The 93,968-nt window shown below is 70.5% G+C and carries 90 protein-coding genes (1 of these 90 cut by a window edge); 43 read left to right on the top strand and 47 right to left on the bottom strand.

Features of this window, described 5'->3' with window-relative positions; translation table 11 throughout:
* Positions 1-1,511, bottom strand: a 1,511-nt coding sequence (locus ACFWW9_RS05915) for a M28 family metallopeptidase (protein WP_390372006.1), incomplete at its 3' end; no start/stop codon positions are given.
* Between the two features lie 79 nt (positions 1,512-1,590).
* Positions 1,591-2,223 (bottom strand): GNAT family N-acetyltransferase, encoded by a 633-nt coding sequence (locus ACFWW9_RS05910; protein WP_390372003.1) that lies wholly within the window; start codon positions 2,221-2,223, stop codon positions 1,591-1,593.
* 57 nt (positions 2,224-2,280) lie between these two features.
* Here ACFWW9_RS05910 and ACFWW9_RS05905 point away from each other — a divergent pair, with 57 nt between their 5' ends.
* Positions 2,281-3,252, top strand: coding sequence for an NAD(P)H-quinone oxidoreductase (locus ACFWW9_RS05905; protein ID WP_390372000.1), 972 nt, complete (start codon positions 2,281-2,283; stop codon positions 3,250-3,252).
* A gap of 54 nt (positions 3,253-3,306) precedes the next feature.
* Here the strand turns inward: ACFWW9_RS05905 and ACFWW9_RS05900 are convergent, their stop codons facing one another.
* The 4 genes from ACFWW9_RS05900 to ACFWW9_RS05885 form a co-directional block, all read right to left on the bottom strand.
* Entirely contained in the window at positions 3,307-4,878 is a 1,572-nt protein-coding gene (locus tag ACFWW9_RS05900) for a hypothetical protein (RefSeq protein WP_390371997.1), read from the bottom strand.
* A 57-nt stretch (positions 4,879-4,935) separates the two neighbouring features.
* Complete coding sequence (locus ACFWW9_RS05895) at positions 4,936-5,778, bottom strand: hypothetical protein (RefSeq protein ID WP_390371994.1); 843 nt, start codon at positions 5,776-5,778, stop codon at positions 4,936-4,938.
* A 241-nt stretch (positions 5,779-6,019) separates the two neighbouring features.
* On the bottom strand, positions 6,020-6,661 hold the full coding sequence (locus ACFWW9_RS05890) for a class I SAM-dependent methyltransferase (RefSeq protein ID WP_390371992.1): 642 nt from the start codon (positions 6,659-6,661) through the stop codon (positions 6,020-6,022).
* 18 nt (positions 6,662-6,679) lie between these two features.
* Positions 6,680-7,879: a cysteine desulfurase-like protein gene (locus ACFWW9_RS05885; RefSeq protein WP_390371988.1), complete on the bottom strand. Its 1,200-nt coding sequence runs from the start codon at positions 7,877-7,879 to the stop codon at positions 6,680-6,682.
* 91 nt (positions 7,880-7,970) lie between these two features.
* Here ACFWW9_RS05885 and ACFWW9_RS05880 point away from each other — a divergent pair, with 91 nt between their 5' ends.
* The 11 genes from ACFWW9_RS05880 (at position 7,971) to ACFWW9_RS05830 (ending at position 18,068) form a co-directional block, all read left to right on the top strand.
* Positions 7,971-8,510 (top strand): bacterial proteasome activator family protein, encoded by a 540-nt coding sequence (locus ACFWW9_RS05880; RefSeq protein WP_390371985.1) that lies wholly within the window; start codon positions 7,971-7,973, stop codon positions 8,508-8,510.
* A 100-nt stretch (positions 8,511-8,610) separates the two neighbouring features.
* A complete protein-coding gene (locus ACFWW9_RS05875; RefSeq protein ID WP_390371982.1) occupies positions 8,611-9,474 on the top strand; it encodes a class I SAM-dependent methyltransferase in 864 nt (287 codons plus the stop codon).
* Positions 9,475-9,533: 59 nt separating this feature from the next.
* Positions 9,534-10,445 carry an ABC transporter permease gene (locus ACFWW9_RS05870; RefSeq protein ID WP_390371980.1) on the top strand — a complete coding sequence of 304 codons (912 nt, stop codon included), beginning with the start codon at positions 9,534-9,536 and terminating at the stop codon, positions 10,443-10,445.
* Positions 10,446-10,462: 17 nt separating this feature from the next.
* On the top strand, positions 10,463-11,278 hold the full coding sequence (locus ACFWW9_RS05865; RefSeq protein WP_390371977.1) for an ABC transporter ATP-binding protein: 816 nt from the start codon (positions 10,463-10,465) through the stop codon (positions 11,276-11,278).
* Positions 11,279-11,284: 6 nt separating this feature from the next.
* Complete coding sequence (locus tag ACFWW9_RS05860; RefSeq protein ID WP_390372024.1) at positions 11,285-12,181, top strand: glycosyltransferase; 897 nt, start codon at positions 11,285-11,287, stop codon at positions 12,179-12,181.
* A 594-nt stretch (positions 12,182-12,775) separates the two neighbouring features.
* Positions 12,776-14,017 (top strand): ABC transporter substrate-binding protein, encoded by a 1,242-nt coding sequence (locus tag ACFWW9_RS05855; protein ID WP_390371974.1) that lies wholly within the window; start codon positions 12,776-12,778, stop codon positions 14,015-14,017.
* On the top strand, positions 14,014-14,898 hold the full coding sequence (locus ACFWW9_RS05850; protein WP_390371971.1) for a carbohydrate ABC transporter permease: 885 nt from the start codon (positions 14,014-14,016) through the stop codon (positions 14,896-14,898). Before ACFWW9_RS05855 ends, ACFWW9_RS05850 begins: the two co-directional genes overlap by 4 nt.
* The gene (locus ACFWW9_RS05845) at positions 14,895-15,707 is read left to right on the top strand and encodes a carbohydrate ABC transporter permease (RefSeq protein ID WP_390371968.1); all 813 of its coding nucleotides are present in this window, start codon (positions 14,895-14,897) and stop codon (positions 15,705-15,707) included. Before ACFWW9_RS05850 ends, ACFWW9_RS05845 begins: the two co-directional genes overlap by 4 nt.
* A gap of 66 nt (positions 15,708-15,773) precedes the next feature.
* Complete coding sequence (locus ACFWW9_RS05840; protein WP_390371966.1) at positions 15,774-16,253, top strand: hypothetical protein; 480 nt, start codon at positions 15,774-15,776, stop codon at positions 16,251-16,253.
* 61 nt (positions 16,254-16,314) lie between these two features.
* Positions 16,315-17,607: an O-acetylhomoserine aminocarboxypropyltransferase/cysteine synthase family protein gene (locus ACFWW9_RS05835; protein ID WP_390371964.1), complete on the top strand. Its 1,293-nt coding sequence runs from the start codon at positions 16,315-16,317 to the stop codon at positions 17,605-17,607.
* A complete protein-coding gene (locus tag ACFWW9_RS05830; RefSeq protein ID WP_390371961.1) occupies positions 17,604-18,068 on the top strand; it encodes a CoA-binding protein in 465 nt (154 codons plus the stop codon). Before ACFWW9_RS05835 ends, ACFWW9_RS05830 begins: the two co-directional genes overlap by 4 nt.
* Positions 18,069-18,126: 58 nt before the next feature.
* Here ACFWW9_RS05830 and ACFWW9_RS05825 read toward each other — a convergent pair whose 3' ends face one another.
* The 5 genes from ACFWW9_RS05825 to ACFWW9_RS05805 form a co-directional block, all read right to left on the bottom strand.
* A complete protein-coding gene (locus ACFWW9_RS05825; RefSeq protein WP_390371959.1) occupies positions 18,127-20,103 on the bottom strand; it encodes a glycosyltransferase in 1,977 nt (658 codons plus the stop codon).
* A gap of 253 nt (positions 20,104-20,356) precedes the next feature.
* Positions 20,357-21,568, bottom strand: coding sequence for a UDP-galactopyranose mutase (gene glf, locus ACFWW9_RS05820; RefSeq protein ID WP_390371956.1), 1,212 nt, complete (start codon positions 21,566-21,568; stop codon positions 20,357-20,359).
* Between the two features lie 39 nt (positions 21,569-21,607).
* Entirely contained in the window at positions 21,608-23,671 is a 2,064-nt protein-coding gene (locus tag ACFWW9_RS05815; RefSeq protein ID WP_390371954.1) for a hypothetical protein, read from the bottom strand.
* Positions 23,668-24,063 (bottom strand): GtrA family protein, encoded by a 396-nt coding sequence (locus ACFWW9_RS05810; protein ID WP_390371952.1) that lies wholly within the window; start codon positions 24,061-24,063, stop codon positions 23,668-23,670. Before ACFWW9_RS05810 ends, ACFWW9_RS05815 begins: the two co-directional genes overlap by 4 nt.
* On the bottom strand, positions 24,060-25,070 hold the full coding sequence (locus tag ACFWW9_RS05805; protein WP_390371950.1) for a glycosyltransferase family 2 protein: 1,011 nt from the start codon (positions 25,068-25,070) through the stop codon (positions 24,060-24,062). Before ACFWW9_RS05805 ends, ACFWW9_RS05810 begins: the two co-directional genes overlap by 4 nt.
* A gap of 180 nt (positions 25,071-25,250) precedes the next feature.
* Between ACFWW9_RS05805 and ACFWW9_RS05800 the strand changes: the two genes are divergently transcribed.
* Together ACFWW9_RS05800 and ACFWW9_RS05795 are read left to right on the top strand one after the other, a co-directional pair.
* Positions 25,251-27,170 (top strand): DUF6541 family protein, encoded by a 1,920-nt coding sequence (locus tag ACFWW9_RS05800; RefSeq protein WP_390371948.1) that lies wholly within the window; start codon positions 25,251-25,253, stop codon positions 27,168-27,170.
* Positions 27,167-28,933: a PIG-L family deacetylase gene (locus ACFWW9_RS05795; RefSeq protein ID WP_390371945.1), complete on the top strand. Its 1,767-nt coding sequence runs from the start codon at positions 27,167-27,169 to the stop codon at positions 28,931-28,933. Before ACFWW9_RS05800 ends, ACFWW9_RS05795 begins: the two co-directional genes overlap by 4 nt.
* Here the strand turns inward: ACFWW9_RS05795 and ACFWW9_RS05790 are convergent.
* Positions 28,930-29,856: an LLM class flavin-dependent oxidoreductase gene (locus tag ACFWW9_RS05790; RefSeq protein WP_390371942.1), complete on the bottom strand. Its 927-nt coding sequence runs from the start codon at positions 29,854-29,856 to the stop codon at positions 28,930-28,932. The two genes, ACFWW9_RS05795 and ACFWW9_RS05790, sit on opposite strands and share 4 nt — an antisense overlap.
* A gap of 58 nt (positions 29,857-29,914) precedes the next feature.
* Between ACFWW9_RS05790 and ACFWW9_RS05785 the strand changes: the two genes are divergently transcribed.
* Positions 29,915-30,727, top strand: a complete 813-nt coding sequence (locus ACFWW9_RS05785; protein WP_390371939.1) for an HAD family hydrolase — start codon at positions 29,915-29,917, stop codon at positions 30,725-30,727.
* Here ACFWW9_RS05785 and ACFWW9_RS05780 read toward each other — a convergent pair.
* A complete protein-coding gene (locus tag ACFWW9_RS05780) occupies positions 30,724-30,852 on the bottom strand; it encodes a hypothetical protein (RefSeq protein WP_390371937.1) in 129 nt (42 codons plus the stop codon). The genes ACFWW9_RS05785 and ACFWW9_RS05780 overlap by 4 nt on opposite strands.
* A gap of 195 nt (positions 30,853-31,047) precedes the next feature.
* On the opposite strand from ACFWW9_RS05780, the gene ACFWW9_RS05775 reads away from it, so the two are divergent.
* Positions 31,048-32,979, top strand: coding sequence for a hypothetical protein (locus tag ACFWW9_RS05775; protein ID WP_390371934.1), 1,932 nt, complete (start codon positions 31,048-31,050; stop codon positions 32,977-32,979).
* Positions 32,980-33,046: 67 nt separating this feature from the next.
* On the opposite strand, the gene ACFWW9_RS05770 is transcribed toward ACFWW9_RS05775, so the two are convergent.
* The 7 genes from ACFWW9_RS05770 to ACFWW9_RS05740 form a co-directional block, all read right to left on the bottom strand.
* Positions 33,047-34,093: a lysylphosphatidylglycerol synthase transmembrane domain-containing protein gene (locus ACFWW9_RS05770; protein ID WP_390371932.1), complete on the bottom strand. Its 1,047-nt coding sequence runs from the start codon at positions 34,091-34,093 to the stop codon at positions 33,047-33,049.
* Between the two features lie 3 nt (positions 34,094-34,096).
* Positions 34,097-35,329, bottom strand: coding sequence for an acyl-CoA reductase (locus ACFWW9_RS05765; RefSeq protein ID WP_390371930.1), 1,233 nt, complete (start codon positions 35,327-35,329; stop codon positions 34,097-34,099).
* A complete protein-coding gene (locus ACFWW9_RS05760) occupies positions 35,326-36,396 on the bottom strand; it encodes an acyl-protein synthetase (protein WP_390371927.1) in 1,071 nt (356 codons plus the stop codon). The genes ACFWW9_RS05765 and ACFWW9_RS05760 overlap by 4 nt, the downstream gene beginning before the upstream one ends.
* Positions 36,393-37,805, bottom strand: coding sequence for an AMP-binding protein (locus ACFWW9_RS05755; protein ID WP_390371924.1), 1,413 nt, complete (start codon positions 37,803-37,805; stop codon positions 36,393-36,395). Before ACFWW9_RS05755 ends, ACFWW9_RS05760 begins: the two co-directional genes overlap by 4 nt.
* Positions 37,802-38,539 carry an SDR family NAD(P)-dependent oxidoreductase gene (locus ACFWW9_RS05750; RefSeq protein WP_390371921.1) on the bottom strand — a complete coding sequence of 246 codons (738 nt, stop codon included), beginning with the start codon at positions 38,537-38,539 and terminating at the stop codon, positions 37,802-37,804. Before ACFWW9_RS05750 ends, ACFWW9_RS05755 begins: the two co-directional genes overlap by 4 nt.
* Before the next feature lie 134 nt (positions 38,540-38,673).
* Positions 38,674-38,913: an acyl carrier protein gene (locus ACFWW9_RS05745; RefSeq protein ID WP_390371918.1), complete on the bottom strand. Its 240-nt coding sequence runs from the start codon at positions 38,911-38,913 to the stop codon at positions 38,674-38,676.
* Between the two features lie 33 nt (positions 38,914-38,946).
* The gene (locus tag ACFWW9_RS05740; protein WP_390371915.1) at positions 38,947-39,645 is read right to left on the bottom strand and encodes a UDP-N-acetylglucosamine acyltransferase; all 699 of its coding nucleotides are present in this window, start codon (positions 39,643-39,645) and stop codon (positions 38,947-38,949) included.
* Between the two features lie 178 nt (positions 39,646-39,823).
* On the opposite strand from ACFWW9_RS05740, the gene ACFWW9_RS05735 reads away from it, so the two are divergent.
* Together ACFWW9_RS05735 and ACFWW9_RS05730 are read left to right on the top strand one after the other, a co-directional pair.
* A complete protein-coding gene (locus tag ACFWW9_RS05735; RefSeq protein ID WP_390371912.1) occupies positions 39,824-40,921 on the top strand; it encodes a DegT/DnrJ/EryC1/StrS family aminotransferase in 1,098 nt (365 codons plus the stop codon).
* A complete protein-coding gene (locus tag ACFWW9_RS05730; RefSeq protein ID WP_390371909.1) occupies positions 40,918-41,895 on the top strand; it encodes a Gfo/Idh/MocA family protein in 978 nt (325 codons plus the stop codon). Before ACFWW9_RS05735 ends, ACFWW9_RS05730 begins: the two co-directional genes overlap by 4 nt.
* Before the next feature lie 62 nt (positions 41,896-41,957).
* Here the strand turns inward: ACFWW9_RS05730 and ACFWW9_RS05725 are convergent, their stop codons facing one another.
* Positions 41,958-43,970: a hypothetical protein gene (locus ACFWW9_RS05725; protein WP_390371906.1), complete on the bottom strand. Its 2,013-nt coding sequence runs from the start codon at positions 43,968-43,970 to the stop codon at positions 41,958-41,960.
* Positions 43,971-44,412: 442 nt separating this feature from the next.
* On the opposite strand from ACFWW9_RS05725, the gene ACFWW9_RS05720 reads away from it, so the two are divergent.
* The 3 genes from ACFWW9_RS05720 to lhgO all read left to right on the top strand — a co-directional run bounded on the left by ACFWW9_RS05720 (position 44,413) and on the right by lhgO (position 47,636).
* Positions 44,413-45,114, top strand: coding sequence for a glycosyltransferase (locus ACFWW9_RS05720; RefSeq protein ID WP_390371903.1), 702 nt, complete (start codon positions 44,413-44,415; stop codon positions 45,112-45,114).
* A gap of 141 nt (positions 45,115-45,255) precedes the next feature.
* On the top strand, positions 45,256-46,461 hold the full coding sequence (locus tag ACFWW9_RS05715) for a glycosyltransferase family 4 protein (protein ID WP_390371900.1): 1,206 nt from the start codon (positions 45,256-45,258) through the stop codon (positions 46,459-46,461).
* A 2-nt stretch (positions 46,462-46,463) separates the two neighbouring features.
* Positions 46,464-47,636 (top strand): L-2-hydroxyglutarate oxidase, encoded by a 1,173-nt coding sequence (gene lhgO / locus ACFWW9_RS05710; protein ID WP_390372021.1) that lies wholly within the window; start codon positions 46,464-46,466, stop codon positions 47,634-47,636.
* Positions 47,637-47,762: 126 nt separating this feature from the next.
* On the opposite strand, the gene ACFWW9_RS05705 is transcribed toward lhgO, so the two are convergent.
* The 5 genes from ACFWW9_RS05705 to ACFWW9_RS05685 all read right to left on the bottom strand — a co-directional run bounded on the left by ACFWW9_RS05705 (position 47,763) and on the right by ACFWW9_RS05685 (position 52,992).
* Positions 47,763-49,148: a hypothetical protein gene (locus ACFWW9_RS05705; protein ID WP_390371898.1), complete on the bottom strand. Its 1,386-nt coding sequence runs from the start codon at positions 49,146-49,148 to the stop codon at positions 47,763-47,765.
* A 185-nt stretch (positions 49,149-49,333) separates the two neighbouring features.
* The gene (gene serS / locus ACFWW9_RS05700) at positions 49,334-50,593 is read right to left on the bottom strand and encodes a serine--tRNA ligase (RefSeq protein WP_390371896.1); all 1,260 of its coding nucleotides are present in this window, start codon (positions 50,591-50,593) and stop codon (positions 49,334-49,336) included.
* A gap of 49 nt (positions 50,594-50,642) precedes the next feature.
* Positions 50,643-51,095: a DUF350 domain-containing protein gene (locus ACFWW9_RS05695; protein WP_390371894.1), complete on the bottom strand. Its 453-nt coding sequence runs from the start codon at positions 51,093-51,095 to the stop codon at positions 50,643-50,645.
* Positions 51,096-51,120: 25 nt separating this feature from the next.
* Positions 51,121-52,284, bottom strand: a complete 1,164-nt coding sequence (locus ACFWW9_RS05690; protein WP_390371891.1) for a glutathionylspermidine synthase family protein — start codon at positions 52,282-52,284, stop codon at positions 51,121-51,123.
* Entirely contained in the window at positions 52,285-52,992 is a 708-nt protein-coding gene (locus ACFWW9_RS05685; RefSeq protein ID WP_390371889.1) for a cell envelope integrity protein TolA, read from the bottom strand.
* A gap of 120 nt (positions 52,993-53,112) precedes the next feature.
* Here ACFWW9_RS05685 and ACFWW9_RS05680 point away from each other — a divergent pair, with 120 nt between their 5' ends.
* The 3 genes from ACFWW9_RS05680 to ACFWW9_RS05670 all read left to right on the top strand — a co-directional run bounded on the left by ACFWW9_RS05680 (position 53,113) and on the right by ACFWW9_RS05670 (position 55,953).
* On the top strand, positions 53,113-54,216 hold the full coding sequence (locus ACFWW9_RS05680; protein WP_390371886.1) for a septum formation family protein: 1,104 nt from the start codon (positions 53,113-53,115) through the stop codon (positions 54,214-54,216).
* Positions 54,213-54,563, top strand: a complete 351-nt coding sequence (locus ACFWW9_RS05675) for a metallopeptidase family protein (protein ID WP_390371883.1) — start codon at positions 54,213-54,215, stop codon at positions 54,561-54,563. Before ACFWW9_RS05680 ends, ACFWW9_RS05675 begins: the two co-directional genes overlap by 4 nt.
* 181 nt (positions 54,564-54,744) lie before the next feature.
* Positions 54,745-55,953 carry a cytochrome P450 gene (locus ACFWW9_RS05670; protein ID WP_390371880.1) on the top strand — a complete coding sequence of 403 codons (1,209 nt, stop codon included), beginning with the start codon at positions 54,745-54,747 and terminating at the stop codon, positions 55,951-55,953.
* 17 nt (positions 55,954-55,970) lie between these two features.
* Here the strand turns inward: ACFWW9_RS05670 and ACFWW9_RS05665 are convergent, their stop codons facing one another.
* Entirely contained in the window at positions 55,971-56,570 is a 600-nt protein-coding gene (locus ACFWW9_RS05665) for a histidine phosphatase family protein (protein ID WP_390372019.1), read from the bottom strand.
* Positions 56,571-56,575: 5 nt separating this feature from the next.
* On the bottom strand, positions 56,576-57,496 hold the full coding sequence (gene pheA / locus ACFWW9_RS05660; RefSeq protein ID WP_390371878.1) for a prephenate dehydratase: 921 nt from the start codon (positions 57,494-57,496) through the stop codon (positions 56,576-56,578).
* A gap of 113 nt (positions 57,497-57,609) precedes the next feature.
* On the opposite strand from pheA, the gene ACFWW9_RS05655 reads away from it, so the two are divergent.
* Positions 57,610-58,206, top strand: a complete 597-nt coding sequence (locus ACFWW9_RS05655; protein ID WP_390371875.1) for a macro domain-containing protein — start codon at positions 57,610-57,612, stop codon at positions 58,204-58,206.
* A 50-nt stretch (positions 58,207-58,256) separates the two neighbouring features.
* On the opposite strand, the gene ACFWW9_RS05650 is transcribed toward ACFWW9_RS05655, so the two are convergent.
* Positions 58,257-58,739: a GNAT family N-acetyltransferase gene (locus tag ACFWW9_RS05650; protein ID WP_390371872.1), complete on the bottom strand. Its 483-nt coding sequence runs from the start codon at positions 58,737-58,739 to the stop codon at positions 58,257-58,259.
* Between the two features lie 60 nt (positions 58,740-58,799).
* Here ACFWW9_RS05650 and ACFWW9_RS05645 point away from each other — a divergent pair, with 60 nt between their 5' ends.
* A complete protein-coding gene (locus ACFWW9_RS05645) occupies positions 58,800-59,429 on the top strand; it encodes a response regulator (protein WP_390371869.1) in 630 nt (209 codons plus the stop codon).
* On the opposite strand, the gene ACFWW9_RS05640 is transcribed toward ACFWW9_RS05645, so the two are convergent.
* From ACFWW9_RS05640 to ACFWW9_RS05625, 4 genes are read right to left on the bottom strand one after another with little or no spacing between them, the layout of a single operon-like run.
* Entirely contained in the window at positions 59,426-60,547 is a 1,122-nt protein-coding gene (locus ACFWW9_RS05640; protein ID WP_390371866.1) for a sensor histidine kinase, read from the bottom strand. The two genes, ACFWW9_RS05645 and ACFWW9_RS05640, sit on opposite strands and share 4 nt — an antisense overlap.
* Before the next feature lie 5 nt (positions 60,548-60,552).
* On the bottom strand, positions 60,553-63,768 hold the full coding sequence (gene cydD, locus ACFWW9_RS05635) for a thiol reductant ABC exporter subunit CydD (protein ID WP_390371863.1): 3,216 nt from the start codon (positions 63,766-63,768) through the stop codon (positions 60,553-60,555).
* Positions 63,765-64,772, bottom strand: a complete 1,008-nt coding sequence (cydB, locus tag ACFWW9_RS05630) for a cytochrome d ubiquinol oxidase subunit II (protein WP_390371860.1) — start codon at positions 64,770-64,772, stop codon at positions 63,765-63,767. The genes cydD and cydB overlap by 4 nt, the downstream gene beginning before the upstream one ends.
* Before the next feature lie 13 nt (positions 64,773-64,785).
* Entirely contained in the window at positions 64,786-66,255 is a 1,470-nt protein-coding gene (locus tag ACFWW9_RS05625; protein ID WP_390371858.1) for a cytochrome ubiquinol oxidase subunit I, read from the bottom strand.
* 343 nt (positions 66,256-66,598) lie between these two features.
* Here ACFWW9_RS05625 and ACFWW9_RS05620 point away from each other — a divergent pair, with 343 nt between their 5' ends.
* On the top strand, positions 66,599-67,201 hold the full coding sequence (locus tag ACFWW9_RS05620; protein ID WP_390371855.1) for a TMEM165/GDT1 family protein: 603 nt from the start codon (positions 66,599-66,601) through the stop codon (positions 67,199-67,201).
* Here ACFWW9_RS05620 and ACFWW9_RS05615 read toward each other — a convergent pair.
* The 4 genes from ACFWW9_RS05615 to ACFWW9_RS05600 all read right to left on the bottom strand — a co-directional run bounded on the left by ACFWW9_RS05615 (position 67,198) and on the right by ACFWW9_RS05600 (position 70,591).
* Positions 67,198-67,761, bottom strand: a complete 564-nt coding sequence (locus ACFWW9_RS05615; RefSeq protein WP_390372016.1) for a Uma2 family endonuclease — start codon at positions 67,759-67,761, stop codon at positions 67,198-67,200. The two genes, ACFWW9_RS05620 and ACFWW9_RS05615, sit on opposite strands and share 4 nt — an antisense overlap.
* A 95-nt stretch (positions 67,762-67,856) precedes the next feature.
* Positions 67,857-68,498, bottom strand: a complete 642-nt coding sequence (locus ACFWW9_RS05610) for an IclR family transcriptional regulator (RefSeq protein WP_390371852.1) — start codon at positions 68,496-68,498, stop codon at positions 67,857-67,859.
* A gap of 45 nt (positions 68,499-68,543) precedes the next feature.
* Positions 68,544-69,728, bottom strand: coding sequence for a fumarylacetoacetate hydrolase family protein (locus tag ACFWW9_RS05605; RefSeq protein WP_390371849.1), 1,185 nt, complete (start codon positions 69,726-69,728; stop codon positions 68,544-68,546).
* Entirely contained in the window at positions 69,725-70,591 is an 867-nt protein-coding gene (locus ACFWW9_RS05600; RefSeq protein WP_390371846.1) for a hypothetical protein, read from the bottom strand. The genes ACFWW9_RS05605 and ACFWW9_RS05600 overlap by 4 nt, the downstream gene beginning before the upstream one ends.
* 68 nt (positions 70,592-70,659) lie before the next feature.
* On the opposite strand from ACFWW9_RS05600, the gene ACFWW9_RS05595 reads away from it, so the two are divergent.
* From ACFWW9_RS05595 to ACFWW9_RS05560, 8 genes are read left to right on the top strand one after another with little or no spacing between them, the layout of a single operon-like run.
* Positions 70,660-71,838 (top strand): homogentisate 1,2-dioxygenase, encoded by a 1,179-nt coding sequence (locus ACFWW9_RS05595; protein ID WP_390372014.1) that lies wholly within the window; start codon positions 70,660-70,662, stop codon positions 71,836-71,838.
* 37 nt (positions 71,839-71,875) lie between these two features.
* Positions 71,876-73,171: an SWIM zinc finger family protein gene (locus tag ACFWW9_RS05590; protein ID WP_390371843.1), complete on the top strand. Its 1,296-nt coding sequence runs from the start codon at positions 71,876-71,878 to the stop codon at positions 73,169-73,171.
* A complete protein-coding gene (locus ACFWW9_RS05585; protein ID WP_390371840.1) occupies positions 73,168-73,338 on the top strand; it encodes a hypothetical protein in 171 nt (56 codons plus the stop codon). Before ACFWW9_RS05590 ends, ACFWW9_RS05585 begins: the two co-directional genes overlap by 4 nt.
* Positions 73,335-73,505, top strand: coding sequence for a hypothetical protein (locus tag ACFWW9_RS05580; protein WP_390371837.1), 171 nt, complete (start codon positions 73,335-73,337; stop codon positions 73,503-73,505). Before ACFWW9_RS05585 ends, ACFWW9_RS05580 begins: the two co-directional genes overlap by 4 nt.
* Positions 73,502-74,932, top strand: coding sequence for a DUF5691 domain-containing protein (locus tag ACFWW9_RS05575; RefSeq protein WP_390371834.1), 1,431 nt, complete (start codon positions 73,502-73,504; stop codon positions 74,930-74,932). The genes ACFWW9_RS05580 and ACFWW9_RS05575 overlap by 4 nt, the downstream gene beginning before the upstream one ends.
* On the top strand, positions 74,929-76,041 hold the full coding sequence (locus ACFWW9_RS05570) for an AAA family ATPase (RefSeq protein WP_390371831.1): 1,113 nt from the start codon (positions 74,929-74,931) through the stop codon (positions 76,039-76,041). The genes ACFWW9_RS05575 and ACFWW9_RS05570 overlap by 4 nt, the downstream gene beginning before the upstream one ends.
* Positions 76,041-78,251 carry a DUF5682 family protein gene (locus ACFWW9_RS05565; RefSeq protein ID WP_390371828.1) on the top strand — a complete coding sequence of 737 codons (2,211 nt, stop codon included), beginning with the start codon at positions 76,041-76,043 and terminating at the stop codon, positions 78,249-78,251. The genes ACFWW9_RS05570 and ACFWW9_RS05565 overlap by 1 nt, the downstream gene beginning before the upstream one ends.
* Positions 78,248-79,429: a VWA domain-containing protein gene (locus ACFWW9_RS05560; RefSeq protein WP_390371825.1), complete on the top strand. Its 1,182-nt coding sequence runs from the start codon at positions 78,248-78,250 to the stop codon at positions 79,427-79,429. Before ACFWW9_RS05565 ends, ACFWW9_RS05560 begins: the two co-directional genes overlap by 4 nt.
* 18 nt (positions 79,430-79,447) lie before the next feature.
* Here ACFWW9_RS05560 and ACFWW9_RS05555 read toward each other — a convergent pair whose 3' ends face one another.
* Genes ACFWW9_RS05555 through ACFWW9_RS05545 form a run of 3 tightly spaced genes read right to left on the bottom strand, consistent with a single transcriptional unit; the run spans position 79,448 to position 80,726 of the window.
* Positions 79,448-79,813, bottom strand: a complete 366-nt coding sequence (locus tag ACFWW9_RS05555; RefSeq protein ID WP_390371823.1) for a hypothetical protein — start codon at positions 79,811-79,813, stop codon at positions 79,448-79,450.
* 27 nt (positions 79,814-79,840) lie between these two features.
* Positions 79,841-80,323 carry a hypothetical protein gene (locus tag ACFWW9_RS05550; protein ID WP_390371819.1) on the bottom strand — a complete coding sequence of 161 codons (483 nt, stop codon included), beginning with the start codon at positions 80,321-80,323 and terminating at the stop codon, positions 79,841-79,843.
* A gap of 28 nt (positions 80,324-80,351) precedes the next feature.
* Complete coding sequence (locus ACFWW9_RS05545; protein ID WP_390371816.1) at positions 80,352-80,726, bottom strand: hypothetical protein; 375 nt, start codon at positions 80,724-80,726, stop codon at positions 80,352-80,354.
* A 210-nt stretch (positions 80,727-80,936) separates the two neighbouring features.
* Between ACFWW9_RS05545 and ACFWW9_RS05540 the strand changes: the two genes are divergently transcribed.
* The 4 genes from ACFWW9_RS05540 to ACFWW9_RS05525 all read left to right on the top strand — a co-directional run bounded on the left by ACFWW9_RS05540 (position 80,937) and on the right by ACFWW9_RS05525 (position 84,678).
* The gene (locus tag ACFWW9_RS05540) at positions 80,937-81,719 is read left to right on the top strand and encodes a DUF2470 domain-containing protein (protein ID WP_390371813.1); all 783 of its coding nucleotides are present in this window, start codon (positions 80,937-80,939) and stop codon (positions 81,717-81,719) included.
* A gap of 43 nt (positions 81,720-81,762) precedes the next feature.
* On the top strand, positions 81,763-82,557 hold the full coding sequence (locus tag ACFWW9_RS05535; RefSeq protein ID WP_390371811.1) for a CPBP family intramembrane glutamic endopeptidase: 795 nt from the start codon (positions 81,763-81,765) through the stop codon (positions 82,555-82,557).
* Between the two features lie 140 nt (positions 82,558-82,697).
* Positions 82,698-83,945 (top strand): arginine deiminase, encoded by a 1,248-nt coding sequence (locus ACFWW9_RS05530; protein WP_390371808.1) that lies wholly within the window; start codon positions 82,698-82,700, stop codon positions 83,943-83,945.
* A gap of 175 nt (positions 83,946-84,120) precedes the next feature.
* Positions 84,121-84,678, top strand: a complete 558-nt coding sequence (locus tag ACFWW9_RS05525) for a ferritin (protein WP_390371807.1) — start codon at positions 84,121-84,123, stop codon at positions 84,676-84,678.
* A gap of 69 nt (positions 84,679-84,747) precedes the next feature.
* On the opposite strand, the gene ACFWW9_RS05520 is transcribed toward ACFWW9_RS05525, so the two are convergent.
* The 6 genes from ACFWW9_RS05520 to ACFWW9_RS05495 all read right to left on the bottom strand — a co-directional run bounded on the left by ACFWW9_RS05520 (position 84,748) and on the right by ACFWW9_RS05495 (position 88,958).
* On the bottom strand, positions 84,748-85,431 hold the full coding sequence (locus ACFWW9_RS05520) for a hypothetical protein (protein WP_390371804.1): 684 nt from the start codon (positions 85,429-85,431) through the stop codon (positions 84,748-84,750).
* Between the two features lie 61 nt (positions 85,432-85,492).
* On the bottom strand, positions 85,493-86,149 hold the full coding sequence (locus ACFWW9_RS05515) for a hypothetical protein (protein WP_390371801.1): 657 nt from the start codon (positions 86,147-86,149) through the stop codon (positions 85,493-85,495).
* 2 nt (positions 86,150-86,151) lie between these two features.
* The gene (locus tag ACFWW9_RS05510) at positions 86,152-86,664 is read right to left on the bottom strand and encodes a SigE family RNA polymerase sigma factor (RefSeq protein ID WP_390372012.1); all 513 of its coding nucleotides are present in this window, start codon (positions 86,662-86,664) and stop codon (positions 86,152-86,154) included.
* A gap of 97 nt (positions 86,665-86,761) precedes the next feature.
* Positions 86,762-87,100, bottom strand: coding sequence for a DUF952 domain-containing protein (locus ACFWW9_RS05505; RefSeq protein ID WP_390371798.1), 339 nt, complete (start codon positions 87,098-87,100; stop codon positions 86,762-86,764).
* Positions 87,101-87,171: 71 nt separating this feature from the next.
* Positions 87,172-88,122 (bottom strand): DUF5926 family protein, encoded by a 951-nt coding sequence (locus ACFWW9_RS05500; RefSeq protein WP_390371796.1) that lies wholly within the window; start codon positions 88,120-88,122, stop codon positions 87,172-87,174.
* 56 nt (positions 88,123-88,178) lie between these two features.
* Positions 88,179-88,958 (bottom strand): glycerophosphodiester phosphodiesterase, encoded by a 780-nt coding sequence (locus ACFWW9_RS05495; protein ID WP_390371793.1) that lies wholly within the window; start codon positions 88,956-88,958, stop codon positions 88,179-88,181.
* Positions 88,959-89,084: 126 nt separating this feature from the next.
* Here ACFWW9_RS05495 and ACFWW9_RS05490 point away from each other — a divergent pair, with 126 nt between their 5' ends.
* The 4 genes from ACFWW9_RS05490 to ACFWW9_RS05475 all read left to right on the top strand — a co-directional run bounded on the left by ACFWW9_RS05490 (position 89,085) and on the right by ACFWW9_RS05475 (position 93,203).
* A complete protein-coding gene (locus ACFWW9_RS05490) occupies positions 89,085-90,284 on the top strand; it encodes a cytochrome P450 (RefSeq protein WP_390371791.1) in 1,200 nt (399 codons plus the stop codon).
* 164 nt (positions 90,285-90,448) lie between these two features.
* Positions 90,449-91,183, top strand: coding sequence for a hypothetical protein (locus ACFWW9_RS05485; RefSeq protein ID WP_390371788.1), 735 nt, complete (start codon positions 90,449-90,451; stop codon positions 91,181-91,183).
* Positions 91,183-91,932, top strand: a complete 750-nt coding sequence (locus ACFWW9_RS05480) for a hypothetical protein (RefSeq protein WP_390371786.1) — start codon at positions 91,183-91,185, stop codon at positions 91,930-91,932. The genes ACFWW9_RS05485 and ACFWW9_RS05480 overlap by 1 nt, the downstream gene beginning before the upstream one ends.
* On the top strand, positions 91,929-93,203 hold the full coding sequence (locus ACFWW9_RS05475; RefSeq protein WP_390371784.1) for a GNAT family N-acetyltransferase: 1,275 nt from the start codon (positions 91,929-91,931) through the stop codon (positions 93,201-93,203). Before ACFWW9_RS05480 ends, ACFWW9_RS05475 begins: the two co-directional genes overlap by 4 nt.
* A gap of 9 nt (positions 93,204-93,212) precedes the next feature.
* On the opposite strand, the gene ACFWW9_RS05470 is transcribed toward ACFWW9_RS05475, so the two are convergent.
* Positions 93,213-93,968 carry the 3' portion of a glycerophosphodiester phosphodiesterase family protein gene (locus ACFWW9_RS05470; protein ID WP_390371782.1) on the bottom strand. 246 nt of this gene lie beyond the right edge of the window, so the window shows 756 of its 1,002 coding nt (coding positions 247-1,002); the start codon falls outside the window, past its right edge; it ends in the stop codon at positions 93,213-93,215.

Genomic DNA, 93,968 nt, shown 5'->3' with positions numbered 1-93,968 from the left:
CCGTGCGAGTGGACGGCGGCCTTGGCGACCTTGGCCTTCGCCGCACGCGCCTCCGCGCGCTTCGGCCGCGGCGGGACGCCGTTGATGTCCTCGGTGCTGATGCCGTACGAGGTGGTCACCCACGCGATGGCGTCGGCGTTGCGGTCCAGGGCGACCCGGTCGATGTTGCCCAGGTTGTCGCAGGCCTGGTGGTAGCACTTGTCGTACGCCACGCCTGCCGTGCCGCCCCACTTCGCCGCCTGCGCCGGGGTCTTGATGCCCTCGGCGCCGGTGAACAGGCCGCCGGCCGGGATGCCGACGTTGATGAACTCGCCGTAGTCCGAACGGCCGGAGAAGTCGGTGCCCTCGGTCTCGACGTTCTTGCCGACCTTCAGGTAGTCGACGAACGCCTTCTCGATCTGGGCCGAGCCGAACGGACCGGCGCCCGCGCCGACCTTGTCCGAGTCGTCGCCGTCGTAGACGAAGTACGCCGCGTTCGGCGAGCCGACCATGTCGAAGTTCAGGTACAGCGCGATGTCGAGCTGCTGCTCGAACGTCAACGACTTCACGTACTCGGTCGACCCGATGAGCCCCAGCTCCTCGGCGCCCCACCAGCCGAAGCGGATGGCGTTGTTGACCTTCGGCTTGCCGCCGAGCTGGAGCGCCAGCTCCAGCAGCGACGCGGAGCCCGTGCCGTTGTCGTTGATGCCCGGACCGGCCTCGACGCTGTCGAGGTGCGAGCCCGCCATCACGACGTTGTCCTTGCGGCCCGTCTTGGTCTGCGCGATGACGTTGCGCGCCGTCTTGATGTCCTCGTGGAAGCGGAGGTCCAGGGTGACCGACTGGCCCGCGTTGCCGAACAGCGTGGTGCCGTCGGCCTTGCTGACGCCACCGGTCGGGACGACGCCCGGCGCGCCCAGCGTCACGCCGGACAGCTTGCCGTCGACGTTGTTCGCGATGATCACGCCGATGGCGCCCGCGGCGGCCGCGTTGCGGTGCTTGATGTCGAACGTGCAGGCGCCGCGCCGGATGAGCGCGATCGAGCCGGTGAAGTCCTGGCCGGCGAAGTCACTGGCCTCGCAACCGGGCGTGGCGTCCTCGGGGACCACGCGCAGCGGGCCGGTGACACCCCCGACCGGCGTCTGCGGCGAGAACTCCAGCGGGATGGCCTCGTACGTGGCCGCCCCGACCTCGGCGGTGGCCGCGTCGGTGACCTGGACCGGGTAGGTGAACTCCGGCGTGGTCACGTCGAAGCCCGCGCCGCGGAGCTTGCCCGCGACGTACTCGACGCTCGCGTCGTAGCCGGGCGTGCCGACCGCGCGCGTGCCGTTGTTGCGGTCCGCGAGGCGCTGGAACGCGATGAGGTGGCGGTTGACGCCGTCACCGGAGACGGCCTTGACGAGCTTCTTCGCCAGTGCCGGTCCTTCGGGCTCGGCGGTCGGTCCCGCGTAGGCGGTCGGCGCGGCGATGAGCGCCAGTGCGGCGGCGGCCGCGATCGCGCTGAACCCAGCGCGTCGTGTTCTTCCGGACATGATCGAGCTCCCCAATCGTTCGGATGCAGAACCATGCATAGATCGACTGTCCGAAATCAATCCGTCACTCGGAGGGTTCTCAGGTGGTGAGCAGATCGAGACACTCGGTGATCCCCGTCACATCCAACTCCCAGGCGGGTCGGACGAACCGGTCACGGGTGACCAGCAACCGCACGTCCTCGGTCGCCTCGCCCCGCCGGACGAGCAGTTCGGTGCCGTCCTGGACGTACCCGAGCTTCCGGCTGACGCCGTTCGACTTCGGGTTCCCGATGTGCGCCGACGACCGGGCCCGACCTGCGCCGAGGTGGTCGAACGCGAACAGCAGCACGGCCGCGCGCATCTCGGTGCCGTACCCCTTGCCCTGGTGCCGTAGACCGATCCACGACCCGGTGCTCACCTCCCGGCCGATCGCGAAGTCCCGCGCTGTCAACCCCTGCGTGCCGATCACCCGCCCGTCGAGGCGCACGAGGAAGTTCAGCGTCCAGTCGGCCGGGGTGAGGGTGGCGCGAACTCGCCAGTAGAACTGGAGCACGTTGCGCCCGAGGTCCTCCGGCGGCGCGTCCGTCCAGGCGATGCCGAACGGCATCTCCTCCGGCGGGTGGACGCCGCGGCGCGCCTCCTCGGCGAGGTCGAGCAGGCCCGCGTCGTCGTCCGGGCGCAGCTCCAGCCGAGGGGTGCGGAGCACGAGGTGTCTGAACGGCCACGGGTCCATGCCCGGTCATGTTGCCGGGTGCGGCGGGCGGCGGGCGACCGGATTACCGTCGAAGCCATGTACGCGATCACGATTCGTGAACCAGGCGGCCCCGACGTGCTGGAGTGGACCGAGGTGCCGGATCCCGTTCCGGGGCCGGGCGAGGTGCTGCTGGACGTGGCGGCGAGCGCGCTGAACCGCGCGGACCTGTTGCAGCGCCAGGGTTTCTACCCGCCGCCGCCGGGCGCGTCGGAGATCCTCGGCATGGAGTGCTCCGGCACGGTCGCCGCGCTCGGCGAGGGCGTCACGGGCTGGCGGGTGGGCGACGAGGTGTGCGCGCTGCTCGCGGGCGGCGGCTACGCGCAGAAGGTCGCGGTGCCCGCCGCGCAACTGCTGCCGCTGCCCGACGGCGTCGACCTGGTCACCGCCGCCGCGCTACCCGAGGTGGCGTGCACGGTGTGGTCGAACGTCGTGATGCACGCGAAGCTCTCCGCGGGTGAACTGCTGCTGGTGCACGGCGGCGCGGGCGGCATCGGCACGCACGCCATCCAGGTCGGCAAGGCACTGGGCGCGCGGGTGGCCGTGACGGCGGGATCGGCCGAGCGGCTCGCGCGGTGCGCCGAACTGGGCGCGGACATCACCGTGAACTACCGCGAGCAGGACTTCGTGGCGGAGGTGGAGGCCGCGGACGTCGTGCTGGACAACATGGGCGCGAAGTACCTGGACCGCAACGTGGACGTGCTCGCGCTCGGCGGCAGGCTCGTCGTGATCGGCCTGCAGGGCGGCGTCTCCGGCGAGCTGAACCTCGGCAAGCTGATGGCGAAGCTGGGCACCGTCTCGGGCACCAGGCTGCGCAGCAGGCCCGTCGACGGGCCGGGCAGCAAGGGCGAGATCGTCGCGGCCGTCCGCGAGGGCCTGTGGCCGCTCGTCGCCGCCGGGAAGGTCAAGCCGATCGTCCACGACGTCGTGCCGATGAGCGAGGCCGCCGCGGCGCACCGGGCGTTGGAGAGCGGCGGCGACGTGTTCGGCAAGCTCCTGCTCAAGGCATAGGAAAGCGGGGCCGACGCTGTGTCGGCCCCGCTCTCAGATCACCTCGTGGTCAGCTCAGACCCGCACGGCCCAGGCGTCGCCGCCGTTGCCCGCGGGGCCGGAGTGGCCACCGACCGTGGAGCTGTGGTTGGAGGCGTCGCCGGTGTCACCGGTCGGCCCGGTGTTGCCCGAGTCGCCCGACGTCACCGAGGTCCACGACTTGGTGCCCTCGTGGTGCTTCCAGCCGTTGTGCTTGTTCCAGCCTTCGTGCTTCCAGCCGGAGTCGTTCTTCCAGCCGGAGTTGTTCCAGCCGCCGTTGTTCCAGCCGTGGTTGTCGTTCCACTTCCGGCCATCGGTGTAGGTGATGGCGGTGTTGCCACCGGTGTCACCGGAGTCGCCCGACGCACCCGAGTTGCCCGAGGTGGCGTTGTTCGAGCTGGTGGCGTTGCCGCCGTCGCCCGAGTTGCCGCCGTTGCCCGCGATCGCGAACAGGTCGGACTGCTGGTTCCACTTCTTGCCGTGGTTCCAGTCGTTGCCGTGGCCCCACTTGTTCTCGTGGCCCCACTTGTCGTGCGTCTTCGGCGCGAGGGCGATGGCGTCGCCGCCGTCACCCGCGGGGCCGGAGTTGCCGCCCACGGTGGTGCTGTGGTTGGTGGCGTCGCCGGTGTCGCCGGTCGCACCGGTGTTGCCCGAGTCGCCGGACGTCACCGTGGTGGTGGACTCGTCGTGGTTCCAGTGCTTGCCGCCGCCCAGGGTGAACACACCGGCGGTGTTGCCGCCGGTCGTCCCCGAGTCGCCGGAGTTGCCCGAGTCGCCGGTCGTGGCGGAGTTCGAGCTGGTGGCGTTGCCGCCGTCGCCCGAGTTGCCGCCGTCACCGGCTACCGCGAGCAGGTCGGAACCGCGTTGGTTCCCCTTGTCGTGGGAGCCACCGGTGATGGCGTCGCCGCCGTCACCGGCCGAGCCGGAGTTGCCACCGGTGGTGGTGCTGGTGTTGGTGGCGTTGCCGGTGTCACCGGTCGCGCCGGTGTTGCCGGAGTCGCCCGAACTCACGTTCGTGGTGCACTCCGCCAGCACGCACAGCCCGAGGGCCGAGTTGCCACCGGTCGAGCCCGAGTCACCGGAGTTGCCCGAGTTGCCGGACGTGGCGCTGTTCGAGCTGGAGGCGTTGCCGCCGTTGCCCGAGTCACCGCCGTTGCCACCCTGGGCGACGGCGTTGGAGCCGCCGCCGGCCAGCGCGTTCCCACCATCACCCGCGGGACCCGAGTTGCCGCCACCGGTGGTGCTGGTGTTGGAGGCGTTGCCCGTGTCGCCGGTCGCGCCGGTGTTGCCGGAGTCGCCCGAACTCACGTTCGTGGTGCACTCCGCCAGCACGCACAGCCCGTAGGCCGAGTTGCCACCGGTGGAACCGGAGTCGCCCGAGTTGCCGGAGTTGCCCGAGGTCGCGGTGTTGGAGCTGGAGGCGTTGCCACCGTTGCCCGAGTCACCCCCGTTGCCGCCGAGGGTGGACGTCACCGAGTGGACGACGCCACCGAGGCCGAGCGGTCCCGCGTTGGTTCCCGTGTCGGCGCTCGCCATCGTCTGGCCGAGCAGGACGAACCCGCCGGACAGGACCGCGGCGAGCAAACCGCGTTGGACGTACTTGTGCATGTCGAACCTTCCTGACGAACAAGCTTGGTGATCTGTCGGCTTGGTTGTCAGGTCGGGTCAACTGGGATGGTGAAGGCCGTAGTCGTAGAACCACGACCCGCGTGCCGGCCCATCGGCGGGAGCGGTCGCGCCACCCTCGTACGGCGTCGTCCTCGGCGAACCGGGGACGTCCGCCGACGCGGGGGCGTTGAGGCCACCGGCCGACGCCGACGTCGTCGTGCCCTGCACGACGAGCGGCACATCACGCGGCACCGCGGGCGAACCGCCCTGGTACCACGGCGAAGCAGGTGCGGCGTGCGCTGCGGGCGGGGTCACGGCCGGGAGTCCCGTCGAAGCGACTTCCCAGGCGTGGCCCGTCGAAGCGCGACCCTCCGACGGAGCCGGCGCGGTCGACGGTGAGAGGTCCACCGGAACGACCGGGACCACCGGCACGACGGGAGCCACGGGCGCCACGGGGGCGTCCGCCTGGCGGGCCAGGGGTTCGGTGACCGGCCGGACGACCGGTGTCGCCACCGGGAGCGCCTGGTCGGCCGCCTGGACCACCGGGGCCAGCAAGGGCTCCGTCACGGGCCTCAGCGGTTCGAGCACGGGGGCCAGCACGTCCGACACGCCGTTGACGGTGGGCACGAGCTGGTCGACCACGGGTCGCAGCGGCTCGGTCAGAGGTCGGACCGCTGTGGTCACGGGCTCCAGCACCGGTTCCGCCACCGCGGTCACCCCGCTCACCACGGGTGCGAGTCGGTCGGTCACCGGCGACACGGCCCGGCTCACCCCGCTCGTCACGGGCGAGAGCTGGTCGGCCACCGGCGAGACGACCTGGGAAAGGCCGCCGAGCAGACCCGAGGAATGATCTTCATCGGCGTTCGCCGTGCCCACCGCGAGCACACCGAAACCAATCACGAATCCGGCGGAAATGAGCGTCCGTCGGATCAGCGTAGAACTGGTTTTCTTCATGGAATCACCTCCCTCCACGAATCAGCACCTGTACGGGGAGAGGTTCGTTAACCCCTCCGCGCCGGTTCACCTGAAAGTGGAAGAAAGTGAGAAGTCCCAGCTCAAACGGCCGAACTTTTTCCAAACACGATCTCGGAAATTACTCTACGAGGCAGTAGTCGAGAATCGTGGGAACGCAGAGTAGTCCTCAGTCGAGCGCCAGGGCGCTGGCCAACGAGGTGCGCGGGGTGGTCCGGAAGCGGAGCGAGAACTCCTCCGCCCAGCGGACCAGCACGGCCTGCTCGCCCGGCCGGTCGGCGTCGTCCACCAGCACGGCCGCGCCCGGCGCGAGCACCGCCCGGAGCACCGGCAGCGCGGGGTAGCGGGCGTCGCCCAGCGACGGGCCGTCCACCAGCAGCAGGTCGACCAGGCCGTAGCGGTCGACGAACGCCGACACCTCGTCGTGCACCAGCCGGGGCGCGTACCAGGTGGACGTGCCGAGCGCGGCCGGGTGGGCGTCCAGCGGCGCGTAGACCACGCGGGCCACGTGGCCGAGGCCCTCACGCCGGAGCTGACTCGCGACGAAGGCGGCGGTGCGCTCGTCGTGCTCGATGGACAGCAGGTGGCCGAACCCGCGCTTCGCCAGGAACCTGGCCAGGATCACCGAGGACGAGCCGCAGCCGCACTCGACGAGGACCGTGCGGGAGCCGAGGAGGATCTCGTCGACCACCGCGGCGAGGGCCGCGGGGCGCAACTCCTGCGCCGTGGTCGGCAGGTACTGGGACAGGAGCGGCGCCAGCCGCTGCAACGCCGCCAGGTCCGCGAGTTCCCTCGCCAGCGAGTCGTCCAACCCAGGGCCTCCCCGCTCTCATCCCAGCTCGGCGACCGCCCGCACGAGTTGGTCGACCTCCACCGCGTTCGTGTAGTGGGCGAGACCCACCCGGATCGCGCCCCCCACCTCGCCGACGCCCAGCACCGAGAACACGCCGTACTGGCCGGGGTCGGCGAAGGCGCAGACCCCGCGTTCGGACAGGTGCTCGACGCCTTCGGCCGCCTTGACCCCGGCGATCGTGAACGCCAGGGCGGGGACCCGCCGCATGGCGTCGCCGATCACCATGACGTGGCGGAGCGAGCGCAGCTCGTTGATGAGATTAGCCAGCAGACCGGCCTGGTAGGCCTTCACCGAACCCAACGATGTGAGCACGCGTTCGCGCCTCGGCCCGATCGCCGCGTCGTCCAGGCCCGCGAGGTAGTCGACCGACGCCACGAGCCCCGCGAGCAACGGGTAGGCGTGCGGGCCGAGTTCCAGCCGCTCCGGGCCGCGCGCGCCCGGTTCGACCGAGCACGACGGCAGGTGGTCGAGCACCGAGGCGTCGCGGAAGACCAGCGCGCCGACCGGCGGGCCGCCCCACGTGTTCGCCGACACCGCCACGACGTCCGCGCCCATCGACGTGATGTCCAGCGGCACGAACGGGGCCGCGGAGGAGGCGTCCACGACCACCAGCGCGCCGCGGCGCTTGGCCGCCTCGGCGATCTTGCGGAGGTCCGGGCGGGTGCCGACCGAGCCGGAGGCCGCGGTGACGGCGACCAGCTTGCAGCGGTCCGTCACCAGGTCGTCGTACTGCCAGCCGGGCAGCTCGCAGGTCTCGATGTCGACCTCGGCCCAGCGGACGACGCTGCCGGTGCGCTGCGCGGCCCGCTGCCACGGCGCGATGTTCGACGGGTGGTCCAACCGGGACACCACGACCTCGTCGCCGAGGAACCAGCCGTCCGACAGCGCGTCGGCGAGCCGTTGGAGCAGCACGGCCGAGTTCGGCCCGAGCACGACACCGGCCGGGTCGGCGCCCACGAGGTCCGCGATGGACCGGCGGGCGGCGTCGACGATGGCCTCGGCGCGCTGGGAGGCGGGGAAGATTCCACCGGGTCCGGAAACCGGGGCGCGAAGTGCGGTGGAGACGGCGGTGGCCACCTGCTCCGGCACCTGCATGCCCGCCGGGGCGTCCAGGTGGACCCAGCCGTCGCCGAGAGCGGGGAAGAGACCCCGGACCCGAGCGACGTCGAACGCCATGCCGCACACCGTACGGAGGGCGGCTCGTCCGCTCGCAGCAGGGGCAGGACCCGGTGAGCGGCCGACTGGCCGATCGGGCCAGGATGGACGCATGAGCGAGGCAGGCGAGAACGAGCGGCACGTCGTGGTGGTCGGGCCGGACGGAACCCCCGTGGGCACCGCCCGGATCCCCGCCGACGCCGAGGCCAACGGCGGGCAGGACGTGTCGGAGCTCGTGGAGCAACCGGCGAAGGTCATGCGGATCGGCACGATGATCAAGCAGCTCCTGGAGGAGGTGCGGGCCGCTCCGCTGGACGAGGCGAGCCGCGCGCGGCTCAAGGAGATCCACAAGCGGTCCATCGAGGAGCTCGAGGACGGCCTGGCCCCCGAGCTGCGCGACGAGCTGGAGCGGCTGTCGCTGCCGTTCACCGAGGACGGCATCCCGTCCGACGCCGAGCTGCGGATCGCCCAGGCCCAGCTGGTGGGCTGGTTGGAGGGGCTGTTCCACGGCATTCAGACGGCGCTGTTCGCCCAGCAGATGGCAGCGCGCGTGCAGTTGGAGCAGATGCGCGGTCGCGCGCTGCCCGCCGGCAGCGGCGGACTCGACGTTCCCGAAGGCCCGCACATCTCCGGGTCTGGCCAGTACCTCTGAGTTCGGTGCAGACTGCGCCTCTTACGCACGACGGTGACGGGGGCCACCCGCACCGATGGACGAAGCGGCGACTTTTGGTGCGCCGAGAGGAGAACCCGACGTGCTCGACCGAGTCCGGCGCTCACTGCGAGCCGAGCAGATCCGCAGGTCCCTCCGGGACAAGGTGACCCGAGCGATCGACGACGTCGTCGGTCCGTACCACCGGGCGCAGACCGAGCGGATCGACGCGTTGCAGCGCGAACTGGACGGCCTGCGCGAGGACGTGCGGCACCAGTCCGACCGGATCGTGGAGACCAGCAGGCAGTTCGAGATCCGCGCCCGCCGCGACCTCGTGTTCGCCGGTGAACGCGAGGCGGCGCTGCAGAGCGCGCAGTTCGTGCGCGACCACATGCCGAAGGTGCCGCAGTTCGGCCACCCCCACCAGACCCTGGAGTTCGCTCTCGGCATGGTGGAGCAGGACGGCCTGGCGCTGGAGTTCGGCGTCTACACCGGCAGCACCCTGAAGATCATCGCCGCCGCGCGCGGCGAGAAGGACGTGTACGGCTTCGACTCGTTCGAGGGCCTGCCCGAGGACTGGCGCAACGGCTTCCCCGCCGGGATGTTCAACGTCGAGGGCCTGCCGGACGTGCCGGGCGCGGAACTGGTCGTCGGCTGGTTCGACGACGTGCTGCCGGGCTTCCTGGAGGAGCACGAGGGGCCGGTGACGTTCCTCCACGTCGACTGCGACCTGTACTCGTCCACCAAGACCGTGCTGGAGCTCGTGGGCCCGCGCCTGGTGCCGGGCAGCATCGTGGCGTTCGACGAGTACTTCAACTTCCCCGGCTGGGAGCAGCACGAGCACAAGGCCTGGATGGAGTACGTGGAGAAGTCCGGGATCGAATTCAGCTACGAGGGGTACACCTACGACCACGAACAGGTGATCGTGAGGGTGACCAGCGTGTTGGCCGCCCCCGAAGGGCAGTGACCGCTCCGTGACCGACCGGCGGCAAGTGCCCTCACCTGCCGCCGGTAGTCTCAGCAATCGTGCAGCCCACGAGTACGGTCGACCGACCTGAAGCTCCACCCGCGTCCAACTCGCGCACCTTCGCGCGCGCGTTCGCCGATGTGCGAGACGCGTGGCAGCACCGAGAACTCTGGGGACACCTCGGCTGGCAGGACATCAAGCAGCGCTACCGCCGCTCGGTGATCGGTCCACTGTGGATCACCATCTCCATGGGCTCGACGGCGCTGGCGCTCGGCCTGCTGTACTCGACGCTGTTCAACCAGGACATCGCGACGTTCCTGCCGTACGTCACGGTCGGCTTCGTGATCTGGAACTTCATCCTCGGCGTGATCACCGAGGGCACGGACGTGTTCATCGCCAACGAGGGGCTGATCAAGCACCTACCTGCGCCGATGACCGTGCACGTGCTGCGGATGGTGTGGCGCCAGCTGCTGTTCTTCGCGCACAACCTCGCCGTCTACGTGATCGTGCTGATCGTCTTCTTCCCCACGTTGACGAAGCCGTACCACATGGAGGGCGACAGCTTCATGCATCCGGGCATCACCTGGGCGATCCTCCTGGTGATCCCCGCGATGCTGCTCGTCGTGCTCAACGCCGTGTGGGTGGCGCTGCTGTTCGGCATCATCAGCACCCGGTTCCGGGACATCCCGCCGGTGATCAACAGCTTCATCAACCTGATCTTCTTCATGACGCCGATCGTGTGGCACACCGGGGTGCTCAACAAGGTCACCAACGGCGAGGGCAACTGGCGCATCCTGATCGCGGAGCTGAACCCGCTCTACCACTTCGTGGAGATCGTCCGGGCTCCGCTGATCGGGCACGCGCAGTACTGGCACCATTGGGTCGTGGTCGGCGGTTTCACCATCGGCGGCTGGGCATTGGCATTCGTGGCGCTGCGCAACTACCGTGCCCGCGTCTCCTACTGGGTCTGAGTGAGGCCGCACAAACTATGGTCAGCATCGAAGTCTGGAACGCATCCGTCGACTTCCCGATCTTCGACGCCAAGTCGAGGTCGTTGAAGAAGCTCGCGCTCGGCAAGGTGGGCGGCAAGATCGGCTCCGAGGGCCGGGTGCCGATAATCGAGGCGCTGCACGACATCACCCTCTCCATCAAGGAGGGCGACCGCGTCGGTCTCGTCGGCCACAACGGCGCGGGCAAGTCGACGCTGCTGCGGCTGCTCGCGGGCATCTACGAGCCCACCAGGGGCAGTTCGCGCATCACCGGCAAGGTCGCGCCCGTGTTCGACCTCGGCGTCGGCATGGACCCGGAGATCTCCGGGTACGAGAACATCATGATCCGGGGCCTGTTCCTCGGCATGACCCGCAAGCAGATGGAGAAGCGGGTCGACGACATCGCGGAGTTCACCGAACTCGGCGACTACCTCCAGATGCCGCTGCGCACGTACTCCACGGGTATGCGCGTCCGCCTGGCGCTGGGTGTCGTGACGTCGATCGACCCCGAGATCCTGCTGCTGGACGAGGGCATCGGCGCGGTCGACGCGGCGTTCATGTCCAAGGCGCGGGAACGGCTGAAGGACCTGGTCAAGCGCTCCGGCCTGCTGGTGTTCGCCAACCACTCCGACGAGACGCTGATCGACTTCTGCGACTCGGCGATCTGGATGGACGAGGGCATGGTCAAGCAGCAGGGCTCCCTGCGCGAGGTCCTCACCGCGTACAAGGGCCACGACCCGTTCAAGTACCTCAGCCCGGAGACCCTGGCCCGCATCGGTGGCGAACCCGTGCTCAGCACGAATGGTGGCGAGTAGACCGTGATCGAGGCACTGCCCAAGGGCTCCGTCGTCGCCGTGGTCGTGACCCGGCACCGCCGCGAACTCCTCTCGGAGTCGCTGAAGGTGCTGGCGTCGCAGACCAGGGTGCCCGACCACCTGGTGGTCGTGGACAACGGTCCGGACCAGCCCGTCGAGGACCTGGTCGACCAGTGCCCCATCCCGTCGACCTACCTGGCGTCGCACCGGAACCTCGGTGGAGCGGGCGGTTTCGCCCTCGGGATGCTGCACGCCCTGTCGCTCGGGGCGGAGTGGCTGTGGCTCGCCGACGACGACGGCCGCCCCGCGGACGAGACCGTGCTGGCGGTGCTGCTGGAGGAAGCGGAGAAGCGCAAGCTCGCCGCGATCTCCCCGGTGGTGTCGAACATCGAGGCCCCCGACAAGCTGGCGTTCCCGCTGCGGCGCGGGTTGACGTGGAAGCGGAACACCGGGGATCTCGGGACCGACTTCCTGCCGGGGATCGCGTCGCTGTTCAACGGGGCGCTGTTCCGGGCGTCGACCGTGGACGTCATCGGCGTGCCGGACTACCGGCTGTTCTTCCGCGGCGACGAGGTGGAGATCCACCGCAGGCTGGTGCGGACGGGGCTGCGGTTCGGGACGTCGCTGAAGGTCGCTTACCTGCACCCGGACGGGTCGGACGAGTTCAAGCCGATGCTGGGCGGCCGGTTCCACGCGCAGGACCCGGAGAACCCGATCAAGCGGTACTACACGTACCGGAACCGCGGGTACCTGCTGTCGCAGCCGGGGATGCGGAAGTTGGGGGCTTTGGAGGTGTTCCGGTTCGGGCTGTACTTCATCGCCGTCCGGAAGGATCCGAAGGCGTTCGTGGAGTGGCTGAAGCTCGTGCGGTTGGGGCAGAGGGAGCGCTTCTTCCGGAAGTGAGGCTTGAGGGCTGGGGGAACGCCGCCTCCCCTGGGTTGGGTTGCTTGGGCTGTGGGTCTTCGATGGCGCTGGCGGGTCTGTTTTTGCTGGTAGACCGGTTTTGTCGGTGCCGCGTTGTACCTTGTGCGTCGGGGGGTCCTGCTCGATGGGGGACCCCTTTTAGGCGTTGGCGGGGTTGGCTGTCGAGTCGGGTTCCAGCGGGGTCTTCGGGCGGCTGCGGCTTCCAGCGTGCTGTGGCCGATTTGATTTGGGGCCCCTAGATTTGCCCCTTGATCGGGCCAAAAGGCAGTGCCCCAAAGCCCTGCCCGATCTCCAATTTTAAGGGGCAAATCCCCCAAATAAAATCGGCCACGTTCCGTGGCCGTCGCCGCCGGTTCACTGGTCAATCGGCTCCAAAGCCTCAAACCACCCAACAAGCCTGCTACGTCTGGGCTGCCCACTTCCAGGCTGTTCATCTCCAGGCCCTGCCCTCCCTCCTCGTTCTCTGCCTTCTCCTCTTCTCCTCTGGATCCGGTTCTCTGCGTGCTCGGGTCGTGGGAGCGTTTGTGCACGGAGCGCAACCGTAGTAGTACGGAGAGCGTGAACTCTGGGGAGATGAGTCGTCGTGCTGTGCTGTCCGCTGCCGGGGCCGCTGCGTTGGCGGGGTTTCTTGCTGCCTGTGGGTCCAACACCGGGCGTGGGGGTGGGGGTGGGCAGGCTCTTGAGCAGTGGTATCACGCTTATGGGGAGCCGGGGGTGCAGCAGGCTGTTGAGCGGTATGCCGCTGCGTATGACAAGGCCTCGGTGAAGGTGCAGTGGAATCCTGGGGACTACGACTCGAAGTTGGCTGCCGGGCTGCTGGCTGGTGGGGTGCCTGATGTGTTCGAGTCGACGTTGGAGATCAGTGCTGTTCGGTCCGGGCAGATCGTGCCTCTGGACGACGTGATTGGTGCTGCCAAGGACGACTTCACGGCCACGATTCTGGCCGGGCACACGATCGATGGGCAGGTCTACGGGATTCCGCAGGCCGTTGACATGCAGATGTTGTTCTACCGGAAGAGCATGTTCGCCGAGGCCGGGGTTTCTCCTCCGTCCACTGTGGACGAGTTGATCGATGTCGCGAAGAAGCTCACCAAGGGTGATGTGAAGGGGATCTTCGCGGGCAACGATGGTGGTGTCGCCGTGTTGGGCGGGCCCGCGTTGTGGTCTGTCGGGTTGGACTACGTGACCACCGAGCACGAGGTGGGGTTCGACGAGCCCTCCGCCGCTGTGGCGATCGGGAAGTTGCGGGAGTTGTACACCAGCGGGGCGATGTTGCAGGGCGCGGTGAAGGACTGGGCCGAGCCGGACGCGTTCACGCAGGGGCTCGTGGCCATGCAGTGGACCGGGTTGTGGACCGTGCCCGCCGTGCAGAAGGCGTTGGGCGACGACTTCGGGGTGTTGCCGTGGCCGAAGCTCGACGGGAACGGGCGGGATTCCGTGCCTGTCGGGGCTTTTGGGGCGATGGTGAACGCGAAGAGCAAGGACGTGGACGCCGCCAAGGCGTTCGTGAAGTGGCTGTGGATCGACCGGACGGACTACCAGGAGGACTTCAACCTCTCGTACGGGTTCCACATCCCGCCGAGGCAGAGCCTGGCCGCGAAGGCCGACAAGTTGACCAAGGGTGCGGCCGCCGACGCGGTGAAGTACGTGCGGGACCTGGCGAAGTCGTCGAACCCGCCGGACTGGATCCCGTCGATGGGCACCGCGTTCAACGACGCCGTGTCACGCGCGGTGCGCGAGGGAGCCGACGCCGGGACCGAGCTGAAGGCCGCCGCGCAGAAGGCACGGGACGAGCTCAAGCGCCTGTACGGATGAGGCGCGCGAACACGCGCGCGTTCTGGCTGTTCGTCGGGCCGTTCGCGCTCGGGTTGCTGGCGTTCGTCTACGTGCCGATCGGCTGGAGCGTGGTGCTGTCGTTCTTCGACGCGCGCAACACGGTCACGCCGACGGACTTCGTCGGGCTGGGCAACTACGTCGACATGCTCACCGACGGGCCGTTCCTGCGCAGCCTCGGCACGTTCAGCCTGTTCGCGCTGTTCATCGTCCCGCTGACGTTCGTGCTGTCGCTCGCGTTGGCCCTGCTGGTCAACGGGATCACCTTCATGCAGGCGTTCTTCCGGTCGGTGTTCTTCCTGCCCGCCGCGTGCTCGTACGTCGTCGCGTCGCTGGTGTGGAAGCTGTCGATCTTCAACGGCGTCCGCTACGGCCTGGCGAACACCGTGCTGGGCTGGTTCGGCGCGGAGCCGGTCGCGTGGATCGGGTCTACCGACCCGCCGTGGTACTGGCTGGTGCTGGTGACGCTGCGGCTGTGGCTGCAACTGGGCTTCTACCTGATCCTGTTCCTCGCCGGCCTCCAGCGGATCCCGAAGCACCTGTACGAGGCCGCGTGGATCGACGGGGCGAAGCCGGGGTGGCAGACGTTGCGGCACATCACGCTGCCGCAGCTGCGGACGACGTCGGTCGCGGTGCTGCTGCTCAACCTGATCGCGGCGTACCAGGCGTTCGACGAGTTCTACAACGTGCTGGGCAGCTCGCAGGGGTACCCGCCGTTCGCGCGGCCACCGCTGGTGTACCTGTACTACACGTCGCTCGGCAGCGGCGGCCAGGACTTCGGGCACGGCGGCGCGGGCGCGGTGCTGCTGGCACTGCTGATCGCGGCCGTGACCCTCTTGCAGGGCAAGGTGATCCTCAAGTGAAGGCGCTGCGCTACCTGGCGCTGGTGGTCGTGGCGGCGGTGTTCCTGCTGCCGTTCTACCTCGTCGTCCGCAATGGACTCGCGACCGAGGCGGAGATCACCGCGCGCGACTGGCGGCTGTTCCCGGACCGGCCGCACTGGGAGAACTTCGGCGAGCTGTTCACCGACCCGGCGGTGCCGATCCTGCGCAGCATGGTGAACTCGACCGTCGTCGCGGTCCTGCAGACGGTCGGGCAGCTGCTGTTCTGCTCGCTCGCGGGCTACGGGCTCGCGCGCATCCCCTACCGGCACGCGAACAAGGTGTTCGCCGCTGTGCTGGCGACGCTGATGATCCCGGCGGCGGTGACGTTCGTGCCGACGTTCGTGGTGGTGTCGACGCTGGGCTGGGTCAGCGACCTGCGCGGGCTGGTGATCCCCGGCCTGTTCAGCGGGTTCACCGCGTTCCTGTTCCGGCAGTACTTCCGGAACTTCCCGCCGGACCTGGAGGAGGCGGCCCGCATCGACGGCCTCGGCCACTGGGGCACGTACTGGCGGATCGTCGTGCCGAACTCGCGGGGCTTCTTCTCCGCGCTGGGCGTGATCGCGTTCATGACGAGCTGGAACCAGTTCCTCTGGCCGCTGGTGATCGCGCAGGACCAGGACTCGTGGACCGTGCAGGTCGCGCTGTCGGTGTTCCTCACCGCGCAGAGCCTCAACGTCCACGAGCTGTTCCTCGCGGCGGCCGTGTCGATCCTGCCGCTGGTCGTCGTCTTCCTGGCGCTGCAACGGTTCCTGGTCCGAGGGGTGGTGGAGAGCGGCATCAAGGAGTGACTCAACCTGGCGACGGCGTGACTCGTACTGACCGGTGGAAGGTCCCCCACCGCTCGAGGAGAACACGTGCGCGTCACCCGTGCCCTGTCCACGCTCACCCTCGCCCTGGCCGCGCTGGTGCTCGGCGCCACCGCCGCCCAGGCCGAGGCCGCGCCCGTGAAGCTGACCCACGCCGACGCCGTGGCCAGGCTGGCGACGGCGGGCGTGACGTGGTGGTCCAGCGGCGGCTGCACCGACCGCGCCAACCCGTCGTGCACGTCGTTCGAGCAGGTCAACCTGGCGTCGATCCAGGGCGTCATCACCCTCAAGCAGGCCACCGGCTGCGCCATCAACGTCACCGGCGGCACCGAGGTCGGCCACGCCGAGAGCGAGTTCAGCCATTGGAACGGCTACAAGCTCGACTTCTCGCTGTCCACGTGCCTGAACAACCACATCACCACCGCGTTCACGCCCATCGGCGGCGACAAGTGGCAGGCCGCGTCCGGCAACGTCTACTTCCGCGAGGGCGACCACTGGGACGTCGTCTACTACTCCTGCGGCTGCTAGCCCGGTTCCCACCGCCTGGACCGGCTTCCGCTCCGCGGCCGGATGGGTGAGGATCGGCAGGATGAGCCGAGAAGACCGCGCCTGGGGCTTCCGCACCAGGGCGCTGCACGCGGGTGGCGCGCCGGATCCGACGACCGGCGCCCGCGCCGTCCCGATCTACCAGACGACCAGCTTCGTCTTCCAGGACACAGCGGACGCCGCGAACCTGTTCGCGTTGCAGAAGTACGGCAACGTCTACAGCCGCATCGGCAACCCCACCGTGGCCGCGTTCGAGGAGCGGATCGCCAGCCTGGAGGGCGGTATCGGCGCGGTCGCCACGTCCAGCGGCCAGGCGGCGGAGTTCCTCACCTTCGCCGCCCTGACCGAGGCGGGCGACCACGTCGTCTCGGCGGCGGGCCTCTACGGCGGCACCGTCACCCAGTTGACCGGCACCCTCGCCCGCTTCGGCGTCACGACCACGTTCGTGACCGGTGATGACGCCTCGGACTACGCGGCGGCCGTCACCGACCGCACCAAGCTGATCTTCACCGAGGTCATCGGCAACCCGTCCGGCGTCATCGCCGACCTGGAGGGCCTGTCGGCGCTGGCCCACGAGCACGGCATCCCGCTGGTCGTCGACGCAACGCTCGCCACCCCGTACCTGATCAGGCCGTTGGAGCACGGCGCGGACATCGTCCTGCACTCCGCCACCAAGTTCCTCGGCGGCCACGGCACGACCCTGGGCGGCGTGGTCGTCGACTCCGGCAGGTTCGACTGGGGCAACGGCAACTTCCCCCGCATGACCGAGGAGGTGCCCAGCTACGGCGGCCTGCGCTACTGGGAGAACTTCGGCGAGTACGCGTTCTGCACCAGGCTGCGCGCGGAACAGCTCCGCGACATCGGCGCGACCCTGTCCCCGCAGTCGGCGTTCCTGCTGCTCCAGGGCGTGGAAACGCTGCCGCAGCGGATGGACGAGCACGTCCGCAACGCCCAGGCGGTGGCCGAGTGGCTGGAGGCGGACACCCGCGTCTCGTGGGTGTCCTACGCGGGTCTGCCGTCCCACCGCCACCACGCCCGCGCCACCCGCTACCTGCCCGCGGGCCCCGGCGCGGTGTTCTCGTTCGGCGTGGAGGGCGGCCGTGAGGCGGGCCAGCGCATCGTCGAGGCGGTGGAGCTGTGCAGCCACCTGGCCAACGTCGGCGACGTCCGCACGCTGGTCATCCACCCCGGCTCGACGACCCACCAGCAGCTCACGGACGAGCAGCTGGTCGGCGCGGGCGTCACCCCGGACCTCATCCGCATCTCGGTGGGGCTTGAGGACGTGGACGACATCCTGTGGGACTTGGACCAGGCCTTGACCAGGGCGGTGAAATGATCGAGTCGGCGATCGGCAGGCAACAACTCCTGCGGGACACGAAGTCCGTCGCACTGGTGGGCGCTTCGGCGAACACGGCCCGCCCCAGCTTCTTCGTGGCGACCTACCTGCTCTCCTCCACGGACTACCGCGTGTACTTCGTCAACCCCAGGCTGGACACCCTGCTGGGCCACGAGGTGTACCCGTCGCTGAAGGCGCTGCCGGAGGTGCCGGACCTGGTGTCGGTGTTCCGCAAGCACGACGACCTGCCGGGAGTGGCGGAGGAGGTCGTGGCGGCGGGCGCGCGGACGCTGTGGCTGCAACTGGGCCTGGAACACCCCGAAGCGGCGGCCATCGCGGAGGCGGCGGGCCTGGACGTGGTGATGAACCGCTGCGTGAAGATCGAGCACGCGAGGTTCCACGGCGGCCTGCACCTGGCGGGCTTCAACACCGGCGTGATCACCTCCCGCCGAGCCCGCTGAGGGGTACGGCAAAGCGAAAGGGCCCGAACCAGGAGGTTCGGGCCCTTTCGTCACAACGTCAGTTCTCGAAGATCTTCCGCCAGGACTCCACCGAGGTCAGCTCGGGCAGCGCGTCGCGGTACACCTTCTTCAACCGCGGCCACTCCTGCGCCAGCCGCCGGTAGTTCCGCGCCGACCGCGCGGCCAGCTGCCGGAACTCCTTCGGGTCGCGCTTGCGGAACGCCACGCCGGACCCGTCGGCGTTCGACACCGTCGCGCTGTCCAGGTTGCCCAGCAGGAACCACCGGGCGTTCGTGGCGGGCACGTTGATCTGCGGCCGGTCGACGGTCGAGCTCTCCGGGTCGCGCAGGTTGTGCAGCAGGGCCTTCGACGCCTTGGCGGCGATCACCGCGGGATTCACCGGCGGCTTCAGCATCTGCTCGGCGCGCACCATGTCGTACGTCGGCGGCGGGAACTCGCGGGCCGACGTCAGGATCTGCGCGTCCGTGTACTGCTTGCGCAGCTTCTGGATGTCCGGCAGCGCCGTCCGCAGCGAGTCGAACAGCTTGCTCGGCCCGGCCAGGAAGTCCTCGATCGCCTTCTGCTGGACGGCGACCGTCGAGTACTCCATCGACAGCAGGTGCCGCAGGGTCAGCTTCAAGCCCTGCTTCAGCAGCGTCGACCGGATGTCGTACGGGCTGTGCAGCGCGGCCATGACCAGCCGGTTGCGGGTGTGGAAGTACGCCTGCCAGTCGGTGGCGTCGTTCTTGTCCGTCCACGGCATGTGCCACACCGCGGAACCGGGCAGCGACACCGTCGGGAAGCCGCGCTCCAGCGCGCGCAGCGAGTACTCCGCGTCGTCCCACTTGATGAACAGCGGCAGCGGGTACCCGGTGCGCTGGACGACCTCACGCGGGAACAGGCACATCCACCACCCGTTGTACGTGGAGTCGATGCGGGCGTGCAGCTCCTCGGTCTCCCGCAGCGTCTCGGTGCCGAAGTCGTGGTCCGTGACCGCGCCGGGCGCCGCGCGCCAGTTGCAGGTCGCCAGGTCCACGACCTCGCCGAAGCTGTGCAGCCGCGCACGGGCCTGGAGGTTCAGCATGTGGCTGCCGACGATGACCGGCTGCGCGCACGCACGCGCGAACGCGTTGGAGCGGAGCACGGCGTCCGGCTCGAGCCGGATGTCGTCGTCCATGAGCATGATCTGGGCGACGTCGGTGTGCTCGATCGCCTCGTACAGGCCGCGGGTGAACCCACCGGAGCCGCCGAGGTTCTCCTGCTCGATGATCTCCAGCTTGTCACCGAGGAGCTTGCGCGCCTCGGCGTAGCCCTGGGTGTCCTTGACCTTGATCGCGCCCTGGTCGGCGACGAAGACCTTCTGCACGACGTCGAGGACCGCGGGGTCCTCGCCGAGCGCCCGCAGCGCGATGACCGCGTCGATCGGGCGCATGGTCGTCATGCCGATGGCGACCTTCTGCTCCGGCAGCGGCGTGTCGGTGGTCCACGCGGCTTCCTTGATCTCCAGCGGCGTGTCGTCGGTGAACACGTCGAACCAGATCCAGCCGCCGTCCTCGAACGGCTTGAGGCTGACCCGCAGTTCGAGGTTCGTCCACGCCTTCGGGCTGCGCACGGCGTGGCCCTCGAGGTGGATGGGGTCGCCGCTGGGCTTGGAGCGGTAGACGTCGACGCGGCCGGCGCCGCGCACGGACAGGCGCAGGACGACCTCCTCGACGGTCGTCCAGCGCTTCCAGTAGCTGGCGGGGAACGCGTTGAAGTACGACGCGAACGACACCTTCGCGGACGCGGGCACGGTCACCGACCGGCGCGACACGACGTGGCTGTGGACGTTCGCGGGCTCGTCCAGGTACAGGGGACGCACGTCGAGCGGGTCCTCGTCGCGGGGGAGGATCACCCGCTGCAGCACCTGGTTCGGGTTGAGACCCGCGCCCTTGGCCGCGACGCGGACCGAGGCCGTGTCGCTCACCTTGCTGTCCGGGGCGGTCGTCTCGATCTTCGGGGCGGCGGCGCTAGGGGCCTTGGCCTGCTCGGTCACGTGCTTCCTCCGGCGAACCGCCATCAACGCGGATTCGGGTTCAGATTCGAACGTTCGACGTGTGGTCATGGCGTGCTTCGCCGCACCCGCGAACGCCACGAAGTCGTGGATCAGGTGCGGCGGCGTTAAGCGACATAGTACCCACGGGCCCGACCACCGCCCGTTCGGGCGCTTGGCGTTCCACCGTGTTCACAAAAGGTGATCGCCCGGTAGGAATCGAACGTCCCACCGGGCGACCACGACCAGGCCTCGCTCAGATGCTGCCGTCGATCGGCGCGCCCTCGGTGAGGTGCGGCGCGATCTTGTTGTCGAACACGCTCAGCGCCGCGCCGATGGCCATGTGCATGTCCAGGTACTGGTAGGTGCCCAGACGGCCGCCGAACAGCACGTTGCGCTCCGCCGCCTCGACCTTCGCCAGCTCGCGGTACCGCTCCAGCATGGTGCGGTCCTCGGCGGTGTTGATCGGGTAGTACGGCTCGTCGTCCTCCTTGGCGAAGCGGGAGTACTCCCGGACGATGACCGTCTTGTCCTTCGGGTAGTCCCGCTCCGGGTGGAAGTGCCGGAACTCGTGGATGCGGGTGTAGGGGACCTCTTCGTCGTTGTAGTTCATGACGGAGGTGCCCTGGAAGTCGCCGGTCTCGACGACCTCGCGCTCGAAGTCCAGCGTGCGCCAGCCCAGGCGGCCTTCGGAGTAGTCGAAGTAGTGGTCCAGCGGGCCGGTGTAGACGACCGGCGTGCCCGCCGGGATCTCGTCCTTGACGTCGAAGTAGTCCGTGTTCAGCCGGACCTCGATGTTCTCGTGCGCCGCCATCTTCTCCAGCCACGCGGTGTAGCCGTCGACGGGCAGGCCCTCGAAGTCGTCGTTGAAGTAGCGGTTCTCGAAGTTGTAGCGCACCGGCAGCCGGGTGATGTTGGCCGCGGGCAGGTTCTTCGGGTCGGTCTGCCACTGCTTGGCGGTGTAGCCGCGGATGAACGCCTCGTAGAGCGGGCGGCCGATCAGCGAGATCGCCTTCTCCTCGAGGTTCTGCGCGTCGGCGGTCTTGATCTCGCTCGACAGCGTCGCGATCAGCTCGCGGGCCTCGTCGGGGGTGTGGGACTTGCCGAAGAACTGGTTGATCAGCGCCAGGTTCATCGGGAACGAGTAGACCTGGTCCTGGTACTTGGCGAACACGCGGTGCTGGTAGCCGGTGAACTCGGTGAACTGGTTGACGTACTCCCACACCCGCTTGTTGGAGGTGTGGAACAGGTGCGCGCCGTAGCGGTGCACCTCGATGCCCGTCTCCGGCTCCGCCTCCGAGTAGGCGTTGCCACCAATGTGCTCACGGCGCTCGAGCACCAGGACCCGCTTGTTCAGCTGGGTAGCGGTGCGCTCGGCCACCGTGAGGCCGAAGAATCCGGAACCGACAACGACAAGGTCATAACCAGCGAAGCTCACGGCAGCCGAGGATAGCGGTGCACCCGTCATGATCCCCAATCACCCCCGTTTAGCGGACAAGTACCTTGATCAGCCAAAACGTCGACGGCGGACGAGCACGGCCACGCTCAGCGCGACGGCTCCCAGTAGACCGAGCAGTGCCGCCACGAGCCCCGGGACGAGCCCCGGCGGGCTCCACGTCACCGTCAGCTGCCCCGCCTTCGGCGCGTCGACCACGACCAGTCCGGCGGGGCCTTCCCGCACGTCCACGGGTTGCCCGTCGAGTTCGGCGCGGTAGCCGGGCCAGTTCAGCCTGGCGAAGACGACCTTGCCCGCGCGGTCGATCCGCAGCGTTTCACGGGTGTCCGTCGAGGTGTCGGAGGAAATCCCTGCATCGGTCCAGGAAACCCGTCCGGACGCCCACGCGATCCCGCCGTCCCTCTTCAACACCGTGACGAGATCGTTGCGGTCGGCGACCCGCCAGCCGGGCGGGGTGACGGGGTTCGGGTTGGCCGAGTTCTGCACGACGACGGTCTCCACGCGCAGCAGGTCCAGCAGCGGCGGGCCGACCTCGGTGGGCTCCAGCAGCTTGTCCAGCGCCTGCGCGCAGGTCGTGCCGAGGTAGTTCATGCAGGTGGCCTGCTTGAACTTCCGGTAGCCCATGCCGGTGTAGGAGGCGACCGTGGCGGCCTTGAGCAGCAGGCCGTTGTTGCCGACGACGACCGAGCCGACCTGGAACGTGGTCCCGTCGTAGTCGGACTTCTGCAACTCCGACACCGTGCGCGGGAAGGCGTAATCGGCCACGTCGGCGTTCTTCGGGAACCACAGGGTTTGCAGCAGCAGCGCCAGCGCGACCCCGGCCACCAGCACCACGGGCAGCGCGCGGGTCCTCGCCAGCCGCACGGCCAGCGCGGTGCCGACCACCAGCAGCGCCACCGACACCAGGTGCCTGCGGAACTCCCACGGGCCCGCGGCGAACGTCAGGTAGGACGTGAACAGCAACAGGCCGACCGTGACCAGCACGCGCGCGCGGGTCCGGTCCGTGCGCAGCCCGGCGCTGAGCAGCACCGCGAACACCACGCCGAACGCCACGTAGACCACCTCGACGTGGCGCAGCGGGAACCGGAACATCCACATGTTCGACGGGCCGATCGCGAACAGCAGGTAACCCGCGAAGACCACGAACACGGCGACGAGTTCCCGCCACCGGTCCCGCACGATCCCCCAGTCCAGCCACGGCAGCAACGGGACGATGAACCACGCGAAGTACATGCCGGGCACGCTCAACCGGGTCGGGTTGGCGAACGTGGTGATCATCGGCAGGTGGCTGGGCATGGACGGGTTCAGGAAGTCCGACAGCCGCGGCATCAGCATGCCCGTGCTGGCGAAGCCCTGGCCCGCGCGGTCGGTGACGGCGGAGTTCCCCAGCAGCGGCAGGTAGACCAGCGGCACGACGAGCGCGATCAGCACGCCCACGAGGAGCAGCCGCAGCAGCGCCGCGCGGTCGCGGGTCACCCAGTTCTCCACCAGCAGCGCGAACAGCACCGCGCACACGCCGAGCAGCCCGTACGGGTTCCCCGTCGTCACGGCGAGCGCGCCGAACAGGAACGGCCACAGTGGACTGCCGACGCCGCGGGCGACCCGGCGCGCGGACCACCACGTGTACGGGATCCAGGTGAACGCCATCAGGCCCGCGACCCACGACGCCGTGTCGTAGTAGAGCGTGAAACCGCCGAACGGCAAGGCGATCGCGAGCACCGCGGCCGCGGCGGGCTTGGCGCCGTACTCGCGGCACAGCAGGTACACGCCGAGCGCCAGCAGCGCCAGGAACTCCGTCTTCACCACCAGCGCGGCGAGCGACAGGTCGTCGAACCGGGACACCAGCAGGTAGTTCGCCAGGTTCACCGGGTTCCACAGGCCGAACAGGGCCTCGGCGGAGAAGTTGCCGCCCATCCAGTTGTCGACCGACAGGAAGACCGGCCACTCCCCCGCCGCGAGCCGCTCGCCGAGGAAGTGCCACGACGGCAGGAACTGCGCCGCGCTGTCGTCCCACACGTAGAAGAACCGGTTGCGCAGGAACGGGAGTTGCGCGAGCAGCGCGACGAGCAGGACGACCGCCCCGGCGGGCAGCGCTCTGCGGGCGAGCGACGTCAAGGCTGGAGCTCACTTTCGGCCGTGCGGTTCACCAGCACGAACTGGGCGATGACGAACGTGAACGGGATGGCCGCCGCGGCCGCGATGAGCGGCGCGATCCGGCTGTCCACGTCGAGCCAGTGCACGAGCAGGTAGAGGCCAGCGGTGCTGACCACGAAGTTGGTCGCGTTGGAGAGCGGGAAGAGCAGGAACTTCCGCCACGTCGGCTTGGTGCGGAAGGTGAAGTAGCAGCTGAGGAAGTACGAGCCGACCATCGCCACGAGAAACGCGAGCACGTGGGCCGCCATGATCGGCACGACGAGGCAGAACAGCAGGTAGCAGCCGTAGTAGACGCCGGTGTTGACCACGCCGACCAGGCCGAACCGGACGATCCTGGCGAACTGCTGGTTCACGACGGGCTGTGCTCCGCGAAGGGCATGGCGACCGGCTGGCCGCCGTGGTCGGCGACCTCCGGCCCGAGCGGGACGGTGACCGGGATCGGCCGCCCGCTGGACTCCTTGACCAGGAAGTGCGGCCTGCGCTTGGTCTCGTAGTAGATGCGGCCGAGGTACTCGCCGATCACGCCGAGGAACAGCAGCTGCAACCCGCCGAGCCCGAGTACGCCGCACATGATCGTCACGTAGCCGGGCACGAAGATCCCGTCGCGGACGGCGTGCACGACGATGAAGACCGAGTAGCAGAACGCCAGCGCGGTGACGAGCCCGCCGAGGTAGATCGCCAGCCGCAGCGGCCGGTTGTTGAACGACACCACGCCGTCGATGCCGTAGTTCAGCAGCTTGCGCAGCGTCCACGTGCTGCTGCCCGCGTGCCGCTGGACGTTCTCGTAGTCGACGACGGCCGTGTCGAAGCCGATCCAGGCGAACAGGCCCTTGGAGAACCGGTTGTACTCGCCGAGCGACAGCAGCGCCTGCACGGAGCGGCGGGTCAGCACGCGGAAGTCGCCGACGCCGTCCTCCAGCTCGACGTCCACGACCTTGTTGATCAGCCGGTAGTACAGCTGGGAGAGCACCTTGCGGGTCGGCTTCTCGCCGGTCCGGCTGCGCCGCGCCACGACCTGGTCGTAGCCGCCCGCCAGCAGTTCGACCATGCGGCCGAGCAGCTCCGGCGGGTGCTGGAGGTCGGCGTCCATGATCGCGACGAGTTCGCCGTTGGCCTGGCTGAGGCCCGCGAGCATCGCCGCCTCCTTGCCGAAGTTGCGGCTGAGCGCGAGGTAGCGGAACCGGGGGTCGCGGTCGGCCAGCAGGCGGAGTTCGCCGAGCGTGCCGTCCTTGCTGCCGTCGTCGACGAGGATGACCTCGAAGTCCTCCGCGACACCGGGGAGCACGCGGCAGAGCACCTCGTGCAGCTCGGCCAGCCCGCGCTCCTCGTTGAAGCACGGGATGACCACTGACAGGCGCATGCGATTCCTCCCCGGTACGCACAACTCCACACAGCACAAGACGCTTCAGGCGGTCTTCAGGTTGCACCGCTAGCCTGTCGCGTGTTTTGCCCTGGTCACTGTACGCAGCAATTCGGGGGGCCGATAACCTACCGGCCTCCGCTGCGGGGCAGGCCTCGCACCAAACTCCCAGGTGGCCGGGTGCCGAACCACGCAAGCCTGTTGCTGACCGTGACGACGATCGTGCTGTACGCCGCGGTCGTCTGGGTGCCGGGTGGTCTGGTGGCCGCAGCGACCGGCTTGCGCGGGTGGACCCTCCTGGCGGTCTCTCCACTGCTCACGTACTTCGTCGCGGGCGTCGCGGGGCCGTGGCTGTGGAAGATCGGCATTCCGTTCACCCCGATGACGTTCGGCGTTTACGCACTCGCTGTAGCCGCCGTCTTCCTCTGGTTGCGGAGGTTCTCCCGCGGCGCGGAACCCGTCGCGCCGTGGACGCGCCGAGGGCACGTCGCGGTTGCCCTCTGCGTGTCGGCGGCGTTCGCGTTCGGGTTCGCCGTCCTCTTCGGAGCGATGGGCGGCGACCTGAACGCCATCCCGCAGGACTGGGACGCGGGCTACCACGCCAACGGGATCCGCTACATCGCCGACACCGGGGACGGCAGCCTCTACGGCACGAGCCGGGTCAACTGGTACGAGCTGCCGAACGGCCTGTTCTACCCGAACGGCTACCACCTCGTCGCCAGCCTGGTCTTCAAGCTCGGCGGGGCCTCGATCCCGGCCGTGCTCAACGCGGGCACGGTGCTGATGCCGGGGCTGCTGGCGCTGTCGCTGGCCGCGCTGGTCCGGCACTTCGGCGGCCGCGCGGTCGTCGCGGGCTACACGGCGGTCATCGCCGCGGCGGCCACCAGCGCGACCTACGACAACCTGTGGCGCGGCCCGCTGCTGCCGTTCACCGTCGGCCTCGCCGTCACGCCGGTGCTGGCGATCGTGCTCGACCGCTACCTGCGCAGGCCCGGCCTGGACACCGGGGCGGTGTTCGCCGCGTGCGCCGTCGGCCTGCTCGCGGTGCACTCCAGCACCCTGTTCGGCGGGATCCTGTTCGTCCTCCCGCTGCTGGTCCAGCGCTGGTGGGGCGCGTGGGCGACGGCCCGCCGCGACCTGGTCCTGCTGCTGCCGCCGATGGCCGCGGGCGGACTGGTCGCCGTGCCGCACCTGTTCGGCGCGCTCAGCGTCTCGGGGAACATCGCGCTGGTGGACTGGCCGTCCACGTTCCCGGTCAGCCAGGCCGTGGGCAGCCTGCTGACGTTCCAGCACGTGACCGCGCACCCGCAGATCTGGCTGGCCGCGGCGCTGTGGATCGGCCTGGCCCGCTTCGGCCGGTTGGGGCCGCTGCGCTGGCTCGCCGGGCCCGCGGTGCTCTTCGGCGCGATCTTCGTGCTCACGGCGTCGTTCTCCCAGCCGTGGGTCGCGAAGGCGACCAGCCCGTGGTGGAACGACCAGTTCCGGCTCATCGCCCTGGCCACGGTCCCGCTGTGCGTGATCGCGGGCCACGGCCTGGCCCAGGTGCACGACCTGCTCGGCAGCCGGATCCGCGTGCCGCTCGTCACGTCCGTCGCGGCCCTGGCGGCGCTCGTCCTGCTCAGCGGCGGCCTGTACTACCGCGTCAACGAGACGCAGGCGCACCGGGCGTACGGCTACACCGCCCGCGAGGACCAGTCGTACGTGGTGACGAAGAACGAGGTCCTGGCCATGCAGCGGCTCGGCGACCTCGTAAAACCCGATGAACGCGTGCTCAACGACCGCAACGACGGCTCGCTGTGGATGTACGCCGTCGCGGGCGTCCACCCGGTCGCGGGCCACTACGACGGCACCCTCGAACCGCCGGACGTGTTCACCCTCCAGGCCCACTTCCGCGAGTACGACACCGACGAACGGGTCCGCGAGGCGGTGCGCCGGCTGAACGTGTCGTACGTCCTTATCGGACGCGGATACGTCCGCGAGTACAACCGGAGGGCTACCGGGCTGCGTGATCTCGGTGGAGCGGATTTCCTGACCAAGGTCTACGAGAACGAGGACGCCGTGGTGTACCGACTCGTCGTGCCGAAGAGCGCGGTGTCGTGAGGAACGCGCGCGTGCTGGCCGCGCTCGTGCTGGCCGGGCTGGTCGTCGCGTGCTCGGCGCGCGTGCCGTCCGGCAGCGTGTCGACCGGCCCGCTGTCGTTGCAGGTCGTGGCGCACGAGGACGACGACCTGCTGTTCATGAACCCGGAACTCGGGGACGACGTCCGGTCCGGTCGCCCGGTCGTGACGGTGTACCTGACCAGCGGCGAGTCCAACGCGCAGGACGTGCCCGCCTACATCGCCCAGCGGCAGGCCGGGGTGCGGGCGGCGTACTCGGCGATGGCGGGCGTGGCCGACGACTGGCGCGGGTCGGCGCTGACCGTGGACGCGGACCACTCGGTGGAGCAGTACGAGCTGAAGGCCCGGCCCGAGGTGAAGCTGCTCTTCGTGAACCTGCCGGAGGACCACGGCGGCTCGCACGCGCTGCGGCGGCTGTGGGCGGACCGGACGGAGTCCGTGCGGGCCACGACGCTGCTGCCCGCGAACGCCCAGGTGCCGCGCCGGTACCGGTACACCCGGTACGCGCTGCTGGACCTGCTCCAGACGGTGATGACCCGGTTCCAGCCGACCGTGATCCGCACCCAGGACAGCAACCCGGAGACGTCCTACCCGCACTGGCAGCCGTTCTACGACCACCCCGACCACCTGATGACGGCGAAGTTCACCGACGAGGCCGCCCGGCTGTACCGGAAGTCGGCCCACCAGCCGGTGTTCGTGCAGGTCAACTACCGCGACTACAACGTCGAGCAGGTGCCGGTCAACCTCGACGCCGCCCAGCAGCGGGACAAGCTGGACGACTTCGCGAAGTACCGGGCCCACGACCCGATGGTCGGCAACCAGCAGAGCTACGAGGACTGGCCGCGGCGGATGTACCACCGCTGGCCGCGCGGGGTGTCGTGGGTCGGGAAGGACGAGCACGGCGTGCTGCGGGCCTTCGCCGTGCGCGGCGGCGAGGTCACGGCGTGGTCGAGGCGGGGACCGGCGTGGGACAGCACCGACCTCGCGTCCGCGGGCGGGCCGTTGGCGCCCGCGTTGAGCGTGGCGACGGGACGGGACGGGCTGCACGTGTGCGGGCGGCGGACCGACGACAACACCATCGCGTGCTGGCGGGGCGGCGAGTGGACGTCGCTGGGCAGCCCGTCGCCGTCGATCGACGTGGGCGTGCCGTTCGCCGTCGCCGCGGCGGACGGCCCGGTGAGCGTCTTCGTCCGCACCACCGCGGGCGGGCTGAGCCGGATCTCGCAGGACGCGAACGGCAAGTGGGGCGACTGGGTCGACCTGGGCGGCACGGGGCTGCTCGACGGCCTGGCGGCCGTCGACGGCCCGGACGGCGTCGAGGTGTTCGCCTCGACCACGGGCGGGGTCCGGCGGTGGCACGGCGGGTGGGACGACGGGTTCCCGTCGGCGGTCCCGGCGGCTCCCCCGGTCGCGCTGCGGGACGCCCTCCTCTACCGGGTGGCGAACACCGGCGAGGTGGCCGTGAGCAAGCGCGGGCCGTCCGGGTGGCTCCCGCCGGTCCTGGTGCCCGGTCCCGGCGGTCCGGGGCAGGTGGCGGCCGTCGACCGCGGCGGCCTGCGGCTCGTCGGGCGGGATGCCGAGGGCCGGATCACCACCACCCGTGAACTGCCCGGCGGCGGGTTCGGGCCGTGGACGGCCCGCAAGGCGGGCACGGTCGACTACCCGACCGTCGTCACCGACGGGACCGAGGACCTCGCGCTGGCCATCGGACCCGACGGGCAGCTCACGACGGACTCCCTGGGCTAGCCCCGGTCGGACTGGTCCTGGCGCTGGGGCGCGGGCCACGGCATCGGCACGGCCGTCAGCTCCGGCAGGACCTCGGCGGCGACCCGCTCCAGCACGGACTCGTGGCCCGCGTACACGCCGTCCGCCCGCGGCCAGTGCGCGATCACGTCGGTGAAGCCGAGGTCCTGCGCGCGGCCGACCATGTCCCGGAACACCGAGACGCCCGCCAGCGAGTACTGCGGCGAGGCGTCCAGCAGCAGGTAGCGGTCGATCGTCTCGCTGGCCCGCTCGATGCCCGCGAGCTTCTCGTCGAACTGCTCGGCCATCGTGCCGACGCCGCGCCACCACGCCTCGATGTCGTCACCGCCGGGACCGGTGGTGACCCAGCCGGTGCCGTAGCGGACGGCCACGTCCATCGCCTTCGGGCCGTTGGCCGCGACCAGGAACGGGATGCGGGGGCGCTGGACGCAGCCGGGAGCGCTGCGGGCCTCCTCCGCGGTGTAGAACTTCCCGCTCCACGTCGTCCGCTCGCGGGTCAGCAGCAGGTCCAGCAGCTCCACGAACTCGCCGAAGCGGGCGGCGCGGCCGGGCTGGTCGCCCGTGCCGGTGACCTGGAGGTCGTAGCCGCCCTGCGCCCCCGCGCCGACGCCGAGCGTGAGCCTGCCGTCGGAGATGTCGTCCAGCGTCATCAGCTCGCGGGCGAACGGGACCGGGTGGCGGAAGTTCGGCGTGGCCACGAGCGTGCCGAGCCTGATGTTCGCGGTGACCGTGGCGGCGGCCGTCAGGGTCGGCACCGCGCCGAACCACGGGCCGTCCACGAGGGTGCGCCAGCCGAGGTGGTCGTAGGTCCACGCGTGGTGGAAACCGAGCTCCTCCGCTGCTCGCCACTTCGGTTCCGCTACCCACCAGCGGTGTTCGGGGAGGATCACGATGCCGGTACGCACAGTCGAACAGTAACGATGCCGCGCCCCGACCACGAACGGGCAAGGCAGTATGGGGGTCGTGGAGAAGCCCCGCTTGGTCGCCTCGGACATCGACGGAACACTGCTCGCCCTGGAGTACCGGGTGACCGAGCGGACGGCGGCAGTGGTGCGTCGGGTGATCGAGTCCGACACCCCGTTCGTGCTGGTCAGCGGCCGTCCGCCCCGCTGGATCCCGAGCATCGCGGAACAGGTCGGAGCGACCGGTTTCGCGGTCTGCGCGAACGGCGCGGCGCTCTACGACATCGGGGCCGACCGGATCGTGTGGCAGCGCGGACTCGGACCCGTTCAGCTGAACGACCTGGCGTCGGTGCTGCACGAGGTGATCCCCGGCTGCTCGCTCGCGGCGGAGCGCGTGGGGACGTCCGCGTTCGACGACACCGTGCGGGCGTTCGTGGCCGAGCCGACCTACGACCACCCGTGGGCGGCCAGCGACGAGTTCGAGGTGCCGCTGGCCGAGGTGCTCGGCCACCACGCGGTGAAGCTGCTGGCGCGGCACTCGTCCATGACCAGCGAGGAGATGGCGCTGGCCGCCGAGGCCGTGCTGGGCGACGAGATCATGGTGACGTTCTCCACCAACGACGGGCTGCTGGAGCTGTCCGCCGCCGGGGTCACGAAGGCGACCGGGCTGGCGGACGTGGCCGAGCGCCTGGGCGTGGAGCGGGCCGACGTGGTGGCGTTCGGGGACATGCCGAACGACGTGCCGATGCTGCGCTGGGCGGGCCACGGCGTGGCGATGGGCAACGCGCACGCCGACGCGCTGGCGGTGGCCGACGAGGTCACCGGGCTGCACACCGACGACGGTGTGGCGCTGGTCCTGGAGCGCTGGTTCTAACGGGTGATGCGGACGGAACCGGTCTGGTCCGCGGGGTTCGCCGAGGCAGGCGCGACGCTGAGGATCCCGAGCGCGACCAGGCCCAGGGCCACTACCGCCAACCGGGCTGACTTCACGAACCGCATCCCCGAACTCCTGTCACCCAAAGAAGCACCGTTACTCCGTTAGAGTGACATACAAGACGCGTTCTTGGGAACCGCCTGACCCCTAGTAACGACTGATCGTCCCTTGCCGAATCTTGAAGGCAACCGACCTACCACATCGGACGTCATCAAGCTCGTCCACACGGGACAAGTTCAGTCTTTGGGGGGAACAAGCGAATGGCACACGTCAGTCGTAGAACAGTGCTGGTGGCGGGCGTCACCGTCGCCACGACGGCCGCCATCGGCGTCGGCATCGGCTCGGAAGCGCTTGCGGCGGGGGCACGCAGCGTTCCGACCGGGGGGAGCTACCTGCAGATCGTCGCCCACACGGATGACGACCTGCTCTTCCTCAACCCGGACATCCAGCCGTCCATCCAGTCCGGGCGGCCGGTCCGGACCATCGTCCTCGGCGCCGACGAGTACAACGGCGTCGAAGGCGAGATGACCCGCGAGCAGCTCGCCGCGAGCGTCCAGGAGGGGTCGCGCAGCGCGTGGGCCGTGCTCGCGGGCAAGCCGAACAACTGGACCCGCGCCACGATGGTCGTCGCGGGCAAGACCGTCGAGATCGACACCCTCACCGGCGCGCCGCAGATCCAGATGATCTACCTGAGCCTGCCGGACGCGGGCGACACGCTGCACACCGACGCGCTCACCGAGTTGTGGAACAGCACGAGCTACTCCACCACCACGATCCGCCCGACCGGCAGCGCGGTCCCCGTCCAGACCTACAACCAGGCCGCGCTGAACGCCGTGCTGCTGGCGCTGCTCCAGCAGTTCCAGCCGACGACGATCCGCGTCCAGGACCCGTACCCGGACGACGCCCGCAACCCGGACCAGCAGGACCACTGGGACCACATCGCCGCCGCGAAGTTCGCGCAGAAGGCCGTCAAGGCCTACGAGGGCCCGGCGGGCAGGCCGTACGCGCTCCTCACGCGCTACCGCTGCTACAACACCCAGAACGCCCCGGCCAACGTGCCGACCGCGCTGCTCAACCCGAAGACGGCGGGCTACCAGGCCTACGCGGCCCACGACCCGCTCACCGGCGGCGCGTTCGACACCAACCTCGCCCGCAACTACCACCGCTGGCCGGTCGTGTCCCCGTGGGCCGCGATCGACAGCACCGGAACCCTGCACGCCTTCGTGGTGGCGGGCGACTCGCTCATGCTGTGGAAGCAGCAGAACGGCGGCGCCTGGACCGGCCCCACCAGCCTCAAGACGGGCTCGTTCGCCCCCGGCGTGGCGGTGGCCCTCCGAGGCGACGGCAAGCTCCAGATCGCCGTGCTGGACCTCGACACCGGCTCGATCCTCACCACCAAGCAGACGGCGGCGGGCGCGGGCTTCGCCACCACGTGGACGAACGTCGGCAACCCCAACGGCAACACCCCCGCCTACGGCACCCCGGCTCTGGGCGTGAACTCCGATGGCGGCATCGAGATGTACGCCGTTAACAAGGCAGGCCTGCTCTGCAACGCGTTCGAGCAGGGCAGCGGCTTCAGCTCGTGGTTCACCGTCACGGGCGGCGGCAACAAGGCCATGACCCCGCCGGTCGCGATCACGGCCCCGAGCGGCAAGCTCCACGTCTTCGCGGACGGCAACGGCAAGACCCTCCACTGGTACCAGAACCCCGGTGCGGGAACCGTCTTCCAGGCCCTCACGGGCACCGCGGAATCCACCTTCGCCCCCGGCGCGGCCATCGAGGCGTCGAACAAGGTCCGCATCGTCAGCCGCGAGCAGAACGACGGCGCGGTCGGCACCCTCGCGGAGAAGACGGCGAACGGCGCCTGGGCGACGGCCCTGACGCACATCGGCGGCCAGGGCGGCGTGGGCCCGGTGGCGGCGGTCACCTCGGGCGGCGCCACCCCGCGCATCCTCGCGTTCAGCCGCAACGACGGCTACGGCATCAGCGTCTCCAGGCAGTCCTCGACGGGCAACTTCGGCGCGTGGACGGACCTGGGCGGCTACTGCGAGGTCGGCCCGGCGGCCGTCCGCGACGCCATGGGCCTGGTCCGGGTCCTGGTCGTCGGCGGCGACGCCAAGCTGTACGAGCTGGTCCAGACGGCGGCGGGCCCTGACGGCGCTTTCGGCGCGTGGCAGCAGGCGGGTAGCTAACCCGCTCACGACGAAGGCCCCCACCGGATTCCGGTGGGGGCCTTCGCCTTGGTCGTGAGAAGACCGGTCAGTCGACGGCGGGAGCCGTGGGCGCGACGCCGCGCTTGCCCTGGATCCAGACGAACCCGGCCGCGATGCCCGCGGAGCTGAGGTCGGCGATGGTGAACATCAGCCGCGACACCACGGCCAGCGCCAGCGCCTGCCCGGACGGCATCACCGTGACGAGCGCGGCGACGATGACCGCCTCGCGAGCGCCCAGGCCGGAGGGCAGGAAGAACGCCATCAGCCCGGCGGTCATGGACACGCCCATGGCACCGGCGCACAGGATCAGCGTGTTGAACCCCGGAGCGCCCACCGAGGTGGACAGCAGCCACAGGTGCACGCCGAACATCACGTAGATCGCGACGGCCAGCACGACGCCCTTGAAGATCGCCACGCCGTTCAACCGGTGCGGCAGCGGAGCCTTGCGCAGCAGCTTCAGCACCGTGGACACGAGCCACGTCAACGGCACCGGGTGCAGGAACACCAGGCCGACGACCAGGAGCGCGAACAGCCACAGCAGCTCGGGGTGGTCCCCGCCCAGGATGATCGGCAGCGCCAGCAACCCGGTGATCATCGAGGCGACGACCCCGAGCCCGGTCGCGATGAGCCCGGCCGTGAAGCTCCGCGCCCGGCTGACGCCCGCTTCCTTCGCCAGCTCCATCGACAGCAGCACGGCCCACACCGCGCCGGGGATGTACTTGCCGAGCTGCCCGACGAGGTAGAACTTGGACGCCTCGGACACCCGCACCGGCGCTCCGAGGTCCGACAGCACGACCTTCCACACCACCGGTCCGAGCCACACGCCCACGTAGACCGCCGCGAGCGACAGGACCACGGAGTACCAGGGCAGGGACAGCAGCGTCGCGGAGACGTCGTTCCACTGCTTCACCACCTGGTACACGGCTCCCGCCAGCACCAGCAGGACGAGTAGCCGCTTCGCCCAGGCGATGATCGTCGCCTTCCGGCTGGGCGGTGCGGCGACGTCGGCGGCCACGGGCTCCGTGGTGGCGAGGTCGTCCTGGACCTTCATCGGGTCTCCGGTGATGTCGGTGGGCGAAGTGGAGTCGGCCATGGGTCAGCCGGTCACCGTGGTGAGGCGGCTGAACTCGGACAGCAGGTCGTACCCGTCCCAGACCGCAGCGAAGCTGAGAGCAGATCCGAACGGGACGATCCTGTCAATACCCCGCCCGGCGAGGGCGTGGGCGAACTCGACCAGTTCGTCGCGCTGGAAGCCGAAGTGGCTGAACGTCTGGTCCTTGCGCTCGGCGATGCGCACGAACTCGTCCAACCCGGACAGCGTCGCCTGCGGGAAGGTGCCGACGCCGAGCCACTCCCGCGGCACGTCGGCCGCGTGGGTCAGCTCCAGCGTGGCGACCGCGTTGCTGGCGAAGCTGATCGAGGTGGCGTGCCCCTCGGCGGCCACGCCGTACGCCGACACGCGCTTCTGCACGGCCATCGCGGGTTCGACCACGAAGTGCTTGCTCGCCACGACGTCCGCCAGCAGGGCCAGGAACTCCGGCCGGGCGGCCTGCGCGCCTGCCTCGTCGCCGACCCAGAACAACGTCCGCGGCGACGAGCAGGCGGCCTGGTCGAACCAGTACGAGTCGTTGTAGAAGCCGATGGCCGCGTCCCGGCGCTGCTCCGGCGTGGCCCGCTGCCACCCGTCGACCGAGATCGCCGCGAACGACGCCCGGTCCGGGAAGGTGAGGTCACGCGCGTGCGGCGCGATCGGGCTCTTGCGGATCTCGGCGACCGACCGGTCCCCGCCCCAGATGACCCGCAGGTCGCACGCGGCGGACAGCGCCGACGTCACGACCTCGTCGCGCCCGTACGTCACCATCCGCTGGGTCTGCGCGACGATCGGGTCCGCTTCCGCCAGCGCCTCGTTGAGGCAGGCGATCACGGTCTCCGCCGCGCCGGCGGACCGCGCCGAGATCCGGACCACGTTGGGGTTGCCCGCCAGGGCGGACAACGCCCACGAGTACACGAAGATCGTGTCCACGTTGGCCGGTGGCACGTGGAACACCAGTCCACGCGGGAAGCGGAGCTCGTCGCCCGAGGTCTCCAGGCCCGCCAACGCTTTGTTGATTTCCCCGCGTCGCAGGAAGAACCCCAGCGACGCCAGTTCCGGGAACCGGCGGGCGGTCGCGGGCGCGAGCAGCTTGCGGGCGAACTTCACGATGAAGTCCACGATCCGCGGGTCGCCGACCTTGAGCCGCCCACCTTCGGGCTCGGCGGTCAACGACGCGAGGAGGTCCTCGACCTCGACGTCCGGCCCCGCCGGGAACCGCTGCTGGATGGGGCTCACGCCGCCGTACCTCCGCTGAAAGTGTCCGAGCACCCACGGGCTTCCGCACGGGGCAGACGACCCAGGACCGAGAAGCGCTTACCGGGCCAGTCGCCGTCGTCGATGCCGTGCACGACGCCGAGGTCCTCGGTGAGCAGCACGTGGCCGGGGTAGGACCGCGGCACGGTGCTGACCACTTCAATGACGCCCGGCACGCCGACAGGTTGCTCGGCCCACGTCTCGGGATCGCGGATCACGATGTCCGCGAAGTCCGGGCAGTACAGCGAGTTGCCCGACGGGCCCTCGACGAACACGGTGCCGAGCTGCTCCACCATGCCGTAGTAGTTGTGGATCCGGGTCAGCCCGGTGTCCGCGGCGAACGCGCGCCGGAACTCCGCGTTGTCCACGGCCTTGTCGATCAGCTTCTTCCAGCCACCGGAGTGGATGAGGATGCCGTTCGACAGGTCGAGCTTGTGCTCGCGGGCGACCTCGTAGAGGTACTGCCACACCATGAACGTGAAGCCGAAGATGAGGAACGGCTCGGAGCCGTGCTTCGCCAGGAAGCCCTTGATGGCCTCCACGTCCGGCTGGTCGTTCTCGTCGAGCGCGTACACGTGCTGGCGGCCGAAGTTGGCCATGCCGAGCACGCCGGCGCCGCGCGCCGAGAACGAGCGGCGGTTCTTGATGATGCCGATGGTGTCGACCATCAGCATCGGCAGGCGCTTCTCGCCGAGCACGGCCTGCAACGTCCGGCCCAGGTAGCGCGGCTGGTCACCGGCGGCCTGCTTGTCCAGGTAGATGCGCGACACCTCGGCGCCGGTCGTGCCGGACGACGTGAGGACCTTGAACACCTCGTCGTCCGGAACGGACTTCAGCACGTGGTGCTTGAACATCCGCACCGGCAGCCACGGCACCTCTTCGACCGAGCCGAACGCCGCGCCGCGCGCGAACCCCAGGGACCCCAGGATGCGGTCGTACGGCTCGCAGGTGGCGCGGTGGTGCTCGGTGAGCTCGGTCAGCGCGGGCAGCAGTGCGGCCTCGCGCTCGGCCTGGCTCAGCCCGAAGACGCCTTCAACAGTGGCTGTCATGCCCGTCCCTCCAGGGAGCGGTAGTCGATCTTGCCGCTGGGGAGCAGCGGCAGGGCGTCGACGTCCCGCACGTCGAATCCGGACACGTGCAGGTGCAGCTTCTCCGCGAGGACGCGGGCGGCCGCCTTGCGCGTGTCGGCGGCGCAGTCCTCGACCCAGACGACTACCTTGTCGCCCGCGGGCACCGCGGCCGCCGCTCCCAGGTCCAACCCCGAACCGCGCAGCAGTTGTTCCAGGTCGTCCAGGTTGACGCGGTTGCCGAAGACCTTGCCGATGCGCTTGAGCCTGCCGGTGATGTGCAGGTAGCCGTCCTCGTCGAGCCTGCCGAGGTCGCCGGTCTCCAGCTCGCCGTGCCGCGAATCACCGTCGGCCAGCTCGGCCTCGCTCTCCGCGTAGCCCATCATCACGTTCGGGCCGCGGTAGAGGACCTCGCCGACCACGTCCGGCGACGTGGTCTCGACGCCGTCGTCGCCGCGGATCACGAACGCGCCGCCGGGCAGCGCCGGACCGGCCGAGCCGATCTTGTCCGCGAGCTTCTCGGCGGGCACGGTCGACATCCGCGGACCGGCCTCGGTCTGGCCGTACATCACGAACATCCGGCCGCCGACGGCGAGCATCTTGTCGTTGAACAGCACCACGAGGTCGTCGCGCAGCTTGCCGCCCGCCTGCGTGACGGTGCGCAGGCTCGGGTACTTCGCCGGGTCGAACTTGAGGCGCTTCAACATCTCGTAGTGGTACGGGACGCCCGCCAGCGAGGTGATCTTGTGCTCCTCGACGGCCGTCCAGAACGCCCGGCCCATCACGCCGGTGCCCTCGACGACGACGGTCGCGCCGCGCACGAGGTGGCTGTTGAGGACGGACATGCCGTAGCTGTAGTGCAGCGGGAGGCTGGTCGGCGCGACCTCGTTCGAGTCGATGCCCAGCACGTCCGCGATGGCCTCGGCGTTCGCCAGGACGGCGGCGCGGGAGAGCCGGACGAACTTGGGGTTGCCGGTCGACCCGCTGGTCGGCAGCAGCACGGCCAGGTCCGGGTGCGGGGCCACGCCCTCGACCTCGGAGCGCACCCACGCGGGGCCGCCGATGTCGCCGTCGCGGTAACCGGCAGGGGCGTCGCCGTCCGCGCCGAGCACCGCGGCGGGCCGGAACCGGCCCACCAGCTCCAGCAGCACCTCGCGGTCCTGACCGGCGTCGAGCAGCGCCACGGCCCGGCGCGCCTCGAACGCGGCCAGGTAGCGCAGCACGCTCGCCAGGTCCACGTCCGTGCGCGCGAACAGCACGCCCGCGGGCACGTCGGCCAACTCAGCGGCCACAGCCTCGACGCGGACGCGCAGGTCAGCCGGTTCGAGCACCTCGCCGCTGGCCGCGTCGACCAGGCGGCCACCACCGTCGAGCAGACCGCGCGCCGTCACAGGACGAGGCCTCCGTCGACCCCGAGCACCTGGCCCGTGACGAACGCGGCCTCGTCGCCCGCCAGGAAGCGGATGGCCTTGGCCACGTCCTCCGGGGCGCCGAGCCTGCCGAGCGGGGTCGCCTTGACGTTCGCGGCGATGGCCTCCTCGCCCATCGCGGCGGTCATGGCGGTGTCGATCACGCCGGGGGCGACCGCGTTGACGCGGATGCCGTACCGGCCGAGTTCCTTGGCGGTGGACCTCGCGATGGCGGTCACGCCCGCCTTGGACGCCGCGTACGCGCTCTGACCGGCGCTGCCCTGCTCGCCCGCGATGGACGCGAGGAGCACGATCGAGCCGGACTTCTTGCGCATCATCGCGCGGGCCGCGGCCTGCACCGTGTACAGCGAGCCCGCCACGTTCGTCGACAGCATCCGGTCGATGAGGTCGTCCTTCATCATCCCGACCAGCGCGCCTTCGAGCACGCCCGCGTTGGCGACGACGACGTCCAGCCTGCCGTGCTCCTTGGCGACCGCGCGGATCGTCGCGCTCACGGCGGCGGAGTCGGTGACGTCCAGCGCCACCCCCGTCACCCGGCCGCCGGGGACGCCCGCGGCGGCCTCCTTGGCGACGGCCTCGTCGCGACCGGTCAGCACCACGGTCGCACCCGCCTCGGCCAGCGCGGTGACGGTGGCCAGGCCGATTCCCCTGGTGCCGCCGGTGACGATGGCTACCTTGTCGGTGAGGTCAGTCACTGTTCAACCAGTCCTGTAGGCACGTCTTGGATCCCCGTCGAGGGTACTTGCCTGCCGAGACGGGTCGTTACCGGCATGAAGCAGGCCCGAAACGCTGGTTTTACGCGTTCCGGGCCTGCTCCGAACGGTCGAACTCAAGCCTTGACGCCGAAGCCCTCGAGCATGTCGACGGCGACCTTGAAGCTGCTCATGTCGATGACCTGGTCGGTGGCGAACTCGACGTCGAACTCGTCCTCGATGGCCGCGACCAGCGCCATGTGGCCGACGGAGTCCCACTCCTCGATCTCGCGGTACTTGAGGTTCTCGACGTCGACGGAGGCGTCGAGGCCGAGTGCCTCGACGAAGACGTCGCGGAGCTTGTCGTTCAGCGCCATGGTGTTCTCGATCTCCGTGCTCGGGGGATGGGTCTAGTGGTCGGCGGGGCCGCGGTCGGCCCACGCCTTCAGCAGGGTCGCCAGGTCCTCGGGCAGCCCGGAGGCGGGCAGGTCGCCCACGCCCTTGAGGAACGGCTCCAACGCCGCGATCGTCGCCTCGTCGCAGCCGCGGCGGCTCAGGCCCACCACGTTGATGCCCGAGACCCTGGCCGGGTTGCCGACCGAGATGGTGAACGGGCCTATGTCCTTGCGGACCGCGCCGCCCATGCCGACCATCGCGCCGGGGCCGACCTCGGCCTTCTGGTGCACGACGGTGCCCATGCCGATGTTCGCGTGGGACCAGATGTGGCAGTGGCCACCCAGCTGCACGGACGCGAGCGTGACGGAATCGTCGACGACGCAGTCGTGGCCCAGGTGGGTGCGCGAGAGCAGGTAGTTGCCGTCGCCCACGCGAGTCGTGCGCCAGGTGCCCTGGTGCATCGTGAAGTACTCGCGGATCTTGTTGCCGTCGCCGATCTCGACGCCGAAGCCCTCGAGCTCGCCGTCCCACCCGGCGGGGTGGGGTCCGGTGCGGTCCTCGGCGGGGGTGCCGATGGAGACGTGGGGGCCGATCCAGTTCCCGCTGCCGATCCGGGTCTTCCCGACGATCACGGCGTACGGACCGATGACGTTGTCATCGCCCAGCTCGACGCCCTCGCCGATGACGGCGGTGGCATGAATGCGGTTGGTCACGAGGTCCGTTCCTGCTCAGATGTCGTTCGAATGACCCAGGTCACTGCCCTGGCCCCTGCCCCGGACCCACAGCAACACGGCCGCAATCGGCGGGTAACGTGTGGCAACGCGTCAGGGGCGGGACGACCAGTCACCTTACCGGACGCGGTCCACCGTCTCCGGAGCGAAAGACTGCTGCATGATTCCCATCACCGTTGTCGACGTCCAAGACGCGGAGCCGCTGGTTCTTGAGGTGCTCCGGTCCGGTGTCATCGCCCAGGGCCCCATGGTCAAGCGCTTCGAAGAGGCCTTCGCCCAGGTGGCCGGAGTTCCCCACGCGATCGCCGTGAACAACGGCACCACCGCGCTGGTGGCCTCCATCCAGGCGTTGGACCTCAAGCCGGGCGACGAGGTCATCACCTCGCCCTTCACCTTCGTCGCGACGCTGAACGCGATCCTGGAGGCGGGTGCCACCGCTCGGTTCGCGGACATCCGCACCGACGACTTCTGCATCGACGCCGACGCCGTCGCCGCGCAGGTCACCGACCGCACCAAGGTCCTCATGCCGGTGCACCTCTACGGCCAGACCGCGGACATGGGCAAGCTCGTGCCGCTCGCCGAGCAGCACGGCCTGACCATCGTCGAGGACAGCGCGCAGGCCGTTGGCGCGACGTTCGAGGGCAAGGCGGCGGGCAGCTTCGGCATCGGCTGCTTCTCCCTCTACGCGACGAAGAACATCACCACCGCCGAGGGCGGCATGATCACCACCTCCGACGACGCGCTGGCCGACAAGCTGCGCGTCATGCGGAACCAGGGCATGCGCGCCCGCTACCAGTACGAGATGGCGGGCCACAACTACCGCCTGACCGACCTGCACGCCGCGCTGGGCATCCCGCAGCTGGAGAAGCTGGCCACGCTCACGGCCGCGCGCCAGCGCAACGCCGAGGCGCTGTCCAAGGGTCTCGCCGACATCCCCGGCCTGACCGTGCCGGGCGTGCTGCCGGGCCGCGAGCACGTGTGGCACCAGTACACGGTCCTGGTCGGCGAGGACGCCGCCGTGACCCGCGACGAGCTGTCCGCGAAGCTGAACGAGAAGGGCATCGGCAACGGGATCTACTACCCGAAGCTGGTGTTCGACTACGACTGCTACCGCGAGCGCGCCGACGTCATCGCCTCCGACGTGCCGGTCGCCAAGAAGGTCGCCGAGCAGGCGCTGTCGCTGCCCGTGCACCCGAAGCTCACGGACGCCGAGCTCGAGACCATCGTCAGCTCCGTCCGGGAGGTGTTCGGCGCGTGACCACGGCCAAGCCCAAGATCGCCCTCGTCGGCGCGGGCATGATGGGCTCGCTCCACGCCCGCGTGCTCTCGCAGTCCGACCGCGCCGACTTCACGCTGCTGGTGGAGCAGCGGGCCGAGATCGGCAAGGACATCGCGGAGCGCTACGGCGCCACGTACACGGACTCGATCGACGAGCTGGCGAAGGTCGACGCGGTCGTCATCGCCGCCGCGACCGAGGCGCACTACGACATCGCCCGCCAGGTGTTGGAGATGGGCAAGCCCCTCCTCGTGGAGAAGCCGCTCGCGGCCACCTACGAGCAGTCGGCCGAGCTGGTCGAGACCTCGGAGCGCCTCGGCCTCCCGCTGGTCTGCGGCTTCCTGGAGCGCTTCAACCCGGCGATCCTGACGGCGAAGCAGTTCATCGGCGACGTGGTCCAGGTCAACGCCATGCGCCACAGCCCGTTCGTGCCGCGCATCAAGACCGGTGTCGCGACGGACCTGCTGATCCACGACATCGACCTCGCCATCGGTTTCATCGGCGAGGCCCCGTCGGCGGTCAAGGGCAGCTTCGGCTTCTTCCAGCCGCAGTCCAAGGAGAACAAGTCCGAGGACAGCGCCGACGCCACCATGAGCTTCGAGCACGGCGCGCTGGCCACGATCTCGGCCAGCCGCATCTCGCAGCGCAAGGTCCGCCAGATCAGCGTCCTGGAGCTGGACCGGCTCATCGAGATCGACCTGCTCCGCAGGGACATCACGATCTACAAGCACGTCGCCGACTCCCCGGCCGCTGACGGCGTCGGCTACAAGCAGCAGACGGTGATCGAGCTCCCCACGATCATGCAGTCGGCGGAACCGCTGGCCGCCCAGCTGAACCACTTCCTGAACCTGCTCGAGAAGGGCGCGGGTTCGGACGAGGTGTCGGCGGAGCGCAAGGCGATCCTCCCGGCCCACCTGGCCGTGCACCACGCGACGGTCTCCGCCCTCGGCGGCTGACCAGCGACAAGGCAAAGGGCCCGCGCACCTTCCGGTGCGCGGGCCCTTCGTCGTTCCAGGAGCTACTCGGCGGCGACGGCGTCCTCGGTCCTCTTCCGCCGCCCGGTCACGAGCACGAACCCGGCGTAGGCGAACCCGAGCACGAGGGCGACCAACGTCACCTTCCACCCGAGGCTCAACCCCGGCGGCTGGAAGTCGAGCACGATCGTGCTCCCCCCGTCCTTGGCGGCGGGAACGTCCACCTGGATCACCCCGGCGGGCCCCTGCTTCACCTCGACGGTCTTCCCGTCCACCGTGGCCGTCCACCCTGGCCACGCCAGCGCCGCGTACAGCACCGTCCCACCGGACCCGGTGTACTTCGACGTCTCGCCCTCGGCGCCGTCGGCCTGGTCGGCGGTGATCTCCACGCCATCAGCCGCGTACGAGACCCGACCGTCCTTGAACGGCAGCGGCTCGTCCCGGTGCAGCACCGTGACCGCGGCCGTCTTCTCCTTCTCCGACCAGCCCGCGGGAGCCGTCGTCGGCTCGTCCAGGTAGTCGTTGGCCACCACGACGGTCTCGAGCCGGAGCGTGTCCGCCAGGGGGGCGTCCACCTTGGACGACGTCGGCTGCCAGATCCGGTCGAACGCCTGCGGGCACACCCCGCCGTAGTAGTTCATGCACAGCTGCTCGGAGAACGCGTTGTACCCGAGCCCGGTGTAGGAGTTCAGCGCCGAGACCCCCGCGACCTCCCACTGCGCCCCGAACAACCCGTCCCGCCAGCTCTGCTCCGGCGACACCCCGCCGGTGTTCTTCGCCAACGCCGCCGTGTCCGCGATCAGCAGCGTCGACCCCTCGTACCGGTGGTCGAACCGCGCCTGCATCGCCGACACGTCGTGGGGGAAGTTCCACGGGTTGACGTTGTTGTTGCCCTTGTAGTGGATCAGCTGGAACCCGAGCACCGCCGCGGTCCCCACCACCAGCACCAACGCCCCGTACTTGGGCGCCCGCCGCGTCACGAACAGGAACGCGAACAGCAGCACCCCGACCACCACGGCGGCCGCGGCGTGGTACTTCGAGCTCAACGGCTGGGAAGCCCACGACAGGTAGAACCCGCCGAACACGATCGCGCCGCTGATGACCGCCCGGTTCCGCTTCGCCGACGTGTGCAGCCCCTTGCTGAGCAGCACCGCGAACAGCACCATCACCGGCAGGTACACGTACTCGACCAACCGCGCGGGCCACCGGAACATGCCCATGTTCGACGGCCCGATCGTGAACAGCACGTACACGACCAGGAACAGGAACACGGCCAGGTAGTCCCGCGCCCTCGTGCGCAGCTCGGACCACTTCAGCCACGGGATCAGCGGGGCCACGAACCACGCCAGGTACGTGATCGGGAACGTGAACGCCTCGGCCCCCTGCCACGACTCCAGCTGCGCCTGGAACGTCGGCGCGCTCAACCCGAACAGGTCGGACAAAGCGGGCACCAGGAACCCGTTGTTGTCCAGCTTGGAGTCGGTCCGCCAGGTCACGGACGAGCTGCCCAGCAGCGGCAGGAACACCACCAACGTGCTCATCCCGACCAGGCCGCCGGTCACGACGACCTTGACCAGCCCGCGCCAGTTCTTCCGGATCAGCAGTTCGAGGGAGACGCCGAGCAGGATCACCACGACCCCGAGCGCCCCGTACGGGCTGCCGACGCTCATCGCCAGGTACCCGAGCACGAGCAGCAGCAGCGGGTTCGACTTGCCGCGCCCCACGCGACGGGCGGCCCACCACACCCACGGCAGCCACGCGAACCCGATCAGGCCGGCGACCCACGCCGACGCGTCGAAGAACAGCGTGTAGCCCGAGAACGGCAGCGCCGTGGCGACGGCCGCGGCCGCGCCCCGCTTCGCGCCGTACTCACGGGCCAGCACGTACGTGCCCAGCGCCAGGAGCACCAGGAACTCGGTCTTGACCAGCGTCGCGGCCACGGCGAGGTCCGGCAGCACCGACACCAGCACGTAGTTGGCCAGCGACACCGGGTTCCACAGCGACAGCTGGACCTCGCTGAGGAAGTTGCCGCCCATCCACACGTCCGGCGCCAGCATCGGCCAGTGCCCTGCCCGCAACTCGGTCCCGATTCGGAACCAGTGCGGCAGAAACGCGGCCGCCGAATCGTCCCAGTAATAGAAGATCCGATTACGGATCAGCGGCAGTTGCGCGACAATCCCGACGAACGCCGCAACGCCCAGGACCGTGAGGAAACCGATCCACCGCCCGCCGCGCTCACCAGTCGGGTCGTCACCCGGCTCGGCGGAATCGGGAAGATCAACGGATCGACTCTCGGTCAGAGTCACCTGCATCGCCCTTTCGCGTGGATCCGATCACTGGCGACCGCGGAAGCAGAGGCGGCACCGGCACCGACTCGCACCCACGATAGGGTGCGTGCCGTCGCAGGCCGGAAACGAACTGGCCGGCATCGGCACAGTCTGCCAGGGAGTTGACGTGGGAACGCCAGGGGCTAGCAGTCCAGTCGCACTCAGCTACATCGTGCCGGCGTACAACGGCGCGGACGGTCTCGAAGCGACGTTGAAGGAACTCGGTGAGCACCTCGACGGTGAGCACAACGAGATCGTCGTGGTCGAGAACGGATCGACGGACAACACGCTGGAGTTGGCGCGGTCGATCGAGAAGTCGTGGCAGTTCTCGCAGGTCGAACTGCGGGTGCTGAGCTCGGAGAAGGGGCTGGGGAACGCGCTCAGGATGGGGATCGCGGCGAGTCGCGGGGCGCACGTCGTCCTCACCGCCGACGACCTGCCGTTCGGGTTCGACGACCTGGACCAGGCGAAGAAGCTGGGCCTGGACAACCACAAGGTGTTCATCGGCTCGAAGGCGCACCCGGACTCGGCTATCGACCGGAGCCTGGTGCGCGCGGTGCTGAGCACGGGTTTCCTCGTGCTGCGGCTCGCCGTTCTCGGTATGCGCACCCGCGACCCGCAGGGCACTTTCGTGCTCAACGGGGAATGGGCGCGCGGGGTCGTCGGTAAATTGACCGAGCCCGGTTTCCTGTTGACCACGGAATTGGCCTACCTGGCCGAGCAGGACGGTATTCGTCCGGTCGAGGTCCCGGTTCGCCTGCGCGGTCAGCAAACGCGCGGCGGCAGCACGATCAACGTCGTGAACGACGCTTACAAGATGGGGATCGGCCTTTTCAAGGTGCGCGCGAAGCACCGCAAGCGCCGTTCTCGCTAGACCATCCGAGGAGATCCGGCGGCGACACGTTCGCCGGATCGTGGACTTCAGTCACCGACGGTTCCTGCCGAATACCTCAAGGACGCATCATCACGATGATCCGTCCGGTCTTCGGTACAGCCGACTGTGGGAGTCCTCCGGGTGCGGATCGTCGTCGTCAACAACTTCTTCCCACCTCGCGTCGGCGGCAGCGCCCACGTCGCGGACACCTTGAGCAGGTATTACGCCGAGCAGGGCCACGAGGTGCTGGTGATCGCCGCGGGGTACCGCGACGCGCCCGCGGAAGAGGTACGGGACGGTATCCGGATCGTGCGCCTCCCGTCGTGGACGCTGCCGGAATCGCGATTCTCCTTCAACTTCGACATGACGTTCGCGTTGCGCCCCGGTAACCGCGGTCGGGTATTCCGGCTGCTCGACGACTTCCGCCCGGACGTCGTCCACCAGCACGGCCAGTTCTTCGACCTGACGTGGCAGAGCGGGTTGTGGGCGCGGCGCAGGCGGATCCCCGCGCTGTTGACGCTGCACACCCGCTTGCAAAGCCCGATGCCCTTTTCCCACTTCGTGATGCGGCTGCTCGACGCGGTGGTCGTGCGGCCGATCCTCGACCACGTGCGGCCGACCGCGGTCGTCGCGATCGACCGCATCTTCCACCACTACATCCGGCGCAGGTACGCAATCGCGGCCGAGCGGATCGAACACGTTCCCGTGGGCGTCGAGTCGCACCGGTTCGAGCATTTGGACCGCGAGACCGAACGCGCGGCCGTGCGCGAGCGCTTCCACCTCGGCGACGGCCCGATCATCGCCTCCCTCGGCCACGTCATCCCCGTCCGCGACCGGGTCGCGCTCGTGGAGGCGCTGCCGCGGGTGCTCGCCTGCCACCCGGACGCCAAGGTCCTGGTCGTCGGCGGCGTCTACTACCGGGCGTTCCTGGAGCGCGCGCGACGGCTCGGCGTGGGGCACGCGATCGTGTGCACGGGCGCGCTGCCGAAGGCGGACATCCCCGGCGTCCTCGCCGGGGCGGACCTGGAGGTGCACGACCTCCAGGGGTTCGGCATCGGCATCGCGAGCCTGGAGGCGATGGCCGCGGGCACCCCGACCGTGCTGGCCGAGCGCGCGGACTACTTCGCCTGCGCCCGGCTCACCGACGGCGCGGAGACCCTGCTGGTGCGGCCCGGCGACACCGCCGAGCTGGCCGCGTCCATCAACCAGCTGCTGGACGACCCGGAGCTGGCGTCGGACATCGGCGAGGCGGGCCGCAAGTGGGTCCACAACAACCTGGACATGCCCCGGATCTGCGCGGCCAACCTGGATATCCTGAAACGCCTGGCGGGTGAGCGATGGGGGTAGACGTGCGGCGCGTGGTGGTCATCGGTGGCGGCATCGTCGGTCTGGCGGTCGCGGCCGAGCTGACCGCGCGCGGCGACGAGGTCGTGGTGCTGGAGAAGGAGGGCCGCTGGGCGGCCCACCAGACCGGGCACAACAGCAACGTCGTGCACGCGGGCCTGTACTACAAGCCCGGCTCGCTGAAGGCCCGGATGTCCGTCGCGGGCAACGCCTCCATGATCGCGTTCGCCCGTGAGCACGGCGTCCCGGTCGACGTCTGCGGCAAGCTCGTCGTGGCCACGTCGGAGGACGAGCTGCCCCGACTGAACCAGCTCGCCGCGCGCGCCGAGGCCAACGGCGTCCCGGCCAAGCTGATCACCGCGGACGAGGCCCGCGAGTACGAGCCGGAGGTCGCCGCCGTGGCCGCGCTGCGCGTGGAGTCCACCGGTGTCATCGACTTCCCGGCCGTGTGCGCCGCGCTCGTCGAGGGCCTCTCGGGCTCCGACCTGCGCCTGCACAGCCCCGCGCTGGCCATCCGCTCCACCTCCACCGGCGTGCAGGTGGCGACCCCGCAGGGGGTCATCACGGCCGACGCGCTGGTGAACTGCGCGGGCCTGCACAGCGACCGCGTGGCGCGACTGGCGGGCCTGCGTCCGAAAGCGACGATCGTGCCGTTCCGCGGCGAGTACTACGAGCTGCGCCCCGAACGCCGCCACCTGGTCCGCGGCCTCATCTACCCCGTGCCGGACCCGACGCTGCCGTTCCTCGGCGTCCACCTGACCCGGATGCTCGACGGCACCGTCCACGCGGGACCCAACGCCGTGCTGGCCCTGCGCCGCGAGGGCTACCGCTGGCGCGACGTGTCCCCCACCGACGTGGCGGACGTGCTCCGCTTCCCCGGCACGTGGCGGCTGGCCCGCAGGTTCGCCCGCACCGGCGCGGACGAGGTCCTCCGCTCGCTCTCCCGCACCCGCTTCGCCGCCAGCCTCGCCCGGCTCGTCCCGGCGGTGCGGGCGGACGACCTCGTGCGCGCCGAGGCGGGCGTCCGCGCGCAGGCGATGCTCCCGGACGGCTCGCTGGTGGACGACTTCCTCATCGAGACCGCCCCGAACCAGGTCCACGTCCTCAACGCCCCGTCGCCCGCCGCGACCTGCGCGCTGGAGATCGCCAAGCACATCGCGGGCCTGGTCGACGCCTGAACGGGGTCCCCCGCTCGTGAGGGCCCCCCGAAGCACGAGGTACGCAAGGGGTCCGACAGTTCTTCGCGGTCCACACGCGACTCGGCCCCGCACTCGATCGTCGAGTGCGGGGCCGAGCGCGCCGGATCAGATGTTGTTCAGCAGGTCAAGGCAGGCGTCGATGACGATCTTCTCGGTGCTCCCCGCCACGGCGGGAGTGGTGCCGCGCGGCGACGCCTTGAGCGGCGCGGGCCACGAGTAGGAGATCGCCGACGAGCCGAGGCCCGCGATCGTGTTGTCCGGGTAGTCGAACCCGGCCTCGTAGCCGCCGTTCCACAGCACGTCGTCGGCGGCGACGTAGCCCTCGACCTCGTTGGCGTAGGCCATGATCCACAGCTTGCCGGGGTACAGGGCCTTGAGCTTCACGTGGTACGTGCTCAGCACCTCGTGCGACAGCGCGAGGATGGTCAACCCGTTGAACTGCCAGCGCTGGATCGGCATGGCGAGGTGCGTCGGCAGGCCGGGACCGTCGATCAGGTCGATCATGGTCTGGGCGTGCCGCTTGTTCTCCGGGTAGTCCGCCAGGTTCGGGTCCGTGAGGCGGGCCACGTACCGCGAGCGCAGGTTGGCGATGACCGTGGGGTTGGACGTGTCCACCGCGAGAGGGAGGTTCACCTCTTCGATCCTGGTCATTATCGGACCGGTCACGTTGGTGAAGCCGGTGTTCGCGTTGATCTTGTTGATCACCGCGTTCGCCAGCTTGTCGCCGATGCTGACGACCAGCGCGTTGCCCTTGGTGCTGCCGGGGGCTCCCGCGTTCTGGTCGCCCGCCGCGCCCTGGAAGAACATCGCGGGCACGCCGAGCGAGGCCTGGATCTGCTCTGCCGCGCGACCGGCGTAGTCGCAGTCGAACGTCGTGTCGTTGCCGCGGGCCACCGGGTGCGCGGCCGCGCCGAACAGGATGGCGACGCGGTTGTTGTTCGCCTTGCGCGCCACCAGGATCGGCACCGTGTTGAGCACGGTCGGGATGTTGTCGACCCGGTTGTAGCCCAGGTTGACGCTGGCCTCGGCGTACCGGAAGGTCACCGTCGTCCTGGTCTTGTTGAGCGTCGCGCGGACCAGGTCGAGGATCCGGTCGATCAGCACGTTGGTGGTGCCGTTGACCGCGTTGATGTCGGCGGGCGTCAGTCCCATCAGGACGAACGGGTTGGGTCTGATGTCGCCGACCAGCGGCCCGGAGTGCGTGTGGCTGCTGGCCATCATGAAGTCGCTGTCCGCGATGAGGCCCTCGTCGATCAGGGTGCCGCGGATGTACTGGTTCATGTCCCGCGGGATGCTGATCAGGTCGCAGCGCACCATGACGTTCGGGTAGCCGTCGTCCCAGATGACCATGCAGTGCGCCTTGAGCTCGCGCGCCACGTTGCCGGGCGAGCTACCCCTGGGCGACCAGCCGTAGCCCCCCATCCACAGGCTCGGGAAGGCGGGCACCTTCGGCGTGAGCTCTGTGGAACCTACGGCGATTTGAAACACCATGCGGAACTCCCCAAGTTGATATCCCCTGACCACTACGTGTCGTCAGAAGGGACTCGGGAGCTACACGAAGGATGCTTGCCGGAGCATTACGGAACGTATTCGTTACCCATCTGAGACATGCGAGGTCAGGCCAATGCCGTACGCCATATGTGACAAAGAGTCACATATTTGTGCGACTTGCTTCTTCATCGGGAGACCGGTTCGAGCACCTCGCGACCGCCCAAGTATGGGCGGAGAGCCTCGGGCACGCGCACTGAACCGTCAGCCATCTGGTGGTTCTCCAGGATGGCGACGATCCACCTCGTGGTCGCCAGGGTGCCGTTCAACGTCGCCGCGATCTGCGGCTTCCCGTTGTCGTCGCGGTACCGGATGTTGAGGCGTCGTGCCTGGAAGGTGGTGCAGTTGGAGGTCGACGTCAGCTCGCGGTAGGCCTGCTGCGTCGGCACCCAGGCCTCGCAGTCGAACTTCCGCGAAGCGCTCGTGCCCAGGTCCCCGGCCGCGGTATCAATCACCCGATAGGGGACCTCGATGCGGCCCAGCATCTGCTCCTCGAAGCCCAGCAGGCGCTGGTGCTCGGCCTCGGCGTCCTCGGGGCGCACGTAGGAGAACATCTCGACCTTGTTGAACTGGTGCACGCGGATGATGCCGCGGGTGTCCTTGCCGTACGACCCGGCCTCGCGGCGGTAGCACGACGACCAGCCCGCGTACCGGCGCTCGCCGTCCAGGATCTCGTCCGCGTGGTAGCCCGCCAACGGCACCTCGGAGGTGCCCACGAGGTACAGGTCGTCGTCGCGCAGCCGGTAGATCTCGCTCTCGTGCTGACCGAGGAACCCGGTGCCCGCCATGATCTCCGGCCGCACCAGCGTGGGCGTGATCATCAGCGTGAAGCCGTTGTCGGTGGCCAGCGAGGCGGCCATGTTCAGCAGCGCCAGCTCCAGCTGCGCGCCGACGCCGGTGAGGAAGTAGAAGCGCGAGCCGGAGACCTTCGCGCCGCGCTCCACGTCGATCGCGCCCAGCTTCACGCCGAGGTCGAGGTGGTCCTGCGGCTCGAAGTCGAACGTCCGGGGCTCACCGACGTGCTTGAGCACGACGTAGTCGTCCTCGCCGCCCTCGGGGGCGTCCGGGTGCACGACGTTCGGGATGGCGCGGTGCAGCTCGGTCAGCTCCGCCTCGGCGGCGTGCTGCTCGGCCTCCGCGGCCTTCACCTCGGCGGCCATCTCCTTGCCCTTGGCCAGCAGCGCGTCGCGCTCCTCGCCGCGGGCCCTGCCGACCTGCTTGCCGAACAGCTTCTGCTCGGCGCGCAGCGCGTCCGCCCTGGAGATGGCGGCACGTCGGCGCTCGTCCGCGGACAGCAGCGCGTCGACCACGGACTCGTCTTCACCGCGCGCTCGCTGCGACGCACGGACGGCTTCGGGGTTCTCGCGCACTGCCTTCAGGTCGATCACGAGGGGTAAGGGTAGTCCTTGACCCCCCGTGACCTCCTGCGGATGTCGCCTAGCTGATCGCGACGGCCACGACGAGGCCCAGCGCGACGTGCGCGCTGGCCACCACGACGCTCGCCGGGGCGAACACCTCGGACTCGATGAGCCTGCCGATGTCGAGGCGGGTGACCCACTCCAGGAGCCGCACGGCGATCACTTGGACGATGATCCCGACGAAGCCGAAGATCAGCGCGTAGAGCAGGCCCTCGGCGAGCTTGCCCGCCGAGCTGTTGATCGCCACCACGATGATCAGGGCCATGCTGAACAGGCCCGCGGCGGTCACGATGACCGCGTTCGGCTTGCCCGTGCGGACCAGGCTGCTGAGCTGTCCCGGCGTGGTGAAGTCGATGGCGTAGAAACCCACGATCATCAGCAGCAGACCGACGACGGCGTACAGCGCGATCGCGCCGAGGCCCTGACCGATCGTGGAACCGAATCCGGGCTCCAACGCGAGTTGGGTGATCACTGGCCCTCCATGTGGTGCGGGTGCTTCATTCGACAATCCGGTGGGGGACGAAGGCCGCGCCGTCGTCGGTCACGAGACCGACCGTTTCGCGGATGCCCAGGCCCGCGGCCTGGTCGCCGACGACCCACGCGCCCAGTGCGGGCCGGTAGCCGTCGAACTCGGGCAGCGGGTCGAACAACTGGTAGACGAAGCCCTCCTTGCCGTAGACCCCGCCGGTCTGGGTCTCGTAGCCGGGAGCGACGATCTGGATGTTCGAGCCCTCGCGACCCAGCCGGGGCTTGCGCACGTACTCCGTGAGCAGCCCCGGATCGTCGAGGAAGGCGGGCAGCAGGTTCGGGTGGCCGGGGTACATCTCCCACAGCACCGCGAGGAGCGCCTTGTTGGACAGCAGCATCTTCCACAGCGGCTCGACCCACAGCGTTCCGGGCAGGCTCTCCACGGCGAAGCGGCCGAACCGCTCGTCGACCACCCACTCCCACGGGTAGAGCTTCACCACGGTGCTCATCCGCTCCTCTTCGAGGTCGACGAACCTCTTGAGCAGCGTGTCCCAGCCGATGTCCTCGATGGAGAGGCCGACGGTGTTCATGCCCGCCTCGGCCGCGGTCTCCTGGAGGTAGGCGAGCGTGATGTGGTCCTCGCCGGAGGTGTCGGCCGAGGACCAGGTGAAGTGGAGCTCGTTGGACGGGAGCATCGCCCCGATCTCACCCCAGCGCTCGACCAGCTTCTCGTGGATCGAGTTCCACTGGTCGTCCTCCGGGAACACCTCGGTCTTCCAGTACCACTGGAGCACCGCCGCCTCGAGCAGCGAGGTGGGGGTGTCCGCGTTGTACTCCAGCATCTTGGCCGGGCCCGACCCGTCGTAGCGCAGGTCGAAGCGCCCGTACACGTGCGGGTCGCGCCGCTTCCACGACTCCGCGATGGCGGGCCAGATCCACTCCTGGATGCCGAAGTCGCGGTACCGCTCGGTGAGCACCACGTTGTCCACGGCTTCCAGGCACATGCTGTGCAGCAGTTCCACGTCGGCCTCGAGCGAGAGGACGTCGCTCATCTCGAAGACGTAGTGCGCCGATTCGTCCCAGTACGGCCGCTCGATGCCCGCCACGCCCCTGGCGGGCGCCCCGAACACCAAGCCCTGTTCCGAGACCGTCCGCTGCCAGTTCGGCCGCGGTGCGGATGTCGCTCGGCGCACTCAGCTTCCTCCGCTCGTTCCGCTCTTGCTGCCGCCGCTGGACACGCCGAACCCGCCGCGCTGCACGGAGGTGCCCGACCTGGTGGAGATGTTCGCCTTCGGGGGCTTCACGGTGGTGCCGCCGGAGATCTTCTGCCCGACCACGCCCGTGCCGCCGTAGTTGTACCGGTACTGGCTGTAGCCGCCGCCGACGAGCGGCATGAAGATGAAGCCGCCGCTGGAGTACCCGCCGTGCGCGCGGGCGTAGTTCTCGTCGCAGTTGTTGTCGTCCGCGACCACGACGTCGTCGCTGGTGGTGCAGGTCGCGGTCACGTTGCTGGGGCTCAGCGCCGCGTACCCGACCGCGACCAGCGCGACCACGCCGACCGTCACGCCGCCGCCGATGAGCAGCCGCTTGCGGATCTTCTTCTTGCGCGCGTACTCGGCCTCGCGGGCCTCGTCGGCCGCGACCAGCTCCCGCTGGGCCTGCTCGCGGGCGCGCTGCTCGGCCAGCGACGGCGGACGCGGCTTCGTCGAACCGTCCTGCTGCCGGATCCGCCCACGCGGGTTCGACGGCTGCTGGGGCGGTTGCTCGGTCGCGGGCACGTACGGCGGCGGCGTCGAGCCCCCGGTGGGCGCGCCACCGGCAGGCACGCCGCTCGGCGGTGTCGGCACGTTCTGTCCGGACTCGGGTGTCCCAGAGGTCCCGGACCTGTCGTTCTCAGTCATCAGCCACTCCCGGCGGGGACGGTACAGAGATCAGCCGCCGAACGGGTGACGAGTGTCCGAAAAGCAACACTCCTCCCCCGCGTCGTCGGCTCCTCGGACGGCACAGGCATCATGGAGTAGATGTCAATGAACGCTCAGCGGTTTCGTCGTGGTGGCCACATCCGCGGTACGCGGGTGGTCATGGTCGGCGCGTCCGTCGGGGGCTTCCTCCTCCTGGGGCTGAGCGCGTTCACATCGTGGCCGGTCAGCGGCACGGGCCTGGTGGGCACGACCGCGAAGCCGACCGTGAACCCAGCCTACGAGTCCGAGGCCGCGGATTGCCTCAACTGGACGAAAGCGGACCTGTCGGACGTCAAGAAGGTCGACTGCGGCAACCAGCACCTGTTCGAGGTCACCGGCAAGGTGGACATCTCCGCCGAGTACGCCAAGGAGGCCAAGTACCCGCAGGCCGCCGACTGGCAGAAGATCAGCCTCGACCACTGCGCGAAGCCGTCGCTGGACTACCTGAGCGGCAAGCTCGACCCGTTCGGGAAGTACACGGTCGGGCCGCTCAACCCCGGCGAGCAGGAGTGGAACGCCGGGTTCCGGACGTTGCGCTGCGGTCTCCAGGTCGTCGGGCCCGCGGGCGGGCTGCTGCCGTCGTTCGGCTCGGCGAAGAAGCAGGACCAGTCGGACGTGTACGACCCCGGCGTCTGCCTCGGCCTGAACGCCAAGTCGGTCGGCGACCCGGTCGACTGCGCCCAGCCCCACACGTTCGAGATCATCGGCGTGGTGGACCTCGCCGCCACGATCGGCGAGGAGTTCCCGCCGCCGGAGAAGCAGGACGAGGTGCTGCCGGGCGTCTGCGACAAGATGGCGGCCGAGTACACCGGTGGCGCCGACCTCAAGGCGAAGGGCCTGGTCGCGACCTGGGACAACCGGGCTCCGGAGAGCTGGGCCGCCGGGTCGCGGCGGGTCAACTGCAAGATCGGCGCGGTCCCCGCGGACGCCTCCGGGCTGACCGCGTTCGCCGGCTCCGTGCGCAACCCGGACGCGCCGCCGCTGACCACGTCGAACCCGCCGCAGACCACCGCCGTCAGCCAGGCGGAGGCCACGGGCGCGCCGCTGCACTCGGAGGAGGGCTCGCCGTCGGGCTCCTCGGGGTCCAAGCCCACGAGCACGAGCCAGAAGCCCAGCGACTCGTCCTCGGCCACGAGCACCACCACGACGACCAAGACGCCATGACCGTGGAGATGACGCGCGACCGGTTCGAAGAACTGGTCGGCGATTCCCTGGACCTCATCCCGCCGGATTTCGCCGCGGCGATGGACAACGTCGTCATGCTGATCGAGGACCGCAACCCGGACGAGCCCACGCTGCTCGGGCTCTACCACGGCGTGGCGCTCACCGAGCGGACTTCCGACTACGGCGGGGTGCTGCCGGATCGGATCTTCATCTACCGCGAGGCGATCCTCGACATCTGCCACGACGAGGACGACGTCGTGAACGAGGTGGCCATCACCGTGGTCCACGAGATCGCCCACCACTTCGGCATCGACGACGCCCGCCTGCACGAACTCGGCTGGGGCTAGACCGCTCGAACTACCCGCGAGCGGCCCCGACAGCTCGCCGACAGCTATTCGCCGACCGGTTTTCTGGCACTACCACGCCATTGAAACGCGACTCGCGGGATCACTTGACGGTGATTTTCCACAATGAACGATAATACTGCTCCGTCAGATCACGTACCGATCACACCCGGAGACCGTGACCATGGAGCCGCAGTTTCGCCAGACGACGATCGACCCCTCCGGGCGATTCCTGCACGCGGAGAACGACAGACTCCGGGTCAAGGGTCCCGCGACGCGGGTAATGCTCGCCGGTGGCGTCTCCGCGTGGTCCGTGACCAGACACGAGGTCGTGCGGCGGCTGTGCGAGGACCCTCGCGTGTCCCGCGACCCGGTGCGGCACTGGCCCGCCTACGCCGGCCTGCCGCACGACTGGCCGTTGCGCCCGTTCATCTCCACGGTCAACGCGTTCACCGCCTTCGGCGGCGACCACCAGCGGCTCCGGACCATGATGAGCTGCGCTTTCACCCCTCGCCGCGTGGAGTCCATCCGCGGTCGGGTGCACGCGGTGGTGGAGCGGATCGTCCGGGACATCGGCCGGGCGCGACCGGGTGAGGTGCTCGACCTGCGCCGGGCGTTCACCGACGTCGTGCCCGCCGAGGCGCTGTGCGACCTCGTGGGGATACCGGACTCGTTCCGGGCGCGGGCCGTGCACAGCATCCAGGCGATCAACCGGCCGTGCGGCGACGACCGCGACTTCATGGACCTCACGTCGTGCCTGGGCGCGCTGGTCGCGACGAAGTACATGGTCAAGGGCGACGACCTGACCAGCGACCTGATCAACGCCCGCTACGGCGACGACCGGCTCACCGAGCACGAGGTCAACGCGGCGCTGATCCTGATGATCGGCGCGGGCAGCGGCACCACGGCGAACCTGCTGAGCAAGGCCGTGACGATGCTGCTCACCCACCCCGACCAGCTGAAACTGGTGAAGGCGGGCGACGCGACCTGGGCGGACGTGATCGAGGAGACGCTGCGCGCCGAGGGCCCGGTGCAGCACATGCCGCTGCGCTACGCCGCGGAGGACATCGACCTCGGCTTCGACACCGTGATCAAGGCGGGCGAGCCCATCCTGCTGTCGTTCGGCGCGGCCGGGCGCGACCCCGTGGCCCACGGCCGGGACGCGAACGAGTTCGACGTGACCCGAGCGGACAAGAACCACCTCGCATTCGGCCACGGCGTGCACCACTGCATCGGGGCGCCACTAGCCCGAATGGAGGCATCAATCGCACTGCCAGCGCTTTTCGCGCATTTCCCGGACCTGGAACTCGCCGTGCCCGCCGCGGAACTCCAGCCTTTGCCGACGTTCATCTACAACGGGTACGTGGAATTGCCGGTGCGGCCGCGGAAATAGCGAGTGGCACTACCCGGTCAGCCGACGACGTCGACGCCGGACCACGCGGTGCAGCGCCACCCGTCGCCGTCCGACTCGAGGACGACCTTGCCGGTGTTCGGCAGCAGCCCGCCCGCGGCCAGGCCTGCCGTGACGTCGGGCGCGAGCGCCTGCCCGGTGAGCCGGATGGCGCCGCCGTGGCTGACCAGCACGACGGTCCCCTCCGCGACGCCCTCGGTGATCCGGGCGACGGCCGCCACGCAGCGGTCGACGACCTGGCGGCCGGTCTCGCCGCCCGGCAGCGTCAGGTCGAGCCGCCCCTCCGCCCACGCCGCGGCGGTCTTGACGAAGATCCCGTACGCCTCGCGGTCGGACCTGCCCTCCAGGTCGCCGCAGAAGATCTCCTGCACGCCCTCCACGACCTGGACGGCCATCCCGTGCCGCTCCGCGATCGGCGCCGCGGTCTGCTGCGCCCGCACGGCCGTGCTGGCGTAGACGGCGACCACGGGCTCGTCCGCCAGCGCGTCCGCGAGCAGGTTCGCCTGCTCCTGGCCGAGGTCGGTCAGCGGCGGGCCCGGAGGCAGCGAGTCGAGGGCCATCCTCAGGTTGGACGCGGTCTCGCCGTGCCGCACCAGCATCAACTTCACGCGCCCGCTCCTCGTCGTACCGCCGCGACCCAGTCGACGGCCGCGGTGAAGTCCTCGTTGCTCGCGGCCACCAGCTCGCCGCTGACGGTCGGTTCGGCCTGCGGGTAGGACCCGAGGAACCGGACCTGCCTGCAGTGCCGGTGCAGCGCCGCCAGGGCGTCGCCCACCCTCGGCTCGGCGACGTGGCCCAGCAGGTCGATGTAGAACCGGTACTCGCCGAGGCGGCCCTTGGTCGGGCGGGACTCGATCCGGGTCAGGTTGATCCCGCGCAGCGCCAGCTCGGTCAGCAGCTCCGACAGCGCGCCCACCCGGTCGGCGGTCGTCACGACCAGGGAGGTGCGGTCCGCGCCGGTGGGCTCGGTGACCGTGCCGGGGCGGCGCAGGTACAGGAACCGGGTCTTCGCGTCCGCCACGTCGGCGACGTCGGTCGCCAGGACGTGCAGCGGGTAGTGGTTGACGGCCACGGGCGCGCTCACAGCGGCGTCGAACTCGCCGTGCTGCACGGCGACGGCCGCGGCGGCGGTGGACGTCGTCGAGACGACCTTCGCCTCGGGGAGGTTCTCCTCCAGCCAGTGCCGCACCTGGGCCAGCGCGTGCGGGTGGCTCGCGACCGTGCGGACGGCGGAGGCCTCGGTGTCCGGCCGGACCAGGACGCTGAACCGCACCGGCAGCACCGTCTCCGCGACGGCGACCAGCGGCTCGCCCTCGGCGAGGGCGTCCATCGTCGCGGGCACGGCCCCCTCGACGGAGTTCTCCACGGGCACGCACGCCGCGTCGGTGTCCCCCCGGCGCACGGCGGCGAGCGCCTGCGGGACGGTCTCGAACGGCACGAGCTCGTCCCGTCCGGGGTGGACGAAGCCGATGGCGGCCTGCTCGGTGAACGTCCCTTGTGGCCCGAAATAGGCGATGCGCGGCACGGGGCAACCATACGAGGGCGACCCGCGGTGACCGACGTTGAGTCGAGGATCACCCGACCGGTCGGCGCACAACCCGGTTCCGGAGCGGGTGCCGCAACTGGAATGCTTGGGCTGTGTCCCCCGATGCGGAGGGTGAGATCAACACTCCGGCAGCTCCCCAAATCGTGTTGTGCGCCGTCGACGAGCCCTTGGCCACGGCCTGGCTCGCGGTGGCGGAAGGTCGAGCGGGGATCCGGGTCCACCGGGGTTCCGTGCTCGACATCATCGCCGAGGCCGTCGTCAGCCCGGCCAACTCCTACGGCTGGATGCGCGGCGGCATCGACGCCGTCTACGCGCGGGCGTTCCCCGACGTGGAGGCGCAGGTGCGCAGCGCCGTGCTCGCGCTGCACGGCGGCGAACTGCCCGTCGGCGAGGCGATGCTGGTGTCGACCGGCGAACCCGAGCCGCACTGGCTGATCAGCGCGCCCACCGTCCGCCACCCCGGCGAGCGGCTGCCCGAGGACACGGTGCACCCGTACCTCGCGGCGCGGGCCGTGCTGCGGCTGTGGCAGGACGAGCGGCTGGAGGACGGCAGGCCGGTGCGCGAGGTCGTGCGGACCATCGCCATGCCCGGCCTCGGCACCGGGGTGGGCGGGGTGGCGCCGGAAACGTGCGCGCGCCAGGTCGCCGCGGCGTGGGACGAGGTCTTCAGCCCGTTACCGAGACGTTAGCCACAGGGTGTGCACAACCTGTGGACAACCATGTGGACAGCTGTGCACAACTAGCGGATCGACACGCGTCTCTCCAGGTCGAGCTCGTCGGTGATGGGGATGCCGTACTCCCCCACCACCGGGATCTCGGGCTTGAGCCGACGCGACTCGCGCACCGCGTCCGGCCGCAACGCCGCCAACTTGAACCCGCGGCGCTGGTAGAAGCGCATCGCGTCCAGGTTGTCGTTCGTCGTGGTCAACCGGATGCGCGTGCAGCCGAGTTCCCGCGCGCGCAGCACGGCCGCGTCCACCAGCGAACTGCCCACGCCCCGGCCCCGGCGGAGCGCGTCGATCGTGACGATCTCCAGCACCGGCCCGCTGGTCGTGTAGGTGAGCAGGCCCAGCACGCGGTCCTGCTGCTCGACGAGGAATCCGGGCAGGCTCGCCGGGAAGAACACCTCGCCGTGCGCGACCGCCGTGTGGGCGCGTTGAAGTTCCAGCACCAGACGCCCGACCACTATCCGGTCGGCTTCCTCGATGGGGCGAACGACCATGCTTGAACTGTGTCAACACGAGCGCCCCTCGTGAACCGGCATTCGCCGTACGGTTGTTTCGTGCCGGTGCGCGTGCTGCTTGTAGATGACCACGAGGTGGTGCGCAGGGGCCTGCGCGAAATGCTGGACGACGAGGACGACATCCAGGTCGTCGCCGAGGCGGGTGGGGCCGCCGAGGCGGTCGTCCAGGCAACCCACGCCAAACCCGACGTGGCCGTCGTCGACGTCCAGTTGCCGGACGGCAACGGCGTGGAACTGTGCAAACGCTTGCGCGCCCTTCCAGACGGCCCCCGCTGCCTGGTGCTGACGGCGTTCGACGACGAGGAAGCCCTGGTGGGGGCGATCATGGCGGGCGCGTCCGGCTACCTGCTCAAACAGGTCCGCGGCCAGGACCTCGTCACCGCGGTCCGCGAGGTGGCGGCGGGCCACTCCCTCCTCGACCCGATCACCACCAGCCGCGTCCTGGACCGCATGCGCCGCCCCGCGGCACCGGACGTGCTGTCCACGCTGACCGACCAGGAGCGTCGGGTGCTGGACCTCATCGGCGAGGGCATGACGAACCGCCAGATCGCCGAACGGCTGTTCGTGGCCGAGAAAACCGTGAAGAACTACGTCACGGCGGTACTGGCGAAACTCGGCATGGAACGCCGCACCCAGGCCGCGGCGTGGGTGGCGCGCAGGTCGCGCTAGAGCGGAACCTGCCACGTGATCGTGGTCCCGGTTCGCGGGGACGACGTGACCTCGCTGCTGCCGCCCGCGGCGATCGCCCGCTCCTCCAGGTGCCGCAGTCCGCGCCGCGCGACCCCGCGGGGGATGCCGCAGCCGTCGTCGGCGACCCGCAGCAGCAGCCGGTGCGGTTCGCGGTGCAGGTCGACGTGGACCGAGTGCGCCCCCGAGTGCCGGACCACGTTGGACAGCGCCTCCCGCAGTGCCGCGCGCACGTGGTCGGACAGGGCGGCGGGCACGTCGGTCGGGTCGCCCTCCACGGCGAGTTCGGGCGTGAACCCGAGCAGTTCGCCCGCTATCCGCACCTCGGCCCGCACCGAGTCCACCAGGTCGCGGTCGGCGGGTTTGCCGGGGTCGGTGCTGCGCAGCGCCCTCACCGTCGCCCGGACCTCGGCGATCGTCTCGTCGAGCTGGTCGACGGCCTCCACCAGCCGGGCCGACTCGCGGGCGTCCAACTGCTTGCCGAGCCGCCGTCCGAGCAGGTCGAGCTGCACTCCGGTCGCGTACAGCCGTTGGATGATCACGTCGTGCAGGTCGCGCGCGATCCGCTCCCGCTCCTGGTAGACGGCGACGCGCTGCCGGGCGGTCGACCCCTCGGCCAGCACCACGGCGAGCCCGGCCTGCGCGGCGAACGCGGCGAGCAGGTCCACCGTTCCCGGCTCGAACGGCGCGGCCCCCTTCTTCCGGTAGACGGCCAGCGCCCCGATCTTGCGCTCCCGCGTCCCGAAGGGGGCGACGGCGAACGGCCCGTAGCCGCGCAGCGACTTGGGCACGAATGGCGCCGTGCGCGGGTCCGTGGTCACGTCGGCCGTCACCACGGGCACGCCTCCGCGCGCGGCGCGGGCCGCGGCGGACCGGGACGAGAGCACCGAGCCGACCGGGTCCCCGTCGAAGCCGAACCCGTACGAGGCCTCCACGACCAGGCGGCCGTCGTCGGCGGTGAGCATCGCCAGCCCGAGGTCCGCCTCGGCGAGCGCGGCGGCCGAGCGCACCACGAGCGGCAGCACCGCGTCCGGGTCGTCGCCCGCGAGGGCCGCGGAGGTGATCTCGGTCGACGCGGCGAGCACCTGGCTGGGGTCCACGACCGTCAACGGTAGGCCCGTTCCCGCGCGTGGCCGTCGGCGACGTCCCACACCACGTCCGCGCGCGCGGCCTCCTCGGGCCGGTGGGTGATGTGGACGACCGTGCGGCCCCGCAGCGCGACCTCCAGCCGGTCGAGCAGGGCCCGCGCGGTCGGCTCGTCGAGGTGCGCGGTGGGTTCGTCGAGCAGCACGAGGTCCGCGTCGTGCAGCAGCGCCCTGGCCAGCGCGACCCGTTGGGCCTCGCCGCCGGACAGCGCGCGGGTGCCGATCATCGTGTCGAGCCGGTCCGTCCAGTCGGGCAGTCCGGCCAGGACCAGCGCCTCGCGCAGCCGGTCGTCGTCGGCGTGCGGGTCGGCCATCCGCAGGTTCTCCCGGACGGTCGTCGACACGAGCTGCGGCTCCTGCGGGCACCACGCGATCCGCGGGGCCGCCGCCGGACGCCCGAGGAACCCGAGCAGCGCCGCGACCAGCGTCGACTTGCCCGCGCCCGACGGTCCGACCACGGCCGTCCAGCCGACGCGCAGGTCGAGGTCCAGGTCCGCGAGCACCGGTTCCGCGCCGGGCCAGCCGATGCCCTCACCCGTCGTCGGCTGCCCGTCGATCACCTCGGCAAGCCGCTGGTGGGCCTCGCGCAGGGCGGCCCGCTGCTGGGCGGCCGCGGGCAGTCCGGCGAGCGCCTCGGCCAACGCGAGCGGCACGAGGCCGAGCACCGGGACCAGCAGCGGGTCGACGTGGCCGAGCGCGAGCGCCGTGCACACCAGCGACGCGAGACCCGTGGTCACCTGGAGCACGGCCGTGGCCGCGCCCGCGCCCAACGCCTGCCTGCGGGTCTGCCGGACGAGGTCGGCGTCACGGCGGGCCACCTCGGCGCGCTGCCGTTCGTGCGCGCCGAACGCGATGAGGTCCGGCGCGGCGTCGAGCAGCGTGAACACGTCCGCTCCCAGCCGCCTGCGGCCGTGGGCCAGCGCGGTGCTCGCCCGGCGTTCGACGGCGACCGCCACGGCGGGGGCGGTCAGGCCGCCGACCAGCAGCGCGACCGCCAACGCCAGCCCGGCGGCGGGCAGGATCAGGGTGAACAGCAGCACCGCGCCCGCGCCGACGCCCGCCGCCACGATCGGCGGCAGCAGCACGCGCGGCACGAGGTCGCGGACCGCGTCGGTGTCGTCGACGAGCCGTTGCAGCGCGTCGCGCCGCAGCCGCGCGGGCCCGAGCCGGACCAGCGCCTCCCACAGCCGCGTCCGCAGATCGCCCGCCAGCCGGAACGCGGCCTCGTGCGACACGAGCCGTTCCAGGTAGCGCAGCACGCCCTTGGCCAGCGCGAACGTCCGCACGCCGACCACGAGCACGGACAGCGTCAGGATCGGCGGCTGCTCGGCGGCGCGGGCGATCAGGTAGGCGGCGAGCGCGCTGAGCGCCACGCCGCTGCCGAGCGCCGCGATGCCCAGCGCCGCGCCCGCGAGCATCCGCGCGGTGAGCAGCCGCCCCGGTTTCCCGCTGGCCTCGACCGCCGTCTTCTCCTTCACGGCGGTCTGCTTCTCCGGTTCCGGCGCCGCTTCCACGAGCCGGTGCGTGGCGAGCAGGACGGCGACCCCGTCGGCCGCCGCCCGGTGCACGGCGGCCATGACCAGCGCCGCCGTGGGCGGGTCGAGGTGCGCGGTCGGCTCGTCGAGCAGCAGGACGCGCGCGCCGCTCCGCACCTTGGCCAACGCCCTGGCAACGGCCACGCGCTGCCGCTCGCCTGTGGACAGGTCGTTAACGTGCCGGTCATACAGGTGCTCGGCCGCGACCTCGGCCAACTCGGCCGGTTCCACCCTGCGCCCGACTGTCAGTTCCAGCTCGTCGGCGACCGTGACCCCGGCGAACGCGGGCCGCTGCGGCACCCACGCGACCCCCTTCCGCCACTCCGCCAGATCCACGGCCCCGAGGTCGTTTCCGCAGATCAGCACCTCACCGCCGTCGATCTCCACGAATCCGAGCAGCACCCCGATCGTCGTCGACTTGCCCGCCCCGCTCGGCGCGTCCAACCGGTGCACCTCGCCGGCGCGCACCGTGAAGCTCACCCCGTCCGGCGCGTCCCGATCCCGCCGCCGCACCCGCAGACCCCGGACGTCCACCACCACGTCACCCGTTTGCCCACCAGTTGTCCACAGGTCGGGCAGTTGTCCACAGGCAAGATCCACATCCCCTTCCCGACCGGGTGACGGCGGTAGACTGGCTCGGGGACGCCCCCCAGGGACGGGTGGGGGCTGTGTTCCGTCCGGTGCGGCGATTTCACGGCTCTGAGCTGGGTTTTTGCGGGGTGGCTCGGTGGTGAGTTCAGCGATTCTGCGGACGGCTTCGAGGCCGTCCTCGCTGGCGTGGTGGGCCGCTCCGGCCGCTCGGAGCGGTAGGTAGCACTCCGGGGCGAGGATGAGCACGATCAGGCCGGTGACCAGGGTCAACTCGCCGCTGACGAGCCGGAGGCCGATGCCGACGGCGATGAGGGCCACCGACAGGGACGCGGCGATCTCCAGGACCAGGGCCGACAGGAATGCCACCCTGAGTGTGCCCATCGTGGCCTTGCGGTGGCGGTCGCCGACCTCGCGGACGGCTTTCGCCTGGGCGGCGGCGCGTTTGAACGCGGTCAGGACCGGCAGGGCCCGGACGAGTTCGAGCAGGTAGCCGGAGAGGCGTTCGGTGACCTCGGCGGCGTGCGTGACCTGCCGTTGGGTGAACAGGCCGATCAGGATCGCGAACACCGGGATCAGCGGGATCGTGAGCGCGATCAGCACCGCCGACGTCGGGTCGGTGTAGAGGATCCACGCGCCGACCAGCGGTGGGACGACGAGGGTCGTGACGAGGGCGGGCAGGTACTTCGTGAAGTAGGCGTCCAGGGCGTCGAGGCCCTTGGTGGCGAGGACGGCCAGTTCCGCCGGGCCGCGGGCGGCGATCCACGACGGGCCGAGCGCGAGCGAGCGGTCGAGCAGGGCAGCGCGGAGTTCTTCCTTCGCGCCGGCGGCCGCGCGGGCGGCGACCGTCTCGGTCAGCCACGCCAGCGCGGCGCGCGCGACGACCGCGGCCGCCAGGAGCGTCCACGTCGAGCCGCCGGTGAGGACGGTCGCCAGTGCCACGGCCTGCGCGACCGTGGCGACGGCGGTGGCCCCGGCGAGGAGGGCGCAGCACGCGAGCGCCCACCTCGCCGAGCGGGACAGCGCGGGAAGCGCGCCGAGCGGGCCCCTCACGACGACGGGACGTGGACCGGCGGGATGTGCCGCGTGCCGATGCGCTTGCGGAACACCCAGTACGTCCACCCCTGGTAGACGAGCACGGCGGGCGTGCCGAACGCGGCGACCCAGGTGATCACGGTGAGCGTGTACGGGCTGGAGGCCGCGCCAGCGACGGTCAGCGAGAACGCCGGGTCCAGGGTGGACGGCAGGACGTTCGGGTAGAGCGCGCCGAACAGGGCCGTCACGGCGGCGACGATCGTGAGGCCCATCAGCGCGAACGCCTGGCCCTCGCGGCCGACGACCAGGCGGGCCATGGCCGCCAACGCCGCCAGGGCGACCACGATCGCGGCGGCCCACGTCCACACCGAGCCGGACCGGACCTGCACGACCAGCAGCAGCACCAGCAGCGGCAGCAGGGCGAACGGGGCGGTCCGCACGGCCAGCGCGCGGGCCCGCAGCCGGATCTCGCCCTCGGTCTTCAGCGCGATGAACACCGCGCCGTGGACCAGGGCGTACCCGGTGATCGCGAGGGCGCCGAGCAGCGTGTCCCACCGGAACGCCGCGAACGGCGTGCCGACGCGGTCGCCCGCGGCGTCCAGCGGCAGGCCGAGGACGCTGCACGTGATCAGCAGGCCGACGGACAGCGGCGCGAGCACCGAGCCCGTCACGATCACCTTGTCCCACCCGGCCCGCCAGCGCGCCGAGTCGACCTTGCCGCGGTACTCGAACGCGACCCCGCGGCCGATCAGGGCGAGCAGGAACAGGAGGGCCGGCAGGTACGCAGTGCTGAGCAGCGCGGCGTACCAGCCGGGGAACGCCGCGAACGTGGCACCGATCGCGACGATCATCCACACCTCGTTGCCGTCCCAGACCGGCCCGATGGTGTTGATCATGACGCGACGGTCGACCTCGTCGCGCCCCAGCACCGGCAGCAGCATGCCGACGCCGAAGTCGAAGCCCTCCAGGAAGAGGTATCCCAGCCACAGCAGGGCGATCACGCAGAACCAGAGCGTTTCCACGGCGGTCTCCTCTCTAGTACGCGAAGGCGAGGGCGTCGGTCTTGGCGGCGTCCGGCGGTGGCGCGGGTGGCAGCACACCCGCCACGCCCGCGCGCACGTAGCGCCGGAGCAGGACCACCTCGACGACCGCCAGCACGCCGTAGACCAGCGTCAACGCGATCAGCGACGTCAGCACCTCGCCCGCGGTGGACGACGAGACGGCGCGCGCGGTGAACATCCAGACACCGTCCACACCGGACGGGTTGGGCACGACCACGAACGGCTGGCGGCCCATCTCGGTGAAGATCCAGCCCGCGCTGTTCGCCAGGAACGGGGTCGCGATGCTCGCCAGCGCGGCGATCGGGAACCACTTGCCGGTCGGCACGCGGCCGCGGCGGGTGAGCCACAGCGCGAGCAGGCCGGTGGCCGTGGAGATGCCACCGAAGCCGATCATCAGCCGGAAGCCCCAGTACGTCACGGGCAGCACCGGCACGTAGTCGATCGGCTTGCCGGACAGCTCGCCGAGCTTCTCGTCGACCGGGTAGTTCGTGCCGTACTTCTGCTGGTACAGGGGAACCAGCTCGTCGATGCCCTTGACCTCGCTGTTGAAGTCGTTGTGCGCCAGGAAGGACAGCAGCGCGGGCACGGTGATGTTCTTGACGCTCTCGCAGTCCGAGCGGGTCACGTCGCCGATCGCGAACACCGAGAAGCTCGCGGGCTGCTCGGTGTGGCACAACGCTTCCGCGGCGGCCATCTTCATCGGCTGCTGCTCGAACATCAGCTTGCCCTGGAAGTCGCCGGTGATCGCCACGCCCGCGAACGCGACCACGCCGACCCACGTGCCGAGCTTCAGCGACGAGCGCCACACGGGCTCCTCGTCGGACTTGCGCCACAGGTGCCAGGCGGCGACGCCGACCAGGAACGCGGCGGCGACCATGAACGCGCCGAAGATCGTGTGCGGGAACGCGGCGAGCACGGTGTTGTTGCCCAGCACGGCCCAGATCGAGGTCAGGCGGGCGCGGCCGTCGACGAGTTCGACGCCGACGGGGTGCTGCATCCACGAGTTGGCGGCGAGGATGAAGTACGCCGACGCGATCGTGGCCAGCGAGAACGCCCACGCGCAGGCGAGGTGGACCTTCTTCGGCAGCCGGTCCCAGCCGAAGATCCACAGGCCGAGGAACGTGGACTCGACGAAGAACGCGACCAGGCCCTCCATCGCCAGCGGCGCGCCGAACACGTCGCCGACGAACCGGGAGTAGGCGCTCCAGGTCATGCCGAACTGGAACTCCTGCACGATGCCGGTCACCACGCCCATGGCGAAGTTGATCAGCAGCAGCTTCCCCCAGAACTTGGTCATCGCGTAGTAGCGCCGGTCACCCGTGCGCACCCACGCCGTCTGCATGCCCGCGACGAGGAGGGAGAGGCCGATCGTCAGCGGCACCATCAAGAAGTGGTAGACGGTGGTGATGCCGAACTGCCACCGCGCGAGATCCAGTACTTCCACGGTTTGAACCTAGGTCCGCCGCACCGGTCGCGATCAGGTACGACGGTCCTCCGTTCGGGTAGGACCTTGGTCCTGGGGTGTGCTCCGGTCGACATCGCCGGTGTCGGTGGCGGCCTGTAGAGTGCGAGGTGCCAGAGGGGAGTAGTTCCCGCTGCCACCAGCGCTCGTCAACGGCTGTGGCGCGGCGAGGTGATCGACATACTGATCCGCCAGTAGTGGGATCCGGTCCCTCACCCACCTTGAGTGGGCGAACGAGACCTCCGGCCGGGTAGTGCAGCACACCCGGTCGGGGTCTGTCGCGCCTCCGTCCGGGTTCGATTCCGGACGTGGAGGCTCTTCAGCAATGGCATCGTGGTTCCTGGCACTGGTCACCGCCTTCGGGCTGGTGTTCCTGCTCGAACTCCCCGACAAGACGACAGCCCTGACCCTGGTGCTGACCACCAGGTTCCGCCCGCTGCCGGTGCTCGTCGGCTCGGCCGTCGCGTTCGCCCTCCAGGCCGTCATCGCCGTGTCGCTGGGCAGCGCCATCGCGCTGCTGCCGAACCGCGTGGTCGCCGGGGCGGTGTTCCTGATCTTCGCGATCGGCGCGTTCCTGCTGTTCCGCGAGGGCTTCGGCCCGCAGGACACCGACGAGGCCGACGGCGCGGGCTCCAGCAAGCAGACGGCGACCTTCCGCCGCGCCGCCCTCACCTCGTTCGGCACCCTGTTCGCCGCCGAGTTCGGCGACGCGTCGCAGCTCGCGGCGGTCGGCGTGGCGGCGAGGTTCGCCCAGCCGTCGGCGGTGGTCCTGGGCACGTTCCTGGCCCTGATGTCCGTGACGGCGCTCGCGGTGTTCATCGGCGGCAAGATCAGCCGCCGCGTGCCCGCCCACCTGATCAACCGGGGGGCAGGTTTCGTGTTCTCCGCCTTCGCCCTGATCGCCCTGTGGCAGGCGCTGCTCGGCTAGTCGAGTCGGTCGACGTGCACAGTGAGCGGGAAGGGAATAGTGGTGGTGAATTCCCCGGTAACCGCAGCGGCGTCCTGATAGCCGAATTCACCTGCCAGGTGACAAACCACCAGGGACACCGGTGGATCGAGATCGATGATCCAGTAGTTCGGAATACCGGCGTCGGCGTACTCGGCACGCTTGATCATGTAGTCCGTACGCCGCGAGCCCGGTGAAACGATCTCCACGGCGAGCACTACGTCGGACGCCCGGAGCAAGCCCTTTCCGCCCTTTACTCGACGTACGGCATCCCGTCGAACAACCACCAGGTCGGGGCGCCGCACGAACCCCGGCTGCTCCGGTTCCGCGAGTTCAAGATTGACATCGATGTCCTGGACCAACCGGAAATCCGGGGGCAGGTGAGGGGCCAATTGAAGAAGAAGCTCACCAGATGCGATGTTGTGGTCCACCGCCGGACTCGGCGACATGAGGAGATGTCCTTCTTGCAATTCGGCGTATCCCGACTCGATCTCACCGAGGGCGACATATTCGGCGACGGTGAACAAGTGCGGTACCGGCATTGCAGCCACAACTACTCCTCACGTCGCGCTCAGCATCTCACGCGCTTGGTGGCCACTATAGAGATACAGGAGCGTCACCGCTCAGTCACTCAGGGTCACTTCAGCGCCGCTGCGACGTCCTGAGCCGCTCTGAGCACTTGGGGCCCGATGGACTCACCGTCGAGCCGTTCCAGGGCCACCACGCCCACGCTGGCCCGCAGTCCGGGCACTCCTCGCACCGGTGACGCGACGCCGTACGCGCCCGGTTGGAGTTCGCCGGTCGACTGGACCCACTGCTTCACGTCCGGGGGGAGGCCGATGGCCTTGCCCGCCGCTCCCCGGTGCACCGGGTGCCTGGAGCCGACGCGGTAGGCCACGTGGAACGCCGTCCACGACGGTTCGACCACCGCGACCGCCTGGGCCTCGCTGCCGTCCGCCACGGTCAGGTGGGCGGTCGCGCCGACCTGGTCCGCCAGCTCGCGCAGCGCGGGCTGCGCCGCCATCCGCAGTTGCGGCAGCACGTTCGCCGCGAGCCGCAGCACGCCCAGGCCGAGCCGCACCTTGGAGCCCTCGCGCCGCACCAGGCCCCTGGCCTGCAACGGGACCAGCAGCCGGTAGACCGCGGCCCGGCTCGCGCCGATCGCGGCGGCCAGTTCGCTGATGCTCGGCGCGTCCGTCTCCGCGTCGGCGACCGCCTGGAGCAGGGCGAGGCCCCGCTCCAGGGTCAGCGAACTCTCCTTCGAGGCCGCCGGGGGCACGGGGAGGCGTCCCCGCGGGTCCGAGTGCGGTCTGACCAAGGTGCCCTACTTCCCGTCGGCGGGCTCGATCGTGCCGACCACTTCGGCGAGGCCGACGAGCGAGCCGTCCTCGCCCGGCGCGGTGGCGGTGATGCGCACCGTGTCGCCGTCCTCCAGGAAGGTCCGCTCCACGCCGTCGGCGAGCGCGACCGGCTCGCTGCCGCCCCAGCTCAGCTCCAGGAACGAGCCGCGCTCGTCGCGTTCCGGCCCGGAGACCGTGCCGGACGCGATGAGGTCTCCCGGCCGCACCGTAGCGCCGTTCACCGACAGGTGCGCGAGTTGCTGCGTGAACGTCCACGACTGCTCGCGGAACGGCGGCCGCGTGACGACCGTGCCGTTCCACTCGACGTCGATGCTCAGGTCGAGCCCCCACGGCTGGTCCTCGACCAGGTACGGGTGCAGCGGGTTGGGCAGCGGCGGCGGGGTGACGCGGGCGACCGCGAACGCCTCCAGCGGGGTGATCCACGCCGAGATCGAGGTGGCGAACGACTTGCCGAGGAACGGGCCGAGCGGCTGGTACTCCCACGCCTGGATGTCGCGGGCGGACCAGTCGTTGAGCAGCACCACGCCGAACACGTGCTCGGCCGCGCGGGACGTGGACAACCTCGTCGCCACCGGGCCGCCGCAGACGAAGCCGACCTCGGCCTCGATGTCGAGCCGCCGCGTCGGGCCGAACTCGGGGTGCGGTTTGCCGTGGCGCTGGCCGTGCGGGCGCACGACGTTCGTGCCGGACACGACGACCGTGCCCGCGCGGCCGTGGTAGCCGATCGGCAGGTGCGTCCAGTTCGGCGGCAGGGCCGCGTTGTCCGGGCGGAAGATCTTGCCGACGTTCTCCGCGTGGTGCCGCGACGAGTAGAAGTCGACGTAGTCGGCGACCGTGAACGGCAGGACCGCGCCGTCGAGCGGCACGAGCGCCGCCCCGCGCGGGGCGGCCGTCGCGGCGACCATCTCCCCGAGCCGCGCACGCAGTTCGCTCCACGCGGGCCGCCCGGCCCGCAGCAGCGGGTCGAGCGTGTCCGCGCCGACCAGGTCGGCCAGCCGCTCGCCGAGGTAGCCCGCGAGCGGGCGCAGCGGCACCGCGTGGTCGCCCACGCGCACCGCGACGCCCGTGCCGTCGAGCACGCCGTAGGGCAGCGTCTGCGGCCCGAACGGCTCGTCCCCGGTGAAGGCCGGGTCGTCGATCCAGGTCACAGGAGGTCCAGGTCGTCGAGGTCCTTGATCGGGTCGTCGAGCGAGCACGACCCGTAGGAGGCGAAGACGCCGCGCACGGCGTGGGCCGCCGGGTCGGCCAGCTCGTTGGCCTCGGCGGCCAGCGCGGCCCCGTCGGTGCTGGCCAGCGCGCCCCGGACGTCGCCGCCCGCCAGCGAGCGCGCGGTCGCGACCAGCAGGTTGAGGAACCCGTGGTGGGTGAAGCCGGTGGCCTCGTCGGTCTGGCGGACGGCGTGGTGCAGGCCCGCGGTGGCCTTGAAGGCGACCCCGCTGTGGCTGACCACGGCGAGGAAGTCGGCGACCTCGTCGACGCTGGGGAAGTTCTCCTTGCTGACGCCACCGCAGCGGAGCTTCGGCCAGCTGCCGTGCTCGATCACCCGACGCACGCCGTCGAGCCACTCGGCGCCGCCGCGCCGGGGTTCGACCACGCGGATCACGTCCTCGGGCACGAACTCCGACACGCGTTCGAGCCACACCTCGTCCACATCGGACGGTGCGGGCATCTCGACCATGCGCAGGGCGAGCAGCTCGCTGCGGGACTCGACGATCGACACGGCCTTGGGGACACCGCCGAGGCCGGTGTCGATGACCAGCGACAGGGCGATCGGCTTGACCGGTTTGACCTTGATCAGCTCGGTGATCAGCTCGGCCAGGCGTGACGCAGGACACAGGAACAGGCCGATCGCTCCCGCCCACTCGCCGACACGCGCGTCGAGGTGCCCGCGCACCGCGTCGGGCATGGACGCGTTGCCCGGCGGGAACAACGCGGCATCGTCGACAAGCCTTGCCAGCAGGGGCGGAGTACCGCGTGGACCTGGCGCACGGAGTTCGAAGGCGCTTGACACGGCTGACACGCTAGTGGCGTATCGGTCAATGAACAAAGATGTCCGACTATCGAACGCCCGGAGTGATCATGGCGTACTACCGCCAAGTCGGTGAGATCCCCCGAAAGCGCCACACCCAGTTCCGCGATCCGGACGGTGGGCTGTACGCGGAGGAGCTCATGGGCGTGGAGGGCTTCTCGGCCGACTCCGCACTGCTCTACCACCGGTTCCTGCCGACCGCCATCGTGGACGCGCAGACCGTCGAGGAGAGCCGCGGCGCCACCACGCCGAACCTCCCGCTGAAGCCCCGCCACTTCAAGACACCGGCGCTGACCTGGCCGGACGGCGACGTCGACGCCGTCACGGGCAGGCGCACGCTGTTCGGCAACGCCGACGTGACGATCGGGTTCGTGGTCGCCACCGCGCCCAGCCCGCTCTACCGGAACGCCGCGGGCGACGAGCTGCTGTACGTCCGCTCCGGCTCCGGGACCGTCGAGACGATCTACGGCGCGATCACCGTGGGCGACGGCGACTACGTCGTGATCCCCACGTCGTGCACCTACCGGGTGGTACCCGATCAGGCGATGGACGTCCTCGTCCTGGAGGCGACCGGTCACATCGGTCCGCCGAAGCGGTACTTGTCCGGCAAGGGCCAGTTCCTGGAGCACTCGCCGTTCTGCGAACGCGACCTGCGCGGCCCCACCGAGCCGCTGCTGGTGGACGGCGAGGACGTCGACGTGCTCGTGCGGCACCGCGCCGGCCTCACCCGGTTCACCTACGCGAACCACCCGTTCGACGTCGTCGGCTGGGACGGCTGCCTGTACCCGTGGGCGTTCAACATCCGCGACTTCGAGCCGATCACCGGGCGCGTGCACCAGCCGCCGCCGGTGCACCAGACGTTCGAGGGGCCGAACTTCGTGGTCTGCTCGTTCGTCCCGCGCAAGGTCGACTACCACCCGCTGTCCGTGCCGGTGCCCTACAACCACGCGAACGTGGACTCCGACGAGCTGATGTTCTACGTCGGCGGGAACTACGAGGCCCGCAAGGGCTCGGGCATCGGGATCGGGTCGCTGTCGCTGCACCCGTCGGGCTGCACGCACGGCCCGCAGCCGGGCGCGGTGGAGGCGTCGCTGGGCGTCGACTACTTCGACGAGACCGCGGTCATGGTCGACACGTTCCGCCCGCTCGAACTGGGCGAGGCGGCGCTGGCGACCGAGGACCCGAAGTACGCGTGGTCGTGGGCCCGAAGGGGTCCTGACCTGGATTGACCTGTTTTTGTCGGTGCTCGCCGCTACCTTTTTGACCATGGACGCACAGGGGGTACTGGAGCTGGCGCCGGACAGCCAGGTGGCGAGCAGCGCCACCCGGCTGGCCGGTGCCGCGGGGTGGACCGGGCTGGGTCGCACCGCGCGGGTCCTGTGGGGGCTGTGCCCCGGCAGCGGCAAGAACCCGTACCGCGTGTGCGTCGACCTGGGCGACCGCGCGACGAAGTGCTCCTGCCCGTCGCGGAAGTTCCCCTGCAAGCACGCGGTGGCGGTGCAGCTGCTGCACGCCCGCGGCGAGGTCTCCGAGGTGGCCGACGAGGAGGCCGTGCCGGACTGGGTGTCCGAGTGGGTGGCGAAGCGGCACGCGGTCGCGGCCCCGGTGGACACGTCGCCGGAGGCCGTGGAGCGGCGGGCCCGCGCGAAGGAGAAGACCGCCCGCAACCGCGCCGAGGCCGTGCGCGGTGGTGTGGCGGCGCTGCGCGACTGGCTGAGCGACGTGGCGGGGTCCGGCATCGCCGGGCTGCCGGGGCGCGACGCGGCCTGGTGGCACTCGATCACCGCGCGCATGGTCGACGCCCAGGCGCCGGGGTTGGCCGCGGCGGTCGCCGAGGTGCGCGAACTGGTGGCCGCGGGAGGCCCGCAGTGGGCCGTGGACGCCGCGGATCGGCTCGGGGGCCTCCACCTGCTGGCGAGGCTCTCCGAGAGCGCTGAGGGGCCGCTGGGCGACGTTGTGCGGGCCCGGCTGGGCTTCCCCGTGGCGGAGGAGCAGGTGCGCGCCGAGCCAGGCTGGTCGGACCGCTGGGTGGCGCTGCTGAAGCTGGAGGCCGACGAGGGGCTCTACCGCACGGTCCGGCAGTGGATCTGGGCGCGCGAGCGGGGCGAGTGGGTCGTCGGCGTCAAGCACGCGGGCGGCAACGCGAGGCCCGTGCCGCCGCTCCCCCACGGCTTCGAGGTGACCGGCACGCTGCACCCGTACCCCGGCGTCACACCGCGGCGGGTGGCCGTGGGCGAGCTGGTCGGCGAGCGGCCCGCGGAGACGATCCCGGTGGCCGCGACGTGGCGGGAGGCCCTGGCGGGCCTGGAACCGCTGCTCCTCGCGGACCCGTGGCAGCGCGTCCACCCGCTCGGCTGCGCGGCCGTGCGCGCGAGCGCCGACGTGAAGTTCCTGCTCGACGCCGACAAGCACGCGCTGCCGGTCCGCGGTGACGCGGCACTGGACCGCGCGCTGGCCGTGACCGGCGGCGACCCGTTCGACGCCTGGGGCCTCTGGGACGGCCACACCCTGCGCCTCGGCGCGGTCGCCGAGCCCGGCAAGGCCCCGGAGGTCGTCGGATGACCCACTTCCCCACTGGAGACCCGTTCGTGAACGACTCGTGGACCACCGCCCTCGACCGCCTGCTCACCCCACCCCGCCCCCGCTGCCTCCCCGCGCGCACGACCCGGACGTTGGTCGGCCGGGACCGCCGCGTGGTGCCGGTGTCCGCGCTCGGAGGTGCCCGGTGAACGCCCAGGCCCACCGCGACGACGCGGTCCGACGCCTGCTGGCCAGCGCCCCCGTCCTCGATCGGCTGCTGGCCGGACCGCACTGCGTCCCACCACGGGCGCCACGGACCTTGGTCGGCCGCAAGCGCCGCGTGGTGCCGGTGTCGGCGCTCGGAGGTGCGGCGTGAGCGTTCAGGCGCAGTGGGACGACGTGGTGCGGCAGTTGTTGGTCGGCGCGCATCGGGGTGGTGGGGATCCGAGCGCTCTGCTGGACGAGTGCGCCGCGGTCGGGTTGGCCGGGTTCGGGGCTCCGCTGCCGGTCGTGGTGGAGGTGGCCGAGTTGGCCGCCGCGCCGAAGGTGGAGGAGCGGGTCGTGAGTGCGGCGGCTCGGGAGGTGTTCGCGCAGATCGTGGCGGTCGACGACCAGGTGTTGTTGACCGAGTGGTGCGGCAAGGCGCGGGCCGCGGGAGTGGTGGCCGAGCACCGGTCGTTGCCCGAGCTGCTGGTGCTGGGCACGACGCATCCGGGGTTGCGGTCGGCCGTGGCGGCGGTGCTCGGGTCGCGGGGGCGGTGGTTGGCGGGGACGCGGCCGGGGTGGGCGTGGGCTACCGGCACGGGGGTGTCGGCGGACCTGGTCGACCTGGCCGAGGTGCTGGACCTGCCGAGCACGCAGCGGTTGGCGGCGTTGCGGCGGGCGCGGCGAGCCGATCCCGTCGGCACGCGGGCGTTCCTGGTCGAGCAGTTCGCCGCGCAGCGGCGGGCTGCGGATCGGCAGGCGCTCGTGACCTCGCTGGAGGCCGGGCTCGGGCCGGAGGACGAGGAGCTGCTGGAGACGGCGTTGGACGACCGGGCGATCGGCGTGCACGACGAGGCGGTCCGGCTGCTGCGGACGCTGCCGTCGTCGGCGTTGTCGGCTCGGGCGGCGGAGCGGCTGGATCGCGGGCTGGTGGCGACCGGCGGCGGGTTCGACGTGCGGATGGACGGCCTGTGGGCCGAGGCCCTCTCCAGCCCGGTCGAGGCGCGGGACCTGCTGCGCGACGGGTCCGAGGTCGGGGTCGGCGGCCGGGTGCGGGGTGCGGCGGCCAGCGTCGGGACCACCTACTGGACGAACCGGCTGGGCGCCGACGACGCCGTGGCGGCGGACGCGGTGAGCCGCGGGCCGTGGGCGGCGTCGCTGCTGCGCGGGGCGGCGCAGCGGGTGGCGGAGGCGGCCGACGCGAGCCCGTGGGCGGTCGCGGCGACGCGGACGCTGTCGGGCATGGAACAGCTGGAGATGCTGGCGTCGCTGCCCGCCGAGCTGTCCGCGCGGACCGTGATCGCGGTGTCGCACCAGTGGAACTACGACCTGCTGGACCACGCGTGCTCGCAGCTGCCCGCGCCGTGGTCGGCGGAGTCGACGGCGGCGCTGCTGGAGCGCTACACCGCGATGCGCGACCCGAGGTGGCGGGCCGGGCGCCCGCCCGCCGTGCTGCTGGCGCGGGGCGACGCGGAGGTGCTCGGTGCGAACTGGGCGCGGATCACCGAGCGGTGGCCGGAGCACTCGATCGAACTCGAGGTGCTGCGGCTCCGCATGAGACTCAGCCAGGCTTTCGACCGGAAGGAACCCGTCCTGTGACGACCGAAACCGTGCTGCGGCCCGCCGCGGAACAGCAGTACGCCGCCGAGCTGGCCGCGTTGGCCGCGGCGGACGACCGCCCGCGCCCGCCGCGCTGGAACATGTCGCCGCAGGCCGTCGTGACGTACGTGCTGGGCGGCACGCTGCCCGACGGCACGGTGATCACGCCGAAGTACGTCGGCAGCAGGCGGCTGGTCGAGGTGGCCGTCGGCACGCTGGTGACGGACCGGGCGCTGCTGCTGGTCGGCGTGCCGGGCACCGCGAAGTCGTGGCTGTCGGAGCACCTCGCCGCGGCGGTGAGCGGCAACTCGACGCTGGTCGTGCAGGGCACGGCCGGCACGAGCGAGGAGTCCGTGCGGTACGGCTGGAACTACGCGCGGCTGATCTCCGAAGGGCCGAGCGAGGCCGCGCTGGTGCCCAGCCCGGTGCTGCGGGCGATGCAGACCGGCGCGGTGGCGCGGGTCGAGGAGCTGAGCCGGATGCCCGCCGAGGTGCAGGACTCGTTCATCACGATCCTGTCCGAGAAGGCGCTGCCGGTGCCGGAGCTGAACCTGCACGTCCAGGCCGTTCCGGGGTTCACCGTGATCGCGACGGCGAACGACCGCGACCGGGGCGTGAACCAGATGTCGTCCGCGCTGGCCCGCCGGTTCAACACCGTCGTGCTGCCGCCGCCCGCGACCGAGGACGACGAGGTGCAGATCGTCACGTCCCGCGCGAGCCAGCTCGGCCGCGCGCTTCAGCTGCCGGCCGAACCGCCCGCGCTGGACGAGGTGCGCCGGGTGGTGCGGATCTTCCGCGAGCTGCGCAACGGGTCCACTGTGGACGGTCGAACCCAGCTGAAGAAGCCGAGCGGCAGCCTGTCGACGGCCGAGGCGATCTCGGTGATCGCGGGCGGCATGGCGCAGGCCGGGCACTTCGGCGACGGCACGCTGGGCGCGGACGAACTGGCGTCGGGGCTGCTCGGCGCGGTGATCAAGGACCGGGTGTCGGACAGCGCGGTGTGGCGGGAGTACCTGGAGGCCGTGGTGAAGGAGCGCGCCGAGTGGCGCGACCTGTACCGGGCCTGCCAGGACCTGGACACGTCCGGCTACACGGTGAGCGGCGCCTGATGCCTCCTCGCGACCAGGTGCTGCCGGAGCGGGTGGTGCTGCTCGGCATCCGGCACCACGGTCCCGGCTCGGCCCGCATGGTCGCGGCCGCGCTGGCGGCCGTGCGGCCCGAGGTCGTGCTGATCGAGGGCCCGCCGGAGGGTGACGCGCTGCTGGAGCACCTGCCGTCGCTGACCCCGCCCGTCGCGCTGCTGCTGCACGACGAGGCCGAGCCGTCGGCGGCCGCGTTCTGGCCGTTCGCGGAGTTCTCGCCGGAGTGGCGGGCGCTGACGTGGGCGCGCGCCAACGACGTTCCGGCGCGGTTCTTCGACCTGCCCGCCGCCGCGTCGCTGGGCGCGGAGCCGTCCGAGCCGCGCGCGGTGGTCGACCCGCTGGGCGTGCTGGCCGAGGCGGCCGGGTTCGACGACCCGGAGCGCTGGTGGGAGGACGTGGTCGAGCACTCGGCGAGCGCCGACCCGAGGGCGCTGGCGGACGCCGTGACGGAGGCGATGTCGGCGTTGCGCGAGGAGTTCGCCGACGAGGTGGACGACCGGACGCTGCGCCGCGAGGCCCACATGCGGCAGGCGTTGCGCAAGGCGTTGAAGGAGACCGACGGGCCGGTCGCCGTGGTGTGCGGGGCGTGGCACGTGCCCGCGCTGCGGGTGCTGCCGCCCGCGACGGCGGACGCGGCCCTGCTCAAGGGGCTGCCGAAGCGCAAGGTGTCCGGCACGTGGGTGCCGTGGAGCCACGGGCGGTTGGCGGCGTCGTCAGGCTACGGCGCGGGCATCGACTCCCCCGGCTGGTACGCGCACCTGTGGGAGTGCGCGGACCGGGGTGACGCGGTGCCGCGCTGGTTCGCCCGCGCGTGCTCGGTGCTGCGGGCCGAGGACCTGCCCGCGTCGACGGCGAGCGCGGTCGAGGCGGTGCGGCTGGCCGAAACCCTGGCGGCGTTGCGCGGCAGGCCGTCGCCGGGGTTGTCGGAGATCAGCGAGGCCGCGTTGGCCGTGCTGTGCAACGGCGACGAGGTGCCGCTGAGGCTCGTGCACGAGAAGCTGGTGATCGGCGAACAGCTGGGCGACGTCGGCGAGGGCGTGCCGCGGTCGCCGCTGGCCGCCGACGTGGCCCGGTGGCAGCGGAAGCTGCGGTTCCCACCCGCCCTGGAGGGCAAGCAGATCCGGCTGGACCTGCGCAAGGACAACGACCGCGAGCGGTCGAAGCTGGTGCGCAGGCTGGACGTCCTCGGTGTGCCGTGGGCCAAGCCGGACTCGACGACGACGCTGGGCACGTTCGCCGAGGCGTGGCAGCTCCGCTGGGACCCGGCGTTCGCCGTGGCGCTGGCGGGGGCCGCGCGGCACGGCACGACGGTGGAGGCGGCGGCGGAGCGCGTGCTGTGCCAACGGGCGCGGGACGCGGACCGGGTGGCGGCGGCGGCCGAGGTGCTGTCGATCGCGGTGGGCTGCGAGCTGCCGATCGCCGTGCTGGCGGCCCGCAGCGCGCTGGACCGGTGCGCGGCGGCCGCGACGGACGCGGTGGAGCTGCTGGGCGCGCTGCCCGACCTGGCGACGACCGTCCGGTACGGCTCGGTGCGCGGCACGGACCCGGAGCTGCTGCGGGTGGCGCTGCACGGGCTGCTGGCGCGCGGCGCGGTGGGCCTGCCGCTGGCGTGCCGGGGCGTGGACGACGACACGGCCGAACGCGCGCTCGTCGCCGTGAACGGGGCGGACGACGCGACCCGGCTCGCGGCGGACGAGGAGCACCAGGCGATGTGGCGCAAGGCGTTGCTGTCGCTGGTGGGGATGCCGGACGCGCACGGCCTGCCGACCGGGCGGGCGACCCGCCTGCTGTGGGAGGCGGGCGAGCTGGACACGGCGGCGGTCGCGACCCGGCTGCACCGGGCGACGTCGTGGAACGGCGGCACGGCGAGCGACGCGACCGCGTTCGTGGCGGGCTTCCTGCGCGGGTCGGCGTCGCTGCTGGCGGCGGACGCGCGGCTGTTCGACCTGGTCGACGAGTGGCTGTCCGGGCTGGCCCCGGCGGACTTCGACGACGCGCTGCCGTTGCTACGCAAGGCGATCAGCGACTTCAGCCCGGCCGAGCGCAGGCTGCTCGGCGAACGCGTGCTGGGCTCGTCCGCGACCACGGGGGCCGCCGGGTCGGGCGAGTGGGACGAGGCTCTGGCGGAACGATTGTCGGGGCACGTCCGTGCCCTGCTGGCAGGGGTGGCCGGATGACCGGGGACGCGGAACGCCAACGGCGCTGGAGGCTGCTGCTCGGCGCGGCGGCCGAGGGCATGGGCGAGTTGGGCGAGGACGACCAGCGGCGGGACGCGGCGCTGACCGGCCTGTACGGCGGCGGGGGCGCGCGGACCGTCGGCGAGGCGCCGAACGGCGGCAAGCGCAGCGCGGGCCTGGGTTCCAGCGCGCCGGTGCTGCACCGCTGGCTCGGCGACGTCCGCAAGTACTTCCCCACGTCCGTGGTGCAGGTGATGCAGAAGGACGCCGTGGAGAAGCTCGGCCTGCGGCAGCTGCTGCTGGAGCCGGAGCTGCTGTCGAGCGTGGAACCGGACGTGAGCCTGGTCGGCACGCTGGTGTCGCTGTCGTCGGCGATCCCGGCCCGCACCCGCGAGACCGCGCGGGCGGTGGTGCGCAAGGTGGTCGAGGACATCGAGCGCAGGTTGGCCGACCGCCTGATGGCCGCCGTCCACGGCGCCATCGACCACTCGCAGCGCACCCGCCGCCCGCGGCCGGCGGACGTGGACTGGCCGACGACGATCAAGGCCAACCTGCGCCACTACCAACCGGACCAGCGCACGCTGGTCGTGGAGACGCTGGCGGGCCGCAAGCGCCGCAGCCGGTCCGCCGCGCTGCGGGACGTGATCCTGCTGGTCGACCAGTCCGGCTCGATGGCCGACTCGGTGGTCTACTCCGCCGTGCTCGGCGCCTCCCTGGCGTCGCTGAAGTCCATCGACACCAAGCTGGTCGTGTTCGACACCGAGGTCGTCGACCTCACCGAGACGCTGGACGACCCGGTCGACCTGCTGTTCTCCACCCAACTGGGCGGCGGCACCGACATCAACCGCGCCGTGGCCTACGGCCAATCCCTGGTCCGCAGGCCGACGGACACGGTGATGGTGCTGATCAGCGACCTGTACGAGGGCGGCGTGGCCCGCGAGCTGCAGCGCCGCGTCCGCGAACTGGTCGCCAGCGGCGTCACGGTCGTCGTCCTGCTGGCCCTCTCCGACAGCGGCACCCCGTCCTACGACCACGAGTTGGCCGCGAAGCTCTCCGACCTGGGCGCCCCGGCGTTCGCCTGCACCCCGGACCGCTTCCCGGACCTGCTGGCCACGGCACTGCGCCGGGAGGACGTCGCCACCTGGGCCGAGCAGTCCGGCATCCCGGTCGGGCGGTGAGCCCCTGGCGGACGACGGTCAGCCGGTGGAGACGCCGATGAAGTGCCGCACCAACCGCTCCTGCTGGTCGGCGGTGGTCTTGTCCAGGGTGAGGGTGTTGTCACCGACCTCGATCACCAGCTCGGCCACACCCGTGCGGGAGAGCCAGGACTGGACGCGGTCGGCGAGCGCCTTGGCCACGTCCTTGTCCACGACGGCCTGCGCGACCACCATCGCCGTGTCGACGAGTTCCGGGTCGCCCGCGTCGAGCGGGGCGTGGCCGCCGCGCAGCCGCGTGGCGTCGAGGTGGAGTTCGAGCAGGTCGTCGAGCAGCTGGTGCAAGACCTCGTCGAGCTGGGTTTCGCCGAGTGAGTCGTCGACTACGCGGAACACGATCTCGTTCACTTGTCGCCCTTCGGTGGTCCTCGATCGTCAGCGGATCACGATACGGCCGAGGATCAGGTACAGGCACCGCTCGGTGATCACAGCGGTTCGGCCGCGGTCGTCCGGGCCCGCCATCCACAGGCGGCCGGTGGAGCGGACGTGCTCGCGGACGCGTTCGGGCATCTCGGAAACGCGCAGGTAGGTGCGGTCGGAGCCCGCCAGCTCCAGGTAGGCCTGGCGCCCGATGCGGGCGCGGCCGTGGACGAAGCGGGCGTCCACGGCGTGCCAGGCGTGGTCGCGGATGAGGCGCTGGACCTTGCGGCGGTCGAACACGTGGCGGAGGCCGGGGACGGCGACCTCGACGCACAACGGGATGAGGATCAGCACCCACTTGGAGTCCAACGCCATCCAGAGGGCGATCACCAGCAGGGCCAGGCCGGTGGCCAACGACAGGTAGCCGACGGCCCGGTGGTCGGCTCGGGCCAGGCACCGGGCGGTCCACTCGTCGCTGATCGTTTCCGCGGTGCTCATCACCTCTACAGATACCCCATTCCGACGATCAACCAAACACCCTGGTCAGCACCTTGGCGTGGAACAGCTTCGGCACCCCGCGGAACGCCACCACCGTCCGGCCGCCGCTGTCGGGGTCGACGAGCCACGCGCGGCGGTGGCGTTTGACCCGGCCGCGCAGCAGCGGGCCGATGCCGTGGACGGCCAGCACCACCGGTCGGGGTCCGGCGACGATCAGCAGTCGGCCTTCCCAGCGGACCTGGACCTGGTTCCACGGCTCGTCGGCCAGGATCATCCCAACGGGTGGACGTCGGCGGAGGGCGAACCCGAACACCACCGCCGACACGACCAGCAGAACGGCGGGCAACGGGGACGCCGTGCCCACCTCGTAGACCAGCAGCAACTGCCCGATGAAGGCGATCACGCCGACGAAGGTCCAGGTCAGGGCGTTTCGACTTGCGCGCGCCAGGCAGTGCCGCGTCCACTTGTCGTATCGAGCCGCACCTTCGGTGGACGGCTTGTTCGGCACACCCACAGGCCACCTCCGCCTGACGACAAAGAGGTTACGACGGGTGAAGGGCTTCCGTCTCCAGCCAATTCCAAGTTAGGCTCACCTAACCTAAGGAGGTGAGCGGTGACCGAGCACCGTCGTCCGCCGGCCCCGCACGCGGCCGAGCGCGCCCGCACGATCGCCGCCCGCGGCGGCCGTGCCGCTGTCCTGCCCTCCGCGGGTGACACGTGCGACGGCGTGCGGATCAGCCCGCTGCTGCACCACGTTCACCCGAACGGCACCGCGATGCTGCTGCTGTCCGACGACCACCCGCTGGTGGCGTCGGCGTGGCAGGCGCCGCGGGCCGAGGTGACGGCGATGCTGGAGGTCGCCGACCACGCCCCCGTCCAGCTGCGCGAACCGGTCCGCGGCCTGCTGTGGATCACCGGCTGGCTCCAGGCGCTCGACGGTCGGGAGGCGCGCGACGAGGTGCTCGCCGTCGTCGACCAGAAGGCCGATCCGCGCCTGCTCGACGCCGGTCACGGCGCCACGGTGCTGCGGTTGAGCCCGGCGTCGATGGTGATCGCCGACGCCGAGGGCACGAGTTCGCTGCGGCCCGAGCAGTTCGCCGCGGCGACGCCGGACCCGTTCTGCGCCCACGAGGACCACTGGCTGCGCCACCTGGAGCTGTCGCACCGGGACGTCGTCGGGATGCTCGCGAAGCACCTGCCGGAGGAGTTGCGCGGCGGCCACGTCCGGCCGCTCGGCCTGGACCGGTTCGGGTTGCGGCTGCGGGTGGAGGCGGCCGACACCGACCACGACGTGCGGATCGCGTTCTCCCGGCCGGTCGAGTCGACCAAGGAGCTGTCGGTGGAACTGCGCCGTCTCGTGGGCTGCCCGTTCCTGGCCCAGACCCCCACCGCCTGAGCGCACAACAGCGCCGCAACACGGGCCGGGCTAGCTTGCACTGGTGAACTGGCTGGCACCCGAACGACCTGCGCTGCCCGAGACGCTCCCGAAGGAGCAGCACCGCGGCTACCAGGTCGAGTTGCTGATCGTCTTCAGCGTGACCCTCGGCCTCTCCGGGCTCCGCAGCCTGGTCCGACTCCTCGACAGCCTGCTGCAACCCGTGCCGCTGAGCCAGCAGTCGGTGGCGCTCAACGTGCCGCAGGCGCGGTTCGACCTGCTGGACCTGATCGCGCAGCTGCTGAGCGTGCTCCAGCTCGCCGCGTGGGGCGGGATCGGCCTCTACCTGCTGTGGCGCGGCGGCATCAAGCTCCGGATGCTCGGCCTCGACCGCACCCGGATCGGCCCGGACGCGCTGGGCAGCCTCGGGCTCGCGGCGGTCATCGGCATCCCCGGCCTGGCGTTCTACCTGATCGCCTACAACCTCGGCATCAGCCTCAACGTCCAGCCGTCCACGCTGGACGAGACGTGGTGGCGGACGATCGTGCTGATCCTCGCCGCCGCCGGCAACGCGTGGGCCGAGGAGGCGCTGGTCGTCGGCTACCTGCTGACGCGCTTCCGGCAGTTCGGCTGGTCGGAGAACAAGGCGCTGCTCGCGAGTTCGGTGCTGCGCGGCTCGTACCACCTCTACCAGGGCTTCGGCGGGTTCATCGGCAACCTGGTCATGGGCCTGGTGTTCGGCCGGGTGTGGCAGCGGACGAACCGGTTGTGGGTGCTGGTCTTCGCGCACACGATCCTCGACGTGGTCGCTTTCGTCGGGTACTCGGTGCTCCGCGGCCACGTGTCCTGGCTGCCCTAGTCCTTTACGCAACGATTCGCCTGTCGAAACCCGATTTCACTGAATGATTCACTACTTGCAGGCGTTCTTACGATCGACTTCACGCAATCTGGGCCACTTGGAGCAGATTATTTCTCCGCGAACGGGTTACCCTCCGAACTGTGACTGCGCACATCGCTGAGACGGAAGCCATCGACGGTTCGCCGCGCCCCGCACCCAGGGTGGAGAGCGAGGTCGGGCCGCTGCGGACGGTGCTGCTGCACCGGCCGGGCAACGAGCTCAAGAGGCTCACGCCGCGCAACAACGACCAGCTGCTGTTCGACGGCGTGCCGTGGCTGGCCCGCGCGCAGGAGGAGCACGACGCGTTCGCCGAGGTGCTGACCTCGCGCGGCGCGGAGGTGCTGCTGCTGTCGGACCTGCTGGTCGAGGCGCTGTCCGACCAGCGCGCGCGGATCGCAGGCATCCACAGCGCGGTCAACGAGCGCCGCCTGGGCATCGACCTGGCCGACGCGCTGCGCTCGCACCTGTCGACGCTGGCCGCCGAGCCGCTGGCGCAGGCGCTGATGACCGGCATGACGTTCGAGGAGCTGCCCGCCGCCGAGGGCGCGTCGCTGGTGCGCAAGATGCACCACCCGATCGACTTCGCCGTCGACCCGCTGCCGAACCTGCTGTTCACCCGCGACTCGTCGGTGTGGGTGGGCGACCGGGTCGCGATCACGTCGCTGGCGCTGCCCGCCCGCGACCGCGAGACGGCGTTGACGGACCTGATCTACGCGTACCACTCGCGGTTCCGCAAGACCGGCCGCGCGTACGGCGCGCACTCCGCGCCCGTCGAGGGCGGCGACGTGCTGCTGCTCGCGCCCGGCGTGCTGGCCATCGGCGTCGGCGAGCGCACCACGCCCGCGGGCGCCGAGTCGTTCGCCCGCTCCGCGCTGGCCGACGGCCTGGCGCACACCGTGCTGGCCGTGCCGATCGTCCAGGAGCGCGCGACCATGCACCTGGACACCGTGTGCACGATGGTCGACCGCGACGCCGTGGTCATGTACCCGGCCGTGCGCAACACGCTGTCCGCCTACCCCGTCCGCTCCGACGGCAGCGGCGGTGTGGTCGTCGACGGCCCGGTGCCGTTCCTGGAGGCGGCGGCCGAGGCCATGGGCATCGACCGGCTGCGGGTGATCGACACCGGCCTCGACCCCGTGACCGCCGAGCGCGAGCAGTGGGACGACGGCAACAACACGCTCGCCGTCGCGCCCGGTCTGGTCGTGGCCTACGAGCGGAACGTGGAGACCAACGCGCGGCTCGAGGACGCCGGGGTCGAGGTGCTGCGGATCAGCGGGTCGGAACTCGGCTCGGGCCGCGGTGGACCGCGGTGCATGTCCTGCCCGATCGACCGGGCCGCTCTCGTCTGAGATCGTCGTCACGGCGAATGGCGTGGATCGGGCGCTCCGCCTGGTCCACGCCTCGCGCAAACGTTTGTCAGCGTCGATTCGTAGGTTTGCCTAAGCTTTGTTTGGATTACCTCTCCATACACACATTAGCCTTACCTGAAATGCATCGTACTCCTTTTTGCGTTACCGTCGCCGCATGGCCCTCAACGTGAAGAAAATCGGCAGCAAGACGAACAAGTTCCACCAGTTGCTCCAAGCGCAGGTGCGCAACGAGTTCACCGCCTCGCAGCAGTACATCGCCGTGGCGGTCTGGTACGACAACGCGGACCTGCCGCGCCTGGCGTCGCACTTCTACAAGCAGTCGCTCGAAGAGCGCAACCACGCCATGATGATCGTGCAGTACCTCATGGACAACGGTCTCCCGGTGAGCATCCCCGGCGTGGACGACGTCCGCACCGAGTTCGCCGCCGCGCGCGAGCCCGTCGTCCTGGCCCTCCAGCAGGAGAAGGACGTCACCGAGCAGATCGTCGTGCTGGCGAAGACCGCCCGCGACGAGGGCGACTACATCGGCGAGCAGTTCCTCCAGTGGTTCCTCAAGGAGCAGGTCGAGGAGGTCGCGTCGATGAGCACGCTGCTCACCGTGATCGACCGCGCCGACGGCAACCTGTTCCACGTCGAGAACTTCCTGGTCCGCGAGTCGGTCGGCGACGCGGGCGACTCCGGCGCCCCGCGCGCCGCCGGTGGCGCGATCTGACGTCCGACCGGCTCACCTGAGCGCCAGCGACGGCGCCCACCCCACACCGGGGCGGGCGCCGTTCGGGCGTCAGTCGAGGAAGCACTCCGCGCCGGACCACTGCGTCCGCACGCGCTGGACCTTGTCGGTGTCGAGGAACGGCATCTCACCGCTCATCAGGAAGACGTGGTACCCGTTCCACTCCTCGTACGGAAAGACGGAGAACCCGAGCCGGCTCTCCCTCGCCTGCGGATAGGTGTTCCGGACGTCGGCCGCGGTCGAGCCGACGCCGATCCCCTCGGTCGTGCGGAACGCGCTGGCCTGCGTGAGCCGCGCGACGCCGGTCGTCGGGCTGATCACCACGGCTTTCGGCGTGTCCGGGAACGTCGTGGTCGAGTAGGTGTGGCAGCCCCAGGCGTCGTCGACCCCCCGGTTGACGAGCAGCCCGGTCGCCAGCGCCTCCTCCTCGCTCATCCCCAGCCGGAGCCCAGGACCCTCGTCGGTCTTCACGACCGGCGGTGGCGGGTCGGACTTGGCGATCTGCTCGACTGGTGCCGCCACGGCGGCGACCGGAGCGGGCGTGGCGGCCGGAACGGACGGCGTGGCCGCTGAAGCGGACGGCGTGCCCGCGCTGGTGGTGCTGGTGGTGCTCCCCGGCGTCGAAGTGGCTGCCACGACCGAGCCCCCGCCGATCGCGATCCCCCCGCCGATCGCGGCCGCGAGCACCAGTGCCACCCCGGAAACGATTACCGCGGACTTGCGCTGAACCTTCATGTTTCTCCCCCGTGCTGTCTTGGACGTCCAGTACACGCACGAGCGGAGAGGTCGGTTGCCTTCAGTCGAGAAGGCATTCCGGCGCGTCGAGTTGCATTCTTATCGCCGTCACCTTGTCCGCCCCGATGATGAAGACGTAGTACCACGACGGCGTTCCGCCCATCGCGACGGTGAATCCCGAGTCGCGTTCGACGGCCCTCGGGTATCGGGCTTTCAGGTCGGTCGTCGTCGAGCCGACGCTGATTCCCATCGACGTCTGCGCGTCGTCCGGAATGGTGATCCGGACCATCCCCGCCTTCGGGCTGACGACCACCGCGCCCACGAGGTCCGGGTGTCCCTGGGTGAAGTACGTGTGGCAGCCCAGCCCGTCGTCCGGGCCCCGGTCGAGGAACCCGGTCGCGACCGCGTCCGACTCGGCCATCCCCAGCTTGAGCACGCCGAACCCGACCGAGCCCGACACCGGGACGCTCGGCTCCGGCGTGCCGGTCGTGGACGTGCTCGCCGGGGGCAGCGAGGTGGGGCTGCCGAGGCCCGCCAGCGCGATGCCGCCCGCCACGAGCGCGGCCACGGCGAACGCGCTGCCCGCGCTCGCCAGCACTCGCCGGTTGCGCCGCACCCGGCGCGCGCCGGTCACGACGGCGTCGTCCGCCCCGGCCTTGACCGGGATGTCCAACCGCTGGTCCTGGAACAGCCTGCGCAGCTCGTCGTCGAGGTCCACGATCAGTCCCTCCCTTCCGCGAACTGGCCGAGCTTGGTCCGCAACGTTGTCATGGCCTTGCTGTTCTGGCTCTTGACCGTGCCCTTGGTGACGCCGAGCGAGTCGGCGATCTCGGCCTCGGACAGCCCCTCGTAGAACCGCAGCACCACGACCGCGCGCTGCCGGGGCGGGAGTTCCCGCATCGCCTGCCACAGCGGCTCGTGCTCCAGGCGGTCGACCTCGGCCTGCGCGGGCGTGTCGGGGAACTCCGCGACCAGGTTCTCCCTGCGGAACCGCCGCCACCGGCTGACGTGCCCGTTGGCCATCGCCCGCCGCACGTAGGCGAGCGGGTCGGGTCCCTTGGCGAGCACGGATTGCCAGCGCGAGCCGACCTTCTCCAGCACGCCCTGGACGAGGTCGGCGGCGTCGTGCGGGTTGCCCGTCAGGGCGTGGCCGTACCGCAGCAGGCCGGGCAACGACATCCGGACGAAGTCGGCGAAGTCCTCCACCACCGCAACACGCCCGTCCCACTGGATCGGTTGCCAAGACCTGGGTAGGTCGGAGATCACGCTCGGGTCGGCGAACAGCACGCAACCCCCACGCCTGTGGAACGTCGTGGGTTGCCTCGGCCGGTCAGAAAGTCGCGGGCAGCCGCAGGACGCCGTCGTCGCCGGGCGGGAAGTCGAGGACCCGGACGACCGATTCCACCGGGATCGGCCCGTAGACGTGCGGGAACCACACTCCGGTCGGGTGCTCCGGGTCGCCGGGCTCCCACTTCACCGGCAGCCCCGCCGGGTCGACGACCAGCAGCAACAGGTCGGTGCGGCCCGCGTAGAAGAGGTTCGCGGGCAGGTGGACGCTGCCGGGGTCCGAGCAGTGCACGAAGCCGACGGCGTCGAGCGAGTCCGGCCGGATCTCACCGCGCTCCTGGTCGGCGGCCCACTCGTCCGGGCTGCTGATGTGCAGGATCATCTATCCACACCCCCTGTGGACAACGTTGTGGACAACCTCGGGGGAGCCGCTGCTCCCCCGAGGCGTCACGTCTAGCGAAGGGTGATCTGACGGCCGCGCAGACCCTCGCGGGCCCGCCGCTCGGCGTCGGTGATCGGGTCGGTCTCGACGCTGGCCAGCGCGTCCAGCAGGCGCTTGCCGAGCGCCTCGGCGGGACCGGCCCACTCGGAGGAGTGCATCTCGCGGTCGAGGTCCCACACCGGCACGACCAGGCCGTGCGCGCGGAACGAGCCCGCGTAGCGGGAGCCCTCGCCCAGGTCCAGCTCGCCGCGCACGTGCAGCCGCGCCATGGCGTTGAGCAGCTTCTCCTCGGCCTCCGGGCGGACCCAGCGCAGGTGCGCCTTGTCGCCCGCGTCGACCCAGTACGCCGCCTTCACGCCGGGGGCGTCGACGCGCGCGGTCGGCAGGATCGCCGAGTTCGCCCGTTCGAGGGACAGCGCGACCTCGCCGGTGGGCTGGTTGTCCGGCGGCATCCACCACGCGAAGTCGTCGTGCAGCTCGGGCGACAGCTCGGCCTCGGTGTCCAGGACGTCCTGGAGGCGGCCGGGGTTCTCGCCGTTGTCGGGGCCGACGACGGACAGCGCCTCGCCGGTCTCGGCCTCCTCGGCCCACCGGATGGCGCGGGCCAGGTCGCGGCTGATGTCGCCGGACCGGATCTGCACCTGGAGACCGACGAACGCGGTGCCGTCGCCGCGCACCAGGCCCGCCGCCGCCATCGGCAGCACCGTGGCCAGCGTGATCTCGCGGTCGCCCTTGGCGAGCGGCAGCTTCACCGTCGCGGACGGCACGAACTCGCGCAGCGCGATGAGCTCGCACTCCATGGCCAGCCCCTCGAACGGGCGGGCCACCATCACGTCGCCGGGGCCGCCTTCGGAGCCGTGGCAGGCCTTGTACCTCTTGCCGGAGCCGCACGGGCACGGCTGGCGGGGGTTGACCCCGTCAGTCGGCTTCGCAGCGTTCTTCACGGCCGTCCGCTTGGCCACCTTTGGCCCTCCTCGCGCTCGCAGTCAGTGCGCAAAGTTATCCGACCGCGACCTGCTCATCCGAGTTGGGCAGCGCTTTCGTCCTCCTCGGAGAGGTACTGGCGGGTGCGGATGGGCGAGTTGGTGGCGAGGAACCGCACGCCGAGATCGCGGCAGAACGCGACGTCCTCGGCCGCGTCGACCGTCCAGACGTACGTGTCGTGGCCGCGGGCGCGGCTGCGCTCGACGTAACCGGGGTCGGCGCGCAGCAGGTCCAGGCCGGGGCCGGTGTAGTCGGCCCACGGCGGCAGCCAGCCGTCGCGGCCCTGCTCCCCCATCTTCTCGATGAGCTGCACGGTCGGCAGGCGCGGCGCGTACTCGCGGAGCTTGCGGACGGCGAGCGTGGAGAACGACATCAGCACCACCCGCGAGTCGTCCTTGGTGTTGGGCTTGGTCAGGCCGAACCGGCCCAGCGCCGACGCCACCTGCCACTCGATCCGGCCGGGGAACCGGGCCGGGTGCTTGGACTCCGCGAACAGCGTGAGGTCCGGCCTCGACGACACGACCAGTTCGAGGAGCGCGTCGAACGTGAGCACGCGCTGCGGCTCGCCGTCGCGCCAGCTGCCGAAGTCCAGTTCGGACAGTTCGGCCAGCGTCATCTCGCTGACGCGGCCGGTTCCGGAGGAGGTGCGGTCCACGACGTCGTCGTGGATGCAGACCAGGTGGCCGTCGGCGGTGAGCCGCACGTCGCACTCGATCCCGTCCGCTCCCTGCTCGATCGCTAGTTCGTAGGCCGCGAACGTGAGTTCGGCCCGATGGGCTGAAGCGCCGCGGTGGGCGACGACGAGTGGTGACACGAGAGGAAACTGTGCGTGACCTGCGGTTCGTGGTCAACCTGAAGCAGGTGAACCCGTCGATAACTATTTGAGCTGACAAGCACATCGCGTGGACGTGGGACTGGGTCACGACATAGCGTTCCAGTTGTGACAGTGGCACTCTTCGATCAACAGGACCCGGCGTTCATCGCGGATCCGTACCCCACCTTCGCCGCGCTGCGGGAGCGCGGCGAGGTCCACTGGCACGAGGACATGGGGGTCGCGCTGGCCGTGTCGCACGCGGCGAGCTCGGCGGTGCTGCGGCACCGGGCGCTCGGCCGCGTCTGGTCGGACGTGAAACCCGTGGAGGCGTTCACGTCGTTCAACCTCCTGCACCGCAACTCGCTGCTGGAGAACGAGCCCCCGACCCACGGCAGGCTGCGCAGGCTGGTCGCCGCCGCGTTCGGCCGCGGCCACGTGGAACGCCTGAGACCCTGGATCGCGACCTTGTCGGACCGCTTGGTCGACGAGCTGTGCGCCAAGATCGCCGACCAGGGCTCGGCCGACCTGCTGGCCCACGTCGCCGCCCCGCTCCCGGTCGAGGTGATCGCCGAACTCCTGGGCGTCCCCGGCTCCGAGCGCGCACTGCTCCAGCCGTGGTCGAACGCCATCGTGAAGATGTACGAGTTCGGCCTGGCCCCGGAGAAGAAGGACGCCGCCGAGCGCGCGGCCACCGAGTTCGTCGCCTACCTGCGCGACCTGATCGCCCTGCGCCGCAAGAACCCCGGCAACGACCTGGTGAGCGACCTCGTCGTCGTCACCGACACCGACGGCGGCAAGCTGACCGAGGACGAACTGGTCGCCACCGCCGTGCTGCTGCTCATGGCGGGCCACGAGGCCACCGTGAACGTCATCGGCAACGGCACCCTGGCCCTCATGCGCCACCCCGACCAGTGGCAGCGCCTGCTCGACGACCCCGGCCTGATGCCCACGGCTGCCGAGGAACTGATCCGCTACGACTCGCCGTTGCAGCTGTTCGAACGCACCGCGACCGCCGACGTCGAAATCGCCGGCTACGCGCTGAAGGAGGGCGACAAGATCGCCGCCCTGCTCGGCGCGGCCGCCCACGACCCGCTGGTCTTCACCGCCCCGGAACGCCTCGACATCGGCCGCTTCCCCAACCAGCACCTGGGTTTCGGGGCCGGCATCCACTACTGCCTGGGCGCGCCGCTGGCCCGGATCGAGGTCGAGGCCGCGTTGTCGGCGCTGGCCCGGAAGTTGCCCGGCGCGCAATTGGCGGCGGAGCCGAGGCGACGGGACGAGTTCGTCATCCGCGGGCTGCACGAACTGCCGTTGACGACCGCCTGATTTCCCCTTGTTGCGCGCTTTGCCGGATTGTCGATCGCGGCGAACGGCGGCAGGGGGCGTTCGCGCCCTGAACTGTCCTTTCATTGACCAGGAAAGGCAAGTCCCCACCCCGTCGAGCGCCAGTACCGTGATGTGCGGACGCGCCACCGGGGGTGGAGGACGACGTGGAACTTCTCAACAGCTTCTACCAGATCGGAATACCGACGATCGCGGGAGTGGCCGTCTTCCTGGCCTACATCCGGCCCGCGATCCGGCTGCTCAACCGCACGGTGTACAGCTGGCGCAAGTTCACCAGGCTGTTCCGCGCGACCGCGACCGTGCTGCGGTTCTTCAGCTACGGCTTCTCGCGCAAGGACCTGTACCGGGCGGCGTGCATGAGGGTGGAGGCCGAACTCCTCAACCCCCGCCCGGAAGAACCGGACCGGTGGGAGCACCCGAACCGCCCCGCCTACCGGAAGGTGGTGAGCGCGCACCGCGTCGCGGTGCGCGCATGGCAACGGGAGATCGACTCGCAGCTCGAGAGCTTGATGAAGGGCGGCGGCGAGATCGTCCTGCTCACGTGCTTCGCGATCTCCGAGGTCGAGGACGAGATCCTTCGCTACTTCCGGGTCCGGGTCGCGGAGAACGCCAAGGTGGACGCGAACCCACGGGTTTTCGTGTCCAGGGTGCAGGTGAAGGACGGCTACATCGCTCCACTGCAACTGCTGTCCGGGTTGCTCGGGCACTCCGGTTCGGACTGGCCCGCTCTCATCGGCGGGCACGACACCGCGACGAGGCAGCTCGACAAACGGCTGGGGGACTTCCGCCAGTTCCAGGCCTTCCTGTTCACCTGCTGGCTGACCTGGGGGCCGAGCGCCCCGTTCGGCACCTGCGAGAGGTGGGGGACGGCGGCAGGCTGATGCAGTACGGCTTCGGGGACGAGAGCAACTCCATCGCGCTGGTGATCCGCACCTCCGACCGCTTCCGCCTGCCGACGTCGCGCGGCGGTCACCCGGTCCTCGCGAAGCGCAGCTGGGTGACCGGTGTGATCAAGGACGTCGAGGCGATCGACACGTACACCCTGTCCGAGGTGCAGACCAAGGCCCTGGAGGACGGGCAGAACCGCCTGGTGCTGGAGACCGCCGACCCGATCAACCCGGTGCAGGGGAGGAACAAGTACTACTCGGCGTACATCTGGGTGATCATCACCGTGTGCGCCCCCGACGGGCGACCTCGGTTCGAGCAACCGTGGCGCAACATGCTGACCTTCTTCGAGCACGGCAACATCGCGGACGAGACCACCTACCTGCTCCTCAAGCAGCAGTTGGCCGTCAAGGTCCGCTCCTCGATGGAAGCGATCCTCCGAGAGCGGCCCGAGGTCGTGTTGACCTACGCGTGCGCCATCGACGACTGCGGCTGCGGTCAGCCCGTCGAGTACCCGCCCCCTTCGGGTGAGTCGGTGCGCGAACTGCTGTTCGTCGAACCGTGGTGGGCGCGGCTGCGCGCCGAGGGTTGGGACGGCCGGGTGCGCACCGAGCTGTCCGGCGACGCGCGCGTCGAGCACGCGGCCTGCAACTTGCCGTTCGTCGTGGAGGAGTACCAGAACCGCGCCCAGGTCCCCGAGTCGAAGCCTTCGACCTCACGTCTGCCGCACGAGGTCGCGCGGTGATCCTCTTCCACGACCTCACACCCGCCGACGCCCCGGCGCTGGCCGACTTCTACGACACCCACTACGTCCGCGAGTTCCCCGATCCCGACGAGCGGGAATCGCTGGCCACCATGATCGACTACCTGCGGCTCAAGGAAAAAGGCTGGTACGGCAGGAACAACTACCACATCATCCTCGCCACGACGGACGGCACGACGATCGGTTTGTCGGTGGTGGACTACTTCGCCGAACCCAACGCGGGCGTGATCGAGTTCCTGATGGTCGTCCCCGACGCCCGCGGTTCGGGCGCGGGACGGGCGCTCCTCGCCGAGACGGAGCGGGTGCTCGACCAGGACGCCGCGGCCGCTTCCGGAAAGCGGCTCGACCACCTGTTCGCGGAGATCAACGACCCGTTCATCCCGACCGAGGTCCCGGACACCCTGGACCCTGCGGTCCGGGCTGTCATCTGGGACCGGTGGGGCTTCCGCGGCCTCGACCTGCCGTACTTGCAGCCCGCGCTGTCCGAAACCCAGGACGGCGTGACGAACCTGCTGCTCATCGGCAAGTCCTCCGGTGCGCCGCCCTGCCCTTCCACCGTCCGCCAAGCCGTTCACGACTACCTCCGCTGGGCCATGCGGATCGAGGACCCGAGCCGCTGCCCCGAGTACCGGACGATGGCGGAGCACCTCTCCGGGCAGGACGCGGTGAGGACCTTCTCGCTGTCCCGTTACGTCGGGTCGGGTTCCCCGCACGTGACCCCGTTGACCGGCCAGGACGACCCCGACTGGGATTCCGCCCTCGCCCTGTACCGACAGGTCTTCGGGTCCACGGCGTACTCGGTCCCGGAGTCCGAGTTCACGCGCGCCCACCCGGTTCCCTTCCACTTCTGGTCGCTGCGCCGCACACCATCGGACCCGGTCGCGGGCATGGCCAGCTTCTTCACCCTGAAGACCGCGGGTTTCGGCGGCTACGTCGTCTTCGCCGAGGGCCTGCGCGGAATCGGGGCGCTGCGCCCGCTGGTGGCCCGGATCGAACTGCGGATGCTGGCCGATCGCCCCTCGGTGACCGGGTGGTACGTCGAGGTGGCCGACATGACCGATCCGGCCCCGTTCCACGCCATCGGCTTCACCGAGCTGCCCGTCCGCTACACCACGCCTGATCCCGAGGGCGTCGAGGTGGCGATCAGGCTGCTGTACAAGCCGATCGGCAGGCACTACCGCCCGGCGCTGCCGACACCGGCCGAGACGGACGAGGCGATTCGCGAGATCAGGGCCGTCGTCTACGACCGGTAGGACCCCGCGTCAGTACCGGCGCGGGAGCCGGAAGCCTCGGTCGGCCAGCACGGTTCGGGCGCGGTCGGGGTAGTCGGTGATGAGGCCGTCCACGCCGTCGTCGATCAGCTTGTTCATGGTGGCCGGGTCGTCGATGGTCCACGGGATGACCTTGAGGTGGGCCCTGTGGGCTTCGTCGACGAGGGCTTTTGTCGTGAACGGGACGTAGTTCGGGTCGCCCACCTTGCCGTTCTGCGGGTTGCCGTGGACCGGGGAGAGGGCGGAAGCGCCGAAGCTCTTGACGGCCTTGACGGGGCTGCCGCCGAAGTCGTCGAGGTTCAGGCCGCCCAGCCACGGGGAGCCGGGGCGGAGGAATTCGGGTTGGGTCAGGGCGACGAGGGCGATGCGGGGTTCCACCTCGCGCATGCGCATGAGGGAGCCCCAGTCGAAGCTCTGCACGGTGACGTTGCGGAGGTAGCCGGAGCGGCGGATCTCGCGGGCCGCGATCTGGACGAACTGTTCGCGTGGCGCGGTTTCCTCGGGGGCGGCGGCCTCGACCTTGGTCTCGATGTTGAAGCGGATGTCGCGGGCGTGGTGCTTGCGGGCGAGGTCGAAGACCTCGCGCAGGGTCGGCATCTTCGCGCCGGGCGAGAGTTCCTGGTCCGGGTACTGGTCCCAGCGGCGGGAACCGCAGTCGAGGGTGCGGACCTGCGCGAACGTCAGGTCCTTCACGTACTTGCCCGCGTACGGGAACGCCGGGTCGCCAGGGGTGGCGGGCGCGGTGTC

Origin of the sequence: Umezawaea sp. NPDC059074 (assembly GCF_042738955.1) — a bacterium.
Classification (GTDB): Bacteria; Actinomycetota; Actinomycetes; order Mycobacteriales; family Pseudonocardiaceae; genus Umezawaea.
Note: the sequence above shows the minus strand (reverse complement) of the source record. Positions and strands in the feature narration are given on the sequence as shown.

Bases quoted from the DNA above. Each gene is read 5' to 3' on its own strand.
- ACFWW9_RS05910 (WP_390372003.1), bottom strand. From the start codon at position 2,223: ATGGACCCGTGGCCGTTCAGACACCTCGTGCTCCGCACCCCTCGGCTG.
- ACFWW9_RS05905 (WP_390372000.1), top strand. From the start codon at position 2,281: ATGTACGCGATCACGATTCGTGAACCAGGCGGCCCCGACGTGCTGGAG.
- ACFWW9_RS05900 (WP_390371997.1), bottom strand. From the start codon at position 4,878: ATGCACAAGTACGTCCAACGCGGTTTGCTCGCCGCGGTCCTGTCCGGC.
- ACFWW9_RS05885 (WP_390371988.1), bottom strand. From the start codon at position 7,879: ATGGCGTTCGACGTCGCTCGGGTCCGGGGTCTCTTCCCCGCTCTCGGC.
- ACFWW9_RS05880 (WP_390371985.1), top strand. From the start codon at position 7,971: ATGAGCGAGGCAGGCGAGAACGAGCGGCACGTCGTGGTGGTCGGGCCG.
- ACFWW9_RS05865 (WP_390371977.1), top strand. From the start codon at position 10,463: ATGGTCAGCATCGAAGTCTGGAACGCATCCGTCGACTTCCCGATCTTC.
- ACFWW9_RS05855 (WP_390371974.1), top strand. From the start codon at position 12,776: ATGAGTCGTCGTGCTGTGCTGTCCGCTGCCGGGGCCGCTGCGTTGGCG.
- ACFWW9_RS05850 (WP_390371971.1), top strand. From the start codon at position 14,014: ATGAGGCGCGCGAACACGCGCGCGTTCTGGCTGTTCGTCGGGCCGTTC.
- ACFWW9_RS05835 (WP_390371964.1), top strand. From the start codon at position 16,315: ATGAGCCGAGAAGACCGCGCCTGGGGCTTCCGCACCAGGGCGCTGCAC.
- ACFWW9_RS05830 (WP_390371961.1), top strand. From the start codon at position 17,604: ATGATCGAGTCGGCGATCGGCAGGCAACAACTCCTGCGGGACACGAAG.
- glf (WP_390371956.1), bottom strand. From the start codon at position 21,568: ATGACGGGTGCACCGCTATCCTCGGCTGCCGTGAGCTTCGCTGGTTAT.
- ACFWW9_RS05805 (WP_390371950.1), bottom strand. From the start codon at position 25,070: ATGCGCCTGTCAGTGGTCATCCCGTGCTTCAACGAGGAGCGCGGGCTG.
- ACFWW9_RS05780 (WP_390371937.1), bottom strand. From the start codon at position 30,852: ATGCGGTTCGTGAAGTCAGCCCGGTTGGCGGTAGTGGCCCTGGGCCTG.
- ACFWW9_RS05775 (WP_390371934.1), top strand. From the start codon at position 31,048: ATGGCACACGTCAGTCGTAGAACAGTGCTGGTGGCGGGCGTCACCGTC.
- ACFWW9_RS05770 (WP_390371932.1), bottom strand. From the start codon at position 34,093: ATGGCCGACTCCACTTCGCCCACCGACATCACCGGAGACCCGATGAAG.
- ACFWW9_RS05760 (WP_390371927.1), bottom strand. From the start codon at position 36,396: ATGACAGCCACTGTTGAAGGCGTCTTCGGGCTGAGCCAGGCCGAGCGC.
- ACFWW9_RS05745 (WP_390371918.1), bottom strand. From the start codon at position 38,913: ATGGCGCTGAACGACAAGCTCCGCGACGTCTTCGTCGAGGCACTCGGC.
- ACFWW9_RS05735 (WP_390371912.1), top strand. From the start codon at position 39,824: ATGATTCCCATCACCGTTGTCGACGTCCAAGACGCGGAGCCGCTGGTT.
- ACFWW9_RS05725 (WP_390371906.1), bottom strand. From the start codon at position 43,970: ATGCTGGCGCCGGACGTGTGGATGGGCGGCAACTTCCTCAGCGAGGTC.
- ACFWW9_RS05705 (WP_390371898.1), bottom strand. From the start codon at position 49,148: ATGGTGTTTCAAATCGCCGTAGGTTCCACAGAGCTCACGCCGAAGGTG.
- ACFWW9_RS05685 (WP_390371889.1), bottom strand. From the start codon at position 52,992: ATGACTGAGAACGACAGGTCCGGGACCTCTGGGACACCCGAGTCCGGA.
- ACFWW9_RS05680 (WP_390371886.1), top strand. From the start codon at position 53,113: ATGTCAATGAACGCTCAGCGGTTTCGTCGTGGTGGCCACATCCGCGGT.
- ACFWW9_RS05675 (WP_390371883.1), top strand. From the start codon at position 54,213: ATGACCGTGGAGATGACGCGCGACCGGTTCGAAGAACTGGTCGGCGAT.
- ACFWW9_RS05670 (WP_390371880.1), top strand. From the start codon at position 54,745: ATGGAGCCGCAGTTTCGCCAGACGACGATCGACCCCTCCGGGCGATTC.
- ACFWW9_RS05665 (WP_390372019.1), bottom strand. From the start codon at position 56,570: ATGCTGGTGCGGCACGGCGAGACCGCGTCCAACCTGAGGATGGCCCTC.
- ACFWW9_RS05650 (WP_390371872.1), bottom strand. From the start codon at position 58,739: ATGGTCGTTCGCCCCATCGAGGAAGCCGACCGGATAGTGGTCGGGCGT.
- ACFWW9_RS05620 (WP_390371855.1), top strand. From the start codon at position 66,599: ATGGCATCGTGGTTCCTGGCACTGGTCACCGCCTTCGGGCTGGTGTTC.
- ACFWW9_RS05615 (WP_390372016.1), bottom strand. From the start codon at position 67,761: ATGCCGGTACCGCACTTGTTCACCGTCGCCGAATATGTCGCCCTCGGT.
- ACFWW9_RS05595 (WP_390372014.1), top strand. From the start codon at position 70,660: ATGGCGTACTACCGCCAAGTCGGTGAGATCCCCCGAAAGCGCCACACC.
- ACFWW9_RS05590 (WP_390371843.1), top strand. From the start codon at position 71,876: ATGGACGCACAGGGGGTACTGGAGCTGGCGCCGGACAGCCAGGTGGCG.
- ACFWW9_RS05585 (WP_390371840.1), top strand. From the start codon at position 73,168: ATGACCCACTTCCCCACTGGAGACCCGTTCGTGAACGACTCGTGGACC.
- ACFWW9_RS05565 (WP_390371828.1), top strand. From the start codon at position 76,041: ATGCCTCCTCGCGACCAGGTGCTGCCGGAGCGGGTGGTGCTGCTCGGC.
- ACFWW9_RS05560 (WP_390371825.1), top strand. From the start codon at position 78,248: ATGACCGGGGACGCGGAACGCCAACGGCGCTGGAGGCTGCTGCTCGGC.
- ACFWW9_RS05550 (WP_390371819.1), bottom strand. From the start codon at position 80,323: ATGAGCACCGCGGAAACGATCAGCGACGAGTGGACCGCCCGGTGCCTG.
- ACFWW9_RS05525 (WP_390371807.1), top strand. From the start codon at position 84,121: ATGGCCCTCAACGTGAAGAAAATCGGCAGCAAGACGAACAAGTTCCAC.
- ACFWW9_RS05520 (WP_390371804.1), bottom strand. From the start codon at position 85,431: ATGAAGGTTCAGCGCAAGTCCGCGGTAATCGTTTCCGGGGTGGCACTG.
- ACFWW9_RS05505 (WP_390371798.1), bottom strand. From the start codon at position 87,100: ATGATCCTGCACATCAGCAGCCCGGACGAGTGGGCCGCCGACCAGGAG.
- ACFWW9_RS05480 (WP_390371786.1), top strand. From the start codon at position 91,183: ATGCAGTACGGCTTCGGGGACGAGAGCAACTCCATCGCGCTGGTGATC.